We start from the raw sequence: 112,488 nt of genomic DNA, 5'->3' as shown, positions 1-112,488 counted from the left end.
CGTCGCCGCGAACGACAGCCAGATCGGCGGTGCCGGCGTTGAGGCTCGCCGCACTGGCGCTGGTGCCGTCGGTGACGATCGGACGAAGCCGCACATACTTGCGCTCGCGCGACAGGGTCTGCGCGATCGACTGGATGACCTTGACGTCATCGCTGTAGGGAGGTCCGACCGCAATCCGCAAATGGACCGGACGGTTCAGGTAGTAGGTCGCGCCGACCACGGCGGCCACGGTCGCCAGCACGGCGGCGACCACCACCAGCATGGCCTTCATCTTGTGCGGCCGGGGGGCACCGGGCTGTCGCGGAAGCTCGGCTGCCGTCGATCTGGAAAACATGTCGCTCAAGCTCATGGTTCACCACGCGTCCGGCGTTCGGCCGCATCATACCAGAGGAATGGGATACTTGCAGGTTCCATATGGGTCATGGTTAGCGCCAGCCGGAAGGCTTTTCCGTGGTGAACGGACCCATTGCTGTCGGTATTTGTTTGGGATGACAAGGCCTAGTGTGGTGGCTCGCAAGTCCGCATCATTTCTACAGCACGGCCTTTTGCGGACTTGCGAGCCAAAACCACACTAGAATCCATGATTTCCAGTGTCCTTTTGAATCCGAAGTTCGCTATGGAGATGCCGCAAGATGAGGCGAACTTCGGATTCAGGACACTGGCTGTAAAGTTCAGGTGAACGAAGGAGACAGCAATGGTTGAACGGCTCTCTGCCGAGGCGCGCGCGGCGGCGCTGGCGAAACTGAACGGCTGGTCGGATGTGCCCGGCCGCGACGCCATCGCCCGGACGTTCACGTTCAAGGATTTCAACGAGGCGTTCGGGTTCATGACCCGCGCGGCGCTGGTCGCCGAGAAAAGCGACCATCATCCGGAGTGGCGCAACGTCTACAAGACCGTCGAGGTGGTGCTCTCCACCCACGACGCCGGCGGGGTCACCAGCCGCGACATCGCACTGGCCGAGGCCATGAACAGGATCGCGGGCTGAGACCATCGTCTTGCAGCGGGTTGCTTGCTTCTTATGTGATGTGGGCGCGTTGCAGCGAGCAACCGCCTGAGGGAACCCGACCATGACGTCCGACGACACGGTGCATTTCGGTCCGGCCGAGAAGCTTGCGAAAGATCCCGAGCGCGTGCGCAAGGGATTCTGGATCAAGCTCAAGCGCGTGGCGACCAGGCTGCCTTTCGCCGAAGACCTGCTCGCCGCGTATTACTGCGCGTTCGACCGCGAGACGCCGCGCCATGTGCAGGCGGCGCTGCTCGGCGCCATCGCCTATTTCGTGCTGCCGTTCGACTTCGTTCCCGACGTGCTGCCGATCCTCGGCTTCACCGATGACGCGGCGGTGCTCGCCACCGCGATCCGGATGGTATCGAGCCATATCACCCCGGAGCATCGCGCGGCCGCGCACACCGCAATGATGCGTGGGCTGGATGAGGCGGAAGGCTGAGTTTGGTAAGATGTCTCAACTCGTCATGCCCGGCCCTTGTGCCGGGCATCCACGCCTTCCTTGATTTAACTTTCGCAACACGTGGATGGCCGGGACAAGCCCGGCCATGACGTCGAGAATTCAATACTTTGCTTCATCTCACGGATGCAGGATCACCTTGCCCATGGCCTTGCGCTCGGCAAGCACCTTGAGGGCGTCGGTGGTTTTCTCCAGCGGGAAAGTGCTGTCGACGTGGGATGAAATCTTTCCCTCCGCCGCCCACTTCATCAGCTTTTCGAGCGCGGCGCGGCCCTGCTTCGGCTCACGCTTCATGTGCGCGCCCCAGAACACGCCGCGAATGTCGCAGCCCTTGAGCAATGCGAGATTGAGCGGGATCTTCGGAATTTCTCCGGCGGCGAACCCGATCACCAGGAAGCGTCCCTTCCATCCGAGCGAGCGCACGCCGGTCTCGGCGTAAGCGCCGCCGACCGGATCGAACACGATGTCGATGCCCTTTTCGCCGCCGGCCTTCTTGAGCGCTTCCCGCAAATCTTCCTTGGCGTAATTGATGGTGAGATCCGCGCCGTGCTTCTTGGCGAATTCAAGTTTCTCGTCGCTTGACGCGCAGGCGATCACCTTCAGCCCGAGCACCTTGCCGAGTTCGCAGGCGGCAAGGCCGACGCCGCCCGCCGCGCCGAACACCGCGAGCGTTTCGCCCGGTTTCGGATCGGCGCGATCCTCCAGCGCATGAAGTGCGGTGCCGTAGATCACGATGACGCCGGCGGCGCGGTCGAAGTCGAGATTGTCCGGAATCTTCACAGCCGCACTCGCCGGCAGCGCGATCTTCTGCCGCGCGCCGTTGTGCCCGCAGGACGCCGCGACGCGATCGCCCGGCTTGAGATCGGTCACGCCCTCGCCGACGCTTTCGACGACGCCTGCGATTTCAGCGGCCGGTGAAAACGGAAACGGCGGCTTCACCTGATATTTTCCCTGGATCATCAGCAGGTCGAAAAAATTCAGCGCCGCCGCCTTGATCGCGATGACGACTTCGCCCGGCCCCGGGATCGGATCGGGAATATCGCTCAACACCAGATCGTCGGGACCGCAATACTGCGAGCAGAGAATGGCTTTCATCGAGGCACCTGAACAGTTCAAGGAAACGGAAACAGGCGATCTTCTTGCCGGATTTGGCACGACCGGACAATCGCTAATGATCCGGTTCTGACATTCGTATCGCATCTTTGCGGGCACTTTACGAATGTCAGAACCGAAGGATCATTAGAATTATATTTTGCAAGTGTCCTTTCGTATCCGACGTTCGCCCGGAATGCGCTGCAACGTGAAGCGAACGTCGGATACGGGACACTTGCGGCACCGAACTATGTTTGAAAAGCTATTGTCCTGAGCGGCACTGCCCCCTCTGCACGGATGCAAAGTCGCGGTTGCGACAAAGCGTTGCGGCGAAGGTTAACTTTCCAACAAGCGGTTTGGGGTCTATTGCACATCCCCACGGAATGGCGAGCCATCTTCCAGTCACAATATTGAAGGAACCAGTTCCGGTGATGTCCTTGCAGCGAACGTTGATTGTTTTCGTGGCGGCCCTGCCGGTTTTCGGCTTTGCATTTGCCGCCTCCGCACAAACCCCGCAGAGCAAGTCCGCGAAACCCGCGCCGAAGGCAGCGCCTGCGCCCGCAAAATCCTCCGCGAAGAGCGCGCCCGCCAAGCCTGCACCCGCGGCCGCCGGCAATGCCGAGCCTTCGCTGATCGGCCAGTTCGGCACCTGGGGCGCCTACACCGCGACGCCGAACGGCAAGAAGGTGTGCTTCGCGCTCGCCAAGCCCGCGTCGTCGAAAACCAATCCGCCGAACCGGCCGCGCGATCCGTCCTATGCTTTCATTTCGACGCGCCCCGGCGAGAAGGTGTCGAACGAAGTCTCGATCATGATCGGCTACACGCTGAAGCCGGGCTCCGAAGGATCGGTTGAGGTCGGCGGCGCGCGCTATGCGATGTACACCCAGGGCGACGGGCTCTGGATCAAGAACGCCGCCGAGGAAGACCGTCTGGTGGAGGCGCTGCGCAAGGGCGCCGACGCGGTGGTCAAGGGCACCTCCGCCAAGGGCACCGAGACCACCGACACGTTCCCGCTGAAGGGCCTGTCGCAGGCGCTGGACAAGCTGGCGCAGGAGTGCAAGCGCTAAAGACGGTCGCAATTGCCGGATAGAGGCTCTATATAGCGGGTCACGGGGCTTTGGGTTCCGTCGCGCCCGGCCTTGCCGCTGCAATTTTCCCGAGACACGTATCGATATGACGATCACCGAAGCCTCAGGCGTCCCGGAGTTGGGCGTCCTCGAAAAGACCGCCCTTGAAACCTACGTGCCGCCGGCCAAGCCGTCGCTGGTCGGGCTGTCGCGCGAGGAACTGGCCGAGCGTCTCGGCGACATCGGCGTGGCACCGGGTCAGCGCAAGATGCGCGTGCAGCAACTCTGGCACTGGATGTATGTGCGCGGCGCGCAGACCTTCGCCGACATGACCAACGTGTCGAAAGACATGCGCGCGCAACTCGAGCAGCATTACACCGTGGACCGGCCCGAGGTCGTCGCCGAGCAGATCTCGAACGACGGCACGCGCAAGTGGCTGCTGCGGCTGCCGAGCGGTCACGCCTCCGAGCGCCCGCACGAGGTCGAGTGCGTCTACATTCCCGAAACCGATCGCGGAACTCTTTGTGTATCGTCGCAGGTCGGCTGCACGCTGAACTGCACGTTCTGCCACACCGGCACGCAGCGGCTGGTGCGCAATCTCACCGCGGGCGAAATCGCCGGACAGGTGATGGTGGCGCGGGATCGTCTCAACGACTGGATCGACCGCGAGACGCCGAACGGCAACCGCCTCGTCACCAACGTCGTGATGATGGGCATGGGCGAGCCGCTGTACAATTTCGAAGCGGTGCGCGACGCGCTGCTGATTGTTTCCGACAACGAAGGCATCGGCATTTCCCGCCGCCGCATCACGCTCTCCACATCGGGCGTGGTGCCGAACATCGCGCGCACGGGCGATGAGATCGGCGTGATGCTCGCGATCTCGCTGCATGCGGTGCGCGACGAATTGCGCGACGAGCTGGTGCCGCTGAACAAGAAGTACAACATCAAGGAATTGCTGGACGCCTGCCGCGCCTATCCCGGCTCGTCCAACTCGCGCCGCATCACCTTCGAGTATGTGATGCTGAAAGGCGTCAACGACTCGCTCGACGACGCGAAGCTGCTGGTGAAGCTGCTCAAGGGCATCCCGGCCAAGATCAATCTCATTCCGTTCAATCCGTGGCCCGGCACCAAATATGAGTGCTCGGACTGGGACCAGATCGAGAAGTTCTCCGAGTATGTTTTCAACGCCGGCTATTCGTCGCCGGTGCGCACGCCGCGCGGCCGCGACATTCTCGCTGCCTGCGGGCAGTTGAAGTCTGAGACAGAAAAACTCTCGGCGCGCGAACGTCAGGCGCTGCGCGCGATGGCGATGACGGATTAATTCCATGGCCGTGATCGGACGACTGTTCGCAATCTTCTTCGGCTTTCTCCTCGCCTGCTTCGTGGCCGGCGCGGTCGTGCTGTACGCGATCTTCTTTCCCGAAATGAACGATGTATCGTTCGACGTCGATCAGGGCGCGATCAATCTGGTGCTCGGGTTCGGCTTCATGCTGGTCAGCGGTTTCGCGCTGCTGCCGGCGCTCGTGATCGCGCTGGTCACCGAGGCGTTTTCGATCCGGCACATCCTCGCCTACGCGGTCGCGGGCGGCATCGCGGGCCTGCTGTGCTATCTCGGCTTCATTCCGTTCGACACCGTGAACATGACCTTCAACGGCATCGTGCGCCGGCATCTTGAAGTCATGGTCGGCGCGGGCATTCTCGGCGGCGTGATCTACTGGATGATCGCGGGCCGCAACGCGGGCGCGTGGCGTTCGCTGCCGTCAGCGCCACCGCCGTCCCTGCCGCCGATCCCGCGCTGACATTAAGGGTCTGCGCGATTGCGGCGAATGCACCGCTTTTCATCATTGATCGCCTCGGCTAAACACCGGCCATGAACCGCACCGGCCTTTTTATCGCGCTTGGACTGTCGCTCGTTTTCGGATTGCTGTTCGGGCTCTATCCCGAACTCGATCTGAAAGTCGCGGCGTATTTCTACGACGCGACGGCCAAGACCTTTCCATTGAAGACGGTGACGTGGGCGATGATCGCGCGCGACGGCGCGATGTGGATCGCATGGGCGTTCGTCATCCCGTCCATCGTCGCCCTCGTCGTCAAGCTGGTGCGGCCGGTGAAGCCGCTGATGATGTCCGGCCGCGCGATGACGTTCCTGCTGGTGACGATGCTGCTGTCGGCCATCGTGCTGTCGAACATCGTGTTCAAGGGATACTGGGGCCGTCCGCGTCCCATCACCGTGACGGAGTTCGGGGGCAAGCTCGACTTCGTGCCGTGGTGGGACCCGCGCGGCGCGTGTCCGAAAAACTGCTCGTTCTTTTCCGGCGAAGGCGTGACCGCGTTCTGGACCTATGCGCCCGCAGCGTTGACGCCACCGGCCTGGCGTCCCGCAGCTTACGTCGCGGCGACCGCATTCGGCCTTGCTACGGGCGGATTGCGGATGGCGTTCGGCGGACACTTCCTGACCGACGTGCTGTTCTCAGGCAGCGTTGCGTTTCTCGTGGTCTGGCTGGCCTACGCCCTGATCTATCGCTGGCCCTCGACGCGGCTGTCCGACTACGGCGTCGATGCGTGGCTCACCCGGTTTGCGTGGCCGGGCTACCGCTGGATGCAAAAGCGCCTCGGCCGCGATGTGGGCGACGCGCCGCGATTGCGGCCGGGCGCGGAAACGCCGGCTCAGGACGCACCTTCGGTGCTTCGGCCTTAACCGGCAGAGCGAAAGCAGCCAATATCGGCGGCCTTCCCATCGCCCCCCAATCTTTCTATAGAAAGCCGATCCCGGCTGCGGCCCATTGAATGGACGTTCCATGAGTACGATTCTGAAGAGCCTCCCCAAGGGAGAAAATGTCGGCATCGCTTTTTCGGGCGGGCTCGACACCAGCGCGGCGCTGCTTTGGATGAAGCAGAAAGGCGCCCGCGTCTTTGCCTATACCGCCAATCTGGGCCAACCCGACGAGGCCGACTACGACGAGATTCCACGCAAGGCCATGGAGTTCGGCGCGGAGAAAGCGCGCCTCGTGGATTGCCGGACGCAACTGGTTCACGAAGGCATTGCCGCGATTCAATCGGGCGCCTTCCACGTCTCGACCGGCGGCATCGCCTACTTCAACACCACGCCGCTCGGCCGCGCCGTGACCGGCACGATGCTGGTCTCGGCCATGAAGGAAGACGGCGTCAACATCTGGGGCGACGGCTCGACCTACAAGGGCAACGATATCGAGCGGTTCTACCGCTACGGACTGCTGACCAATCCGGACCTGAAGATCTACAAGCCGTGGCTCGACGATCAGTTCATTGACGAACTGGGCGGCCGCGCGGAAATGTCGGCGTTCATGACCAGGCATGGTTTCGCCTACAAGATGAGCGCCGAAAAAGCGTACTCGACCGACAGCAATCTTCTCGGCGCGACGCATGAGGCCAAGGATCTCGAGCACCTCGACAGCGGCATCAAGATCGTCAATCCGATCATGGGCGTTCCGTTCTGGCGTGACGACTGCGCCGTCAAGGCCGAGAAGGTCTCAATAAGTTTTGTGGAAGGTCAGCCTGTTGCGCTGAACGGTGAGGCTTTCGCAAATTCCGTCGATCTGTTTCTTGAAGCCAATGCCATCGGCGGCCGGCATGGCCTCGGCATGAGCGACCAGATCGAGAACCGGATCATCGAAGCGAAGAGCCGCGGTATCTACGAGGCGCCGGGCATGGCGCTGCTGCACATCGCCTACGAACGTCTCGTCACCGGCATCCACAACGAAGACACCATCGAGCAATACCGGATCAGCGGCATGCGGCTTGGCCGCTTGCTCTATCAGGGGCGGTGGTTCGATTCGCAGGCCCTGATGCTGCGCGAAACGGCGCAGCGCTGGGTGGCGCGCGCGATCACCGGCGAGGTGACACTCGAACTGCGCCGCGGCAACGACTACTCGATCCTGAACACCGAGAGCCCCAACCTGACCTATGCGCCGGAGCGGCTGAGCATGGAGAAGGTCGAGGACGCGCCGTTCACGCCGGGCGACCGCATCGGCCAGTTGACCATGCGCAACCTCGATATTTCCGATACGCGCGGCAAACTGAATCTCTACACAAAGACCGGCTTGCTGTCGGCCGGCGAAGGCTCTCACATCCCCAGGCTCGACAGCGACAAAAGCTGAAACGCACGGAAACGGGATTGCACATAGGCTGGTAGAACATGGGCTGGGAGCACATCGCGCCGGACGGGGAGATCTTCTCCCCTCACCGCTATCCCAACGGACTCTACCGCGTGGCGGACCCTGCGCTGGGCGACGTGAAGCATCATGCGAAGAACCAGCTGTCGGCCCGCGAGGATCAGATCGAGGGCTATCTGCAGCGCGGTTTCTGGCTGCGCATGAAGGGCGATGTGGCGGGAAAAGTGAATCTGATCGCGCCGTCGGAAATCAAGCGCGTCTGAACCTCTGCGCATCTGAATTTTTTGAGTGATGGCCGCCCTGTCTTCTGCGTCGTCCCCGCAAAAGCGGGGACGACATCGTGGGTGCAGACGCAGTCACAACAAGCAAGCATCGCAAAATAAAAACGGCCGGGAAATTTCCCGGCCGTTTGCATTGATGTGTACGCCTCGCCTTAGCGACGCGGCGGCGCGGTACCCGGAGGCGGTGCCGGCAGCGACGCCTGACCGCCATTGAGCAGCGGCGTGATGTTGCGCACCGTGACGCGGCGGTTGCGGCGTTCCGGTCCGTCGGTCGGGATCTTCAGGTACTGCTCGCCGTAGCCCTGCGACGTGAGGTTTTCCGCGGGCACGCCGAACTGCTGAGTCAGCAGCGTTGCGGCCGACTCGGCGCGGCGATCCGACAGCGACAGGTTGTCGACGTCGTTGCCGACCGCGTCGGTGTGACCCTCGATCAGGAACACCGTCTGCGGATTGCGCTGGATGGCGCGGTTGATGCCGTCAGCGATGACCTGCAGCTTCGCGGCCTGATCCGGCGGAATCTCCCACGACCCGGTTTCGAAGTTGATGCTGTCGAGATCGATACTCGGCATGCGCTGACGCACCGACGGGCTGTAGCGGATTTCGTCGAGCGAGTAAGGCCGTTCGATCCGCTCCACCGGAGGCGCGATCATCGTGTCGTAGATCAGATCCGGCGGCGCATCGTCGGCATCGACGATGTAGCGGTTCTGCGGAATGCGCAGCACCGGCGGCGGCAGCGAGACGAAGTAGCCGCCGATGGCGCCGGCAACCACACCGGCGGCGAGACCGGCACCGAAGCCGGGTCCGCGGGAACGGTTGTCTATGATGATGATCTCGCGTCCATCCGGACCGCGGCGGATACGCCGGAGCAGACCACCACGCTCGTCATTGATGGTGATGATCTGCGAACCGTCCGGACGCACCACGACGGTTCGCGTGTCGTTGCCGTCGCGAGTGACGCGCACGTCGCGCGCGCCGTAACGGAAACGATCGACGTCGTTGTGACGCACGAACGACTGCCCGTTCGGATCCTGGATGATCACACGTCCGGGTTCGCGGATGACCGTGCGTCCGCCTTCCGTGGTCTGCTGACGCTGGCCGCGGAGATCATCCACGCGTCCGGCTGGACGCGCACCCGGCTGCTGCACCGGGATTGGCGTCGCCTGAACCGCAGGCGCGGCGGGCAACGGTGCGGCGACAGGCGCGACGGCCGGTGCGGCCGGTGTGCCCGCCGGCATTCCCGGCGGCGGACCCTGACGCTGGCCGCGGCGTCCATCCGTTCCCGTTGCGGGCGGCTGGCCCGGCGCGGCGGGAGCAGCGCCCGGCGTTGCAGGAGGTGTGGCCGCGGCAGGAGGCGTTCCCGGCGCAGGCGTTGCGCCCGGCGTAGCAGGCGGTGTTGTCGTCGCAGCAGGAGGCGTTCCCGGTGCCGCTGGACGCGCGCCATCGGTGGGGCGCGGCGGCGTCACGTCACGCACGCCCGGCGCGACCGGAGGTGCATTCGGCGGACGCGGCGCTCCAGGTGCTGTCGAAGGCGCACCGGCCGGCGGTGTTGCGGCTGGCGGTGTTGCGGCTGGCGGAGTCGCAGTCGACGGCGCGGGCGCGCCGTTCGGCGCAGCCTTAGGCGCTTCCTTCGGAGCTTCCCTGGGTGCGGCAGCCGGTGGCGTCGGCGCAGGTGTGGGCGCTGGTGCTGCTTTCGGAGCGGCCGCAGGTGGTGGTGGCGGTGACGGTGGCGCTGCCTTGGGCGCAGCGGCTGGAGGCGGCGGAGGTGCTGCCTTCGGTGCAGCCGGCGGCGGAGGCGGAGCAGCCTTCGGTGGCGCAGGAGGTGGAGGAGGTGCGGCCTTTGGCGCAGCAGGCGGCGGCGGTGGCGCAGCCCTCGGCGGCGCGGGCGGCGGTGGAGGTGCTGCCTTCGGCGGTGCGGGCGGAGGTGGGGGCGCTGCGCGCGGTGCAGCCGGCGGCGGAGGTGGAGGTGCAGCCCTCGGCGGTGGCGGCGGCGGCGGAGCTGCTTTCGGAGCAGCAGGCGGTGGCGCTGGCGCAGCCTTCGGAGGCGCGGGCGGTGCGGCTTTCGGCGGTGCCTTCGGTGCGTTCGGATCCGCCGGAGCGGCGGCTTGCGCGACGACGAATGACGACGTCTCGGCGTGAGCCGGAAGCTGCGAAACCTGAATGGCGGCGATGGCAGTCGTCGTCAGCAGAATGAGTCGAATGTTCTTCATGGAGACCTTCGGGGTAAGAAGAAAATCGAGATAGGCGAGAGTCGAGATGAGTGAGAGTCGAGATGAGAAGAAACCGGGCAGCCGGTGCGGCTGTTCTCCGTCGCGTGAATGTGGTCGCAGTCAGCCGATAGTGATTAGGCGGCAGCAATGTGGCGAAGCGCGTCGACGCGCCAACTATTTTGATTTCGTACGCGAATCGGCACGCGAGAATGAATGCACGTTAATCGAAGACGCGAAAAATCTACATCGTCCCCGGCGGCAATTGCGGTGCACCAGGATTCACGTCGGGATCGGAGCCGGGTAAATCGACGATCCCGGGATCGTTGGCGGGATAAGGCGTGCGCGGGCCGTCGGGACCATGAACCGGTATTTCGTCAGGCGAGTTCGGCGGAAGCTCGCGCGGTGACTTGGGATCGGCCGGATCGTCGATGACCGGCGGAATTTCCGGCCGAGGGTTGCCGGGCGGATTTTCCACCGGCGGCTCGTCGGGAATACCCGGCGTCGGCGGCGGAATTTCCGGCGGATCGCCCACGCCTGGGTTTTCAGGCACCTGCATCACATCGCGACCTCTCATCGATTCAATGAGACAACGGATCAAGGAAAGCTATGTTCCGTCGCGGGCAGGACGATCGGTGCGGGTTTGCCGCATATTGACAGCGTGACGAAAAGCCACGGAAAGTGGCGAAATACGACTTTGGGGAAATATCCGATGCCGCTCGCTTACTGGTGCGTCCTGATCGCGGCGCTGCTGCCTTATGCGCTGGGCAAATACGCCAAGCTCGGCGCCCCCAGCGACAACCGGTATCCGCGCGAGGACTACGACAACCTTCCGCCGAAACACCGGCGCGCCTATGCCGCGCACCAGAATGGCCTCGAGAGCTTTCCGTTTTTCGCCGTCGCGGTGGTGATCGCGCTCACCATGGGCGCGCAGATTTACGCGGTGAATGTGCTTGCGGTGATTTACGTGCTGCTGCGGATCGCGCACGCGCTCTTGTACATCTTCAACCAGCCGACCGCGCGGTCGCTGGTGTTCGCTGCCGCGATGGCGGTCAATGTCGCGATCTTCGTTCTGCCGGCGTTCAAGTAACCTGGCAACGAAACCCGGCTGTCCGTTACGTCATTGCGAGCGAAGCAATCCACGTTTAGAAATAACGAAAGCTGGATTGCTTCGTCGCAAGTGCTCCTCGCAATGGCGAGGCAGGAGTCGTGCTATCTCCGCACCAGCAGCGTGTTGCTGCGGGTCTTGCCGGCAATGGCATAGCCGCGCGCTTCCATGTCTCTAATGCAATCGGTCTGCCAGTCTTTCCGTTCCAGATGTTCGATGGCGACAGCGCGCGGCCACAGCGATTGCGGCGCGTCGCGGAAGAACGGCGTCAGCACGCGGTCCTCATAGCCTTCGACATCGATCTTGAGCGCATCGACATGATCGATGCCGGCATCGGTCAAAACCGTCAGCAGCCGGTGCGCGGGCACCTCAACGTCGCCGGTGGATGAGACATGACTCGCGCCGAGATTGCCGCCGTCGGTCTCGATTTTCAAAACGCCCTCGGTATCGCCCGCCGCCGCTCTCACCAGCGTGAGGTTCGTCAATTGCGAGGCCTGCGCGTTGAAGGCAAGCCGCGCACTCGCGCTCGGCAGCGGCTCGATGGCAATGACGCGGCCGTTCGCGCCCACATGCTTCGCCAGCGCCACCGCATAGGTGCCGACATTGGCGCCGACATCAACGAACACGCCGCCCGGCGGCGCATACTCGCGCAGGAAATCCAGCTCTGGCAGATTGTAATCGGGATTGAACAGCGCGCCGCGTTCGGTGCCGCTGGCCAGATGATGCAGCCGGAACGACGCGCCCTGATAGGTGGCGTCGATCGGTCCGTCGCCAAGCAGACTGACCAGCCGCGACAGCCAGGGCCGGAACGCGCCGCGCTTCAGGCCCGACCCGTGCGCGGCGGCGATCACCGCGCGCTGCATCGCGTTGGGGGCGTAGGCGCCGAACGGCTTCTGGTCTGTGTCCTGGGTGTTGCTCATGCGGCAGTCATCGCGCGAGTAACCGCCGGTTTCAAGAACTCATTCAAGAGTTCTCGGGCGGGTTTTTGGTGTTTTTGGAACGGGTTTTTGCAGATACCGCTCGGAGGCGGAGGCGACCTGTCCCTCGGCCCTGATGGAATCCGCGCACGAGATCCGCCTCCGCCAGACCGGAGAGGCCGGCGGCCGCGAGCCAGTTCATGATGTCGATGCGTGTGTTGACGTCCATCCTGCGGCAGTCCATCGAGAATCCGCGCAAGGATCAAACGCGCGGCAGCCATGTTCGCCTTTTTACGGCGCTTCCGATTGGATCGGATACGACTAAATAGCGATTCCGGTCATGTCAGGGCGACATCGTTTTCACTTCCATAAGGACCGCAGACCATGGCTTCCGACCCGCGCGTGAAAATCGTCGGCGACATCAAGACCGCGCCGCTGTTCGACATCGTCATCGATCTCAATCCACGCCTGAACATCGGCGAAGGCCCGTTCGGCCGCCGGATTCTTTACGGCGCAGCAGGCGGATCGTTCTCAGGCGACAGGCTGCACGGCGACGTGATCGCAGGCGGCGGCGACTGGGCGTTGTTTCGTCCCGATGGCGGCATGGCACTGGATGTGCGGCTGACGCTGCGCACCCATGACGATGCGCTGATCCACATGACCTATGGCGGACGCTGGATCACGCCACCGGAGTTGCGCGCGGACATGGCCGATCCGGTCAAGCGGTTGCAGATCGATCCCGCGCGCTATTACTTCAGAACCAACCCGCTGTTCGAGACCGGCGCAAAACAATATGCGTGGCTGAACGACATCGTCTGCATCGGCACCGGCTATCTGGTCGAGGGTGCCGTGGCCTACAAGGTTTCGCAGGTTGTGTGAGCGGTGCGTGACGCTTTGTTCGGCTGCAAAAACCCACAGTAGTCATGCCCGGCCTTGTGCCGGGCATCCACGTCTTTCTTCAACAAAGCCATCCTAAAACGTGGATGGCCGGGACAAGCCCGGCCATGACGAAGAGCGCACGTTACACAAGTCGAAAAATCAAACCTGCCGTTCGACCATCTTCAGCTTGAGATCGGCGATGGCTTCCGACGGGTTCAGTCCCTTCGGGCAGGCCTTGGCGCAATTCATGATGGTGTGGCAGCGATAAAGCCGGAACGGATCTTCCAGATTGTCGAGGCGTTCGCCGGTGGCTTCGTCGCGCGAATCCTTGACCCAGCGGTCGGCAGCCAGCAGTGCTGCGGGGCCCAAAAAGCGATCGCTGTTCCACCAGTAGCTCGGGCACGAGGTCGAGCAGCAGGCGCACAGGATGCATTCGTAAAGTCCGTCCAGCTTGGCGCGGTCTTCCGGCGACTGCTTCCATTCCTTCTGCGGGGTCGGCGATGTGGTGTGCAGCCACGGTTCGATGGAGGCGTATTGCGCATAGAAATTGGTGAGATCCGGAACCAGATCCTTCACCACCGGCTGATGCGGCAGCGGCTTGATATTGACGGAGCCGTTATCGACGTCGTGCATCGACTTGGTGCAGGCTAGCGTGTTCGCGCCGTCGATGTTCATGGCGCAGGAGCCGCAGACGCCTTCGCGGCAGGAGCGGCGGAAGGTCAGCGTCGGATCGATGTTGTTCTTGATCCAGATCAGGCCATCGAGAACCATCGGCCCGCAATCGGCGGTGTCGACGTAATAGGTGTCGGTGCTCGGGTTCTTGCCGTCGTCCGGATTCCAGCGATAGATCTTGTACTCGCGCAACTGCGCGGGCGCGGCACCGGCCGGCTTCGGCCATTCCTTGCCGCCGCTGATCGTGGAATTCTTCGGCAGTGTGAACTGAACCATGCTTTCAAGCCTTCGCTAATTCGTTCTCGGCAGCGATCAGTAAACGCGCGCTTTCGGCGGAATGTACTGAACGTCGTTGGTCATCGTGTAGTCATGCACCGGGCGATAATCGATCTTGGAATTGCCCTTGTCGTCGATCCACGACAGCGTGTGCTTCATCCAGTTGACGTCGTCGCGGTCGGCGAAATCCTCGCGGGCATGCGCGCCGCGGCTTTCGGTGCGATTGGCGGCGGAGTCCATCGTCACCACGGCCTGCACGATCAGGTTGTCGAATTCCAGCGTTTCCATCAGGTCCGAATTCCACACCAGCGAACGGTCCGCGACCGAGATGTCGCCGATGCCGCCGTGCACCTTGTGGATCAGGTCGGAGCCTTCGCGCAGCACATCGCCGGTGCGGAACACCGCGCAGTTGTTCTGCATCACATGCTGCATGTTATCGCGCAACTTCGCGGTCGGCGTGCCGCCGGAGGCGTGGCGGTAATGATCGAGCCGACCGAGTGCGAGGTCCGCGGAGTTCGCGGGCAGATCCGGCTGCGAGGCGTTCGGCGTCAGCTTGTCGGCGCAGCGCAAGGCTGCGGCGCGGCCGAACACCACGAGATCGATCAGCGAGTTGGAGCCGAGACGATTCGCGCCGTGCACCGAGACGCAAGCGGCTTCGCCGATCGCCATCAGGCCCGGCACCACCGCGTTGTCGTCGCCGTCCTTCTTGGTCAGGACTTCGGCGTGATAGTTCGTGGGGATGCCGCCCATGTTGTAGTGCACGGTCGGGATCATCGGGATCGGCTCGCGCGTCACATCGACGCCTGCGAAGATCTTCGCCGATTCCGAAATGCCGGGCAGGCGTTCATGAAGAATCTTCGGATCGAGATGGTCGAGATGAAGGTAGATGTGATCCTTCTTCTTGCCGACGCCGCGGCCTTCGCGGATTTCAATGGTCATCGCGCGCGAGACGACGTCGCGCGACGCCAGATCCTTGGCGGAGGGCGCATAGCGCTCCATGAAGCGCTCGCCCTCGGAGTTGACGAGATAGCCGCCCTCGCCGCGCGCGCCTTCGGTGACCAGACAGCCCGAACCGTAGATGCCGGTCGGATGGAATTGCACGAACTCCATGTCCTGCAACGGCAGGCCCGAACGCAGCACCATCGCGCCGCCGTCGCCGGTGCAGGTGTGCGCCGAGGTGCACGACGCATAGGCGCGGCCATAGCCGCCGGTGGCCAAAATAGTCGTCTGGGCGCGGAAACGGTGGATCGTGCCGTCGTCGAGCTTGAGCGCGATCACGCCGCGGCAGACGCCCTGGTCGTCCATGATGAGATCGATGGCGAAGAACTCGATGAAGAATTCCGCCGCGTGGCGCAGCGCCTGGCCGTACATGGTGTGCAGCATGGCGTGGCCGGTGCGGTCGGCGGCGGCGCAGGTGCGCTGCGCCTGCCCCTTGCCGTAGTCCAGCGTCATGCCGCCGAACGGGCGCTGATAGATCTTGCCGTCTTCGGTGCGCGAGAACGGCACGCCCCAGTGTTCGAGTTCGTAGACGGCTTCCGGCGCGTTGCGCACCATGTATTCGATGGAGTCCTGATCGCCGAGCCAGTCCGACCCCTTCACGGTGTCGTACATGTGCCAGCGCCAGTCGTCCTTGTGCATGTTGCCGAGCGAGGCGGAGATGCCGCCCTGTGCAGCGACCGTATGCGAGCGCGTCGGGAAAACTTTCGTGATGCACGCCGTGCGCAGGCCCGCTTCCGAGCAACCAACCACCGCGCGCAGACCGGCGCCGCCGGCGCCGACGACGATCACGTCATAGGTATGGTCTTCGATGGGATAGGCCGACCCATTGACCTTGCCGTTGGTGGCGGGCGCGCTCTGGCCGTTCGACGCCATGGGCTAAACTCCAGATGACAGTTTGATAATCGCGTAGATCGACGCGAGGCCGACCGCAGCGGAGAAGAAATTGTTCGCGATGATCGCGGCCAGCTTGATCTTCTCGTCGGTGACGTAATCTTCCAGCACCACCTGCATGCCGATCTTCATGTGCCAGACGCTGGCGATGATGAAGAGGATCATGATGATGGCGACCAGCGGCGACCCGAGAATCTGCGCAGCACCCGCCTGGTTGCGGCCGAGCAGCGACAGGATCACGACGATCACCGGCACGAACAGCAGCACCATCGCCACCGCCGTGACGCGCTGGCGGAAGAAATCCGAGGTGCCGTGATGGGCCGCGCCGAGACCGCGGACGCGCTTGAGCGCCGTGCGGACGGAAGGTGAGGACTTCGACATATCGGCGCTCATCGTCCGCCTCCCACCATGTAGGCCACGATCCAGACGAGGATGGTCAGGGTGACGGACCCGATCAGGGCGGCGCGGGTGAGCCACTCACGCTCGTTCGGGCCGAAGCCGTAGCCGAGATCCCAGACGAAATGACGGATGCCGCTCAGCATGTGATGCAGCAGCGCCCAAGTGTATCCGAACACGATGACGCGCCCGATCCAGCTCGACGTGAAACCTTGAATATTGGCGTAGGCGCCGGGCCCTGATGCCGTTGCGATCAGCCACCACGCCATCAGCAGCGTGCCGGCGTAAAGCGCGATGCCGGTGATGCGATGCACGATGGACATCGCCATCGTCAGCGTCCAGCGGTAGGTCATGAAAGGCGAAAGCGGGCGGTCGATCCTGGGAGCCATGGGCGACTTTAACGGTTTGCGGCAAGCAGGCGTTGCCGACTTTTTATGCGGGATCGTTGGTTAGAGGTTTTCTATTTACGGAGTCGCAGGAATGAGCGCAACGCAGAACTGAACAACAAATGAACCATAAATCATTCATTTGGTTTTCGCTTCTGGCGCTTCTGGTATACGCAGTTTATGTATGCCACGGATGCGCCGCAGCTCATCGTTTCTGAAGCCGGATTCAGCTTGTCTTTCACCTTGTCTTGCAGGCCCTTTGGGCCCAACTGGCTGCGTCGATTTGGGGGCGCTCGATGATGATATCCGACCTGAATGTCTCGGAACTGCTCGAGCTTGCGGTCCTGTTGATCGCGACCGGCGCGCTGGCGGGATTTCTTGCCGGCATTTTCGGCATCGGCGGCGGCGCGGTGCTGGTTCCGGTGCTCTACGAATGTTTCCGCATTGCCGGCGTTCCGCTCGACGCCCGGATGCCGCTTTGCATCGGCACCTCGCTCGCCATCATCATCCCGACGTCGATCCGCTCATGGCAGGCCCACCGCAAACGCGGCAGCGTCGACATGGACATCCTGCTGAAATGGGCACTGCCGGTGCTGCTCGGCGTCATTCTCGGCAGCGTGATCGCGCGCTACGCGCCGGAGAAGCTGTTCAAGGTGGTGTTCGTCTGCGTCGCCTGGACGGCGGCCGCGCGGCTGCTGCTCGGCAAGGAGAGCTGGCGGCTGGGCGATGAAATGCCGAAAGGTATTTTCATGCGCGCCTATGGCTTCTTCATCGGCCTGCTCTCGACGCTGATGGGAATCGGCGGCGGGCTGTTTTCGAATTTGCTGATGACGTTTTACGGCCGCCCGATCCATCAGGCGATCGGCACCTCGGCGGGCCTTGCGGTGCTGATCTCGATTCCCGGCGCGCTCGGCTACATCTACGCGGGCTGGCCCGCGGCGTCGCGCTTTCCGGAAGTGACCGCGCTGCAACTGCCATTCGCGATCGGATACATCTCGATCATCGGCGCGTTGCTGGTAATGCCGACAAGCCTGCTGGTCGCGCCGCTCGGCGTGCGCGTCGCGCATCTGATGACCAAGCGCAAACTCGAAATGGCGTTCGGGATTTATCTGCTGATCGTGTCGTCGCGGTTCGTCGTCAGTCTCGCGACGGGGTATTGAGCGGCAACGCCGCTACTTCTTGTAAATCCCCGCATAGGCATCGCGCAGCACGTTCTTCTGCACCTTGCCCATGGTGTTGCGCGGCAGATCGTCGACGAAGATCACGCGCTTCGGCATCTTGAACTTCGCCAGCCGCCCATCGAGCGCGTGCAGCACTTTGGCCTCGTCAAGCGGGGTTTTCTTGTCGCCGACCACGACGGCGGTGACGCCTTCGCCAAAGTCCGCATGCGGCACGCCGATCACGGCGGACTCGGTGACCCCGGGAATGGCGTCGATCTCGTTCTCGACTTCCTTCGGATAGACATTGAAGCCGCCGGAGATCACGAGGTCCTTGCCGCGTCCGATGATGTGGACATAGCCACGCGGATCGATCTTGCCGAGGTCGCCGGTGATGAAGAAACCATCGGCGCGCAGTTCCTCCTTGGTTTTCTCCGGCATCCGCCAGTAGCCCTTGAATACGTTCGGGCCCTTGACCTCGATCATGCCGATGGAATCGCGCGCAAGCTCCTTGCCGGTTTCCGGATCGGTGACACGCACCGTCACGCCCGGCAGCGGAAAGCCCACCGCGCCCGGCACGCGGTCGCCGTCATAAGGGTTCGACGTGTTCATGTTGGTTTCGGTCATGCCGTAGCGCTCGAGCACCGCGTGGCCGGTGCGCGCCGACCATTCGCGATGGGTCTCCGCCAGCAGCGGCGCGGAGCCCGAAATAAACAGCCGCATGTGCGACGTGGAATCTTTGGAGAGGTTCGGGCTTTGCAGGAGGCGCGTGTAGAAGGTCGGCACGCCCATCAGCACCGTGGCGCGCGCCATCAGCTTGATGATCAGTTCGGGGTCGAGCTTCGGCAGGAAGATCATCGCGGCGCGCGCGAACAGCGTGACGTTACTCGCCACGAACAATCCATGCGTGTGATAGATCGGCAGCGCGTGGATCAGCACGTCGTCTTTTGTGAAGCGCCAGTACTCCACCAGCGAGAGCGAATTCGACGCCAGGTTGTCGTGGGTCAGCATCGCGCCCTTGGAGCGCCCTGTGGTGCCCGACGTGTAGAGGATGGCGGCGAGATCGTCGCCGGCGCGCGCAACGGTTTTGAACTCCGCGCTTGCGCCTGACGCTGCAATCGTCAGCGATCCCTTGCCGTCGGCATCGAGCGTCTCGACCTGCGCGCCGACTTTTGCGGCCAGCGTGCGGATGCCGTCGGCCTTCGACGGATCGCACACGATCAATGACGGCTCGGCGTCGCCGATGAAGTAATCAAGCTCGTTGAGCGTATAGGCGGTGTTGAGCGGCAGGAACACCGCGCCCGCACGCACGGTGGCCAGATACAGCACCAGCGCTTCGACCGACTTCTCGGTTTGCGCTGCAACACGGTCACCCGGCTTCACGCCGCGCGCCGCGATCACATTCGCGACACGGCCCGCCTGCGCGATCAGGTCGGCATAGCTGATGCGCGCCCCGTCAGCGGTCTCGATGGCGAGCCTGCTTGTGTCGGCGAGCCCGTCGAACAGGCGGGAAAACAGATTGGCGTTGGCGGCGGCGTTCATGCAACATTCCAGTGGCAAGTCGGATTTTTCCGATTTTGAGTACACCAAAACCAACACTCGCAGCAACGGAGACAACCGGCATGAGCAATAACAAGAAACGTGTGGCCTGGATCACGGGCGGCGGAAGCGGCATCGGTCTGGCGGGGGCGCAGTCGCTCGCAGAGGAGGGATGGACGGTCGTGATCTCGGGCCGCCGCAAGGATGTGCTCGACGAAGCCGTCGCCAGCATCGCAAAGGCGGGCGGCACGTGCGAAGCCATGGTGCTCGACGTCAGCAGCGCGGCGGATGCCGAGAAAGTCGCGAACGCCATCGTCGCCAAACACGGCCGCATCGATCTCCTGGTCAACAGCGCGGGCGTCAATGTGCCGAAGCGCAGCTGGGACGACATCACCACCGAAGGCTGGGACAAGCTGGTCGACATTAATCTCAGCGGCGTGATGTATTGCATGCGTGCGGTGCTGCCGGCGATGCGTGCGCAGAAGGACGGCGTCATCATCAACGTCGCGTCATGGGCGGGGCGTCATGTCTCGAAGATGACGGGACCGGCCTACACCACGACCAAGCACGCGGTGCTGGCGCTGACGCATTCGTTCAACATGGATGAATTCAAGAACGGGTTGCGCGCCTGCTGTCTTTCGCCCGGCGAGGTCGCAACACCGATCCTCAAGCTGCGCCCGGTGGTGCCGAGCGCCGAGGAACAGGCGAAGATGCTGCAGCCGGAAGATCTCGGCCGCACCATCGCGTTCGTCGCCAACATGCCGCCGCGCGCCTGCGTCAACGAGATCCTGATTTCACCGACGCACAACCGCAGCTTCGTGACGCCGACGATGTTGTAAGGTTGCGGCAAAAGTCGGGGCGACGGGTCATCCTGCGTCGTCCCGGCGAACGCGCTATTGCGGACACGGCGACACCCCACGTCCCGCCTTTCCAAAAGTTTCAGGTTCCCGAAAATTTATATTCTGAAACGCCCCGAACCGGCTCCCGTAGCTCGGGTAACGGCGGCGCGGTCGATCCTCCATAAGGCAGCGCCGCCGCCAATGTCCGGCGGATGTCTGCCGGGATTCAAATTCATCGGGAGACGAACAATGTCCAAGCACTCTTCAACGCGTATTGCATTTCTGTCCGCCGCCGCTATCGGCGCACTGACGCTGACGGCTTCCATCACTGCGCCTGTGCAGGCCCAGGACAAGATGGGCAAAAGCGAAATGTCCGGCGAAAAGACCGTGATGGTCGGCGGCGCGCCGATGTATCCGTCGAAGAACATCGTCGAGAACGCCGTCAACTCCAAGGATCACACCACGCTGGTCGCTGCCGTGAAGGCCGCCGGTCTGGTCGATACCCTCTCCAGCAAGGGCCCGTTCACCGTGTTCGCGCCGACCAATGCTGCGTTCGGCAAGCTGCCGGCCGGCACCGTCGACACGCTGGTGAAGCCTGAGAACAAGGCGACGCTGACCAAGATCCTGACCTATCACGTCGTCGCGGGCAAAATGAATGCGGCCGACCTGACCGATGGCAAGAAGCTCACGACCGTCGAAGGCGAGCCTCTTACCGTGAAGCTCGACGGCAAGAAGGTTTGGCTGATCGATGCCAAGGGCGGCAAATCGGCTGTCACCATCGCCGACGTCAACCAGTCGAACGGCGTGATCCACGTTGTCGACACCGTGTTGATGCCGAAGTCATAAGCTGGCTAGCGAAATAATCGCAATCCAGTCGCATTCTGTGTCCCGCTGAATGCGGGTGGCAGGCGATGGGCGAGCCGGGGCAACCTGGCTCGCTTTTTCGTGAACTCTTGCGGCGTTTGATCGCTTGTTCCTGAAGCGAATTTTGCCGCGCGGGGCGTAACACGGACTAATATGCCGACGTAAGGTGTTGATGACATCGTGGAAACGGAACAGCTCATGTCCAGCATCGTCACAGATCGCTCCCCGGCCACGCCGGCCGCTACAGCCGGCAGGACCATTCAGCCTGGCTGGGTTCGCTTGGTGCACTGGATCAATGCCGTGGCAACGATCCTGATGATCATGTCGGGCTGGCAGATCTACAACGCCTCGCCGCTGTTCAATTTTAAATTCTCGAGTTCGATTACGCTGGGCGGCTGGCTCGGCGGCGCGCTGCAATGGCATTTCGCGGCGATGTGGCTGCTGATGGTCAACGGCCTTGTGTATCTCACGCTCGGCCTTGTGACCGGGCGCTTCCGCAAGAAGCTGCTGCCGATCACCGCAAGCGGCGTGATCGACGACACCAGGGCGGCGCTGACCGGCAAGCTCTCCCACGCCGATCTCACCGTTTACAACTATGTTCAGAAACTGCTGTACGCCGGCATCATCGTGGTCGGCATCCTGATCGTGCTGTCGGGACTGTCGATCTGGAAGCCGGTTCAGTTGCAATGGCTGACCGCGCTGTTCGGCGGCTACGACGTGGCGCGTTACGTTCACTTCTTCTGCATGGCGGCGATCGTCGGATTTCTGGTGATCCATGTCGCGCTGGCGCTGCTGGTTCCGAAGAGCCTGCGCGCCATGATCATTGGGAGATAGTTATGGGCCGTATCCGCAAACTGCTGATCCCCGGCGTCGACAAGCAACTGCTGGTCAAGGACGCGGCCAGGCTGATGCCGGACCTGTCGCGGCGGCGCTTTATCGCGAGCGGCGCCAGCCTCGGCGCGCTGACGCTGCTGACCGGCTGCGACGTCACCGACAGCTTCTCGGCTGAATCCATGCTGACGCAGATCTCGAAGTTCAACGATGCGGTACAGGCGGCGATCTTCAATCCCAACGCACTGGCGCCGACGTTTCCGGAAAGCGCGATCACCCGGCCGTTTCCGTTCAACGGCTATTACGCGGTCGAGGATGCGCCCGATGTCGACGGCAAGGCGTGGAAGCTCGAAGTCCGCGGCCTGGTCGAGAACAAGAAATCCTGGACGCTGGATGAGCTTTACAAGCTGCCGCAGGAAAAACAGATCACGCGCCACATCTGCGTGGAGGGCTGGAGCGCGATCGGAAGCTGGACCGGCGTGCGGCTCAGTCACTTCCTGCAACTGATCGGCGCGGACACCAAGGCGAAGTATTGCTGGTTCCAGTGCGCGGACATGGACGGCTACAACTCGCCATTGGATATGGCGACCGCGCTGCATCCGCAGACCCAGATGACCTTCAAGTTCGGCGACGAGATCCTGCCGCGCGCCTATGGCTACCCGATGAAGATCCGGGTCCCGACCAAGCTCGGGTTCAAGAACCCGAAATACGTGATCTCGATGGAGGTCACCAACGACTACAAGGGCGGCTACTGGGAAGACCAAGGCTACAACTCGTTCAGCGGCAGCTAAACAGGCGACAGGACTGGCGAATCCCCTCGCCGGGCCATTGAACCATGCGGCCGACGCAGGGCTTATGGGGCGACCTCGCACCATTTTCCTCCGACTCGCGCCAGACCGGGCCGCTGCCGCGAAAGCAGGCAATTGCTGCATTTGCACAGTTTTTCTGCTCTGCAGTCCGGTACCATCATTCCGGTTGACGCAATTGTGAGCAATCTTAACGCTCATTAATTTCTTTAATAACAAAGCCTTATGAAGCACGCGACATCCGGTCGCCCTGTGGCATTGTTGCAATGCACACCGGCACGATTCATGCTGTGACCTATCAGCAAGGATCGTGAATCGGGTCGCGCGCAAGCGGGCTGGTCCCGGTCGTTCTGATTTTCGGCTATGCGAAAATAAGAAGGATACGAAATGCACGCGCGTCCCCACGCGATCACCTCACTGGCCCTGCTTTTTGGGGCTGCCGTTCTCCTCTCGGGCTGCAACGACCAGAGCGTCGCCTCGTCGGCCCCGCCCGAGCCCCCTGAAGTGAGCGTCGTGACCTTGAAGGCGTCGCCCCGCGCGATCGTCAAGGAACTCCCCGGCCGCATCGCGCCGCTGCGGGTCGCCGATGTCCGTCCGCGCGTGTCGGGCATCATCGTCGAGCGCATGTTCGAGCAAGGCAGCGAAGTGAAGGCGGGCGATCCGCTGTACCAGATCGATCCGAAACCGTTTGAAGTCGAATTGCAGGCGTCTGAAGCCGCGCTCGCCAAGGCCGAGGCGGCGCTGCATCAGGCGTCCCAGCACGCCGTGCGTATCGAAACCCTGACCAAGAGCAACGCCGCGTCGCAGGCCTCCAACGAGGTCGCCATTGCAACCCTCGCGCAGGCCAAGGCGGAAGTCGCCGCGCGCACCGCGGATGTCGCCCGCGCGCGTCTCAACCTCGGCTACGCCACGATCCGCGCCCCGATCAGCGGCATCATCGGCGCCGCGCTGCTCAGCGAGGGCGTCCTCGTGGTGCAGAACGAAACCCATGCGCTGGCGACGATCCAGCAGCTGAATTCGGTCTATGCCGACTTCACCCAGTCGGTGAACGAACTCAACCGCCTGCGCCGCGACTTCGACCGCGGCGATCTCGATCAGATCTCCGCTGACGCCGCCAAGGTTCGTCTGGTTGTCGACGATGGCTCAACCTATCCGCAAGACGGCAAGCTGCTGTTCTCCGACGCCCGGGTCGACGCCGGCACCGGACAGGTCACGCTGCGCGGCGAGTTCAAGAATCCGAAGCGCGAATTGCTGCCCGGCATGTTCGTGCGCGTCCTGATCGAACAGGGCCGCGATCCCGACGCCATCACCGTGCCGCCGCAGGCAATCCAGCGCAATTCCTCCGGCGCCAGCGAAGTCTATCTGGTGAAGGACGACAACCGCATCGTGGCCCAGCCGGTCCGCACCGGCGGCCTTGTCGATGGCCAGTGGCTCATCACCGACGGGCTCAAGCCCGGCCAGCGCGTCGTCGTCGAAGGCTTCCAGAAGTTCGTCGTTGGCGATTCCGTCAAGACCAGCGCCTGGACCGAAGCGCAGGCCGGCGACCGGAACAGCGGCTTGCAGCAATCTGCGGCCGCAACGTCTGCCGAACAGTCGCAGGTGCAGTGAGCGCGACTTGAGAAATAGACCCCTCTCCCTGCCGGGAGAGGGTTGGTGCGAGGGGCGTGGAAGACCCGGATCGAAGATCGGATCCCCCTCACCGCGAGCTGTGCTCGCTGCCTTCTCCCATTTGGAGAAGTGAAAACAACAAACTCTGACGCGTCTGCGCCGGTCCGACGCAGCGTATTAGAGCCAGATTCGAGAAAGCAACGTCCATGCCCGCCTTTTTTATCGACCGCCCGATTTTCGCTTGGGTGGTTGCGCTCTTTATTTGTTTGCTCGGAATCATCGCGATTCCATATCTGGCGATCGCGCAGTATCCGATCATCGCGCCGCCCTCGATCTCGATTTCCACGAGCTATCCCGGCTCGTCGCCGGAGGAGCTTTACAACTCCACGACGCGGCTGATCGAGGAGGAGCTGAACGGCGCCTCCGGCATTCTCAATTTCGAATCCACCAGTGACTCGCTGGGTCAGGTCGAGATCATCGCCAACTTCGTGCCCGGCACCGATTCGAATCTCGCCTCGGTCGAAGTGCAGAACCGCATCAAGCGCGTCGAGGCGCGGCTGCCGCGCCCCGTTATCCAGCAGGGCATCCTGGTCGAGGAAGCGTCCAGCGCGGTGCTGCAGATCGTCACGCTGAATTCCACCGACGGCAGCCTCGACGAAGTCGGCCTCGGCGACTTCATGATCCGCAACGTGCTCGGCGAAATCCGCCGCATTCCCGGCGTCGGCCGCGCCACGCTGTATTCGACCGAACGCTCGCTGCGAATCTGGATCGATCCGGTCAAGCTCGTCTCCTACAACCTCACCGCCGACGACGTGACGAAGGCGATCACCGCGCAGAACGCACAGGTCGCGTCCGGCAGCGTCGGCGCGGAGCCGAGCAAGAAGGACCAGACGATTTCCGCGCTGATTCTGGTGAAGGGCCAGCTCACCTCCGCCGACGAGTTCGGCGCCATCGTGCTGAAAGCCAATCCGGACGGATCGACGGTTCGCCTGCGCGACGTCGGACGCATCGAGATCGGCGGCATGGGCTATCAGTTCACGACGCGGCTGAACGGCAAGCCGAGCGCGGGCCTTTCCGTGCTGCTGTCGCCGACCGGCAACGCGCTCGCCACCGCCAGCGCCGTCGAAGCCAAGATGAAGGAGCTGGCGAAGTATTTCCCGGCCAACATCACCTACGACATTCCGTACAACATCACGCCGGTGGTCGAAGCCTCGATCACGAAAGTGGTGCAGACGCTGATCGAGGCCATCGTCCTCGTCTTCATCGTGATGTTCCTGTTCCTGCAGAATTTCCGTTACACGCTGATCCCCACCATCGTGGTGCCGATCGCGCTGCTCGGCACATGTACCGCGCTGTATCTGTTCGGCTACTCCATCAACATGCTGACCATGTTCGGCATGGTGCTGGCGATCGGCATTCTGGTCGACGACGCCATCGTGGTGGTGGAAAACGTCGAACGCATCATGTCGGAGGAAGGGCTTTCTCCAAAGGAAGCCACGCGCAAGGCCATGACGCAGATCACCAGCGCCATTGTCGGCATCACGCTGGTGCTGATTGCGGTGTTCGTGCCGATGGCGTTCTTCCCCGGCTCGGTCGGCATCATCTATCGCCAGTTCTCCGTGACCATGGTCGCCGCGATCTCGTTCTCCGCGCTGATGGCGCTGTCGCTGACGCCGGCTTTGTGCGCGACGCTGCTCAAGCCGGTGAAGGCGGGGCACGGCCACGCGAAGACGGGCCTGTTCGGCTGGTTCAACACCCGGCTCGACAACACGCGGGCCGGCTATGGCCGCGTGGTGGGCTGGTCGGTCAAGCGCACCGGCCGGTTGATGCTGGTTTACGTGGCGCTGCTGGTCGGTCTCGGCTTCGCGTTCGTCCGGCTTCCCGGCGGCTTCCTGCCGGTGGACGATCAGGGCTTCATCACCGTCGACGTGCAGACGCCGTCGGACTCGTCGTTCAACCGCACCCAGGCCGCCGTCGAAAAGGTGGAGCAGTTCCTCAAGACCCGCTCGGGAATCGACGAGGTCACGTTCCTCACCGGTTTCAGCTTCTTGGGCCAAGGCCAGAACACCGCGCAGGCCTTCGTCACCCTGAAGGACTGGTCGGAGCGCGGGCCGAACGATTCCGCCGCAGCCATCGTCGCGGACATCAACAACTCGCTGAAGTCGATCAAGGACGCCAAGGTCTCGGCCTTGCAGCCGCCGCCGATCGATAACCTCGGCAACTCGTCGGGCTTCTCCTTCCGTCTTCAGGATCGCGGCCAGAAGGGTTACGTCGCGCTGATGAAGGCCAAGGACGATCTGCTGGCGGCGGCCAAACAAAGCGCCGTGCTGCAGAACGTCTACGCCGAAGGCCTGCCCGAAGCGCCGCAGGTGCAGCTGATCATCGACCGCGAACAGGCGGCGGCGCAGGGTGTCACCTTCGCCGACATCAACAGCACGATCTCGACCAATCTCGGCTCGGCCTATGTCAACGACTTCCCGAACCGCGGCCGGATGCAGCGTGTGATCGTGCAGGCCGACAGCGTCGGCCGCATGAACGCGCAGGACATTCTCGCCTACAACGTCAAGAATGCCCAAGGCCATCTGGTGCCGCTATCGTCGTTCGCGACCATCAAGTGGGCGGTCGGCCCGACGCAGATCGTGGGCTTCAACTACTATCCGTCGGTGCGTATCTCCGGCGAAGCCAAGCCCGGCTACACCTCCGGCGATGCCATCGCCGAGATGGAGCGCCTCACCGCGCGGCTGCCGCGCGGCTTCGGCTTCGAGTGGACCGGCCAGTCGTTGCAGGAAAAGCTGTCGGGCTCGCAGGCGCCGTTCCTGCTCGGCCTGTCGGCGCTGATCGTGTTCCTGTGTCTGGCCGCGCTGTATGAAAGCTGGACCATTCCGCTCGCCGTGCTGATGACGGTGCCGCTCGGCATCTGCGGCGCAGTGCTGGCGGCGATGTCACGCGGCCTCGCCAATGACGTCTACTTCACGGTCGCGCTGATCACGATCATCGGTCTGGCGGCGAAGGACGCTATCCTGATCATCGAGTTCGCCAAGGATCTGCGCGCCAAGGGCACGCCATTGTTGCAGGCGACGATGGAGGCCTGCCATCTGCGCTTCCGGCCGATCCTCATGACGGGCCTGGCATTCGTCTGCGGCGTGCTGCCGATGGCGATTGCTTCCGGGGCCGGCGGCAGAAGCCAGAACGCGCTCGGCACCAGCGTGATGGGCGGCATGATCGCGGTCGTCATTCTGGCGCTGCTGATGGTGCCGGTGTTCTTTGTCGCGATCACGCAGTTCTTCACCAAGAACGAGCGCGACGGCGAGGTTACGCCTGAGCGAGGGTCGAAATGGGAGCGGCTGGCTGGAATGTTCCGCCGTCAACGGCCGAAGCCGTCCGCATCATAAATCGCGCATGCCCGGCCTTGTGCCGGGCATCGTCGTCTTATAGGTCCGTGAGGGCGAGGCCGTTCCGGCAAGCTCGCGACCTTTGAGACGAACCGAGCGCCGCCATGTCCCTTCCCTCCGACATCGATGTCGCGATCATTGGCGCGGGCGCCGCCGGCCTTGCCGCCGCGCGCACGCTCGAGAGTTCGGGGCTTTCAGTTTTGGTGCTTGAAGCGCGCGACCGCATCGGCGGCCGCGGCCATACCGTCATCCTGCCGGGCGACATTCCGTTCGACGTCGGCTGCGGCTGGCTGCATTCCGCCGACAAGAACCCGTTCGTCAAAATTGCCGAGCAACTGAACTTCGAAGTCGACCGGAATCGGCCGCCCTGGCGCGAGCAGAACGACGACAGGGGCTTCCCTGCGCGTGAACGCGCAGAATTCATCGCAGCACTCGATGCCTTCTATGAACGCGCCGAACAAGCTTCCGAGAACGACAGCGACAGCGCCGCGAGCAATTATCTGGAGCCCGGCAACCGCTGGAACCCGATGATCGATGCGATCTCGACCTATGTGAACGGCTGCGAACTCGATCAGGTGTCGATCTACGACATGGACGCCTATGAAGACACCGAGGTCAACTGGCGCGTGCGGCGCGGCTATGGCGCGCTGATCGCGGCTTACGGCGCGCCATGTCCTGTCTCATTGAGCACGCAGGTGACGCTGATCGATCATTCCGGCGCGCGCATCCGGATCGAGACATCGCGCGGCACGCTGACAGCGGGCAAGGTCATCGTCACCGCACCGACCAATCTTCTGGCCAATGAAACAATCCGTTTTCATCCCGCGCTGCCTGCGAAGGTGAGTGCGGCCGCCGGGCTGCCGCTCGGCCTCGCCGACAAGGTGATGCTGGCGCTCGACGGGCCCAACGATTTTCCGAAGGACGGCAGCCTGCGCGCCGCGACCATGCGCACGGCGATGGGCACCTATCATCTGCGGCCGTTCGGCCAATCCTGCATCGAGGGATTCTTCGGCGGACGTTTTGCGCGCGAACTGGAAGACGCCGGCGACGGCGCGCTGGCGGCGCAAGCTATCTCCGAAATCGTGGCGCTGCTCGGCTCGGATTTTCGCCGCAAGCTCAAACCGCTTGGCGAATCGCGCTGGGCGCACGATCCGTTCGCGCGCGGCTCCTATTCACACGCGCTGCCCGGCCACGCTAGCGCCCGCGCCGTGCTGGCAGCGCCCGTCGATGGGCGCTTGTTCTTCGCGGGCGAGGCGACATCGCCGAATTTCTTCTCAACGGCCCATGGCGCGCAGGAGAGTGGGGTGAGGGCTGCGGGGGAGGTGGTGGGGGAAGGAGCACTCCGTCAGTCGACGTGAAATGCTCCCTTCAGAATCTTTATAAGTTGAAGCCCGGATTCTCGACTTAGTTGAAGAGTCTGACTTTTCTTTCCTGGAATTTCCCTAGAGTCGCGACCAAAGCTGTCAATCTGAACAAAGCTTCGACCATCCTTTTCAAAGATCGCGTACTTTGCATCGATTGCATCGTGAACGGAGTTGCGCTCCATCTGACTCCGCTCAAATCTTCGAATTAGCGCCATCACCAACCTCCAATTTTTAATCTAACAATCATTTTTTCTTAGCGCTCGCTCCCTGCGCCACCGGTGCCTGAACAGTCAGCCCGGAAGCAGTCGCCAGCAACTGCTCCATCTCCGCGCCCTCCCCCGCCTCCGCGAGCCAGTGGCCTTCCTTGCCGAACGGAGGAAGCACGAGAAAATCCACCTTGTCATCGCCAGCCTCGATGAAGGCGTCGGCCATTTTTTTGGAGAACTCCGGCGGGAAGTACGAATCGTTCTCCGCCACCAACCATGTCACCGGAATGCGCGCGCCTTCGCCGAACTCGGTCGCCGCCGCGATCAGTTTATCCGGCGCGCAGATGTTGCCCGCGCGATCGCCGGCGCGCCCGCCGCGCCCCGGCGCAAACACGATGATCGCGGAAATGCTTTTCGGACTTTGATCCGCCAGCGCCAGCGCGCCCCAGCCGCCCGCTGAATGCCCAACGATCACGGAGGCCTCTTTCCGCACGAAAGCCTGCGCGCGCATGAAAGTCATCGCCGTCGTGATCGCCTCCGCGGTGCTGCGCGCCGACATCGCATACTCGGCGTTGTCGCAGCCTTCCTGATCTTCCAGGTATGGCCCGCCTGTCTTGCCGTGGCCGAGCCGCTGCGGCACCAGCACGGCGAAACCGCGCGCCACCAATGCTGCCGCGAGCGCGGGATATTCGGGCTGCGGCATCTGCGCGCGCTGCAACCGGTTCTGGGTCGATGCGTGGGCGATCACCGCCAGCCGGAACGGTCCCTTCCCGGCGGGCCGGAACAGAACCGCTCGCGAAGGTGTGATCTGGTCCTGGGTCGGCACCAGCCATTCCTGACGCCGGTTCGGCGACCCTTCGCCGCCCTGCGCGCCCAGCCGCTGTTCACCCGAAGCCGGCGCGATCGACGAAAGGCCAATCGTGACAAGCACGGCCGCCGCTTTGAGTGATTCCATTCCGGTCATATGCGGCGATCATGACCCGCGGCCGGCCGCCAAGCCAAGCGTTTACGGCCTTGCCGTGTCCTTTTTCGGCACAACGGGCCTCTTCAGCTGATGCAAAAAGCGCACATATTAACCGATAATTAAGGATGGACCTTGAAGGCGGGGCCGCGAGTTGCTTTGATTGCACCATGAGCACGATCCTTATCGAAGTTCGACCGGCCAAGGCTTCCGATGCGTCAGCAGTTGCTGCAACGCATGATGAAGCGTGGCGCGCCGCCTATCAGGGAATCATCCCCGGGGCCGAACTCGAGAAACTGATCAGCCGCCGCGGCCCCAACTGGTGGGACAGCGCGATTCGCAAAGGCAGCCGCGTCAGCGTGCTGTCGTTCGGCGACAAGGTCGCGGGTTACGCCAACTACGGCCGCAACCGCGCCCGCAGCCTGCATTTCGAAGGCGAGATCTACGAGCTTTATCTGCGTCCGGAATTCCAGGGCCTCGGTTTCGGCCGCCGCCTGTTCACCGCCGCCAAGCGCGACCTGATCCAGAGCGGGCTGAAGAGCATGGTGATCTGGGCGCTGTCGGACAACGAGCCTGCGGTCGAGTTTTACCGCAACCTCGGTGGACGCATGGTCGCGCGCTCCTCGGAACGATTCGGCGTCAAGTCGCTCGACAAGGTCGCGTTCGCCTGGACGGCGTGAGTCTCCGCGACCTTCGCAACTCCGGCCGCCGCTCCGATTCCGCGCCGTCATCTTCGGCGCTGTCACCGCACAGTCCACCAGACATCGTCATGCACATCGCATGTGATGCGCAGCGGCGCGATAACCTGACCGCGCTCCAAGGAATGCCCGCATGATCCGGCTGATCCGCAAACTCGCGCTGCTGTTGATCGCGGCCGTTGTCATTCTCGCCGGCGTGCTCGTCGCCAACGCGCTGTTGACGAAATCCCGCCAGATCCATGTCGCAGCGCTACCGCAAGTCGCGGTGGATATCGACGCGGTGGCGAAGCGGCTGGCGGAAGCGATCCGGTTCCGGACCATTTCCAGTTTTCTCGATCCCGAACAAAGCGCCGATGCGTTTCGCGGACTGCACACCTTCATGCAGGCAAACTATCCGGCGTTCCACGCGGCCACGAAGCGTGAGATCGTCGGCAATTACGGCCTGCTCTACACGTGGCAAGGCTCCGATCCGAAAGCCGCGCCCGCGGCGCTGCTGGCGCATCAGGACGTGGTGCCGATCGCGCCCGGCACCGAAGGCAACTGGCTGGCGCCGCCGTTCGACGGCGTGATCCGCGACGGCTTCATTTGGGGCCGCGGCTCGTGGGACGACAAGGGAAACCTGTTCTCGATCCTCGAGGCTGCCGAACAATTGGCGAAAGAAGGCTTCAAGCCGAAGCGCACGCTGTATTTCGTGTTCGGGCAGGACGAGGAGGTCGGCGGCCAGCGCGGCGCGAAACAGATTGCTGCGCTGTTCAAGAGCCGGGGCATCAGGCTCGACTTCATTCTCGACGAAGGCCTGCTGATCACCGACGGAATCCTCAAAGGCATCGACAAGCCGGTGGCGCTGATCGGCGTCGCCGAAAAAGGCTACGTCACGCTGACGCTGAACCTCAATGCTGCCCCCGGCCATTCATCGATGCCGCCGCGCCAGTCGGCCATCGGCATGATGAGCGCAGCGCTGGCGCGGCTCGAGGACAAGCAATTCCCGGCCGAGATTCGCGGCACCGCGCGCGAAATGTTCGACACGCTCGCGCCGGAAATGAACATGACCAACCGCATCGTGCTGTCGAACCTGTGGCTGCTGAAGCCGCTGCTGCAACGCGAGCTTGAGAAAGCCCAGTCCACCAATGCGATGATCCGCACCACGACCGCGCTGACGATCTTCAACGCCGGCAATCAGGACAACGTGCTTCCGGGACGGGTCGATGCCACGGTGAATTTCCGGCTGCTGCCCGGCGAGACCGAGGCCAGCGTGATCGATCACGTCAAGCGCGCCGCCGCCAACGACAGGATCGAGATCGAACCGCGCCCGGGCAACACGTCCCCGCCGCCGGTCACCTCGACCGCAAGCTCCTCCTACCGCGCGCTGAACACGACGATCCGCGAGATCTTTCCCGATGTCGTGGTTGCACCCGGCCTGATGGTCGCCGCCACCGACTCGCGGCATCTGGCGGATGTCACCGACAACATCTTCCGCTTCTCGCCGGTGCGCGCGACGGCCGAGGACCTCACACGCTTTCACGGCACCAACGAGCGCCTCAGCGTCGCGAACTATGCGGACATGATCCGGTTTTACCGGCGGCTGGTGCAGAACACGGCGAATTAAGCGCGAGCCGCTTCTTCGTCATTGCGAGCGAAGCGAAGCAATCCATAATGACGTTGGAAAAGCTGGATTGCTTCTTCGCAAGCGCTCCTCGCAATGACAATTCTTACACCGCTGGCGCCGCAAGCCCTTTGATGGCACATGCCGCGCGCAGCGTGTTGACCAGCAAGCACGCCACCGTCATCTGCCCGACGCCGCCGGGCACCGGGGTGATCGCGCCGGCGACGCCGAGCGCCTCCTGATAGGCGACATCGCCGACCAGCTTGTTTTTCCCGTCCGCGCCCGGAATGCGATTGATGCCGACATCGATCACAGTCGCGCCCGGCTTGATCCATGAGGCCTTGACCATTTCGGGCTTACCCACCGCGGCCAGCAGCAGATCGGCGCGCTTGCAGATGTCCGAAAGATCGCGCGTGCGCGAATGCGCGATGGTGACCGTGGCGTTCTCGTTGAGCAGCAGTTGCACCAGCGGACGGCCCACCAGATTGGAGCGGCCGATGATGACGGCGTTCAGGCCTTCCAGCGAGGCGTGAACGGTTTTCGCCAGGATAATGCAGCCGAGCGGCGTGCAAGGCGTCAGCGCCGGCAGACCGTTGGCGAGACGTCCGGCATTGACCGGATGCAGGCCATCGACATCCTTGGCCGGATCGATCGCATTGATGACGGTCTGCGTATCGAGCCCGGCGGGTAGCGGCAGCTGCACCAGAATGCCGTGGACATTCGCGTCGGCGTTGAGCTTCGCGACCAGCGCCAGCAAATCCTTTTGCGATGTGTCGGCGGGCAGCTTGTACTCGAACGACGCCATGCCGGCGACTTCGGTCTGCTTGCCCTTGTTGCGGACATAGACCTCGGAGGCAGGATCGTGACCGACCAGAACCACCGCCAGCCCCGGTGTGAGGCCGTGATCGCGCTTCACCCGCGCAACCTCCGCGGCGACACGCGCGCGCAGGTCCGCCGCAACGATTTTTCCGTCGATGATTTGGGCCGTCATTCGATCTCCCCGGACTGACGCTGCGATATAGCAAAGGCCCACAGCCATGCAACACCGCTGCCAGTTCTGGCAGCGGTGTTTCCGGTCAGGAAGCGATCTGTGCCGTAAAAAGGGCGCTCGCACCTGACGCGCGGCGGGACCCGCCTCGCGCCTTGCGGGTCAGGCTGCGGCGTGTGCGGCGGCCTGATGCTTCCCGACAACGATGGACACCGGCAGCGGATTGCGGAGAATGTCGAGAACCGGACAATGCTGATCGACCGTGTCCTTCAGCCGGCGCAGATCGTCTTCCGAGGCGGGGCTGTCGAACGTCACCGTGGCCTCGATATACTGGAATCCCGGCTTGACCGTTGCATCGACGGCGAAGAAACCGCGAAGATCAAGCAACGCCTTCAGCTTCACCGACACACCATTCAGCGGAATGCCGAGCGCGTCCGCATAAAGCCGGTAGGTGATTTCCTGACATGATCCCAGCGCCACGAGAATGTATTCGACCGGACTGGGCGCGGTGTCCAATCCGCCCAGCCCGTCGGGCTCATCCACGCGCACGGAGAACTGGCGAACCGATGCAGTGCTGTCGACGCCGGCGCCTAACCTGGTTTGCGTTTCATACCAGACTTCCGACTGAGCCGGCGTTTGCCTGAGCGCCGCTTGTGTCGCCTCGAAGATCTCTTTGAATTTTGTGGACATGATTCCATCCGTTTCAACTGAGTGCGGGACGGAAAACCTATTGGCCCGAAAAACCCTGTCAAATCAGGCAATAAAACACATGACGACACCGTGCTTCACACGCGCGACGTTCTTTGCAGCAGGCGGCACGCAGCAGGATATTCCTCGCATCGCGCGGCGGATTCCGGATGCGCGATGGTCGCGCGTCACGTCAGGACGTTGTTGCCGTGAGTGCGGCCAGCGCCTCGCCGAGTTTTTTCGGATCGCCGTCCACTGCCACCTGCTTCAGCCGCGAGGTCACGCCGGACAACACGCGCACATGGCTTTTCGGCACATGAAGCGCCTTGGCGAGCAGTTCGATCACCGCGCGGTTGGCTTCACCGCCTTCTGCGATGGCGCGGACGCGCACTTTGACGACGCTGCGGCCATTGGCCAGTGTTTCAATGCCGTCGATCGCGTCACTTCCGCCGCGCGGCGTGACGCGCAACGCGACGCTGATACCCTGCGTGGAGAAGCGCCACGGAAGAGTCACAGCAGCAGCGTACCCGGCGCGATCAGATCACGTTCGGATAGATGTAATAGGCAATCACGCGCTGGATGAACATGATGATCAGGATCACGATGATCGGCGAAATATCGAGGCCGCCGAAATTCGGCATGACGTTCCGGATCGGCCGCAACACCGGCTCGGTGATCTTGTAGAGGAACTCGGCCACCGCCGCGACGAACTGGTTGCGGGTGTTCACCACGTTGAAAGCGATCAGCCAGGACAGGATCGCCGAGGCGATCAGCAGCCAGACGTACAGATCGAGGATGACGTTGATGATGTCGAGAATGGCGCGCATGGCGTTGCTGGCTCGCTTCTATGGACGTCCGCCTCAATACCGGTTCGCGGCGCTGCAAACAAGGGAGGTTCCCGGCCTAAAACTGCTGGGAATCCCACTTTTTTGGCGTTCTTGACTTGGCCATGATCGGGATTGTAAATGGCCCCGCTTGTCCGCCGCAGCCTGCAAAGGCCCGGCCGATCAAGGGGCCATAGCTCAGCTGGGAGAGCGCGTCGTTCGCAATGACGAGGTCGGCGGTTCGATCCCGCCTGGCTCCACCAACTCCTCCGGAGTTGTTGCAAAAATCCCGCCCAAAGCATCGTTACCCCAAAATCTCCGCGTCCTGCGCTAGGATGCGCGTCATGTGCGATGCGATCATCAAGCAATGGGGCCGATCATGACGACCGAAAAATTCCAGTTTCCCGGCTCCGACGGCCTAATGCTGGCTGCCTCGCTGGACCTGCCGGACGGCAAGCCCACGGCCACCGCGCTGCTGGCGCATTGCTTCACCTGCGGCAAGGATGTGCTTGCAGCGAAGCGGATCGCGGAGGGTCTCGCAAAACACGGCATCGCCACGCTGCGGTTCGATTTCACCGGCATCGGCGCCAGCGAGGGCGAGTTCGCCAACACCACGTTCTCGTCCAACATCGGCGATCTGGTGCTGGCGGCGGATCACCTGCGCAAGACGAAACGCGCACCTTCCATTTTGATCGGCCACAGTCTCGGCGGCGCGGCGATCCTCGCCGCGGCCTCGCTGATTCCGGAAGCGAAATGCGTCGCTACCATCGCTGCTCCGTCCGATCCCGCGCATGTCACGCATCTGTTCAAGGATCATATCCCGGCGATCCGCGAACAGGGCGAGCTTGAGGTCTCCCTGGCCGGGCGGCCGTTCCGCATCAAGCGCGAATTCCTCGACGACATCGCCGAGCACAAGCTGACGGAAACCATCGCGAAACTTCACAAGCCGCTGCTGATCTTCCATTCGCCGACCGACGATTATGTCGGCATCGACAATGCGACACGCATCTTCATCGCGGCGAAACACCCCAAGAGCTTTATTTCACTGACCGGCGCTGACCATCTGCTGACACAGAAGCGCGATGCGCACTATGTCGCCGACATGATCTCGACCTGGGCGATGCGCTATCTCGATGCACCCGCTGCGGCAGAGGCAGGCGCTGCTGCGGACACGCCCGCGGGCGTCGTTGTCGTCAGCGAGACGCGCGCGAGCAAACTTCAGAATCTGATCTCGGCCGGCAAGCACCGGATCATCGCCGACGAGCCCGTGGATGTCGGCGGCCGCGATTCCGGCGCCGGGCCTTACGATCTTCTGCTGGCGGCGCTTGGCGCCTGCACGTCGATGACGATGCGGCTGTACGCCGACAGAAAAACGATCCCGCTCGACCGCGCCACGGTGATGCTGAAGCACAGCCGCGTTTATGCCAAGGACTGCGAAGAGTGCGAAACCAAGGAAGGCATGATCTCCAGGATCGAACGCACGATCGCGCTCGACGGCAATCTCGACGCCGAGCAACGCCAGAAGCTGATGGAAATCGCCGACAAGTGCCCTGTCCATCGCACGCTGACATCGGAGATCAGCATCGTGACGAAGGCCGCCGGCTAGCGGGCGTTATTCCGCCGCGAGCGATGCGACCGCACCGGTTGGCGGCGGCGGCCGATGCAGCCAGCCGTCGAGAAACGCGGTCAGCCACGCCCGCTCGGCGAGATCGTGAATCATGCGTCCGGTGAAATGATCGGCGCGCGCGCGGGCGCCCGGCAGCGCCATGCGCTCGTGCCCGCGCGTGGTCCAGCGATGCAGCATCGCGTGGGTCACGTCGGGATGAAATTGAATGCCGAAACAGCGCCCGCTGCGGAACGCCTGCACCGGGAAATCGTCACCCTCCGCCAAAAGCTCGGTGCCCACGGGAAGCTCGAAGCCTTCGCGGTGCCAGTGATAAACGTGATCGGGCCAGTCGGTGCAGATCCTGCGGCCAGCTTCGGTCGGGCGGATCGGATAGTAGCCGACCTCGGCGCGACCCTCGGGATGAGGTCCCACCCGGGCTCCGAGATGCTTCGCGAAAATCTGCGCACCAAGACAAATCCCGAGGAACGGCCGCTGCTCTTTCAGGGGCACCGCGAGCCAGTCGATCTCGCGCGAAATGAAATCCTCGCTGTCGTTGGCGCTCATCGGGCCACCGAACATGATCGCGCCGGCATGGTTTTCGAGCGTTTCCGGCAGCGGATCGCCGAACACCGGGCGGCGAATGTCGAGGGGATGGCCCATGGCGCGCAGCGCATTGCCGACCCGTCCCGGAGTAGACATCGGCCCATGCAGAATGATGAGCACCGGAAGCGCGGTGAACCGACCGCAGGTGGTCAGGCCATAAGTCGGCGGGCCGAAAGGTGTCGGGCAGGACTCTGAGGGTCGATCGGCATCAGGCCACAGCATCGATTTTCGTCTTCAATCCCCGGCGGAGGACAAGCATCTCTATTGGACGCCGAAATTGAAAATATTGTGTTGCCAAGGCGGCGTCGAGCCGGGATTTCGCGGATGTGATCTGCGCCTGTGGACCAGGTTTGGTTTAACGGCATGGCCCTGTCCGAAAACCGGTGCCCACTTTTCGGGGCCATGCCCCTAGCGCTTCTGCTGCACCCGGGCGACCGACGCCAGCACCAGACTGCGCGGGGCAAAGCGCAGCATGAACGGGATCATCCGCACGCCGACTCCGGGCAGCACCAGCCGCTTGTTCGACATCAGCCCGCGATAGCCCGCGCGCGCGACGGCGGCCGCCGACAGGTTCAGGACCGCCGAATCGAGGCCCGGCTTGAAGCCAGCGACGCCCTGAAACTCGGTCGGTACCGTCCCCGGACACAAGGCCGTGACGCGCACGCCCTTTGCTCCCAGTTCGCCGCGCATCGCCTCGGTGAAGGACAGCACGTAGGCCTTGGTGGCGTAATAGACCGCCATGCGCGGGCCCGGCAGGAACGACGCGATGGAGGCGACGTTCAGGATGCCTCCGCGATGACGGATGATGCTTTCGGAGAACCGCAGCGTGAGATCGGTGAGCACCCGGACGTTGAGATTGACCATGGCCAATTGCTGCGCACGGTTGAGGTCGACGGCATCGCCGAACAGGCCGTAGCCCGCGTTGTTGACGACGATCTCGACCTCGGCACCCATCGCCTCGAGCGCCGCCGCGATGCGGTCGCAGGCACCCTCCTCGTTCAGATCGCAGGCGATGACGGCGGGGCGCGTTTTTCCGGTGGCGGCGATCTCGTCCGCAAGCTGGTTGAGGCGATCTTCGCGGCGCGCGACCAAAACAGTCTTGTAGCCGTTCGCCGCGAAAATCCGCGCGAGCTCCGCGCCGATGCCCGAGGAAGCACCCGTGATCAACGTGACCCGTTCAGTCATGATTGCATTTCAGTTGTTTGCGCTTCGCCCAGGAAATTGAATGACGCTGAAAAATCCATCAAAAAACAAGCAAATTATGTCGCCGTATCGCGCGCAAGCCGGCCATCGGCCACGCGGTGTTTGAGATTAATGCGGTCGCGCGATGAAATGCCAAGCAGGTCCGCGGCGCGCCAGACGATGTTGTCCTCGAACTCCGTGACATGGCCATCGGCAAAAACGAGTTCCCACATCATCTCGATGATGCGCAGCCGGCCCTCCTCGTTGAGGGTGCGCATGATGATGCTTGTAAAGTGGTAGAGATCGACCGCCTCGCCTTCCACCAGCGTTGCGTCCGCAATCAGCTTGTCGGCCGTGCCCGGGTCGAGTTCAAAGCGGTATTCGAGCAGCGCGTGCAGCTTGCTTTTTTCGGTTTCCGACGGTTCGCCATCGAGCGAAATGACATGGATCAGAAGAGCCGTCGCCGCGAGCCGATAGTCACCATCAGCAAATGTGCGAGTCTCGGTCCCGGCGGGGGAAACAATGTCCGTAATGAAGTGGCGTAATTTATCGAGCATCAATCTCTGCAATCAGAACCGGAACCCAGCACCGGACTCTAGGGCACAAAGTCATTTGGTTCTATGGCCTGAAAATGAAAGTCTGGCAATCTGGGCCGGTTCCCGGGACGCTTGCCGTGGGCGAAAAAGCCGCCTGCCGGAGCCTTCATACGGCCGTCACGGAATCTCGTAGATCACGACCTTATCGGCGATGCCGCGCAATTCGACGCTCTTTTCCGCCGGCGTCAGTCCCGCCTTGCTCAAAAGCTCCACCACCGCCGGGGATTTGACCACCGCCCCGGTGGCGCTGATCGCCCGCTCCGTGGCCTGCCCCTGCACCCTCGCCGCGATGTTGACGGTCTGGCCGAAGTAGTCCTGCCGGTCGTTCAGCATCACCGCGAGGCACGCGCCCTCGTGGATGCCGATCTTGACCAGCAGATCCCTGGTTCCGCGCTGATTGTTCAGCACATCCATCGCCTCGCGCATCCGAAGACCCGCCGCGACCGCCTGTTCCGGCCGCACGAATGTCGCCATCACCGCGTCGCCGATGGTCTTCACCACGGCGCCGGCTTCCGACGCGATGATCTCCAGCAGCGCCCGAAAATGCGCACGGACCAGATCGAACGCCGCGAGATCGCCGACCCGCTCGTAAAGCGCGGTGGAGCCCTTGAGGTCGGTGAACAGAAACGTCAGCGACGTGATTTTGAGCCGCTGGTCGATGCTGAGATTGTCCGCCTTGTAGACATCGCGGAAGGTCTGGTTCGCCAGGATCCGTTTTGCGGTGACGATCGGCTTGCGCTTGCCGAGCAGATCATGGAGCGCGTCACCTGCGATCCAGACCGACGGGAGTACGCGCGTTCCCGCCTGATTGTCCAGCGCGAGGCGCAGCGGGCCGGGGCGCATTTCGATAGTGCCGGTCGGCGCGTGGACGCCGTCGAACACCATCGAGGCGTTCTGCTTCTCCTTGGTCGGCTCGCCCTTGACGTCGAGAAACAGCGCCGAGTGCGTCACCGGCTCGAACACGATCACGAATTGCGCGGGCAGTTGCAGGGACACGACGGCTTTCTCGCCGGAGGCCAGTTCGATCGCTTCGAGCGTGGCTTCGCTCACCAGCCGCTCGAACGAGCCTTCGGAAATATCGATGCCCGAGCTCCAGAAAATCTGCCGCCAGTAATCCCAGCTCGGCAATGTCTGCGGATCGTGCGCCGCGATGCGCCGCACCCGCGGGCTGACGGTGAAGGCGACCTCGACCTGATCGTCGACCGAGGCCTGATAGCCGGCCGCGCACAGGCCGCAATGATAATCCTCGGGACGAAGCTGCTTGAGCGTGTCATGCGCGCCGAGCACGCCGCTGCATCCGGGACACAGCACGTTCCAGGTGAGATCGAAGATGCCCAGCCGCGAGGCGTGGAGGAAGCCCGAGATCACGCGCTCCTCGTCGAGACCGCGTCTGGCGGAGAAATCGACGAGATTGATGCGGTTCAGTTCATGGTCCTCGCCGTGCGCGACCAGATCCGCGATGGCGTCCGACACACGCGGATCGGCGGTCTGCCTGAGAACCGAAAACAGGGATTGGGCGTCGCTCATGCACCCAATCTAGGAGCCGCCTTCACGCCTCACAAGAACGGCCCCGCATGATTCATGCGGGGCCGTGCCTCAAGTTCCGGCGGTTTTCCGGCGCTAGCCGCCGTAAAGATAGTTCGGCAGCCACAGCGTCAGGCCCGGCCAGATATACATGAAGATCATGCATACGATCACGATCAGCATGTAAGGCATCATGCCGCCGAAAATCTGGTTGAGCGTGACATGCGACGGCGCGACGCCCTTCAGATAGAACGCCGACATCGCCACCGGCGGCGACAGGAACGCCGCCTGCAAATTGACGAACACCAGCACGCCCCAGAGAATCGGATCGATGCCGAAGTGTTTCAGCATCGGCAGGAAGATCGGCACGAAGATCACGATGATCTCGGTCCATTCCAGCGGCCAGCCGAGAACGAAGATGATCGCCTGCGACAGGATCATGAACTGAACCGGCGTCAGGTTCAGCGACAACACCCAGCTCTCCAGCAGCGCCTGCCCGCCGAGAATCGCGAACACCGCCGAGAACAGGGCCGAGCCGACGAACAGCCAGCACACCATCGAGGTGGTCTTCGCCGTCAGAAACACCGCTTCCTTGGTGCGCTTCCAGTCGAGCGTGCGCGCCTGGAACGCCAGCAGGAACGCGCCCGCCGCACCAACCGCCGCGGATTCCGTCGCCGTCGTGATGCCGAGCAGGATGACCGCCAGCACCACCGCCGTCAGGATGCCGAGCGGCATCACCGAGGACGTCAGCAAGCGAAGCACCTCGAACTGCTCCGGCCCCATGGTCCAGTAGTAATAGAGCAGCAGCAATCCGAAGATTGCGCAGGTGAATGCGAAGTAGGTGTAGAACGCCTGCGGCGGACCGGCATCGACCGGGGCCGACGACGTCTGGTTCTGCAAATCGGCATTCCCCATTTGCTGGAGAACTTCCGGCTTGCTGGCGCTGGAGGATTCGGAGCTTGCGGCACCGCCGCCAAGCTCCTCGAGTTTTTCTTCAGCGGGCGTGTCGGCCGAACCGCTGCCCAGTGCCTGCGGCTGCTCGACGCGCTCGGTGATCGCTGCCGGAGACGGCGCGTCGGGCTGCGGGTGGATCACCACGTACCACCACGCTGTCCACAGGGTCGCGACGGTGAGAACGAGCGGCACCAGCGCATAGCCGAGGCTTTGCAGGACCATCCTGTAGCTGACGCGCGCGTCGTCCACCGTAATCGCCAGCGCCTTGGACGGCGCGACGGTGGCTGCAAGCAGCGTCGGCAGCATCTTCTGCGAATAGGCCTGCTGCAATTGCGCAATCCATGGCCGCACCGGAATGCGCGTGGCACTCTCGGGCAGCTTCGGCGCAATCTTCGGATTCAGGATCGCCCAGCCGATGATGTAGACGAGATAGAGGAACGCCAGAAAGAAACCCGGAAACATCGCCGCAGCGTAGAGCTTGACCACCGATTGCCCGGCGACCGCCGCATAGACGATGATCATGACCGATGGCGGAATCAGGATGCCGAGCGTGCCGCCGGCGGTGATGACGCCGGCTGCAAGCTTGACGTCGTAGCCCGCCTTCAGCATCGGGTTGAACGCGATCACGCCCATCAGCACGACGACGGCGCCGACCAGACCCGAAGCGATGCCCCAGAACGTGCAGACGATCAGCGTCGCCACGGCGAGCGACGCAGGCACGCGCCGGAACGCGAGCTGGATCGAATAGAACATCTTGTCCACCAGCGCGCCGCGTTCCATGACGTAACCCATGAGAACGAACAGCGGGATGGAGATCAGCACGTCGTTGGTCATCGCGCCGTAGGTGCGCTGGACCATCAGGTCGAAGATGTGATTGTCGGCCCACGATTCGCCCGCGCGGTGATAGGCGAACAGCCCGAAGAACATGCCAAGGCCCATCAGCGTGAAGGCCGTGGGAAAGCCCATGATGATGACGACCACAATCAGGCCGAGCATCAGGAGACCGAGTGCGGGATCGCTCATTTCAACAGGTCTCCACCCATGCCGCGCTGACGCGCGCTTTCCTCAATTTGCTGCGCCTTCTCGATCGCGATCTTGCGCGACTCCTCGTCGACGTATTCGCTGTTCGCAAGCTGTTCGCCGACGACATCGATTTCGGACACGTCCTGGAGACGGCTCGGCCACTCGCCGGTTCGCAAACAGATGACGCAACGCATGATTTCGGCGGCGCCTTGCAGCAGCAGCAGCGCGCCAGCCAGCGGAATCATGAACTTGAATTGCCACACCGGCGGCCCGTCGGCCGTGACGTTGGAATGTTCGTTGATACGCCAGGAGTCCACCGCATAGCCCCAGCCGGCGTAAACCAGCGCCAAGATGCCGGGCAGGAAAAATACAAGATAAAGGATCAGATCGAGCGTCGCCTGCCTGCGCGGGAGCATCGAGCTGTAGAGAAAGTCGCCGCGCACATGACCGTTCTGCGCCAGCGTATAGGCGCCGGCGATCATGAACAGCGTGCCGTAAAGCATGTTCGAGGCGTCGAAAATCCACGCCGTTGGCATGTTCAGGATGTAGCGCTTGAAGACTTCGGCGCAGACGAGAAGCATCAGTCCGACGATCAGCCACGCCGAGGCCTTGCCGGTCCAGGTACTGATACCATCGATAGTGTGCAGAGCACGCTCAGTTTTCATGGGGGCCGTCACTGGTTTTTGAAAAAAACGTCAGAGCAATTGTCGAAACGATACAAAGCATCATCCGGGATTTCCATCCCGGATGATGCCTGGTTCGTGCTGATTATTGCGTCAGGTCTTCTTCTTGGCGTTCGGCCCGAAGTAATGGTTGTAGGCCATGCGCCGATTGGTGATCGTGTCCTGCTCCCACTGGGTCGCGCGCTTGGCGAAGGCCATCTGGGACTCCACGATCTCCTTGAACAGCGGATCGGAGGACTTCTTGGTGACGACCTCGTCATAGATATCGAGCTGCTTCTGCAGCACCGCGTCCGGGGTCTTGTAGAACTTCACCTTGTCCTTGGACTGCATCTCCGCGTAGTCCTGCGAATAGCGGTCGATCGCCTTCCAGGCCATGTCCTGACCCGCGGCTTCCGCCGCGTTGTCGAGGATCGCCCGCATCTTCTCGGGCAATGCATCGTACTTGTTCTTGTTGAACATGATTTCGAACTGTTCGGCGTTCTGATGGTAGCTCTGCAACATGCAGACCTTGGACACATCCGGGAAGCCGAGCACGCGGTCCGAAGAGGCGTTGTTGAATTCCGCCGCGTCGAGCAGGCCGCGATCCATCGCCGAGACGATTTCGCCGCCAGGCAGCGCGTTGACGGCGGCGCCCATGCCGGTGAACACGTCGATCGAGATGCCGACGGTGCGGAATTTGACGCCCTTGAGGTCATCGACCTTCTGCACCGGCTTCTTGAACCAGCCGAGTGGCTGCGACGGCATCGGTCCGTAAGGGAACGAGACGACGTTGGCGCCGATCGACTTGTAGAGCTTTTCGAGCAGCTGCTTGCCGCCGCCGTACTTGTGCCAGGCGAGCAGCATGTTGGCGTCCATCGCGTACGCCGGACCCGAACCCCACAGCGCGAGCGCGTTGCTCTTGCCGTAGTGATAGGCCAGCACGCCGTGGCCGCCGTCGAGCGTGCCCTTCGACACGGCTTCGAGCAGCTGGAAGGCCGGCACCACGGCGCCCGCCGGCAGCACTTCGATCTTGAGGTCGCCGCCGGTCATGTCGTTGACCTTCTTGGCGTAGTCCTGCGCGTATTCGTGGAAAATGTCCTTGGCCGGCCATGTGCTCTGGAAGCGCATGTTGACCGGGCCGCTCTGCGCAAGGGCCGGGGCCGCGACCGTCGCGGCGGCTCCAGCGGCGGCGACTTTCAGAAAGCTGCGGCGGCTGGAGGTCTTCTCGCTGGAAATTTTGTCTTTGTGTCGTTTCGTCATTGCGTTCTCCCCTGATGAACCGGCCCTTGCTGAGCCTGGCATTATTGATTGGGCGCAACACAACGGCCTGCGGCGAGATTTGGCAAGAATGATCCGATGAATGCGACTCTTCGACGCGGCACGAAGCCGCTTCGCATAAGACTTTGGAATAAGACTGACGATCCGGTGTTTATGCGACGCCGGTTTTCACCGCGTCGCAATACCGTTTGCGAGGCGTCGCCGCGCAGCAGTGACGCCCCCGGTCAAGGACCGCGCGCGGTGATTCTGAATGCCGGCGACCGATCCGGCTGGGTCGTCACCACGCCGACCGGCGTCACCGGCTCCCGGTCGAGCAACTCCACCTCGAACGCGGCGATCAGCTTCGCCAGCGCCAGCGTGGCCTCGGTGAGTGCAAACTGCGCGCCGATACAGACCCGCGGCCCGACCCCGAAGGGGAGATAGGCAAACCGATCCGGCGGCGGCTGGCCCGGCAGGAAGCGATCCGGCCTGAAGGCGTTCGGCTGATCCCAGAGCTTCTCATGCCGGTGCAGCAGCCACGGCGAGATCAGCACGATGTCTTTGGCGGCAATGTCCGCGCCGGGCACCGCATCGGGACCGGCGGCGGCCCGCACGATCAGGAAGGCGGGCGGATAGAGGCGCATGGTCTCATCGAGCACCGCGCGGGTAAACGTCAGCTTCGCCATGTCGAATGCGCCGGAGGCGCGCGCGGCCATCGCCTCCCCGGCCAGCCTGTCCTGGGTCACGGGATCGAGCGCCAGCAGATAGAGCGACCAGAACAACGCGGTCGCCGTGGTCTCGTGGCCCGCCAGGATCATGGTGGAGACCTGATCGCCGAGCTGCTCGTCGGAGAAAGCCTCATTGGTTTCAGGATCGCGCGCCGCCACCATCAGGCCGAACAGGTCGTGCGGGGCGGCATCGCCTTCGCCTTTCGCACGGCGCTCCGCAATCAGATTGCGCATGAACCTTGTCCAGCGCCGCCGGAACAGGGCGCGGGACAGATCGCTCGGGCTCGGCCAGCCCAGCGGCAACAGGAGATCGAAGAAGCGAGGCTGCGCCAGCCGCTCGCCGTAGTCATTGACGAAGCCGCGCAACGCCGCGCCGTGCTTTTCAAGCTCAAACGAGAACATGGTGCGCCCGGCAATATCGAGCGCGAGCCGCTGCATGGCTTCGCGCAGATCGACCGGCACACCGGTCAGTTTGCGCAACTCGCCGATCGCATCGTCGGTCGCCGCCAGCATATGCGGGACAAGAAGGGGAATCGCGCGCGGCGCGAAGGCGGGCGCGAGCGTGCGGCGCTGATTTTTCCAGGCCTTACCTTCCGCCAGCAAAAGCCCTTCGCCGAGAATCGGCCGCAGCACGCGGATGCCGGCCGGCGTGCGGGTGTAGTTCTCGTAGTTCTCCACGAGCACATGCCGGATCGCCTCCGGCGTGTTGAGAATGAAGCTGCTACGCCCGAAGAACTTGCCCCGGACGATATCCTCCTCATAGGCGCGCTGGCCCCAGGTCGCGATGGCGTTCTGGCGGATCAGGGCGAGGCGGCCGAGCGCGGACAAATGCTCCGGAGCCAACGGCGGCCGCGGCGGGATCAGCGCGGGGCGCACGACCGGCGCGTCGATGATTTCGGCGATGCTCATGCGCGACCTCTTCAGCGACCTTGCGGCCGAGGCATTCGCCTCATTCAACATCTAACTGCGGCAGCCCGATGGTCAACCGGCGTCCACCTGCGGACCGGTTGTTCAACTGCGCGCGATCAGTTCGCCGTCGCGCCCGACGCCTTCACAACCTCAGCCCACTTCGCACGTTCCGCTGCGATGAAGGTTGTGAACTGGTCCGGCGTCATCGGGGACGGCACGGCGCCAATGTCGGTGAGCTTGGTGACGGTGTCCGGCATTTCGAGAATGCGCTTCACCTCCGCCGCCATCTTGTCGACCGCTGGGCGCGGCGTGCCGGCCGGCGCGAACAGCCCGTGCCACGAGGTGGCGTCAAAGCCCTTCAGCGTGTCGGCGATCGGCGGCACTTCGGGCGCGGTCGGCGAACGCTGCGGACTGGTGACACCAAGCGCACGCACCGTGCCCGCCTTCGCCTGCGGCCACGCCAGCGTGATGTTGTCGAAGGCGAGATCGATGTGTCCGCCGGTGAGGTTCTGCATGATCTCGTTGGACGAACGATACGGCACATGGGTCATTTTGGTGCCGGTTGCGATCTTGAACAATTCCGCCGCGAGATGGATCGAGGTGCCGACGCCGGACGAGCCGTAGTTCAGCTTGTCGGGGTTGGCCTTCGCATAGGCGACGAACTCCGCGACGTTCTTCACCGGCATCGAATTCTTGACCACCAGCATGTTCGGCAGCCGCGCGATCAGCGAGACCGGCTGAAAATCCTTGGCCGCGTCGAAGGTCAGGTTCGAGTAGAGCGTCGGGTTGATGGCGTGGGTGCTGACGGTGCCGAGCAGCAGCGTGTAGCCGTCGTTCGGCGCTTTCGCCACCGCCGCCGCGCCGATGTTGCCACCCGCGCCGCCGCGATTTTCAACGACGAACGATTGACCGAAGGTCTGCTGCATGTGGCTGGCCAGCAGCCGCGCGAACAGGTCGGCGGTGCCGCCCGCGGTGAACGGCACGATGATGGTGACATTGCGCGATGGCCAGGCGTCCTGGGCGTGGCCGGGCGAGACAGTCTGAAACACGAGGCAGAGCGCGGCGAGCGCCGCGAAAACGGAACGCATGGTCGTCCTCCCTGAGTGCGCGCTCATGACGCCGAACGACACCGGCTGCCTGACCGCGCTTGTTTTTAGGTCAGCCATTTCGGCACAGGCCGGGGGAGAGCGCAATGGCGCCGGTGCCGCATGACCCGGTCCTTAGCCGGCAACCAGCCGCGGCAAGCCACAATTCAAACAGCCGGGCTTCTTCTTCCGCTGTTGTCCCCGGCGGGAACGAATGCCATCTGTACAGCCTTGCTGAGGAAGACAACGCGATGAACGAAACCAGCCGTCACACCCATTGGGAGCAGGTCTACACCACCAAGGGCGAGCGCGAGGTCAGCTGGTTTCAGGAGAGCGCGGAGCCGTCGATGGAACTGCTTCGCGCGGCGGGCGCGAGCGCCGAGTCCCGCATCGTCGACATCGGAGGCGGTGCGTCCCGCCTCGTCGATACTTTGGTGCACGGCGGTTTTCGGCACGTGACCGTTCTGGACTTGTCGGAGGCGGCCCTGTCGATCGCGCGCGCAAGACTGGGAGCCCGCGCCGAGACCGTGCAATGGATCGCCGCCGATGTGACGCGATGGGAGCCCGCGCAAACGTTCGACGTCTGGCACGACCGCGCCGCCTTTCATTTTCTTACAGAGGATACCGACCGCACCGCTTACGTGGACAAGCTACGCCGCGCGATGAGATCCGGCGGGCATGTCATCCTCGGGACATTCGCGCTTGACGGCCCGGAACGCTGCAGCGGGCTGGCTGTGGTTCGCTACAGCGGAGAGACTTTGGCTGACACGCTTGGCGCGGACTTCCAGCTCCTCGGGACGATCTCTCATCTCCACACAACTCCGTGGGGTAGCCAGCAGAGTTTTCAGTTCAGCACGTTCCGCGCTGCCTGGAGCTGATTTGAACCTACCCGCCGAGGGTTTTACACCTGTGGTCGATGGTCATTTCAAAACGCAGCCGGGTTGCTGACCCGATATCAAATGCTGCAGACCGAAATTCATGATGCAGTGAAAAGAGAACGAACGAGCTTCTCGTAAGCGGCTAGCCAGCCTTTAGCAGCCGCGGCAGATGCTCTTGAGCCGGCGTGACAGCGCCTCGTCTTCCGGGCTTCTGCGTTCCATCGGCCCAGCAGGCGCTGGTTTCGCGGCTGCCTTCCTGGCTGCAAGCGCCTTGGCCTGCCGGTCGTAGCAGGCTTCCCGATCCGGCTTTGAATTAATGAAGCGACATTGCTCGACCGCCGCAAAGCTCTGCGTTGCGCCGCTTAGCGCGACCACCAAGACCGATGCTTGAAGGAGCTTCATCAAAGGACCCGCTGGTATGGGGACAAGAATTTTGACCGGCCATCGATCAAATCGCAAATCCCCTTGCAGGCAAAGCGGGGAAATTCCATCCGCGATGGACGAAGGCAATCAGCCGATCCGCCAAACGCCCTTATGGATATCGAACTTCACAAGGCCGTCGTCGCGCATCTTCAGCAGGAGCGACTGGCAGTCTTCTTGATTCTTGATGTTCACGCGCTTCATGACATCGAAGATCTTCAGCGGTTTTTCGCGAAGGGCGGCCAGTATCTTTTCCCGATCGGTCTGCATTTGTGGTGTCCTTGAATCCTTGTCGCCGGCGCTGCGTGTGGTGAAATTCCGCGCAAGACAGCGTCCTGTCTCGCAGCGTCCATTGAACATGGATGGACGACCCGGAATTCCGTCGCGTACCGCCGTGGCTATTTCGAGGTGCTGAGCAAGTGGTGCCGCCTATAGGATTCGAACCTACGACCCCCTCATTACGAATGAGGTGCTCTACCAGCTGAGCTAAGGCGGCGAAACGCGAGATACCGGTGTCCGCACCTGATACTGGCCACGGCCCCGCTTTGCAACATCGGCAGCGACCGCGAGGCGCTTTTCTGGCCTGCAATCAGGCCTTGCATTGAAACTACCAGCCAACTCCTAATCAACTGACAAGACGGGACAAAAAGCCCTTCCAGCCGCCGGCCTGCGCCTGTTCCGGCTTCACCGGATCGTCAAATTCCGGGTCCAGAACCTCGTCGGCGACGCCCGGATCGTCCGGCGCCCGCACAATCGGAATCACAGCCGGAATCCGCAGCCCATCGGGCTTCTCGATGTCGCGCCGCGGACGGAACACCGGCGGCGGCACATCATTCGTGGCGGATGAAGCCGCCGGTGCCTCGGCCGGCCGCACATCCGCAGCCGGGACAACGGGCGATGAGACGGTGGATACCACCACAGGTTGGTTGTCCTGCGATGCAGATGGCGCGGGCGGCAGCGCCGCAGCGGGCGGTGTTTCGGCCGGTGGCGTTTCAACCAGATTTGCCTCGATGGGCGCGGGCAGCGCAGGCTCATCCGCAATATGCGCATCGAGCACCGGCGTCTTCTCGGGTGGCAAGGCTGCAACCGGCGTCAGCCACTGGAACGCATCGAGACGGCCGGTCACCGGCGACACCGGCCGCCAGCGCTCGGACACATAACCATCGGCGGTCCATGCCGGATCGAGCGCGGCGCGCACCGCGCGCAGCATCCAGCTTCGCGCGCTGCCGCCGTCGCCATGCTCGGCGCGTTCAAGCTCGGCCATCAAAATCGCAACCCGCTGGGTCGGCGCATCGATGAAGGGTGCGAGCGCCTCGCGCGCGCGCGCAAATTCACCTGCGTCGATGGCCGCGCGCGCCACCGCGAGCGCGCCTTCGATATGTCCCGGTGCTTTCGCCGCGAGTTTCTCGACGCGACCTAGCCGATTGAGCGCGGAATCGCCGAGGCGCACATGGGCGTAAGCATCCGCCAGATCCGGATGCGGCTGCGCGGTCCACGCAGCCTCGATCGCCTGCATCGCGCGGCGGGTCTGGTTGTTCTCGCTGAGAAACTTTGCGGCGAGCGTCGCGGCGGGCACCAGCGTCGGTGCGAACTTCAGCGCTTCCATCGCGCTGGCGCGAGACTTGTCGCGGTCGCTCGTCTCAAGATCGAGCGCGCGCGCGGTCAGCAGCACGCCGCGCTGGCGCTTGTACGGCGCGGGATCGATCAGCCCCGCAGCGAGGTTGTTTTCAAGAATTGCCAGCGCGCCGTCCCAGTCGCCCTGACTGCAACGGAAACCAAGCACTGCCTGCGACGCCCATGCGGCGGCGGGCGCGGTCTTCAATGCTTCTTCGGCCAGCGCTACCGCGGCATATGCATCGTCACGGCGCTGCGCCTCGACGAACAAACCACGCAGGCCAAGCAGCCGCGTGTCCTTGCGTTCCGCCATCGCGTGAAAGGCGCGCTGCGCGCCATCGCGGTCACCGTGAAGCTGGGCTGTCTGCGCATGCAGCAGCATCGCCAGCGGGTCCTGATGCGCGAGACGTTTGGCGACGTCTGCGTGGCGGCGCGCGGCGAGATGATCGCCGGTGCCGATCGCGATCAGACCTTGCGTAATCGCATTGCGGCCTTTGGCCTGACGGCGCTCGCGGCGCAACCGGCGCACGCGCTCGGGCGCGTTGAGAAAGCTGCGGATGATCGCCCAGACCAGCATCGCCGCCAGCACCAGCAGCAGCACCGCCAGCACCAGCACCGGCAGCGACGTGTCGACGCGCCATACGCTCCATGACAGCGTCACATCGCCGGTCTGATCGGCAATCACGGCAGCGCCGAGCGCGACAACGCCGACCAGAAACAGAAACAGAATGATACGGATCATGAAGCTGCCTATCGCGCCTATTTCGAGATCGCGGTCAGTGTGTCCATCGTAAACTGCTCGGATGCCGCCAGCGCCTTGTCGCGCCCCTCGACCTTCGCGATCCACGGCCGCACCACGACGCGATCGGGCGCCGGCAGCAGCAGGAGCTCCCGCTTCGCCTCGTTCGGATCGCTGCGTTGCGCCGCGGCTGTTGCTCGCGCGATAATACCCGCAGCGCCGCTGGCCGCCGCATCGGTGCGCTGAATGCGCACCAATTTTGCGAGGCTTTGCTGAAGGCGCTCGATAATGCCGGACGGCGCGGGCTGCACTTCGGGCTTCGGTGCGAGTTGCGGCAGCAGCGCAAGCAATTCCTTGCTCAGTGTATCCGCATCGGGAATGCCGGTATTTGCGAAGGGAGCGAGCGACCGAAGCGCATCGGAATCGCCGGCGATAGACCGCGCGGCTGCAAGCTCGGACGCATAAGGCCCTCCGTAACGCATGGCCTTGTCGAGTTGCAGCAATGCGTCCAGCCTGCGCACCTTCGGATCTTCAGCAGGCGGTTGCGGAACTGGCGCTGCGGCCGCCGCACTCAGCGCCGCGGTGGCGCGTTCGATCTTGCCGAGGCGCTCCTCGATGGCCGACGTGTCGATCGCAGGCGCGGCTTGCGGCGCGCCCGTCATGACGCCTTGCGGCGGCGCGGATTTGATCTCGCTGATCGCAGCGGCAACCTTTTCGCCCTGGCCGCGCACAGCCGCGACCTCGCCGCGCAGCGAGGCCAGAGATTTCTCGACTGAATCGAGACGCGCGGTGATTGCGGGATCTGCAACCGGCCGGGGCGCGGGCACAGGCTTCGCCACATCCGCTTCGATTTTCGCGATCCGTGTGCCGAGCGCATCGACATCGGACTTGGTTGCGGTCGCCATCGCCGGCGGTGGCGGATCGAGCAGGCCTGCGAATTTCGCGCCGCCGAGAACAAGCAACGCCACCACGCCGCCCAGGATTGCGGACATGATCGCCGAGAACACCACGGACGATGCGCGCGATGGGGAGCGCGATGACTCCGCAGAGGATTCAGAAGCCGGATCGAGCGCCGGTTCACCGGAGGTCCCGGCAGCGCTTTCGGAATCCGCCGCAGCCGACGCGGTTGCGCCGGGTGTCCCGGGCGCATCGGACGCGCGGGGGCTCTCGGTCACATCCGTCGCCGCGAGATCGATGGTCGGCGGTTTCCGCTTGCCGCTATCGCCCCCCGGCAATGCGCCAGCCTTGTCCTGCTTGTCTTCATCCATTGAAACTATCCATCGGAACTCATTTCCTGTCGCGGCACACTAGCAGATTCTGCAGACGCTGCTTAAGTCGACGACGCTCTGGACGGCGCTTTCACGATCCTGTCCAGCGCGTCGAAAACGGCTGATTCGTCCGGCGTGCGCGCCGCCGCCACCTGCATCGCACCGGCCTCGCGCAAAATGCCCGCCACCGCATCGGAGATGCAGCATTGCGGCAAAGCCAAGGCCGAAATCTCGACGCCGTCCGCGCGGGCCGCATCGAGAAAGGCGCGTGCACTGCGCCGGGAATAATGCAGCACCGCTTCCACGCCGTCTGCGCGGAAGGCCTCGCTGATTCCGGCGGGGAAACCTGCCACCGGAACCATCCGGTAGGTCGTATGCGTCACCACCGTAAACCCGCGCGCGCCGAGATCGGCGGCAAGATCGTGCGCCAGATCCGCGCCCGCGAGATAACACAGCGTGGCGCCCTTCTTCAGTTTTCCGGATGTCACGTTCTTTGCGATGAGCGCGCTCAGCGCATGGGCGCCGGCCTTCGCGCTGATCACCTCGCCAAAGCCCGCGCCCCGCGCAGCCTCCGCCGAATGTTCGCCGACCGTGAAGGCCCGCAATCCCAACAGCCGCATCCGGGACGGATGGCTTTCGATGGCGCGGATCGCGTTGGCGCTGGTGATCACGACAGCGTCATAGGCCGCGTCGTCCTCTCCGTGAAACGCGATCGCCTCATAGCGCAGCATCGGCGACAGCAGCGCGTCATATCCGCGTGCGCGCAGGGCCGCCGCCGTCTTCTCGTTGTCGGGGGCCGGACGCGTCACAAGAATGGCCATTTACAGCGCTCCACAAATGTCAGCTAACCATAGCCCATCTCGCGATTTCACGTTATGAACCCCTTGAATGACGCCCGGTTGGCAGATGACGTTCTGGTCGCGCAAACTTTGGAAATACGCCCCAAAGGGAAACGCCGGATCGGCGGCCAATGCAAGGCCTGAAGCGCGGCGAAAACTGAAACACGGCAAGGACTGACATTGGCAATCGGCAAGCCGACACTGGTGCTGGGAATCGAAACCACCTGCGACGAGACCGCGGCCGCCGTGATCGAACGGCAGCCCGACGGATCGGGACGGATTTTGTCCAATATTGTGCGTTCGCAGATCGACGAGCACGCGCCGTTCGGCGGCGTCGTGCCCGAGATTGCCGCGCGCGCCCATGTCGACATGCTGGACGGCATCATTCGCGCCGCGATGAAGGAAGCCGGCGTCGGCTTCAGTGACCTGAGCGGCGTCGCCGCAGCAGCGGGCCCTGGCCTGATCGGCGGCGTCATTGTCGGATTGACGACCGCGAAGGCGATCGCGCTGGTGCACAACACGCCGCTGATCGCGGTCAATCATCTGGAAGCGCACGCGCTGACGCCACGCCTCACCGTGGCGCTGGCATTTCCCTACTGCCTGTTTCTCGCTTCGGGCGGCCACACCCAGATCGTTGCCGTGCTGGGCGTCGGACAATACGTCCGGCTCGGCACCACGGTCGATGACGCGATGGGCGAGGCATTCGACAAGGTCGCGAAAATGCTGGACCTGCCTTATCCCGGCGGGCCGCAGGTCGAACGCGCCGCAGCGCACGGAGATCCCACGCGCTTTGCATTTCCGCGCCCGATGATGGGACGCCCCGACGCGAATTTCTCGCTGTCCGGATTGAAGACCGCGGTGCGCAACGAAGCCTCGCGGCTGGTGCCGCTGGAGCCGCAGGATGTCAGCGACCTGTGCGCGGGATTTCAGGCCGCCGTGCTGGATCTCACCGCCGACCGCATCAGCGTCGGCTTGCGGCTGTTTCACGAACAGTTCGGACCGCCCCGCGCGCTGGTCGCCGCGGGCGGAGTCGCATCCAACCTCGCGATCCGCAATGCGTTGCATGATATCGCGGCCCGCGCGCAGACCATGCTGATCATACCGCCGCCTGCGCTGTGCACGGACAATGGCGCGATGATCGCATGGGCCGGCGCGGAACGGCTTGCGCTGAAGATGACCGACACTATGGAGTACGCGCCGCGCGCCCGCTGGCGTCTCGACGAGACGGCGACGACGCCTGCAAAGTTCGCCAACACACGGGCGCGACACTAATATGATGACTCATCAAACCATTTCCATTGTCGGCGCGGGCGCATGGGGCACCGCTTTGGCCAACGCCGCCGCGCGCGCCGGACGCGACGTCGTTCTCTGCGCGCGTGACCCGGCCATCGCGGACACGATTTCGCGGACGCGCGAAAATCCGAAACTGCCGGGCATCCAGCTTGCGAAGGCGATCACCGTCACCAGCGATCTCGCGCAGGCCGGCAAGGCGAGCGCCGTGCTGCTGGTCACGCCCGCGCAGAGTCTCCGGCAGGCCGCAATTTCGCTCGCGCCGCATCTTGCGCCGGATACGCCTGTTATCGTCTGCGCCAAGGGCATCGAGCGCGGCACCCACAAATTCATGACCGAGATCGTCGCCGAGGTCGCACTGCGCTCGGTGCCCGCGATTCTGTCGGGACCGAGTTTCGACGTGGATGTCGCGCGCGGACTGCCGACCGCGGTCACGCTCGCAACCGGCAACGAGGCGTTGGCGAAAGCGCTGGTGCAGGCGCTTGGGTCCGCGACGTTCCGGCCCTATCACTCGACCGATGTGCGCGGCGTCGAGATCGGCGGCGCGGCCAAGAACGTGCTGGCGATCGCAGCGGGTATTGTTGCGGGCAAGAAGCTCGGTGCATCGGCGCTGGCGGCGCTGACCACACGCGGGTTTGCCGAATTGATGCGGCTCGGCCTCGCCTGCGGCGCACGCGCCGAAACCATCGCCGGATTGTCAGGCCTTGGTGACCTGCTGCTATCGTGCTCGAGCACGCAGTCGCGCAACTTTTCCCATGGCATCGCACTTGGAAGAGGCGAGACGCCGCCGCGCGGCAAGCTGGTCGAAGGCGAATTCACCGCACCCGTGCTCATTGAACTTGCAGCCGAGAAGCATATCGAAATGCCGGTGGCGAATGCGGTGGCGGCCGTGCTCGGCGGCGCGCTGACCGTCGATGAAGCGATCGAGATGCTGCTGACGCGGCCGTTCCGGTCCGAAGGATAAACAGGAAGCGACAATGAATTACTGGCTCGTGAAATCCGAACCGTCCACCTGGTCTTGGGATCAGCAGGTCGCCAAAGGCGCCAAGGGCGAAGCCTGGACCGGCGTGCGCAACCACACCGCCAAGCTCAACATGATGAAGATGAAGAAAGGCGACCGCGCCTTCTTCTACCATTCCAACGAAGGCAAGGAGATCGTCGGCATTGTCGAGATCGTGCGCGAGCACTATCCCGACCCGACCGACAAGACGGAAAAATTCGTCTGCGTCGACATCGCCGCCGACAAGCCGCTGAAAAAACCGGTCACGCTCGACACCATCAAGACCGACAAGAAGCTGGCCGGGATGGACCTTGTGAAATACTCGCGGCTGTCGGTGCAGAGCGTGAAGCCGGATGAATGGAAACTGATCTGCAAGATGGGCGGGGTTTGAAACCCGACACGCCCACGATCCCCGACAAGGACGCTTTCATCCGCGCCAACACGCGGCTGCTTGCCGTGCCGCTGACGCCGGACATTGTTTTGTATCTGGCCGACGAGGCCGTGCCGCTCTGGCACAAGACCGAAGAGGAGATCGGCGAGGCCGGGTTGCCGCCGCCATTCTGGGCCTTCGCATGGGCCGGCGGCCAGGCGCTGGCGCGTTATGTGCTCGACAATGCAAGTCTGGTGCGCGGCAAATCGGTGCTCGACCTCGCCTCGGGCTCTGGTCTTGTGGGAATCGCGGCCATGAGGGCGGGCGCTTCATCCGTGACGGTCGCCGACATCGACGGATTTGCTTGTGCGGCGGCGGCGCTCAATGCCGCGGCGAACGGCGTGACGCTGTCGGCCTGCCAGGACGACCTGCTCGCAGGCCAGAGCCACGAAACATGGGACGTGATTCTGGCGGGCGATATTTTCTACGAGCGCGACACCGCGCAGCGCGCGTTCGATTTCTTGTCCGCCCATGCGGCACGCGGCATGGCGGTCCTGATCGGCGACCCCGGCCGCAGCTATTTGCCCCGCGACAAATTGCGCCGGATCGCCGACTACAGCGTGCCGGTGACCCGCGACCTCGAAGATACTGAAATCAAGCAGACCGCGGTCTGGCAATTGCTGTGATCTGGAATACCAAGATCCAGACATGCCGGATTCGCACGTCAAAAATTCAGCCGGTTGGAATCTTGCAGTGCGAAGTCCGACAAAAGTCCTAATTACCTGAGCTTGTCCACGCTGTATGCAAAAGCGCATAATAGCAAAAACAAGAACAAACCCGCTCGCATGACGCGACGCGAACGCCGGCGCTGGAGGAAGTGAGAAGTCATGTCCGACAAGATTTACAACGTATCCGCTGAGTGGGCGAAACGCGCCTTTATCGATGAGGCCAAGTATCGCGACATGTATGCGCGATCAGTGAAGGACCCCAACGGGTTCTGGGGCGACGAGGCCCGGAAGCGGCTCGGCTGGATCAAGCCTTTCACCAAGGTCGAAAACGTCTCCTTCGCGCCGGGCAACATTTCGATCAAATGGTTCGAGGATGGCGAACTGAACGCCGCCTGGAATTGCATCGATCGCCATCTCGACAAGCGCGGCGATCAGGTCGCGATCATCTGGGAAGGCGACGATCCATCGGAATCGAAAAAGATCACATATCGCGAATTGCACGACGAAGTCTGCAAGATGGCGAACATCCTGCGGCTTCGCAACGTCGCCAAGGGCGACCGCGTCACCATCTACATGCCGATGATTCCGGAAGCCGCCTACGCGATGCTGGCCTGCGCGCGCATCGGCGCGATTCACTCCGTGGTGTTCGGCGGTTTCTCGCCCGACTCTCTCGCGCAACGCATCACCGATTGTAAATCGCGGGTGATCATCACCGCCGACGAAGGCCTGCGCGGCGGCAAGAAGGTCCCGCTGAAGGCCAACGTGGATGCGGCCATTGCCAAGACCGGCAACGTCGATCACGTCATCGTCGTGAAGCGGACCGGCGGCAAGATCGACATGAACCCGGTGCGCGACGTCTGGTATCACGAAGCCGCCGACATGGTGACGAGCGAATGTCCGGTGGAGCACATGAACGCGGAAGATCCGCTATTCATTCTCTACACTTCGGGCTCGACCGGCCAGCCGAAGGGCGTGCTGCACACCACCGGCGGCTATCTGCTGTTCGCGTCGATGACACACCAATACGTGTTCGATTATCACGAGGGCGACATCTACTGGTGCACGGCGGACGTCGGCTGGGTCACCGGCCACAGCTACATTCTCTACGGACCGCTCGCCAACGGCGCGACCACGCTGATGTTCGAAGGTGTTCCGAATTACCCGGACAACTCGCGGTTCTGGAACGTCATCGACAAGCACAAGGTCAACATCTTCTACACCGCGCCGACCGCGATCCGCGCGCTGATGCAGGGTGGCGATGAGCCGGTGAAGAAGACCTCGCGCGCGTCGTTGCGCCTGCTGGGTTCGGTCGGCGAGCCGATCAATCCCGAAGCGTGGGAATGGTACCATCGCGTGGTCGGCGACGACCGCTGCCCGATTGTCGATACCTGGTGGCAAACCGAGACCGGCGGCATTCTGATTACGCCGCTGCCCGGCGCGATCGCACAGAAGCCGGGATCGGCGACCAAGCCGTTCTTCGGCGTGGCGCCCGAGATCGTCGACGCCGACGGCAAGGTGCTCGACGGCGAATGCAGCGGCAATCTCTGCATCGCCAAATCGTGGCCGGGCCAGATGCGCACGGTCTATGGCGACCACGCGCGGTTCGAGCAGACCTACTTCTCGACCTACAAGAACAAATACTTTACCGGCGACGGCTGCCGCCGCGATGCGGACGGCTATTACTGGATCACCGGCCGAGTCGACGACGTCATCAACGTATCGGGTCATCGCATGGGCACGGCGGAAGTCGAAAGCTCGCTGGTGGCGCATGACGCGGTGTCGGAAGCCGCTGTGGTCGGCTATCCGCACGACATCAAGGGCCAGGGCATTTACGCCTATGTGACCTTGATGAAAGGCGTCGAACCGACGGAGACGCTGCGCAAGGAACTGGTGGCATGGGTGCGCAAGGACATCGGTCCGATCGCCTCGCCGGATCTCATTCAGTTTGCGCCCGGTCTGCCGAAAACGCGCTCGGGCAAGATCATGCGCCGTATCCTGCGCAAGATCGCGGAAGACGAATCCGGCTCGCTCGGCGACACCTCGACGCTGGCCGATCCCGCCGTGGTCGATGATCTGGTCCATAACCGGCAGAACAAGAAGGCCACTGCCTGAGGCTGTGCCGGCCCCTGATACTCTGCGTCATGGCCGGGCTTGTCCCGGCCATGTCCGTTCCGGCCAACTCCGTCTTTCCTTCCGACGACTTTGCGACGTGGGAGCCGCGACACTGGCAAGTGCAAGCGACGCCGTTCTTCGAACCGCTATGCCCGGTATGACGAGTGTGCCGACGATGCCCGTGATCTCATTCCGGACTTTTGCCGGCACCGGGCGCTCACGCAAATGTCACCTGCCACGGCCTGTTTGGGCCGGGGTGTTGTTTCCCGGGCATTTACTTTGCCGCCGGAATTTTCTTTTTATCAGCACGTGATCCGCGCTTTGGACGAGACGGAAAGGTGCTGTTGAGGCCTTTCCTTCAAGGTCTTGCCTTCGCGGTGCTGCGCCTAAAGCGCTGCCCTCAAGGCGGCGTGACGAATTCGGCCAAAGGTTCCACGCTCCGGAGACCTGCGGCGCTCAGACATTTTGGTTTGGAGGTTGTGATGTTGCGTCAATTGGCGACGGCTCTCGCAGTCACGATGGCGGTTGGTTTTTCCGGCACAGCGGCGCAGGCGCGCCCCGATCTGGTAGCGTCGCCCGCCGGCTATTCGCCCGGAACCATCGTGGTGAAAACCAACGAGCGCAAACTGTATCTCGTGCTCGGCGAAGGTCGCGCCGTGCGCTATCCGGTCGGCGTCGGCAAGGCCGGGAAGCAATGGGCCGGCACAACCCGCATCGACGGCAAGTATCGGCAGCCTGCATGGTCGCCGCCCGCGGACGTGAAGCGCGACAACCCGAGCATTCCCGATGTGATCCCCGGCGGCTCGCCGTCGAACCCGATGGGCGTCGCTGCGATGACACTCGAAGGCGGCGAATACGCCATTCACGGCACCAATCGCCCGAACTCGGTCGGCGGCTATGTCTCCTACGGTTGCGTGCGGATGTACAATCAGGACATCACTGACTTGTTTGAGCGCGTCAATGTCGGCACGCCGGTGGTCGTCACCTCGCGGTAATCGTCCAACTCTCTGAATGCGAAAAGCCGCGCCTGTGCGCGGCTTTTTTGTTTCGTCATCGCGCCGCCGTCGCACACCAGCCGCCGCGTTTTCCGCCTTGATAGTGTCGCGCATGACCCGACGCGAGCAGCGCCGCTGAGATGCTCGGCGTGCGGCGCGTCGCAGCATCGGCCACCACGCGGCCGTTGTATTTATCGGGACCGATATTGAAGATCGCGACATCGCCGTCGGCGAGCAACGCGCGCAACGCTTCACTTGCAGTTTCCGCCATCCGCAGTTCTTCCGCGCACGCGCCTTTCATTTCCGGCGCGTCGATGCCGCGCAGGCGCACCCGCGTCACCATTTCAAGTCCGGGCCACAGATGCACCCGCGCCTCGAAGGTGTCGCCATCGACCACGCGCACCACCTCGACGGCATGGCGCACGCCCGGATTGCCGTCGCGGCTCCATGTCGTCGGCAAAGCGGGCGGCGGTGAATTCGGGACGGCGACGTCTGCGGGCGCAGTGGCCGGCCGGACCGGGGATGAATTCCAGGGAAAATGACCCCGCGCCGGGATCAGGGTTCCGGCGGCAAGACCCAGAACGAAGACCACGCCGAACAGCCACGGCGGAGAAGCGGACGCCATATGCCGCGCCGGGCGATGAAGGGGCCGATCTAGGAACATATGCCTAGATTAAGGCAAATGTTCCTGATCCCGCAAGCGGAGATGTGGCTGATCCGTATTCCTGCGTAGATCCCGAAACCGGAATTCTAGAAATCCGACGCGATTCCCTTGTTTTCCCAATCGCCGTAGCGGGTCGGTTCCAGTCCCTTCGGACCCTGCACTTCGGCCGGGCTTTGGCTGGCTTGCGTTTTGGCTCGCCGTTCCTCGGCCTCGGCAAGCGCACGTTGCGCTTGTGGCGACAGCGGCTTGCGCACGGCGACCAGGTCGGCATCGACAGAATTGGAATGAGACGGGTTATCATTCATGGCTGACACTCCCGGATGGTCAGAGCCGAAATTCCAATCTAGATAGACCGGGCTTTCGATCAAGACCCGTGGACACGCCGTATCACGCCGCGAGCGGGTTGTATGTGAAGTGGCTTACATTTTCCGGGATGTTTTAGACAGGGCGATTCAGAGACGACACAATTCTTACATTTGGCATATTCGCGTGCCATCTCTCGCCCTGACGGTGACGCCGCCGTATTTGTCGCCCGTGTTGTCCTGCCAGCGATTGTTTTTCACGCATGAAGCCATCGAGATTTGTCCCGCCCACCGAGGTGCCCGGCCTCGCAGCGCGCAGGATAGCGGCCGATATTCTCGACGGCGTGTTGCAGAAACACCGGATGCTCGACGACCAGCTCGACGGCGCGGGCGCGCATCCCGGTCTGAAAACACTCTCCGATCGCGACCGCGCGCTGATGCGCCGGCTGGTTGCAACCATTTTGCGCCGGCTCGGCACGCTCGGCCATGTCCTGTCGCGGCTGCTCGATCGCGGCATTCCCAGCGACGCGCCGCGCGCGCAGAGCGCATTGCTGATCGGCGCCGCGCAAATCCTGTGGATGGATGTTCCGGACCATGCGGCCGTCGATCTGTCGGTGCGCCTTGTGCAGGCAGACCGGCGCGCCGCGAAATATGCCGGCCTCGTCAACGCGGTGCTGCGGCGCTGTGCGCGCGAAGGCCAGCCGCTGATCGACGAAGTGAAATCCCAGATGCTCGACCTGCCGCCGTGGCTGGTGGCGCGATGGATCGCGGCTTACGGCGAAGACGCCACCCGCGCCATGGCCGCCGCCATCAGCGTCGAGCCGGCGCTCGATCTCACGGTGAAATCGGATTCCGGCGGCTGGGCCACGCGCCTGCACGGCGAGACACTGGTGACGGGCTCGGTGCGGACGCTGCTGCACGGATCGGTCACCATGCTTCCCGGATTCAGTGACGGCGAATGGTGGGTGCAGGACGCCGCCGCCGCCATACCGGCCCGGCTGTTCGGTGACATCAAAGACAAGTCCATTGCCGATCTCTGCGCCGCGCCCGGCGGCAAGACCGCGCAACTTGTTCACGCCGGCGCGCGGGTGACGGCGGTCGACCGTTCGCCCAATCGCGTCGCGCGGCTGAAGGACAATCTGTCGCGCCTTGGCCTGACGGCCGAGACTGCCGTCGCCGACGCGACCGAGTGGCAACCTGAGGGCGAATTGTTCGACGGCATTCTGATCGACGCGCCCTGCGCTGCGACCGGAACCATCCGGCGGCACCCCGATGTGGCCTGGCTGAAGCAGGAAGCGGACATCGGCACGCTTTCGGCGCTGCAAAAGCGCCTGCTGCAAAAAGCCGTCGCGCTGCTGAAACCCGGCGGGACTCTGGTGTACTGCACCTGTTCGCTGGAGCCGGAGGAAGGCGAACAGGCGGTCGCAAGCCTGCTCGCTGCCGAATCGGGAATGCGCCGCGTTCCGGTCGGCCGGGACGAAGTCGCGGGACTCGATGAAATTCTGACGGCAGAGGGCGATATCCGCACATTGCCCTCCCATCTCGCCCACGACGATCCGCGCCTTGGCGGGCTCGACGGCTTCTACGCGGCGCGCCTGGTCAAATCCTGATCCCATCACCCATGCGGGTGATTCGCGGCAAGCCATGAAAAGGTTTGCAGCGCCTTCCCCTGCGTCAATGGGGTGTTTTATCGGCGTTTCCGGATTACAAGAGAGCGCGGAGATTCCTTTGCGGCGCGGCGCGTTGCGCGCATGCACGGCTTTCGGGAAGGAATCCTCCGGTTCATGGGGAACGATCACGTTCGGCGGCGGGCAATTTCCGATTCGGCCAGCGGGATCAGGACAGGGCGCACGTGGCGGTCGCTTATCGAAGACGTATTTCGTCCCTTCTGCTTGGCCGCGCGGCCCGGTCCGTGCTCGCGCGCGCCAGCGGCAAATCGGTTGCGCTGTCACGGTTCTGGCCCGGCCGCACCGACCGGCTGCTGATCGCACCGAACGACCTGCGCACCGTCGACGCCACCCGCGCCTCCGAAATCTACGCCGGACGTTTCGTGTTCGCAGGCAAGATCGTCACGTCGCACGGACGATCCATTTTTGAACTCGATCCGCCGTCGGAAGACTGGGAAGCGAACCTGCTCGGCTTCGGCTGGCTGCGCCATCTGCGCGCCGCGGATTCCGCCATCACCCGCGCCAACGCCCGCTCGCTGATCGACGACTGGATTTCTCGCCCGATCCGCAAGCGCGGCGTCGGCTGGCGCGCCGACGTGCTGGCGCGGCGCGTGATCTCGCTGCTGTCGCAGGCGCCTCTGGTGCTGAACGACGCCGACGGAAAATTCTACCGGCGCTTCCTGCGCAGTCTCACGCGCGAGATTCGCTATCTGCGCTACACGATGGTGGACATTCCGGACGGCGTGCCGCGCCTCCAGGTTCTGATCGCGCTGTGTTACGCCTCGCTGTGCCTCGCCAATCAGGCCAAACACATCCGCACCTCGTCGCGCAAACTCTCCGAGGAATTGCAGCGGCAATTGCTGCCGGACGGCGGACACATCTCGCGCAATCCGGGCGCACTGATCGAACTGCTGCCCGATCTGTTGCCGCTGCGTCAGACCTATGCCGCGCGAAATATCGCGCCGCCGCCGGCGCTTCTGAACGCCATCGACCGCATGATGCCGATGCTGCGCTTCTTCCGTCACGGCGACGGCTCCTTCGCGCTGTTCAACGGGATGAGCAGCGCGCCGTCGGGACTGCTGGCGACACTGCTTGCCTATGACGACACCCACGGCACGCCGATGTCGAACATGCCGCACAGCGGCTTCCAGCGTCTCGATGGCGGCGCCACCGCCGTGATTGTCGACACCGGGGCGCCGCCACCGGCAGCGGTGAGCCGGGACGCCCATGCGGGCTGTCTGTCCTTCGAATTGTCGTCCGGCACCAGCCGCATCGTCGTCAACTGCGGCATCCCCGCCACCGGGCGCGATAACTGGCGCACGTTTGCGCGCAGCACCGCGGCGCATTCGACGCTGATCTGTCACGACACCTCGTCGTGCCAGTTCATCGAACTTCCCGCGATGAAACGAATGCTGCAAGGCTCACCCATCGTCGGCGGCCCCTCGAACGTCGGCGCGTTTCGCGAGGCGGCCAATGACGGCATTACGCTGACGACATCCCACGACGCCTACGCAAAACAATTCGGCGTCGTGCATCAGCGCACCTTGATGCTGTCCGCCGACGGCGGGCGGCTCGAAGGCGAAGACACGCTGCTGAATGCGTCCGGCTTCTCGACGCGCAGCAAGCCTGACGATTACGTGCTGCGGTTTCATCTGCATCCGTCCGTCAAGGCCAGCCGCCTCAGCGACGCCCGCGGCGTGATGCTGGTCCTGCCCAATCGCGATGCATGGACGTTCGAGGCGCTGAACGACAAGGTCGACCTCGAGGACAGCGTATTTCTGGCCGGATCCGACGGACCCCGCCGCACCGCCCAGATCGTGATCCGCCAGAACCGGAAGGATTCGCCGAGCATCCGCTGGAGCTTCACCCGCTCCTCGGCGTCGGCCACCGTGACCAATGCCCGCCGCGACGCCCGCCGCGAGCCGGAACTGCCGCTGTAGGCATTGCCTCGTCCGTTGCAAAATGTCCGTGGATTGGAGGTTTTGCCGGGCTCCAAACCATGCTACCCGGCGGTCAACACCGACCCAAACCAGGACTTGATTATGGCTGACCATCCGCGTCGCGTCGCGCGCGCCCTGCTTTCCGTGTCCGACAAATCCGGGCTGATCGAATTCGCCCGCGCGCTGGCCGGCAGCGGCGTCGAACTCGTCTCCACCGGCGGCACCGCGCGGGCCATCGCCGACGCCGGTTTGAAGGTGCGGGACGTCTCGGACCTGACGGGCTTCCCCGAGATGATGGACGGCCGGGTCAAGACACTGCATCCGAACGTGCATGGTGGGCTGCTGGCGATCCGGGACAACGCCGATCACGCCCGCAGCATGAAGGATCACGGCATCGCGCCGATCGATCTCCTGGTGGTCAATCTCTATCCGTTCGAGGCGACCGTCGACAAAGGCGCGTCCGAGGACGATTGCATCGAGAACATCGACATCGGCGGGCCGGCGATGATCCGCGCTGCGGCGAAGAACCATCATGACGTCGCCGTCGTCGTAGAGCCGTCGGATTACCAGACCGTGCTGGACGAACTGGCCGCCCATAACGGCGCGACCACGCTCGCCTTGCGCAAGCGGCTGGCGGCCAAGGCCTATGCGCGCACTGCGGCCTATGACGCAGCGATCTCGAACTGGTTCGCGGTTCAACTCAAGACCGATGCGCCGGATTATCGCGCCATCGGCGGGCGATTGATTCAGGCGCTGCGCTACGGCGAGAATCCGCATCAGCATGCGTCGTTCTACAAGACGCCCGACCGCCGGCCCGGCGTTGCGACCGCACGGCAGCTGCAAGGCAAGGAGCTGTCCTACAACAACATCAACGACACCGATGCCGCCTACGAGTGCATCGCGGAGTTCGATGCGAAACGAACCGCAGCCTGCGTCATCGTCAAGCACGCCAATCCCTGCGGCGTCGCGGAGGGTGCCGATCTCGCCAGCGCCTATCGCAAGGCGCTCGCTTGTGATTCAACGTCAGCTTACGGCGGAATCATCGCGTTCAATCGCACGCTCGATGCGGAAGCCGCCAATGCGGTGGCAGGCATCTTCACCGAGGTCATTATCGCACCGGATGCGACGGACGAAGCCATCGCCATCATCGGCAAGCGGAAGAATTTGCGCCTGCTGCTGGCCGGCGGCCTGCCGGATCCGCGCGCCGCTGGATTGACGGCGAAGACCGTCGCCGGCGGTCTCCTGATCCAGAGCCGCGACAACGCGGTGGTCGACGACATGACGTTCAGGACCGTGACCAAGCGCGCACCCACCGACGCCGAGCTGAACGATCTGCGCTTCGCGTTCCGCGTCGCCAAGCATGTGAAGTCCAACACCATCATCTACGCGAAAGACCTCGCCACCGTCGGCATCGGCGCAGGCCAGATGAGCCGCGTGGATTCCGCGCGCATCGCCGCGCGCAAGGCCGAGGACGCCGCGAAGGAACTTGGACTGGCCGCACCGATGACCAAGGGCTCGGTGGTGGCGTCCGATGCATTCTTCCCGTTCGCCGATGGATTGCTGGTGGCGATCGAAGCCGGCGCGACTGCGGTGGTTCAGCCCGGCGGTTCGATGCGCGACAATGAAGTGATCGAGGCCGCCGACGCACATGGCATCGCCATGGTTCTCACCGGCGTGCGCCACTTCAAGCACTGATTGACTGCTGGCTAAGCCCGCACGCGCGACAGCAGCACAAGTCCGGCTGCGAAGAACACCACCAGCACGGCCATGCCGGCCTTCTGGCTCATGGTCACCGCGGTCACGATGCTGACCACGAGCGGCGCCATGAACGACGTGACCTTGCCGGACAGTGCGAACAGCCCGAAGTGCTGCGTGATGCGATCCGGCGGCGCGAGACGGATCAGCAGCGTGCGCGACGCGGCCTGTAGCGGGCCCGCGGCCATGCCGATCAGGAAGCCCAGCGCCATATAGGCCTGCTCGGCGGGCGCAGCGAACAGTTTGCCGCCCGGCACCGGCGGCGCCACCTTGAACACGAAGAACAGCGTGTCGCGGTCGATCGATAGGATCGCGATGATCGCGCTCACCAGAATCAGCATGCTGCCCATGATGACGCGCTTCGGGCCGAACCAGTCGTCGAGCTTGCCGCCGAGCCACGCGCCGATGGTGCCGGAAAACGCCAGCAGGATTCCGAACGTGCCGATCTGCAATGTCTGCCAGCCGAAGGTGCCCGCGGCGTAGATGCCACCGAATGCGAACAGCGCCACCAGCGCGTCTGTGTAGACCATGTTGGCGATCAGGAATGTCAGCATCACCGGCCGCTGCGGCAGCGTCGAGAGCGTTTCGCGCAATTCGCGAAGACCTTCACGCACCGCGCCGAGTGCGGGCTTTTTCGGCGCGCGATCCGGTGTGAACAGAAACATCGGCAGCACGAACACGATAAACCATAGTCCGCTCAGAGGTCCGGTGATGCGGTCGCCCTCATGCGTCGCCGGATCGAGTCCGAATAGCGGTGTGAAGCCGAACAGCGTGCGGCCGGTCGCGCCGCTCGCGGCGAGAAATCCGAGCACCAGCACAAGGCTTAGAATGCCGCCGACATATCCGGTGGCCCAGCCTGTGCCCGACAAGCGCCCGATGCGATCCGGCGGCACCAGCGTCGGCATCATCGCATTGTTGAACACGGTGGCGAATTCAATTCCGATGGTGGCGATGCCGAATGCGATCAGCAGCGGCAGGATTACCGTCTGATCACCGGGCTTGCCGATCCACATGACCGATGCGCCGATGACGAACACCGCGCCGAACGCGGCGATCCACGGTTTGCGGCGGCCTCCGGCGTCGGCAATCGCGCCGAGCACGGGTGACATCAGCGCAATCACCAGTCCGGCGGCGGCGGTTGCGAATCCCCACATCGACTGTCCGCTGGCGGGCGACGACGCGACATGGGTCGCGAAATAAGGCGCGAACACAAATGTGGTGATCAGACTGAAATAAGGCTGGGCCGCCCAGTCGAACATGACCCAGCCGACAATCGCCGAGCGCGGCGGATAGGTCTGCGGTGGCGCGTCCGCCTGCACCTCGTTCGCGTGCATCGCGTTCGCGTGACTGTCATGCGCTGGAATTGCTTGAGCCATGATCGAAATTCCTGCCGAATCAGCCCTGAAGATACCCGTGATCGCTGCAAAACCTTATAGTGCGGCGATCCAATTGCCATGGCGTTTTAGCTTAGGGTGCGGTTTGCCGGAGAAGTTTATGACCTCGTTTACCAAGCACTGCGCTCGCGTCTCTGTTTTTGTCGCGATCGGCCTTCTGGTCGCGCCCGCCATCGCGCAGGATTCAAGGCACGGCTATTACACACCGCCCGCGCTCGATGCCGTGCGCCCGGTTGCCGCAAAAAACGGCATGGTGGTCGCGCAGGAGCGGATCGCGGCGGAAATCGGCCGCGACGTTCTGGCTCGCGGCGGCGATGCGGTGGATGCCGCGGTCGCGACCGGATTCGCGATGGCCGTCACTTATCCACGCGCCGGAAATCTCGGCGGCGGCGGCTTCATGATGATTCATCTGGCGAACAGCAATCAAACCGTCGCTATCGATTATCGGGAGAGCGCGCCCGCGGCCGCCACCCGCGACATGTTTCTCGGCGAGGACGGCAAGCCCGATACGAAAAAATCCCGCGATCAGGCGCTCGGCATCGGCATTCCCGGCACGGTGGCGGGATTGTCGCTGGCGCTGGAGAAGTACGGCTCCGGAAAATTCAAGCTCGCCGATCTGCTCCCGCCCGCGATCAAGCTTGCGCGCGACGGCTTCGTGATCGCCGACGACACCGCCGACACGCTGCCGGACTGGCACCGCCGGCTGGCGAAATGGCCGGCCAGCGCGAAAATTTTCTCGCGCGCCGACGGCACGTCGCTGCAGCCGGGCGACCGGCTGGTGCAGAGCGATCTTGCCTTGACACTCGAAGCCATCGCCGCGCATGGCACAGGCGGATTCTACGATGGCCCGGTGGCCGAGAAACTGGTGGCGGGCATTCGCGGCACCGGCGGCATCATCACGCATGAAGACCTGAAATCCTACCAGCCGGTGATCCGCGCGCCGATGCGCGGCACCTATCGCGGCTACGATATTGTGTCGATGCCGTTGCCGTCCTCGGGCGGCACGGTGCTGATCGAGACGCTGAACATTCTCGAAGGCTACAAACTGCGCGAGATGGGCGCAGGTTCGGTGGACGCGCTGCACGCCTCGATTGAAGCGATGAAGCGCGCCTATGCCGACCGCGCGCGCTATCTCGGCGACCCCGCCTTTGTCAGCGCGCCCATGCTGCAACTGATCTCGAAGGATTACGCCGCGAAGCAGCGCGCCTCCATCGACATGGCGAAGGCCACGCCCTGGACCGACGCGCTGTCGGCGGTGCCGCCACGTGAAGGCAGCAACACCACGCATTTCTCGGTGGTGGACAAAGACGGCAACGCGGTCAGCAACACCTACACGCTGAACTTCAGTTACGGCGTCGGCCTTGTCGCGGACGGCACGGGTGTGTTGCTCAACAACGAGCTCGACGATTTCACCGCGGCACCTGGCGCTTCGAACGCCTATGGTCTTGTGGGCTTTGAAGCGAACCTGCCCGGCCCCGGCAAGCGCCCGCTGTCGTCGATGTCGCCCACGATCGTCCTCAAGGACGGCAAGCCGGTTCTGGTAACGGGCTCGCCCGGCGGCAGCCGCATCATCTCGGCGGTGCTTCAGGTCATCGTCAACGCCATCGACTTCGACATGAACGTTGCGGCTGCGGTGTCCGCGCCCCGGCTGCATCATCAATGGCTGCCCGATGAAGTGCGCGTCGAACAAGGCTTTCCGGACGCCACGCTCGCCGCGTTGCGCGCCAAGGGCCACCGCGTCATCGCGCCGCTCGGACAGACCTCGGCCAATTCCATCGCGGTGACATCCGATGGCCTGCTCGGCGCGCCCGATCCCCGCACGCGCGGCGCGGAGGCGGCCGGATATTAGAGTCATTCGACCGTGCATTCCCTCATTTGCCTGATGACAGGTAAAATGATCCGCGTACAATTTGTCGCGCCATAAAGAGCCTGAAGCTCTGTGCGATGCGGCGAGCGCGGAGCGTCAAACAAGGCCGCGGATTTGGGAGCATCCATGACGAACGTTCAGCGATCCGGGGCGATTGAAGCCGCGCCCATCGAAGACACCAGCCTTCTTGCCTTCTATCGCGACATGAATGTGCCCGAGCGGCGCACGTTCTGGGCCTGCACCGCGGGCTGGACGCTCGACGGCATGGATTTCATGATCTATCCGCTGGTGATCGGCACCATCATCACGATGTGGAAGGTCGATCCCGGGACCGCGGGCCTTGCCGGCACGGTGACGTTGCTTGCCTCCGCCATCGGTGGCTGGCTCGCCGGTTATCTCTGCGACCGCATCGGCCGCGTGAAGACGCTGCAAATCACCATCATCTGGTTTTCGTTTTTCTCGCTGGTCTGCGCCTTTGTGCAGAATTTCGATCAGCTTCTGGTGGCGCGCGCCCTGCTGGGTCTCGGGTTCGGCGGCGAGTGGGCTGCCGGCGCGGTGCTGATGGGCGAAGTCATCCGGCCGCAATATCGCGGGCGCGCGGTGGGTTCGGTGCAATCCGGATGGGCGATCGGCTGGGGCCTCGCCGTGCTGTCGCAGGCCATCATGTTCACGCTGCTGCCGCCGGAAGAAGCATGGCGCTGGATGTTCGCCATCGGCGCGCTGCCGGCTATTCTTGTGTTCTTCCTCCGCCGCTATGTGGAAGAACCGAAGATCGCGGCTGAAACGCTCGCGAAACAGAAAGTCTCCGGCGACAGGCCTGCGCTCTGGGAAATCTTCTCCGGCCCCATCGCCAAGACCACGATCCTCGCCTCGCTGGCGGCGACCGGATGTCAGGGCGGCTACTACGCGATCACCTTCTGGGTGCCGCGTTTTCTCACCACCGAACGCAAGTTGTCGATCGTGGGTTCGACCGGCTATCTCGCCACGCTCATCATCGGCTCGTTCATCGGTTATCTGGTCGGCGCATGGCTTGCCGACCGCATCGGGCGGCGCAACCTGTTCCTGACCTTCTCGCTCGGAGCCATCGCGCTCATCCTGGTCTACACGCAAGTGCCGCTGACCAACGAAGTGCTGTGGCTGCTCGGCTTCCCGCTCGGTTTCTTCGCATCGGGATATTTCTCCGGCATGGGCGCGTTCCTGACCGAGCTTTATCCAACGCGGTTGCGCGGATCGGGACAGGGCTTCTGCTACAACTTCGGGCGCGGCATCGGTGCGCTGTTCCCGTTCCTGGTCGGCTGGCTCTCGACCTCGACGTCGCTCGGAAATGCAATCTGCATTTTCGCCGTGCTGGCTTATGGGCTGTTCTTCCTGGCGGCATTCGCGCTGCCCGAAACCCGCGGCAGGATTCTTCACGCTGATGCCTGAGTCACATCCAAACCAGACAGAGGCTCCGGCATGTCCGGGGCCTCTGCCGTCTCAACGCCTGCCCGCGCGGTTCAAAGTGCCGCGCGGCGCGGTCGACACTCACTGCCATGTCATCGGGCTGCCGCCGGATTACCCGTTCATGCCGGGGCGCAGCTACACACCGCCCGCAGCGAGCGCGCGCGATTACATCGCCATGCTGGACGCGACCGGCATGACCTACGGCGTACTCACGCAAGTCAGCGTTCACGGCACCGATAATCGCCTGATGGTGGAGACCCTGCGCGCGCATCGTCAGCGCCTGCGCGGCATCGCGGTGATCCCGCTGGATTGCTCCGAGCGCGAGAAGATCGCGCTGAAAGACGCGGGCGTCGCCGGTCTGCGCATGAATGTTCTTTACGGCGGCGGCGGAGTCGATTTCTCGCAGATCGAAAATTATGGCGCGCTGTGCCGCGACATGGGCTGGCATCTGCAATTTCTGCTGGATGCGCGCGAACTGCCCGCACTCGCGCCCCGCCTGGCAAAACTGCCGGTGCCGTTTCTGGTCGATCACATCGGACACTTTCCGACCTCTGCCGGTGTGGACAATGAAGGCTTCAAGACGCTCGTCTCATTGGTGCGCGACGGCGCGTGGGTGAGATTGTCCGGCGCGTATCGCAACACCGTCGAAGGCCCGCCCTATCGCGACACTATTCCCTTCGCGCACAAGGTGGTCGAAGCCGCGCCGGATCGTTGCGTGTGGGGATCGGACTGGCCGCATGTGGCCAACTGGGGCGTGATGATGGGCGTCGCGGATCTGCTCGATCTGCTGGCCGACTGGGTGCCGGACGATAAGCTCCGCAACCGGATTCTGGTCGACAACCCGCAGCGGCTGTTCGGATTTCCGGCGGTCGCGTGACTTACCGCCCGACCTTGTACGGCCCGCCCTTTTCCAGCGCGAGCTTGTAGGCGGGACGCGCGTGAATCTTCTGCAACCAGGTCCACGCCTTCGGTGAACTCTCATCGAGGCCGGCGCGCGCCGACGCAGCTTCCAGCGGAAAACTCATCTGGATGTCGGCAGCAGTGAATTCGCTGCCCGCGAACCATTCGCTTTTGGACAACTCGCCTTCCCAGAACGCGATGTGCTGCTTCAGCTGCGGATCGATCAGCTTGGTCAGCATCTGGCCGAATGCCGTTTTCATCAGCGGCCGCATCAGGAACGGCGCGCGCTTCGGGATCACGGTGAACAGCAGCTTCTGCACCAGGAGCGGCATCGCCGAGCCTTCGGCGTAATGCAGCCAGTATGTGTAACGCAGCCGCTCCGGTGTTTTCGGCGGCGGGATCAGGCGGCCGTTACCGTAGGTATCCACGATGTAGTCGACGATGGCGCCGGACTCCGCGATGGTGTTGCCGTTGTCGGTGATGACCGGCGATTTTCCGAGCGGATGAATCGCGCGCAGTTCTTTCGGCGCGAGCATCGACGGTTGGCGCTGATAGCGCACGATTTCATATGGCACGCCGAGTTCTTCCAGCAGCCAGAGCACCCGCTGCGAGCGGGAGTTGTTGAGATGATGAACCGTGAGCATGGCGAGCCCGATCATGTGCAGCGTTGCGGGACGTCAGTCGTGCCTGCGCGATGGGCCAAAGTCGAGATGCCGGTTTCCGGGGTTGGGTGCAGCGTAGCGACGACCGTCCTCGAAGATATTACCCGGATGATATTGACAGGCCTATTTTACCCGGATAAATATCCGCAAGCGAACTGGAATTCTCAAGAATATTCAATGACCGGCCTTCCCACCCAAATCATCGCCTTCGAGGGAGCTCGCTGCGTCGCGCTGGGCGATCTCCATGAGGTCGCGACCAAGGCGCGGGCGGCGCTTGATGAAAATAGCGAAGCCACGCTCCTGATTTTCGACGCCGTCACCAGCCGGCCCGTCGAGATCGATCTGCGCGGAACGCTGGCCGACGTTAAAAAACGATTGGCGTCTCACACACCACCGAATCAGCAGCCGGCGGTTTCAACACCGCGCGGACCCGGCCGGCCGAAACTCGGCGTGATCGCGCGCGAGATCACATTGCTGCCGCGGCATTGGGAATGGCTGTCGCAACAGCCGGGCGGCGCATCGGTCGCAATTCGCAAACTTGTCGAGGACGCGCGGCGGGCAGGCTCAGGCAAGGATCGCGTGCGGCAGGCGCAGGAATCGCTGCATCGCTTCATGACGGCGATGGCGGGCGATTCTCCGAATTACGAGGACGCGCTGCGCGCGCTTTACGCCGGCGACCGATCGCGCTTCGCTGCATCGATTGCAAAATGGCCTGCCGATGTGCGCGATCACGTCACACGTCTGGCGACGTCCGCGTTCGAGGCCGCATAAACTCTCAGTCGAGAGCCTGCTGTTCGAGCGACGGCAACACGGCTTTCGAGCGGTCCGCGCCCGGCCCCGGATGGACATGAACTTCCTTCGCGGCCAGCGGTTCGTTGCACACCGAGCAGGTCATTACCGGATCGAAGTGGTGACCGCAGGTCTTGTGCTGGTGAAGCACCGGCCGCCCGCGCGCATCCGCCATGTGAACATCGCCCCAGTGCACGATCGACATCATGATCGGATGCAGGTCGAGGCCCTTCTGGGTCAGGATGTATTCGTAGCGCTTCGGACGCTCCTGATAGGCGACGCGGCGAAGCACGCCCTGACGCACAAGTTTCTTCAGCCGCTCGGCCAGCAGGTGCCGCGTGATGCCGAGGCGTGACTGAAATTCATCGAAACGGCGAATGCGGCGAAAACAGTCGCGCAGAATGAGCAACGTCCAGCGGTCGCCGATGACGGAGACCGTTCGCGCCACCGAACACGCCTCTTCTTCAAGGGTATCCCATTTCATATCGCATCTCCGTGCCGTCGCCGCCCGGCCCGCCGGAGCAGCCACGATCTACATTCCGATTTGGTATCCACCATATCTTGAACGCGCCGCATCGTGAAGTCCGGCATGCTGCATAGCGGCATAAGCTCATCGTCCTCCCGGCTGGATTGACAGTTCTATATTAGAACCCTATTGGTCGTCGGCAAGAGCCGCCGGGGACGCCCGTTCCCCGTGGCCGCAACGCCAATAATTCCAAGGGAGACAAACGATGTTGAGGAGAACCGCAGTCCGCGCAGCGGCGGCAGCTCTGGTGCTGGCCGGATTGTCCGCGCCCGCGATGGCCGAGGACATGCCCGGCATCACCGCAACCGAAATCAAGGTCGGCGCGATCTTCCCGTTCAGCGGCCCTGCTTCGGCGCTGGGCGCGGTCGGAAAATCGCTGATCGCCTACGTCACTTACATCAACGAACAGGGCGGCGTGAACGGGCGCAAGATCAACCTGATCGCGATGGACGATTCCTACAGCCCGCCGAAGGCGGTCGAACACGCGCGCAAGCTGGTCGAGTCCGACGAAGTGTCCTTCATGTTCTCGACGCTCGGCACGCCGAGCAATCTCGCGATCTCGAAGTATCTCGCGGCAAAGAAAGTCCCGCAGGCGTTCATCGTGACCGGCGCGACACGCTTCACGGATTTCAAGGAATACCCGATGATCACCACCGGGTTGCCGAGCTACGACACCGAGTCGCGCGCCTATGCACGCTATCTCGCCAGGGAAATGCCCACCGCCAAGATCGCGATCCTCTATCAGAACGACGATCTGGGTAAGGATTTCATCGCCGGCTTCAAGTCCGAGCTGAAGGAGGCCTACGACTCGAAAGTCGTGACCAGCAGCTACGAGGTCAGCCAGCCCACCATCGATTCGCAGATCGTGTCCCTGAAGAGCACCGGCGCGACCGTGATGGTGTTTGCCGGCACGCCGAAATTCGCGGCGCAGGCGATCCGCAAGACCCATGAATCCGGCTGGAAGCCGCTGTTCATCACCAATCTGATCTCAAGCTCGATCGCGGCGGTTCTCGCGCCCGCAGGGCTCGATATTTCCACCGGCGTGATGACGGCGACCTACCGCAAAGATCCCGACGATCCGAAGTGGGCCGACGACAAGGGCGTGAAGCTGTATCGATCCTTCATGGAGAAATACATGCCGGGCGCCGATCTCGCCGACAGCAACTACTTCACCGGTATCCACCAGGGCGTCATCCTCGAGGCGGTGCTCAGGCAGGCAGGCAACGACCTGTCGCGGGCGAACATTCTCAAGCAGACGCGCAACATCAAGGGCCTCGCGCTCCCGATGTCGCTCCCCGGCATCATCGTCAACACCGGCCCGGCCAACAACAAGATGTACACGCAGCTCAACCTGCAACGCTGGAACGGCAAGGCGTGGGATCTGGTTGGCGGACTGATCGACGACGACGCCAAATAAGGCGACGCGAAGTAAGACGCGTCAGGAAGTGAATTGACTCAACCCTCGCGCGGCGGAAACAATCCGCCGCGCACCGGACCCCCGATTTTATCAGGAGGCGACCTTGGCCAAAAGAAATGCGACCGTGGCGGTGATCGGCGCCGGCGACTACATCGGCGGCGAGATCGCCAAGAAATTCGCCTCCGAAGGCTTCACGGTGTTTGCCGGACGCCGCAACGGCGACAAGCTCGCGCCGCTGGTCAAGGAAATCGAGGCCGCGGGCGGCGAGATTCACGCGCGCTCGCTGGATGCGCGCAAGGAAGACGAAATCATTTCCTTTCTCGGCGACGCCGACAAGCATGCGCCGCTCGAGGTCTGCATTTTCAACATCGGCGCCAACGTCAACTTCCCGATCCTCGACACCACCGAGCGCGTGTTTCGCAAGGTCTGGGAAATGGCTTGCTATTCGGGCTTCCTGGCCGGACGCGAAGCCGCTCGCCTGATGCTGCCGCGCGGCAAGGGCAATATCTTCTTCACCGGCGCCACAGCCAGTCTGCGCGGCGGCTCGGGTTACGCGGCCTTCGCCAGCGCGAAATTCGGCTTGCGCGCCGTGGCGCAGGCGACCGCGCGTGAACTCGGCCCGCAGAACATTCATGTCGCGCATCTGATTATCGACTCAGGCGTCGATACCGAGTGGGTGCGTCAGCGCCGCGTCGAGGCGCTCGGTGCGAACGCGCTGGATAATCCCGATCTGCTGATGCCGCCGTCGTCCGTCGCGGAGTCCTATTGGCTGCTTTACCAGCAGCCGCGTAGCGCATGGACATTCGAGCTGGAGATTCGCCCCTTCGGCGAGAAATGGTAAGCGTGCCGCGCATGACAGCCGGGCGTACCGCGTCTCCAGCCTCGTCTTGCATCGGCATCGCCGTTTAGGCAAGGATCGCGCGCTCTCACGATTGCCCCGGGCGCAATCGCGCCCTCACCCTCGCCAAGAAGTGGATTCGACCATGCGCATTCTCGTCATCGGGGCCGGCGCCACCGGCGGCTATTTCGGCGGCCGGCTTCTGCAAGCCGGACGCGACGTGACATTTCTGGTGCGCCCGAAGCGCGCCGAACTGCTCGCGAAGAACGGCCTCGTCATCAAGAGCCCTCTCGGCGATGTCACGCTGAAGAATCCGCCGACTCTTCTGGCCGACAAGATCACGACGCCGTTCGATGTCATCATTCTGAGCTGCAAGGCTTACGACCTCGACGACGCGATCGCATCCTTCGCGCCCGCCGTCGGGCCCGACACCGCGATCATTCCCTTTCTCAATGGCATGAAGCATCTCGACGTGCTCGATTCGAAGTTCGGCATCGATCGTGTGATGGGCGGACAATGTCAGGTCGCGGCGATGCTCGATCCGCAGGGCGTCATTCATCAACTCACGCCGATGCACGCGATGTCGTTCGGCGAACGCGGCACGCCTAAGGGAGACCGCGCCAAACGCATCGAAGCCACCTTGCAGGGCGCGATGTTCGACGCCAAGGCGAGCGACGTCATTACGCAGGAAATGTACGAGAAGTGGGTGTTCCTCGCCACGCTCGCAGGCAGCACATCACTGATGCGCGCGCCGGCCGGACACATCACCGCAGCGCCGGGCGGCGAGGCGTTCATTCGCGGATTGCGCGCGGAGATCGCGTCCGTCGCTGCGGCGGCAGGCTATCCGCCTCGCGCAGAGTTTCTGGAGCGGACGGGCGGTCTGCTGTTCGCGCCGGGCTCGCCGATGACGGCGTCGATGCTGCGCGATATCCGCGGCAATGCGCGGATCGAAGCAGACCAGATCATCGGCGATCTGATCCGTCGCGCCGAGACCAACAAGAATGGCGCCCTCGACGTACCGCTGCTGCGCCTCGTCTATACGCACCTGAAAGCTTACGAGTCGCAGCTTACCTAGCTCCGCTGCCCTCGCAGGCATCGAAAACATAAAAGGCCGGGTCAAGCCCGGCCTTTTCGTCGTGCGTCAAAGACTACTTCAACGCCAGCGGCTTTTCCTCGTCGAGGAAGCCCATCAGTTCGCGGAAGAACTGCATGCGGTTCTTCTCCATCATCACCGTGTGCGTTCCTTCGCTGATCTCGATGAACCGCCAGTACGGCGCATTTTTCAATTGCTTGACGTAGTTGTGCGCGAGATAGCTCGGCAGGTCGGCATCCCATTCGGCATGCAGGATAACCGTCGGCACCGTGATCTTGCCGGGATCGAACAGCGCCTTGCCAGCACCCCAGTATAACTGGGTGTCCTCCACAACGCCGTTCGGCGCGCGCAGCATGCCAGGATTCTTCGTCGCCGAATCCGGATCGGTGGCCCAGGTCGCATTGGCCCATGCATCGAACACGCCGGGCGGAATGAGATCGGCTTTCTTGTTTTCCGGCACATCCTTCAGCCAGCGCTCCTTCGCAGAATCCTTCGAGACAAGGCGATACGCGCCAAGTTTCGGCCACGTCGCCGGTGGCGGCTCGGTGCGAATCCATTGCGGCGCATAAAGCACAAGGCGATTGACCTTGGCGTTGTTCTCGCTGGTGTAGAGGCCCACCGTCGACGTGCCCCACGACCAGCCCATTACATTGATCTTGGACACGCCGCGCTTCTTGAGGATGTAATCCACCGCGGTGCCGAAATCTTTCGCGGCCACCTTGGTCTGGACGATCGGCTTGTTGTCGCCGGGCGGCTGGCTCATTTCCGGCGGACGGCTCGAGCGGCCATAACCGCGCACATCCACCAGATAAACGTCGTAACCACGCGCCGCGATCAGATCCATCATCGACTTGCCTTCGATCGGCAGATCGAACGCCGTCTCGGACGGATAGGTCGCGCCGTGGACATAAAGCAGGATCTTGTCGGCGGCGAACTTGCTCTGGCCGGCCGGATGCTTGTTGCGCACGAACAACTGGATGCCGGCATCGCCGGACGGAATCATCGTGTCGGTCGTCGTCAGTTTGACGTCTTTTGCCTGCGCGCTCACACCGCTGAAAATCGCACCGGCCGCGAGACAGGTCAAAGCGATCCAAGAAAATCCGCTGGCCATCGAGGTCCTCCCAATAATCTGTTTGTACGTTTGTTTTTGCTTCTCGGGCCGGGTCGTCCGCCCGGCCTGAATCGATGCTAGGCAGATTCCGTCGCGGAGGGGAGGGCTCGCTGCGCGAGGCAGACATTCGGATAGCCCGCGTTGGGTGGCCGCGAGACGGAATGACCGGCTAAAACGACAAAGCCGCCTTGCGGCGGCCTGTCATTCGATATGAACGACCCGGAAGGTCGTACATGGCCAAGATTCTCAATCGAGAATTTCTGGAGCGGGCGAAGGGATTCGAACCCTCGACCCCGACCTTGGCAAGGTCGTGCTCTACCCCTGAGCTACACCCGCATCACAGAGAATTGGCGGGGCGCAAGCGCGCCGCCGGGCAAACCTATGCCAAAAGCGGCCATGCAATGCAACAGGGCTAAACCTGCAATCTTGGGCCTGTCCGGGGCCCAGTTCCCGCAAATCGCGCCCAAAGCGATGTTTTCAAAGGTCTTTGCGGCATCCTGGCAATTGAAAATCGATGGGCGGACCGCCATTTATAGTTCCGGCCATGCTAGAAGGGCCTCTCTCATAACAAGATTAGCACGGCAGGCGAGGATCACGTGACAATAGTCGAGCAAGGCGGCGGAGGCGCGGCGATGGCGCCGCCCGATCTCATCAAGGACACCACGACCCAGACGTTCGTGAAGGACGTCATCGAGGAGTCGAAGCGCCAACCGGTGCTGATCGACTTCTGGGCGCCGTGGTGCGGTCCCTGCAAGCAGCTCACGCCGATCATCGAAAAGGCGGTCCGCGCCGCGAACGGCAAGGTCAAGCTCGTCAAGATGAACATCGACGAGCATCCGGCCATTCCGGGGCAAATGGGCATTCAGTCGATTCCAGCGGTCATCGCCTTCGTCAACGGCCAGCCCGCCGACGGCTTCATGGGCGCGGTGCCGGAGAGCCAGGTCACGGCCTTCATCGACAAGCTCACGCAGGGAATGCCGTCGCCGGAAGGCGACGTCACCGAAATCCTCAACGAGGCCGAGGCCGCCATGGCGGCGGGCGATCCCGCCACGGCCGCATCGATCTATGCCGAAGTGCTGTCCATCGACGCCACCAATCTCGCGGCGCTGGCCGGGCTCGCACGCTGCTACGTCACGTCGGGTGCGCTGGAGCAGGCCAAGCAGACGCTGGCCATGGTGCCTGAGTCCAAGCGCAGCGATGCTGGCATCGCCGCGGTGCAGACCATGCTCGATCTCGCCGAACAGGCCAAAACCCTTGGTCCGGTCGCCGAGCTTGAACAGAAGGTCGCGGCCGATCCGCTCGACCATCAGGCGCGTTTCGATCTCGCCGTCGCACTCAACGCCGGCGGCAAGCGCGCCGAGGCTGCCACGCACCTGATGGACATCGTCAAGCGCGACCGTAAATGGGACGAGGACGGCGCGCGCAAGAAGCTGGTGCAGTTCTTCGAGGCATGGGGGCCGAATGACGACGCCACCGTCGAGGGCCGCAAGCGCCTGTCGACGATTCTTTTCTCTTAAGGCCTGTCTCCTGAGGCTCGCGGAGCTTAGTTGCGCTTGAAGTGAGGGACGCGGATGCCGATCAACGCTGAATACAATGGGCCCGCCGATCTGCCGAAAATCATTCCGGTGTTTCCGCTGCCCGGTGCGTTGTTATTGCCGCGCGGCCAGATGCCGCTCAATATCTTCGAGCCGCGTTATCTTCAGATGGTGGATGACGCGCTCCGCGACGGCCACCGGCTGATCGGAATGATCCAGCCGGACGCGACCCACTCCCACAGCAACGAGCGGCCGGCCCTGTTCAAGATCGGTTGCGTCGGCCGCATCACCCAGCTCGCGGAATCCGGCGACAGCCGCTACATTCTGGAATTGACCGGCGTGGCGCGGTTCAAGGTGGTGGAGGAGCAGACGGTTCTGACGCCCTACCGCCAGTGCCGCGTCGATTACTCAGCTTTCATCGACGACTTCACCGCGCGCAAGGGCGAGGATGATGTCGACCGCCCCGCACTGCTCAAGGCGCTCACGCAGTTCCTGAAAGCCAACCAACTCAAGGTCGACTGGGACGGCATCGAGAGCGCGCCCAACGAGGCGCTCGTCAATGCGCTGGCGATGATGTCGCCTTATGGTCCTGCGGAAAAGCAGGCGCTGCTGGAAGCGCCGAACCTCAAGACCCGCGCCGAAATCCTGATCGCTGTCACCGAAATGGATCTCGCCAAGAAGAAAACCAGCGGCGATCCGCCGCTGCAATAGCCGGATGCTCGGTTTTTGGCCTGCAACATGCTATGTAACCCGCGATGAATTGACGACCGGAGTTGATCTGACATGACCATCGCGAATGACCGGCCCGAAAGCGGCGTCGATCCGAAACTTCTGGAAATTCTGGTCTGCCCGCAGACCAAGGGTCCGCTGGAGTTCGATAGCGCGCGGCAGGAACTGATCTCGCGCTCGGCCAAGCTCGCCTATCCGATCCGCGACGGCATTCCGATCATGCTGCCGGAAGAAGCCCGGCGGATCGACTGAGGATCAGACACCCAGGCCATGACCGCTCTCGACCGCTGGTACGGCTATATCAAGACCCACGACAATCAGGCGCTGTGGGATATGCTGCATCCCGACGCCGTCTTTGAAAGTCCTGTTGTTCATACGCCGCAGCGCGGCCGCGAGATCACGTTCAAATATCTCTCCAGCGCGGGGAGCGTCCTCGGCGGCCCCGGTTTCAAATATCTGGGCGAGTGGCGCAGCGACAACGGCGCGGTGCTGGAGTTCGAGAACGTGATCGAAGGCATCACCATCAACGGCGTGGATATCATTACGTTCAGCAATGATGGAAACCTCATCACGCATTTCAAGGTGATGGTCCGCCCGCTCAAGGCCATGAACCTGCTGCACCGCCTGATGGGCGAGCAGTTGATGAAGCAGGCCGCCGGATAATTTTCGCGGACTACAGCGCCTCGCCCTTGAGCAGACGCGGCACCTCACCGGACAATCCCGCCGCCTGACGGATGAACGCGCTTTTCAGCGGCGGCACGCGATCGACCAGACCGAGCCCGATGTCGCGCACCGTGCGCAGCAGCGTCGACTTGTTCGAGAACAGCATGTTGAGCGAGTTGGTCGCAACGCCCATCGCCACCGTGTCGAAGCGCCGCCAGCGCTGATAGCGCTCCAGCACATCGGCCTGCCCCGGATCGATCCCGAGACGTGCGGCATCGACGATGACTTCCGCGAGCGCTGCCGCATCCTTCAGACCCATGTTGAGTCCCTGTCCGGCGATGGGATGAATCACATGGGCAGCGTCGCCGACCAGCACGAGACGCTCCGCTATGAACGAGCGCGCGACGAAATAGCCAAGCGGAAACGCGCGCGGCTTGTCGAGCGCCTTGATGTCCCCAAGGTGAAGTCCAAAACGTTTTTCCAGTTCGGTTTGAAATTCGGCGTCAGGCAGCGCGACGATGCGCGCGGCTTCGGACCGGCTTTCGGTCCAGACCAGAGACGAGCGATTGCCTCTCAGCGGCAGGATCGCGAAGGGTCCTGCCGGCAGGAAATGTTCTTCGGCGCGCCCTTGATGATCGCGCTCATGGCCGACGGTGACGACAATGCCCGATTGATCGTAGTCCCAACCGTGGGTCGCGATGCCGGCGCGTTCGCGCAGCTTCGATTTCGCGCCGTCGGCGGCAATCAGCAGGCTGGCATCGATCTCGCGGCCGTCGCTCAGCGTGACGCGCGTGCCGTCCGGGTTCGAGTCATAGCTCGACACCGCGAGCGCATTCAGTTCAACGCCCTCGGATTCAGCGCGCGTTACCAGCGCATCGATCAGCAGGCGGTTTTCAACCATGTGCGCGAACGGCTCGCCGGGTTCGACCTCACCCGCGAATGTCAGAAACACGGGGCGCGTCACATCCTCGAGCCGCGAGTCGGTCACCACCATGTCGAGAATGGGTTGCGCGGTGCCGGCGACGGCGTCCCACACGCCGACCGCCTCGAACAGCCTGCGGCACGCGGCGACAATGGCGGACGCGCGCGGATCACGGCTCGGACGCATGGCGAACGCCGGATCGGCGACGACAATCGGAATGTCAGGACCGAGGCCCTGCCGCAGCGCCAGCGCCAGCCCAAGACCGGCGAACGCGCCTCCCCCGATCACGATGCTTCGTTGTTTTGACATGCGAAACCTGGCTGATGACGACACTTGCGTTCCGACTATATAGCCGGGCAAAACAGGTTATCAAAAGGCGGAATCGGCGATTTCGTCATTGCGGGGAGCAAGCGCGACGGGACAATCCAGCTATTTGAGGCACGATTGTTTCTGGATTGCTTCGCTTCGCTCGCAATGACGGCTAAGCTGCCCGCGCCTGCCAACTTCACGAGATATGAATGTCGAAAAGCCTGATTGATCTGCTCTCGATCCTCGATATCGAACAGCTCGAAGTAAACATGTTTCGCGGCACCAGCCCGAAAACCCGCTGGCAGCGCGTATTCGGCGGGCAAGTGATCGGCCAGGCGATGGTGGCCGCGTGCCGGACGGTCGAAGGCCGCCTGCCGCATTCACTGCATTGTTATTTCATCCTGCCCGGCGATCCGCAGATTCCGATTGTCTATGAAGTGGAGCGGCTGCGCGACGGCAAGAGCTACTCCACGCGCCGCGTCACCGCGATCCAGCACGGGCACGCAATCTTCTCGATCATGGTGTCGTTCCATGCCCAGGAAGAAGGCGCGTTCAATCATCAGGATAAGATGCCGGACGTGCCGCCGCCGGAGAAGCTGACGGCAGAAGAAGTGTCGAAGCAGCCGATCTTCAAGGAGATGCCGGAATTCATCCGGCGTTACTATGAGTCCGACCGGCCGATTGAATTGCGTCCGGTCGAGCTTGGCCGCTACTTCGGCCAGAAGATCGACGATGGCCGCATCCATGTCTGGATTCGCACCGTCGCCAAACTGCCGGAAGATCCGGCGCTGCATCTGTGCGCGCTCGCCTACGCATCCGACTTCTCGCTGCTGGATGCGGCGATGGCGCGTTACGGCCGTACATTGTTCGACAATCGCATGATGCCGGCCAGTCTCGACCACGCGATGTGGTTTCATCGCCCGTTCCGCGCCGACGAATGGCTGCTCTACGCGCAGGATTCACCAAGCGCGCAGGATGGCCGCGGGCTGACGCGCGGTCTGATCTTCAAGCAGGACGGCACGCTGGTCGCCTCGGTCGCGCAGGAAGGCTCGCTGCGCGAGCGCAAACCGAAGCCGGAGGGCTGACGTTGCTCGGTAGCGCGCGTTATCAGACGCGTGCTGCTTCGATCACGTGATCGGATAACGCGCCGCGCGGCACCACCGCGAGTTGCGAGGCGAACCACTGCCAATACCAGCGTACGACCCACGGAATTGGAATGACGAAGGCACAACCGATGACGGTTACGATTCCGCGCCAGAGAATTTCCAGTCCGGTGCCGTTAAAAATCACGGCGCGGCGCGTGCCCTGGATGTTCTGGCAGAACCATCGCGTCCCCGCCGAATAGACCCATGCCCATCCGATGATGGTGAAGACCGAAAGAATAGCCAGCAAATTCCAGCCGAGAAAAGCCCAGACCGTGCCGGAGAAACTCAAACCAAGCGGCCGTCCGTTGGAAGCGAGACTCGCAACCAGCCACTTCGTGAAAAGCCAGTAAAGCGCCAGCTGAACGACGATCATTAGATTGCTGAGCAACTGGCTGCCGAAAAGTGAGACGACAATAGCAAGCACGAGGGACCCGAAATACCACGGAACGACCGTCATCACCGTTCCCTCGAAGCTGAGGTTCGGCCGTCCGGGCACCCGCACGCACGGCACGAGCCACTTGAGATACCAGACCAGAAGCCACGGCACGGGAATGATGAAGATCGAGCCGATGACAAATACGAGGCTCCGCCACACGAATTCCAAGAGCGGAAAATCGACCGAGAACGATCCGCTGGATTGATCTGCGCCAGACGAACCACCATTGGCGCGCGCGGGCGCGCCGGGCTGCGGCACGGCAGGCGGCGCGCGGCCGGATGACAGCAGTCCTGGAATGTCGTCAGCATATTGCCAGCCCGGCATTCCGTCGGCCCACACATAAGTGTCCGGCCGGACGGCTCCGCGCGTGATCAGGTCGCGAAACTCACCTTCGGAATAGGGGCCTTCCTGCTTATCCCCGACGGCAACAAACCAAGATCGGCCCGACATGGCATTTCCTTTATATTTTCCGGAAAAAGCATTTCCGGAAAGAAGAAAGCGCCGGACCCGCCGCGGGACATCCTGCGGCATCGACAAAAATGCGATTGGTCTCAGCCCCCAAGACGGCGAATGCTACAAACGGACCGCGCTTTGCCGCAACGGTTTTCGACGAAACCTGCATATTTTTCTGCACCTTTGCCCAAAAGAGTGGCGAATAAGCGTACGTCCGCGTAAAGACGAATGAGACTGTCGCATTTGATTTAAGGGGCGAAGCGCGATCATGAAGCTCATCACCGCAATCATCAAACCCTTCAAGCTTGAAGAGGTTCGCCAGGCCCTCACCTCGATCGGGGTGCATGGCATGACGGTCACCGAGGTGAAGGGCTTTGGCCGCCAGAAGGGTCACACCGAGATCTATCGGGGCGCGGAATACATCGTGAATTTCCTGCCCAAGCTGCGCATCGAAATCGCGGTCGGATCGGATCTCGCCGACAAGGCCGTGCAGGTCATCACCGCCGGCGCGCGGACCGGCCAGATCGGCGACGGCAAGGTGTTCGTCACGCCGATCGAAAATGCCGTCCGCATCCGCACCGGCGAAACCGACAACGACGCGCTTTAAAATTTAGAATTTTCGACAGCATCACCAAGCGACCGCACGGCGCATCCAAGACGCTGCAAGGTCATCCGAGCCGGGGGGTTACCATGCTGAGATTGCCGCGGGCCGCCGCATCCACTGCGACGGCATTTTTCGTGACATGCGTTTCGTTCACAGCATTCGCATTCATCACGCCCGCTTTCGCGGAGACTGCAAAGATCGACGCCGCCGACACGGCATGGATGATCACAGCGACCGCGCTCGTGCTGATGATGACCATCCCCGGCCTCGCGCTCTTCTACGCCGGCATGGTGCGCAAGAAAAATGTACTGGCGACAATGGCGCAGAGCCTGATCGCGGTGGCGCTGATTTCGATTCTCTGGGTGGTCTACGGCTATAGCCTGGTCTTTGTCGGCGACGGCGCATGGATCGGCACGCTGGAGCGCTTCATGATTTCCGGCATGACCATGGATGGCATCAATCCCGCAGCGAAGACGATTCCGGAAGCGCTGTTCGTCATTTATCAAATGACCTTCGCGGTCATTACCGTGGCGCTGGTGGCGGGATCGGTCGCGGACCGGATGCGGTTTTCGTCCTACGTGCTGTTCTGCATCGGATGGTTCACGCTGGTCTACGTGCCGCTCGCGCACTGGGTGTGGGGCGGCGGTTTCCTCGCGCAGGCGGGTGTGCTCGATTTCGCCGGCGGCCTTGTGGTGCATCTCAGCGCCGGCACCGCCGGCCTCGTCGCCGCGATCGTGATGGGGCGGCGGCGCGGTTACGGCACCGAGAACCTGTCGCCTTACGATCTCTCGCTCGCGGTGATCGGCACCGGCCTGTTGTGGGTCGGTTGGTTCGGTTTCAACGGCGGCTCGGCGCTGCAAGCCAATTCACGCGCCGTGATGGCGATCCTCGCGACGCATCTGGCGGCGTGCGCGGGGGCGCTGACATGGTGCGTGATCGAATGGATCACGCGGCGGAAGCCCTCGGTGCTCGGCATGATTTCAGGCGCCGTCGCCGGTCTCGGCACCATTACCCCCGCGTCGGGCTTCGTGGAGCCGTGGCATGGCATTGTGATCGGTGTCGTCGCGGGCGCTGTCTGCTTCTGGGCCTGCACCAGCCTCAAGCATCGTTTCAATTACGACGACACGCTCGACGTGTTCGGCATTCACGGCATCGGCGGACTGCTGGGCACCTTGATGACCGGCGTGTTCGCCACCGCCGCCATCGGCGGAACCGCCGGGCTGATCGAAGGCAATTCCCGGCTGCTGCTGACCCAGGCCTACGGCGTTGCCGTCGTCTTCGTCTGGACCGGCGGCATGACCTTCATTCTCCTGAAGATCGTCGACATGCTGGCCGGCCTGCGGGTGTCGCACGAGCACGAGGTCGAGGGCCTCGACATCACCCAGCATGGTGAGGCGTTGCAATAAAGCGCCACAATTGGAGGCTGTCCGGGCCCGGTTTAACCGGGCGCGGATACCTTTTGCTTGTCCGGTGGGCACGAATGTGTCGGCAGCCTGACGTGCCTATGTTTTTAGCATTGCTGTCGATCTTTTAGGCTCGGCAAAACCGCCCAATCTTGCATCACGCCCCTTCACACCGAAAACCCTCGGATTCATAAACCGTTAGGGAATTCGGCGGTTCTGGCACGGCATTTGATTCTAAGGGATCCGGCTGTGCCCGTGGAGTGATCTTTCTTCGCGCGGTGACCCTCAGTCGAGATTGCCCGGTCTGTTCGACCGGGCCCAAGCGGGGAAAAATCCATGAAAATTGTTATGGCCATCATCAAGCCATTCAAGCTGGAAGAGGTCCGCGATGCCCTGACCGCCATCGGCGTTCACGGCCTCACGGTGACGGAAGTCAAGGGATATGGCCGCCAGAAGGGCCATACGGAAATCTATCGCGGCGCTGAATACGCCGTGAGTTTCCTGCCCAAGATCAAGATCGAGGTCGCTGTCGCCTCGGCCCAAGTCGACAAGACCATCGAAGCGATCACCGGTGCTGCAAAGACCGGCCAGATCGGCGACGGCAAGATCTTCGTCATCAACCTCGACCATGCGGTGCGCATCCGCACGGGTGAGGCCGATGCCGCGGCGCTTTGATTTCGCGCAATCTCATCTTCATTCAGGAGTATAACAAATGACGTTCAAGCGTCCCACCAGCGCGGGATTGGCAGCCCTCGCAGTCGGCATGTTCGCCACGACGGCCGCCTACGCAGCGCCTACGATCAACAAGGGCGACAACGCCTGGGTCATGACATCGGCAATTCTCGTGCTGCTGATGACCATTCCCGGCCTTGCATTGTTTTACGGCGGACTGGTCCGCTCCAAGAACATGCTCTCGGTGCTGGCTCAGGTTTTCTACACCGTCTGCATCGTCACCATCATCTGGGCGGTCTACGGCTACAGCCTCGCCTTCACCGGCGGTTCGGATTTCATCGGAGGCTTCTCCAAAGCCTTCATGTCCGGCATCACCACCGACTCCGCGGCAGCAACCTTCAGCGCTGACGTCAACATCGCCGAGCTGGCTTACTTCTGCTTCCAGCTCACCTTCGCGGCGATCACTCCGGCGCTCATCGTTGGCGCATTCGCCGAACGCACGAAGTTCGCTGCGATCGCACTGTTCGTTCCTCTCTGGGTGACGCTCATCTACTTCCCGATGGCGCACATGGTTTGGTACTGGGCCGGACCGGATGCGATCACCGATGCGGCAAAGGCTCTGGCGGCTGCGGCTGACGGAGCTGCAAAGGCTGCGGCACAGACGAAACTCGACGAAGTGATGGCCGACGGCGGCTTCATCTTCAAGAAAGGCGCGCTGGACTTCGCAGGCGGCACCGTGGTGCACATCAACGCCGGCGTGGCGGGCCTTGTCGGCGCGCTCATCATCGGCAAGCGCACCGGCTACGGCAAGGAGCTGATGGCTCCGCATTCGCTGACCATGACCATGATCGGCGCAGCCCTTCTCTGGGTGGGCTGGTTCGGCTTCAACGCCGGATCGAACCTCGAAGCCAACGGCGGCGCTGCGCTGGCCATGGTGAACACCTTCGTTGCAACCGCGGCGGCGGCGCTGTCGTGGATGTTCGCGGAATGGATCATCAAGGGCCATCCCTCGCTGCTCGGCGCGTTGTCGGGCGCGGTTGCCGGTCTCGTCGCGGTGACACCTGCGGCCGGTTTCTCCGGTCCGATGGGCGCCATCGTGCTCGGCCTCGTTGTCGGCGTCGTCTGCCTGTTCTTCTGCACCGTGGTGAAGAATGCGCTCGGCTATGACGACTCGCTCGACGTGTTCGGCATCCACGGCATCGGCGGAATCGTCGGCGCTCTCGGCACCGGCATCCTTGTCAACCCGGCCCTCGGCGGCGCGGGCGTCATGGACTACACCACCGGCAAGATCGGCGAATACGACTTCGCCGCACAGATGATCTCGCAGTGCTGGGGCGTCGGCACCACGCTGCTGCTCTCCGGCATCGGATCGGCGATCCTGTTCAAGGTCGTCGATGTGATCGTCGGGCTGCGTGCCAGCGTCGATCAGGAGCGTGAGGGTCTGGACGTCACCGACCACACCGAGCGCGCCTACAACATGTAAGGAGCATGATCCGGAAAAGTGGATACCGGTTTTCCGAAAAGATCATGCTCAAATCTAAATAAGGACAACGGTCAGGGCACAAACCCGGCAATGCCCTTTCCGTCGGAGGGCCCCAGCGCAAGCTGGGGCCCTTACTTTTTGGGTCTTCCCGATCCGGCCATCTCCTTCTAAAGACGCGGCGAAATCCAAGATCAAACCCACGGCCGCCGGGCGATGGTTAATCGCGTCTTAACCTCGCCGTACCTATGGTGATGTGATCCAATCCTGCGCGATCCTCCGGGCGTGTTCCGGACGAGATCGAAGGACCAAAAGTGCTGGCGCTCTGACATGGCCATGACCGCTTCTTCCCGCACGGCTTCCCCTGCCGGCGCCCAAGAGGGTGCTCAGGCCGGCGAGCGGTCTCCCTTTGCCCGGCTGACCGAACTGCTGAGTCCGCACAAGCCGGGTAAACCATTGATAAATATGTCACTCGGGGAGCCTCAGCACCCCGTGCCGGGCTTCGTCGGGCCGGTGCTGGCCAGGCATATCAACGACTTCGGCCGCTACCCCATCGCCAAGGGCATCGAACCGTTCCGGCAGGCGGCCGCGGCCTGGGTGACCAGGCGATTCGGCCTCGCCCGCGCCGTCGATCCCGAGAGCGAAATCCTGGTGCTCAACGGCAGCCGCGAGGGTCTGTTTTTCGCGGCCATCGCGGCGGCGCGTTACGTCAGTCCGCGCAAGGGCACGCCCGCGATCCTGATGCCCAATCCGTTTTATCCGGCCTACGCCGCCGGTGCGCGCGCCGCCGGATGCGAGGCGGTGTTTCTTCCGACCACGCGCGAGAATGGATTTCTGCCCGATCTCGACAAGCTCACCACCGAAACGCTGGAGCGCACCATCGCGTTCTATCTCGCCTCGCCTGCGAATCCGCAAGGCTCGGTCCCGACGCGCGGCTACTTCGATCGCGTCAAGCAACTCGCCGACCGACACGGCTTCATCGCGCTCAGCGACGAATGCTATTCCGAAATCTACACGCAGGACGCCCCAGGCAGCATGCTGGCCGCGGCAGGCGCGGATTTCAAAAACGTTGTCGCGTTCCAGTCGCTTTCCAAGCGCTCGAACCTGCCGGGGATGCGCGTCGGCTTCGTCGCAGGCGACAAAAATTTTCTCGCGCGCTTTCACGAACTGCGCAATGTCGCCGCACCTCAGGTCCCGGTGCCGCTGCAGCATGTCGCCATCGCTGCCTACAGCGACGAAAGTCATGTCGATGAGAACCGCAGGCTTTACCGGATCAAGTTCGATCTGGCGGATCAGATCCTCGGCAACCGTTTCGGTTACCGGCGTCCCGCAGGCGGTTTTTGCATCTGGCTCGACGTCTCCGCCCATGGCGGCGACGAGGAAGCGACTGTGAAACTTTTCCGGGACGGCGGCGTGCGTGTGGTGCCGGGAAGTTATCTGGCGAGGCCGCAGGCCGATGGCAGCAATCCTGGCGCCGGATATATCCGTGTCGCCATGGTGCAGGACAGTGAAACGACGGCTGAGGCGCTGCATCGAATGGTCGAAGTCTTGAACGAAACGCGAGGCTCATAGAAAATCATGCCAGCGATCGAACGTGTCATTCCCATTGTCGGCCAGATGTCCGATCCCATCCGCGAGATGCTCGGACGACGTCTGCGCGAACTGACGGGCCTCGGCGTCATCGCGCTGTCGTGCGTCGTGGCCGCGGCCCTCATGACATGGTCGGTGCAGGACCCGAGTCTCAGCCACGCGACATCCGGCCCGATCCGCAATCTCATGGGCCGTCCGGGCGCGATCGGCGCCGATATGCTGATGCAGATTCTCGGGCTCGGCTCGATCATGCTGATCCTGCCCGTCTCGGTCTGGGGCTGGCGGCTTCTGACCCATCGTCATTTCGATCGCGAAGCCTTGCGGGTCGCGTGCTGGATCCTGTGCGCCGTGATCGCCGCGGGTTTTGCGAGCTGCCTGCCGCGCAGCGGCGCATGGCCGTTGCCGACCGGACTCGGCGGCGTGGTGGGCGATGCGCTGGTGCGCTTTCCGGCGGTGGTGTTCGGGCCTCCCGGCATCATCTATCGCGGCATTCTGGGCCTGGTTCTGTTCGCCGCGATGGTCGCCAGTTTGATTTTCGCATGTGGCGCAGGCGCGAAGGAAAAGATCGCGGAGCGGACCCGCCCGCCGATGATGGACGACGACGGCGATATCGAGGACGAGGATGATCGCGGATTAATCTCGCTCGGATGGATCGTTCACACCGCCATGAGTGCGAAGGTGCGGGTGATGCGCACGCTGTCCGCGGTTTTCGCGATGCTGGTCGGACGCGCGGAATCGAAGCACACCGTGTCCTTCGAGCGGATGGAGCCCAATCTCGGAAACGGCCGCCGCGCACCGTCGCTGGTGCCGCAGGCCGAGGATGACTACGAAGACGAAGAAGAAGAGGACGATGAGGAGGAAGAGGAAGAGCCCGCCGCCCGCGCGCCACGCAAGCGCGCCGAGCCGAAGCCTTCCGGCCGCAAGGGCGTATTCGTGCTGCCGCCAGTGTCGGTGCTGGCCGCGCCCAAGGCCTCCGACCGCCTGACGCTGAGCAAGGACGAACTGGAAAACAATTCGCGCGCGCTGGAAGGCGTGTTGCAGGACTTCGGCGTGCGCGGCGAAATCACCAACGCGCATCCCGGCCCCGTGGTCACACTGTACGAACTGGAGCCGGCGCCCGGCATCAAGTCATCGCGTGTGATCGGCCTCGCCGACGACATCGCCCGCTCGATGAGCGCGGTGTCGGCCCGCGTCGCCGTCGTGCCCGGGCGCAACGCCATCGGCATCGAACTGCCCAACCCGCATCGCGAGAAGGTCTATTTGCGCGAGCTGCTGGTTGCGAAGGAAGGCAACGAATCCTCTGCCAAGCTGCCGCTGTGCCTCGGCAAGACCATCGGCGGCGTCTCGGTGATCGTCGATCTTGCGCGGATGCCGCATCTTCTCATCGCGGGCACCACCGGCTCCGGCAAATCGGTCGCCATCAACACCATGATCCTGTCGCTGGTCTATCGGCTGCGTCCCGATCAGTGCCGCCTCATCATGGTCGATCCGAAGATGCTCGAACTCTCCGTCTATGACGGCATCCCGCATCTGCTGACGCCAGTCGTCACCGATCCGAAGAAAGCCGTGGTCGCGCTGAAGTGGGCCGTGCGCGAAATGGAGCAGCGCTACAAGAGCATGTCCAAGCTCGGCGTGCGCAACATCGACGGCTACAACGCGCGCGTCGCCGAGGCAAAGGCCAAGGGCGAGGAACTGACGCGCACGGTGCATACCGGCTTCGACAAGGAAACCGGCAAGGCGATCTACGAGGAAGAGAAGCTCGAACTCGAGCCGCTGCCCTACATCGTCATCATCGTGGACGAAATGGCCGACCTGATGATGGTGGCCGGCAAGGACATCGAAGGCGCGGTGCAACGCCTCGCGCAGATGGCGCGCGCCGCAGGCCTGCATGTGATCCTCGCGACGCAGCGTCCATCGGTCGACGTCATCACCGGCACCATCAAGGCGAACTTCCCGACCCGCATCTCCTTCCAGGTGACGTCGAAGATCGACAGCCGCACCATTCTCGGTGAAATGGGCGCCGAGCAGCTGCTCGGTCAGGGCGACATGCTTTACATGGCCGGCGGCGGGCGCATCAGCCGCGTCCACGGCCCCTTCGTCTCGGACGAGGAGGTCGAGAAGATCGTTCGCCATCTCAAGGCGCAGGGCCAGCCGGAATATCTCGAGGCGGTCACGGCCGAAGAAGAAACCGACGAAGAAGGCAACGCGGTGTTCGACGGCACCAGCATGGGCGCCAATGGCGGCGAAGGCGACCTGTTCTCGCAGGCGGTGGCCATCGTCAAACGCGACCGCAAGGCCTCGACCAGCTATATCCAGCGCCGGCTCCAGATCGGTTACAACCGCGCCGCCACCCTGATGGAGCGAATGGAACTGGAAGGCATCGTCGGGCAGCCGAACCATGCCGGCAAACGCGAAATCCTCGTGCCGGAAGACGAGGAACGATTTGGCTGACCAGTCTCTGTTCGCAGCCGCGAAATCGCCATAGCTTGGGGCTAGCCCCGACGGAAAGATCGAACGACATTCCCGACAGGACGGACAGTTGAAAAAACGCCTCGCCAACCCGCCGTTCTGCCTGCCCCGGCAACGCATGGGCACATTTCTCACCGTCATGACGGTGTCGGCGGCGATCACGATGTCGTCAGCCTTTGCCCAAACCTTGGTCCAAAATCAGGCTCTGGCCCAAACCCAGGCCGTGCCGGTGCCGAAGCCGGCCCCGAAAGCCCGTGTCGAGGGTCAGCGTCCGACGCCGCCGCAAGCCGGTCCGAGCGCTGCGGCTCCACCGACGCCAATCATTCCGGATCTGCGCAGCCTGTTCGGCGCCATCGGCGGCTCAACGCCGACCTTTGACGCCAACCAGAAAGCCTGGGCGAGCAAGGTCAGCACCTATCTGTCGTCGTTGCAGAACGTCTCGGGCAACTTCGTGCAGGTCGGACCAGACGGCAAACGCACCACCGGCGATTTCTACATTCAGAAGCCCGGCAAGATCCGCTTCGAGTATGACGATCCGAGCCCAATCGCCCTCGTCGCCGATGGATCATCGGTGATCGTCCGCGACCGCAGGCTGGCGACGCAGGACGTTTATCCGCTGTCGCAGACCCCGCTGCGCTATCTCTTGTCCGACCGCATCGATCTGATGCGCGACACCAACGTTGTCGGCGTCGCGGCCGACGACATGTTCATCAGCGTGACCATCGAAGAGAAGCAGGCGCTGATCGGCACCAGCCGCTTGATGCTGATGATCGGCGCCAAGGACAACCAGCTCAAACAATGGACCGTGACCGATCCGCAAGGATACGACACCACCGTCGCGGTCTATAACCTCGACACCACCAAGAAGCTCGATCCCGGCATGTTCAAGATCGACTACACCAATTATTCCACCCCGAATAATTAGGGCATCCCCGTCAGGCTGGAGCGAACCGGAAAAACCGGCTAACGGTTTACCAACATTCCTCGCAGCCTGTGTTCATGCGCCTCACCCTGACAACCTGGAATATCAATTCGGTGCGCCTGCGCATCGATCTCGTCGCCAAATTCATCAAGGCCGTGCGGCCCGATGTGCTGTGCCTTCAGGAAACGAAATGCGTCGATGACGCCTTTCCGCTGAAGCGCTTCAAGCGGCTCGGGTACGAGCACGTCGCGCTCAACGGCCAGAAGGGCTACCACGGCGTCGCCATCGTCTCGAAAATTCCGTTCGAATCGAGCGATGTGCGGACATTCTGCGGCAAGATCGATTCGCGGCATATCTCGGTGGCGTTCGGCGCGAAAGCGCAGATGACCGAGCCGCTGGTGGTGCATAATTTCTATGTGCCGGCGGGCGGTGATATTCCCGATCCCGTGCTCAATCCGAAGTTCGCGCACAAACTGTCGTTCCTCGACGAGATGCGCGACTGCGCGCCGCTGCATCCGAAAGCCAGCGACCGGCATATTCTGGTCGGCGATCTCAACGTCGCGCCGCACGAGCATGACGTGTGGTCGCACAAGCAGCTTTTGAAGATCGTGTCGCACACGCCGGTCGAATGCGAAAAGCTGCTCGGCGTGCAGGCCTGCGGCGAATGGATCGACGTGGCGCGCCAGCGCATCCCGTTGTCTGAAAAAGTCTATACGTGGTGGAGTTATCGCGCCGCGGACTGGGCTGCCGCCAACAAGGGCCGCCGCCTCGATCACATCTGGGTCTCAAAGGCGCTGGGCGACTGCGTTCGCGATTTCAAAATCACCAGCGTCGCGCGCGGCTGGGAGCGGCCATCGGACCATGTGCCGGTGACGGCGGTGCTCGAAATCTGACGTCTGATGATCGATTGCTGATTTATCTCAGCGTCGCGGATACCCGCGACATCGCCTTGGCGGCATCGTTGGAACGCGCAGCAAGATCGTCGCGCAAACGCCGCGCAGCTTCCGGATGACTCTCGAGCACGCGCTGAAACAGGCTGCGCGAAATCCGCAGCACCGACGATTGCTCCAGTGCAATCGCCGTGGCCGGCCGCGCCATTGCGACAACGAGCGCGAGCTCGCCGATCAAGGTGTTCTGGCCCGCAACCGCCTCGCTGCCATCATCGGACGAGATGCGAAACGCGCCATGCCTGACGACGAAGCCGGCGTCCGCCGGCTCGCCCTGCTGGAAAAGTTTTTCACCGAACCTGAAATCGCGCTGCTCGGAGCCGATCGCAAGCACCTGCATAGCAGCAGCGCCCAACAGGTTCAGTGTCGGGACGCGCGAAAACAGGGCGATGTCGTCTTCAATAGCCATGGGGTGCCGAGAGAGAGCGTCGATTGATTCGCCTCATGGCACCAGCTTATAGCCCCCGGACTCAGTCACAAGAATTTCGGGGTTCGCGGCATCTTTCTCCACCTTCTGACGCAGCCGATAGATATGCGTTTCCAGCGTATGGGTGGTCACGCCTGAATTGTAGCCCCAGACCTCTTGCAGCAAGGTCTCGCGCGACACCGGCAATTGTCCGGCGCGATAGAGAAAGCGCAGGATCGCGGTTTCCTTCTCCGTGAGCCGGACCTTCTTGGCGTTGGCGCCGGTCAGCATCTTGGAGCCGGGCCGGAAGCTGTAGGGGCCGACCGAGAACACGGCATCCTCGGAGGCTTCGTGCTGACGCAGCTGCGCCCGGATGCGGGCCAGCAATACGGCAAAGCGGAACGGCTTTGCGACGTAATCGTTCGCGCCGGATTCGAGCCCGAGGATGGTGTCCGAATCGGTGTCGTGCCCGGTGAGCATGATGATCGGCGATTTGAAGCCGCCCTTGCGCAGGCTGCGCACCACTTCGCGGCCGTCGGTATCGGGCAACCCGACGTCCATCAGCACGAGATCGGGGGAATTACTCTTGGCCGCCAGAGCGCCCTTCGCGCCGGTATCGACGGCAGATGCCTCGAACTCCTCATGGAGCGACAATTGCTCCACCAGGGCATCGCGCAGATCGGTATCGTCATCCACGATCAGGATCTTGCGGGCGTTGGGCATTGCATCCAGTCCTTTAAAATTCGACTTGTATAAGAGAGGCTTGGAGAGGGCATCTCGAAGGTCCTCGGCGGAATAGAGCACTTGCAGGCGAAAGCGCAAGCTGGAGTTGTGCGCAGCCATCGGAAGCAATTATGGGAAATAGAGGTTTTCCAAGGGCTTACCAAACACCGTTGCGTGATCGGCCTTTGTCGTCGGTCCAGGTCCATGCCGCTGCCGGCCGGCCGAACCAAGGCTGGCTGGTGGCCGGAGCGCATGTCCTACCGGTCGCCCTCGGACGCGGCGGAATCAAGGCCAACAAGTTCGAAGGCGACGGCGGCACGCCGCGCGGCATCTTTCATCCTGTCAGGGTCTGGTGGCGGGCCGACCGGCACCCCCGGCCGCACACGTTTCTACCGACCCGGATGATACGGCCCACCGACGCCTGGTCGGAGGATCCCGCCGACCGGCATTACAACCGCGCCGTCATCCGCACGCCAGGCGACGCCGGCGACCGGCTGACGCGCGACGATCATCTTTACGATTTCATCGTCGAGATCGACCACAACACCCGGCCCCGTATCGCCGGACGCGGCAGCGCCGTCTTCCTGCATCTTGCGCGTGAAAACTTTTCGCCGACCGCAGGCTGCGTCGGACTCACACAAAGCGCGATGCTGCGCTTGTTGTCGCGATTGGGGCCGCGGACGAAAATCACGATCGGGTAGCAGGCAGAGTTGAGTTGCCTCGTCATCCTGAGGTGCGAGCCGTCTTCGGCGAATTCTCGCGCTATCGCCGTCCGAAAATCGCAGACCCAATCCTGACATGCGTCGCGCCCAGTTGAATTGCAGTCTCGAAATCTGCGCTCATGCCCATGGACAGCAATTTCAAACCGTTGCGCGCGGCGATTTTGGCCGTGAGCGCGAAGTGCGGCGCGGGCGGATCCTCGACCGGCGGAATGCACATCAATCCGGAAATATGCAAACCGTGAACGTCGCGGCAGCTTGCGATGAAGGCATCGGCCTCGGCGGGAGCGATCCCCGCCTTCTGCGGCTCCTCGCCTGTGTTCAGCTGAACGAACAATTCCGGGCGCCTGTCTTGCTTAACGATTTCTTTCGCCAGCGCTTCGCAGAGACTCGCGCGGTCAAGCGAGTGGATGGCATCGAACAGCGCTACCGCCTCCTTCGCCTTGTTGGATTGCAGCGGCCCGATCAGATGAAGCGCGAGTCCGGGATGACCGGACATCAGCGCAGGCCATTTGGCCTTGGCCTCCTGCACGCGGTTCTCGCCGAAGACGCGCTGGCCGGCCGCGATCACGGGCGTGATGGCGTCGCCGTCGAATGTCTTGGACACCGCGACCAGCGTCACCGAGGCGCGATCGCGGCGAGCGTCCCTGCATGCGCGCGCGATTTCGCGTTCAACGGCGGCAAGGCCGTTTGGTGAATCGGATGTTACCGGCGACATGTTATCCACAGCCATCGATGCAATCTTACCTTCAAATTAGCGATCATTCGAATTTTAGCGAATTGAAGAAAGGGTCCTTGAAGCCTTTCTCCGTAGTGTCGGCATGGGCAAGGGAATACCGATGTCAATCGCCAGCTTCGGCCGCAACACGTCAAAACTCAAGGCGCTTTTCGGGATTCGCGCGCGGCTCGTGCTGCTTGCGCTGATTCTGGTCGTTCCCTTGATGCTCGATCGCGTGCGCCTGCTGGAAGACACGCGGTCCAAGCAGGTCGCACAAGCCGCGAGCGAATTGTCCGAGCTTGCAAGACATACCGCCGACGCCCAGCGCGAGATCATCTCCACGGTGCAGGCCGTTCTGAAGTCCTCCGCCTATATCTATGCCGCAGCGTCCCACCAGGGCCGCGGCTGCGCCATCATGCGCGCGAGCCTGCGCGTCGACCTGCCGTGGATCAGAAGCCTTTCGGTGATCGGCGGAGACGGAGTCGTGCAGTGTTCGACCGAGCAGAACGTCAGCGGCCTCGATCTCGGCGACCGCAGCTACTTCCTGCGCGCGCGCGACTCCCATGAATTTGTAGTGAGTGATTACATCTTCAGCCGCGCCGCCAACCTTCCGACCCTCATGGCCGCTTATCCGGTGTCCGCCATAGCAGGCGGCCAGGAGGCCGTGATCATTGCGGCCGTGGAACTGAGGTGGATGTCGCAGCTTTTGAGCAACCGCGGCGAGCGCTCCGGCGTATCCGTGGTTCTGGTCGACAGCAAGGGAACGATCCTCGCGTCTCCGCCCGAAAGCGCGAATCTGATCGGGCAGCAGCTGAAAGACACATCTCTCCTCGAAGCGGTCACGCTGCGGGAAATCAATCTCGATCGCGAATTCGGCTCGATCGCCTTTGAGAGCGCCGACGGCGAGAAGAAAGCCGTCTCGTTCGCCCGCGTCTCCGGGACGGGCGCGCGCATGATCGTGAGCGTCAACCAGTCGATCATGCTCGGCGACATCAATCGCGATATCCGGACCGCTTATCTGCAGCTCGGATTCGTCGGGCTTCTGACGCTGCTCGGCGCATGGTTTGCCGGCGAGCGTCTCATCATCCGCCCCCTCCGCATGATGACGGACATGGCCAACCGCTTCGGCCGCGGCGAACTCTCGGCGCGTGCGTCGGGCACCACCGTGCCGCGCGAGTTCATTCCGCTGGCGCAGGCTTTCGATGCGATGGCGTCCCAACTGTCCGAGCGCGAACGCGAGATGGCCGCGGCCAACGACCGGCTGACCGTCATCGCGTCCCTTGATCTTGTTTCGGGCCTGGCCAATCGCCGCGGTTTCCAGAGCCGCCTCGACTTCGAATGGATGAAGGCGCTGCAATCGGACAGCCAGCTGTCCGTGCTGATGATCGATGTCGATCATTTCAAGCTGTTCAACGACACCTACGGCCATCCGGAAGGCGATGCCTGCCTCAGCCGGATCGGCGAGGTGCTCGCGACCACCGCCGATACCTGCGCGGGATTTGCCGCCCGGTATGGCGGCGAGGAATTCTGCTTGCTGCTGCCAAACAGCAATGCCGCGCGCGCCACGCAGGTGGCCGAAAAAGTCCGCGCGACCGTCGAAGGTCTTGCGATTCCGCACCTCACCAGCGCCTGCAAAACGGTCACCGTCAGTGTCGGCGTCGCGACGATTACGCCGGGCGCGGCCCAGCCGCAGGACGACCTGATCGAGGCAGCGGACGCAGCGCTCTATGCAGCCAAGCGCCGGGGTCGGAATGCCGTGGTCGAACACGGTCTGAGCCGGACCGCCGACCAGCCGATCTCGCTGGCGGGCTAAGGCGGCCTTATCTGCGCCTAAGGCGTTGACCCGTCGCGGTCTTTTATGGCTAGTCTGCCGCTTCTATTCCCCCTTTGGCAGACGACCGATCCAATGACCACCGAACGCTACAACGCCCGCGAATCCGAGCCGCGCTGGCAAAAAATCTGGGATGAGCGGGCGATTTTCGCCACGCGCAACGACGATCCCCGGCCAAAATACTATGTGCTCGAGATGTTCCCCTATCCGTCGGGGCGCATCCACATGGGTCACGTCCGCAACTACACCATGGGCGACGTGGTCGCGCGCACCATGCGCGCCAAAGGCTTCAACGTGCTGCATCCGATGGGATGGGACGCGTTCGGCCTGCCCGCCGAGAATGCCGCAATCGAGCGCAAGGTCGCGCCGAAGGCCTGGACCTACGAGAACATCGCCGCGATGAAGAAGCAGCTCCAGACCATGGGGCTGTCGCTGGACTGGTCGCGCGAATTCGCGACCTGCGATCCGGGCTACTACAAGCATCAGCAGAAGATGTTTCTGGATTTCATGAAGGCGGGGCTCGCCGAGCGCGAAAAGCGCAAGATCAACTGGGATCCGGTCGACATGACCGTGCTTGCCAACGAGCAGGTGATCGACGGCCGCGGCTGGCGCTCAGGCGCGCTGGTCGAACAGCGCGAGATGAACCAGTGGGTCTTCAAGATCACGAAGTATTCGCAGGATCTGCTCGACGCGCTGGATGGACTCGACCGCTGGCCCGACAAGGTGCGGCTGATGCAGCGCAACTGGATCGGCCGGTCCGAGGGATTGCTGGTTCGTTTCGCGCTTGATCAGGCGACCGCGCCGAACGGCGAAAGCGAACTCAAGATTTTCACGACGCGGCCCGACACGTTGTTCGGCGCGAAGTTCATGGCCATCGCGCCGGATCATCCGCTGGCGCAGGCAGCGGCTGCGAAAAATCCGCAGCTCGCCGCGTTCATCGCCGAGGCGAAGCGTCACGGCACCGCGCAGGAAATCATCGACACCGCCGAGAAGCAGGGCTTCGACACCGGCATCAAGGCGGTTCATCCGTTCGACCCCGACTGGAAGCTGCCGGTCTATGTCGCCAACTTCGTGCTGATGGAATACGGCACCGGCGCGATCTTCGGCTGTCCCGCGCACGACCAGCGCGACCTCGACTTCGTCAACAAGTACAATCTCGGCAATACGCCGGTAGTCTGCCCCGAGGGGCAGGATCCTGCGAGCTTCGTCATCACCGACACCGCCTATGACGGTGACGGGCGGATGATCAACTCGCGCTTCCTCGATGGCATGACCATCGAGCAGGCCAAGGAAGAGGTCGCCAAGCGGCTGGAAGGCGCGATGCGCGGCAACATGCCTGTCGCCGAGCGGCAGGTGAACTTCCGCCTGCGGGACTGGGGTATCTCGCGTCAGCGCTACTGGGGGTGCCCGATCCCGGTCATTCACTGTCCGAAATGCGACGTGGTGCCGGTGCCGGATGCAGACTTGCCAGTGGTGCTGCCGGAGGATGTGACCTTCGACAAGCCAGGCAACGCGCTCGATCATCATCCGACCTGGAAGCACGTCGCCTGCCCGCAATGCGGCGGCAAGGCGCAGCGCGAAACCGACACCATGGACACATTCGTGGATTCGTCGTGGTACTTCGCGCGCTTCACCGATCCGTGGAACGAGAACGCGCCGACGACACCGAAGGTCGCCAACCACATGATGCCGGTCGATCAGTACATCGGCGGCGTCGAACACGCGATCCTGCATCTGTTGTATTCGCGCTTCTTCACCCGCGCGATGAAGGCGACCGGACACGTCGGCATGGACGAGCCGTTCGCCGGCATGTTCACGCAGGGCATGGTGGTTCACGAAATCTACAAGAAGAAGGACGGCACGTTCGCCTCGCCGGCCGAAATCACCATCACGACCGTCGGCGACAAGCGTCAGGCGACGTTGCTGGGCTCGAACGAAACCGTCGAGATCGGCGCGATCGAAAAGATGTCGAAGTCGAAGCGCAACACCGTCGATCCCGACGACATCATCGGCACCTACGGCGCCGACACCGCGCGCTGGTTCATGCTGTCCGACTCGCCGCCCGACCGCGACGTGATCTGGAGCGAGGAAGGCGTGCAGGGCGCGAGCCGGTTCGTGCAGCGCATCTGGCGTCTGGTGAATGCCGCGGCTCCGCATCTGCCGAAATCCGGCACGCCGCTCAGCCTTGATGGCCCTGAAAGCGCGCTGGCATTGCGGCGCATCTCGCACCGGACGCTGGCGGATGTTTCGGCGGCCATTGAACGGCTGCGCTTCAACACCGCGATCGCCAAGCTCTATACGTTCGTCGGCGCACTGGCCGAGGTCGTCGATGGCCCGTCAAAGCCGCTTGAGACCGATGCCGCCGTCGCAGCCGCTGCCCGGGAGGCCTTCGACATTCTGGTGCGGCTGATTTCCCCCATGATGCCGCACCTGGCCGAGCAGTGCTGGCATGTGCTCGGGCATCAGGAACTGGTTTCCGAGGCGAAATGGCCCGAAACCGAAGCGAAATTGCTGGTCGATGACACAATTACGCTCCCCGTGCAGGTTAATGGCAAGAAGCGCGCGGATGTCACGGTCGCCCGAAATGCCCAAAATACGGAAATTGAGGCTGCCGTTTTGGCAATCGATGCAGTAAAATCGGCCTTGGACGGGAAATCTCCCCGGAAAGTCATCATCGTTCCGCAGAGGATCGTGAATGTCGTGGTTTGATACGCGCATCGCTGCCCGGCTTCTTGCCGTGGCGGCCATTGCGGCCCTCACGGCCGGTTGCTTCCAGCCGATGTACGCCGAGCGCGGGCCGGACGGCGGCTCGGCGCTGCGCGACAAGCTTCAGGGTGTTGAAGTTCCTCCGCTCAACCTGCCGAACGGTTCGCGCGAAGCGCGCCTCGGCGTCGAGATCCGCAATGCGCTGATGTTCAGCATGTACGGCAGCGCGGTCGGCGGCCCGCCGACTCACCGCCTGCTGCTGCGCATCACGACATCCCGGCTGTCGGTCATCGTCGATCCCACCACGGCACGGCCTGACATCGAAAACTACGGCATCGATGCGACCTACGAGCTGAAGGAAAACACCACCGACAAGACGGTGCTGACCGGAACGACGTTCTCGCGCGTATCCTATGACATTCCAGGACAGGCACAGCGCTTCGCCCGCTCGCGCGGCTTGCGTGACGCGGAAGACCGCGCGTCCAAGGTGATCGCCGACAATATCAGCCAGCGCCTCGCATCGTTCTTCATCGCCGGTAGCTGATCGGGCCTCTTTCGTCAGGATCGTCGTGGTCGCGCTTCGCGGGAAGGAAATCGACGCGTTTCTCGCACGGCCCGATCCCTCGCGGCCGATTATCCTGCTTTACGGCCCTGACGCAGGCCTCGTGCGTGAGCGCGCCGACGCCTTGATGGCATCCGCCGTCGACGACCCGAACGATCCCTTTTCACTGGTCAGGATGGACGGCGACGAGCTTGCCGCCGAACCGTCGCGCCTCGTCGATGAAGCCATGACGGTGCCGCTGTTTGGCGGCCGCCGCGCGATCCGGATTCGCGCAGGCTCCCGCAGCTTTGCCGCCGGCATCGATACGCTGGCCGGGATGCAACTGCGCGACTGCCGCATTGTGATCGAGGCCGGCGAACTGCGCCCGGACGCGCCGTTGCGAAAAGCCTGCGAGAAAGCCAAGTCCGCCGTCGCCATCGCCTGCTATGCGGACGGCGAGCGCGATCTCGCCAGGCTGATCGACGACGAACTGCGCGCTTCGAACTTGAAGATTGCGCCCGACGCGCGCGCAGCGCTCACATCCCTGCTCGGCGGCGACCGGCAAGCCTCGCGCAATGAAATCCGGAAAGTCGCGCTTTACGCCCACGGCCAGCGCGAAGTCACGCTTGATGACGTGGTGGCGATCGTCACTGACGCCTCGGGTCTTGCACTCGATCCCATCGTGGACAATGCGTTTGCCGGACGCGCTGCCGATTTCGAAGCCGCATTCGCCAAGGCGATGGCAGCCGGGACAAACTCCGGCTTTATCGTCATGACTGCACAGCGCCACGCGGCGCTGCTGCACAAGGCGCGGCTTTCCATCGATGAAGGACGCAGCGAGCTCGACGCGCTCGAGAGCGGATTTCCGCGGCTGCATTTCTCGCGCAAGACTTTGGTGGAGACCGCTTTGCGCAACACCAGCACGGAGCGCATGAGCCGCGTGATGGCACAACTGGCGGACGCGGCGTTCGACATGCGCAAGCAGTCATCGCTGTCGGACATCATCGCGCAGCGCGCGCTGCTTTCAATCGCGGTGAACGCGCGTCGGCGGAGCTAACTCCGGCTTACTTGCCCGCTTCCAGCCGCCGCAAAATTTCGTCAAGCTGATCGAGATCGGTGTACTTGATCAGCACCGTGCCGCCCGGATTGCGGTGATCGACACTGACCTTCAACCCGAGCACATCGCTGACGCGCTTTTCCAGCGCGAGCGTGTCGGAATCTTTCGCCGGTGCCGAGCCGCGCGCTTTCTGCGGCTTGCGTTCCGGCACGCCTTCTTCATGCGCGAGCGCTTCGGTCTGACGCACGTTCAGACCTTCCTCGACAATGCGCTTCGCGGCAGCCGCCGCATCCGGCACGCCGATCAGAGCGCGCGCGTGACCCGCCGACAGTTTGCCTTCGGCGATATACGCCTGAACCTGATCCGGCAGTTTTGTCAGACGCATCATGTTGGCGACATGGCTGCGGCTCTTGCCGACGATTTTCGCGATGTCTTCCTGGCTGCGTTTGAACTCGGCAGCGAGCGCGTGATAGCCCTGCGCCTCTTCCATCGCATTCAGATCGGAGCGCTGCACGTTTTCGATGATCGCGATCTCGAGCGCGTCGCTGTCGCTGACATCGACGGTGACGATCGGCACGTCATGCAAACCCGCGCGCTGTGACGCGCGCCAGCGCCGCTCGCCGGCGATGATCTCGAAACGATCCGTAGCGCCCTTGACCGGCCGCACCACGATCGGCTGGATCACGCCGTGCTGCTTGATCGACGCCGACAGCTCGCCCAACTCGTCGTCGGAAAATGTCCGGCGCGGATTGCGCGGATTAGCTTTCAGGAATTCGATCGGAACGCGGCGCGGCGTGCGCGACGGACGATCGACATGCGCCGCCTCGCCGCCGACATCGCCAATCAGACTTGCAAGACCGCGACCCAATCGCGAACGCTCGTCGGCCATCGCCGTCTCCCTTGCACTCAACTCACGCACTCCCGCTTCGCAAACTTCTAAGACGCAGCGATTTTTTTCGCCGCAGCATCATCGCAATGAGATCAGTGCGCGCGCAACTCACGCTCGCGCTGAATGACTTCAGTCGCAAGCTTCAAATACGCTTCGCTGCCGACACACTTGAGATCGTAGACCAGCACGGGCTTGCCGTGGGACGGCGCTTCCGAAATGCGGACGTTGCGCGGGATCATGGTGTCGTAAACTTTCTTGCCCATGAACTGGCGCACGTCGGCGACGACCTGGTTCGACAGGTTGTTGCGCGAGTCGAACATCGTCAGCACGATGCCGTGAATCGACAGCGTCGGATTGAGCGTCGTGCGCACCTGCTCGACCGTCTGCAGCAACTGCGACAGGCCTTCGAGCGCGAAGAACTCACACTGCAGCGGCACGAGAATCGCGTGAGACGCCGCCATGGCGTTGACGGTGATGAGATTGAGCGACGGCGGACAATCGATCAGCACGTAGGTGTAGTCGGTGCCCGGATCGACATTGACGTTCAGATCGGCGATGGCGTCGCGCAGACGGAACGCGCGGTCGCGCGTGGTGCCGAGTTCGAGTTCAAGGCCCGACAGATCCATGGTCGACGCCGCGATGTGCAGGCGCGGCACCGCGGTCGGGATGATCGCCTCGCGCAGGTTGGCTTCGCCGATCAGCACGTCATAGGTCGAACAATTGCGGTTGCGGCGGTCGATGCCGAGCCCGGTCGAGGCGTTGCCCTGCGGATCGAGATCGACGATCAGTACCCGCTCGCCGATGGCTGCCAGCGCGGTGCCGAGATTGATCGCGGTCGTGGTCTTGCCGACGCCGCCCTTTTGGTTGGCCAGCGCCAGGATGCGGGGGTGACCCCTCTCGCCCGTCGCCGTGCCTTCGCCTTGAAAAATTCCGTCGATGCCAACCATGTGCCTGGCCGCCTTGTGACTGTTTACTGCTGGACGAGTGATCGCCGCTCAATGGTGTTGAGCTCGACGATCCAGCCGTGTCCGCCGGTGCGGCTGGAATGTAAAAGTGGCTTGATATTCCAATATTTAGTAGCTTCCGTCAATTCGGACTCTACATCTTGTCCTTTGAGAAACAAGGCTTTCGCGCCTTGCCGGATCAGGGGTTCCGCGTAGCCCAGCAACATATGTAGTGGAGCAACCGCGCGCGCGGTGACGCAATCTATCGGCGCCTGCAAACTATCCACATAATCCCCGATGTCGGCGAGGATAACTGTGCCAGCGGCACCGGTGACACGCAGCGCCTCGCGCAAAAATGCAGCCTTCTTGGCATTGCGCTCAACGAGCTGGACCGACGCGCCGGGATGTTCGGCCATTGCACAAGCCAGCACCACGCCGGGGAAACCGCCACCGCTGCCGAAATCGAGCCAGTGTTTCGCCGATGGTGCGAGATCCAGAAGCTGCAGCGAATCGGAAATGTGCCGGGTCCAGAGCTGCGGCAGCGTGGAGGGCGCGATCAGGTTGGTCTTGGCCTGCCATTCGACCAACAGACCAACATAGCGATCGAGCCGCGCCTCTGTTTCACGTGAAACAGGAGTGAGCTTCAGGGCGGCGACCTTGTCGGAAGCCGATATGGAGGCTTGGGCCGGTTTGGCCATGAGATAACCTCAGGCCGTTGCGCTGGAGGGCCTGCGGGACTCACGCCGCAGATACGCCGCGAGAATTGCCAGCGCTGCCGGAGTCATGGCCTCGATCCGGCCGGCGTGGCCGATGGTCCGGGGCCGCACAGTTTCGAGCTTCTGCCTAGCTTCATTGGAGAGACCCGGAACGGCACTGTAATCGATATCGGTCAGGACAAGGCTTTCGTCACGCCGGAAGGCCTGCACATCGGCGGCTTGGCGCGCCAGATAGACATCGTACTTGGCGTCGATCTCCAGATGGACCGCGATCTTGGGGTCGATCGCGTTGAGTTGCGGCCAGATCGAGGTGACATTCGCCCATTCGACGCCGGGATAGGCCAGCATCTCAAACGCCGTGCGGCGCTGGCCATCCTGATTGAGGGTGAGGCCGTGCTTGGCGGCTTCATTGGGCGTCACCGAGAGGGATTTCGCCAATGATTTTGCGGTCTTGAGGGCTTCCATCTTGGCGGCATGACGCCCTGCCCGTTCCGCGCCAACGCAACCCAGCGCGATGCCCCGATCGGTCAGGCGTTGATCGGCATTGTCCGCCCGCAATGTCAGGCGATACTCGGCCCGCGAAGTGAACATCCGGTAGGGCTCGGTGATTCCCCGCGACGTCAGATCATCGATCATCACCCCGAGATAGCCTTCTGCGCGGTCGAACACGACGGGCGCGCCGCCGCCGGTCAGCAAGGCCGCGTTCAGTCCCGCAACCAGCCCCTGCGCGCCGGCTTCTTCATAACCGGTGGTGCCGTTGATCTGCCCGGCCAGGAAAAGCCCCGGTACCCGCTCGGTTTGAAGCGTCGGATCGAGTTCACGTGGATCGACGTGGTCGTATTCGATGGCGTAGCCCGGACGGACCATTTTCACGTGCTCAAGGCCCGGAATGGTCGCCAGAATAGCCTGCTGAACCTCTTCCGGTAGCGATGTCGAGATGCCGTTGGGATATACCGTGGTGTCGTCGAGCCCTTCCGGCTCCAGAAAGATCTGGTGCCCGTCGCGGTCGCCGAAGCGGACGATCTTGTCCTCGATGGAGGGGCAATAGCGCGGGCCGGTGCTTTTGATCTGCCCGGAATACATCGGCGAGCGGTGCACATTGGCGCGGATGATGTCGTGGGTGGCGTTGGTGGTCCGCGTGATGCCGCATTCGATCTGCCGGATAGAAATCCGGTCGGTCAGCACCGAAAAAGGCTCGATCGGGTCGTCGCCGGGCTGCATCTCGACCACAGACCAGTCGATAGTCGATCCATCGAGACGCGGCGGTGTTCCAGTCTTGAGGCGGCCCAGCGTAAAGCCTGCGCGCTCGAAAGACTTGGAAAGACCCATTGCGGGAGCCTCTCCGACCCGTCCTGCGGGCCAGTTTTTCTCGCCGAGATGGATGAGGCCCCGCAAAAAGGTCCCGGTAGTCACGACCACGGCGCCCACGGCGAATTCCCGGCCATCTCCGAGGCGGATTCCGCAGATTCGTCCCTCAGACAGCAAAAGCTCGTCCGCTTCACCCTCTATCACGGTCAGATTGGCAGTTTCCCGGATCGCGGCCTGCATCGCGGCCGCATAGAGTTTGCGATCTATCTGGGCGCGGGGACCACGGACCGCCGGTCCCTTGCGGCGGTTCAGAACGCGAAATTGAATCCCGCCCTGATCGGCCATTCGGCCCATGAGGCCGTCGAGCGCGTCGATTTCCCGGACCAAATGGCCTTTTCCAAGCCCGCCGATGGCCGGATTGCAGGACATAGCGCCAATGGTCGCAAACTGGTGCGTCACCAGCGCCGTTTTAGCGCCCGCGCGCGCGGAGGCCGCCGCAGCTTCACAGCCGGCGTGGCCTCCCCCGATCACGATGACATCGAACATTGTCTGCATGGGCGGACTTCTACCGCTTTGATGCAAAAGCTCAAAGACGGAATTCGCGCGAAAGTGTTTCACGTGAAACAAAATGGCGAATGGAACCTGTTTCACGTGAAACAGGGCCAATGGCCCAGCAGGTGGTCCATTGGACTACCGGGCTATTTGCCGATGCAGAACTCGCGGAAGATGACATCCAGAATATCCTCGACGTCCACCCGGCCGGTCAATCGGCCCAATGAATGAATCCCAATTCGTAGCTCTTCCGCCAAAAGTTCGTCGCCCTTCGACGCCGCCTGCCCGGCTCGGTCCAAGGCATCTGCAGTTTCGCGCAGCAAGGTCCGGTGCCGGGCGCGGCTGACCAGCGCCATCTCGCCCGATCCGAAATAATCCTGGGCGTAGGACACCAGCGCCGCGATCAGGTCCGGAACGCCGTCGCCGCGTGACGCCGAAATATCGAACCGCGCGGACGACGCCCTCGCCTCTCTTTTTGCGGCCAGCAGATCGACCTTGTTACGCACGATCCAGACCGGCGCGTGATCGTCCGCGCCATCGAGCGCAGGCGCGACCTCATCATTCGCATCGACCAGCCACAGCACCAGGTCGGACGTGCGTGCGCGATCACGTGCACGACGCACACCCTCCTGCTCCACCGGATCGATGGTGTCGCGAACGCCCGCGGTGTCGATCACCGTCACCGGATAACCATCGAGATCGAGATGCACTTCGATGATGTCGCGCGTGGTGCCGGCGTGAGGCGAAACAATCGCGGCATCACGCCGCGCCAGACGATTGAGCAATGTCGATTTTCCGGCGTTCGGCGGGCCGGCGATCGCAACAGTCAGCCCCTCGCGCAGACGTTCACTTTGTGCCGATGCCGCAAGGGTTTCTTCAATTTCGGATTTTAGCGCCGCGATCCTGCGCAACGCTGGCGCGATCAATTCCGCCGACACGTCGCCCTCATCGGAAAAATCGATGCCTGCTTCGACAAGCGCGGATGCTTCGATGATCTGCTGCCGCCAGCTCTCGGCTTTTGCGCCGAGCAATCCTTTCAGATGCCGCAGCGCTTGCCTGCGCTGACGGTCGGTGTCGGCGTGAATGAGATCGTCGAGGCCTTCGGCTTCGGTGAGATCGAGCTTGCCGTTCTCGAACGCGCGCCGCGTAAACTCGCCGGGCTCCGCCGGACGCAGGCCATCGATGGCGCCGAGCGCATCGAACATCGCAGCGATGACCGCGCGGCCGCCGTGAACATGGAATTCCGCGACGTCTTCACCCGTGGCGCTGTGCGGCCCCGGAAACCAAAGCGTCACCGATTCGTCGAGCGCGCTGCCGTCGAGATCGCGCAAGGTCGCCACGTGGGCGAGGCGGGGCGAAGGCAACTTTCCGCAAAGCCGCTCGACGGCCGAGCTGGCCTGTCGGCCGGACACCCGGATGATGGCGATGGCGGATGGCGCGCGGCCGGACGACAGGGCGAAGATGGTCTGGTCGGGAGAATGCATGACCTATTTGTCGGACACGTCTCCGGCAGGCAATCAAAAATCCCTGAGATCGGCAGATCCGGATATATTGCATCGCAATATACTGCAGATCCAGGTGCAGCAATGCGATGTTGCGATGCACTATAACTTGGGGTGCGGCGTGGGGGCTTTCTCCCGTCAATCAATCCCGAAATGAAAATGCCCGGCGCAAGGCCGGGCATCGCAGTATTTGAGGACCGAGGCGAAGACCCCGCCCTAAAGCCGTTACGGCTAGGTGTTCATCGACTCGAAGAATTCCGCGTTGTTCTTGGTGTTGCGAAGCTTGTCGAGCAGGAAGTCGATGGCGTCCATGGTGCCCATCGGATTGAGGATGCGGCGAAGGACGTACATCTTCTTGAGCAGCTGCGGATCGGTGATAAGTTCTTCCTTGCGCGTACCGGAGCGCGAAATGTCGATCGCCGGGAAGGTGCGCTTGTCGGACACCTTGCGGTCGAGAATCAATTCCGAGTTGCCGGTGCCCTTGAACTCTTCGAAAATCACTTCGTCCATGCGGCTGCCGGTATCGACCAAGGCCGTCGCGATGATCGTGAGCGATCCGCCTTCTTCGATGTTACGCGCGGCGCCGAAGAAACGCTTCGGGCGCTGCAACGCGTTGGCGTCGACGCCGCCGGTCAGCACCTTGCCGGATGACGGCACTACGGTGTTGTAGGCGCGGCCAAGGCGAGTGATCGAATCGAGCAGGATCACAACGTCGCGGCCGTGTTCAACCAGACGCTTGGCTTTCTCGATCACCATTTCGGCGACCTGGACGTGACGCACCGCCGGTTCGTCGAATGTCGAAGAGACAACCTCACCCTTCACCGAACGCTGCATGTCGGTGACTTCTTCAGGACGCTCGTCGATCAGAAGAACAATCAGATAGCATTCCGGATGATTGGCTGTGATCGAGTGCGCGATGTTCTGCATCAGCACGGTCTTGCCGGTGCGGGGAGGAGCCACGATAAGTGCGCGCTGGCCTTTACCTATAGGGGCTACGATATCGATGACCCGCGCCGACAGGTCTTTCCGCGTTGGGTCTTCCAGTTCTAGACGGAAGCGCTCGTCGGGAAACAGCGGCGTCAGGTTGTCGAAGTTGACCTTGTGCTTGGACTTCTCGGGGTCCTCGAAGTTCAGCGTGTTGACCTTCAGCAACGCGAAGTAACGCTCGCCTTCCTTCGGGCTGCGAATATGGCCTTCGATAGTGTCGCCAGTGCGCAACCCGAAACGCCGGATCTGCGACGGCGAGACGTAGATGTCGTCCGGGCCGGGCAGGTAATTGGCGTCCCACGATCGGAGGAATCCGAAGCCGTCGGAGAGAACCTCGACGACACCTTCACCGATGATGTCGGTTTCCTGGATCGCAAGCTGCTTGAGAATGGCGAACATCAGCTCCTGCTTCCGCATGGTGCTGGCATTTTCGACCCCAAGTTCTTCAGCGAACGAGACAAGCTCCGCCGGTGTTTTGGTTTTGAGGTCTTGTAGTTTTATTTCCCGCATTGGGGTTGTCCTGTGGAGAATGTGAAGAAAAAGATGATGGGGGAGGGGAGCGAGAGGTTCAGCCTGCTGACGACAAACGGACTACAAAAAACAATTGGAAGTCCGCAGGTCTCAAGTCTGGAAGTCTTGAGCGAGGAAGGTGCCAGGAGGCTTCGAACCTGATGTGGCGGCCGGTCCAACAGTGAGACCGGGACTCAACCACATCCGCCTGCGTTCGGTGGGATGAGGCGAATATAGAAAATCGTCCGGCTTCACGCAAGGACGCTATTGCTGGTCTGGAAAACCCATTAAGCCCTGCTAGAAGGGTTTAACGATCACCAGAACGACAATCGCGATCATCAGGACCGTCGGTATTTCGTTGATAATACGGTAGAATTTCTGACTTCGGGTGTTTTTATCTTCGGCAAAATCCCGCACCCGGGCGCTGAAAAAGCCATGAACCCCGGACAGGACCAGCACCAGTGCGAACTTCGCGTGAAACCAGCCGGACAAATACCAGTTGCCCTGCCAAGCCAGCCACAATCCAGCCAGCCAGGTCACACCCATCGCCGGATTGATGATCGCCTTGAGCAGCCGCCGTTCCATCACCTTGAAGGTTTCGGACTGTTTCGAGCCGATCTCGGCTTCACAATGATAGACGAATAGCCGCGGCAGATAGAGCATTCCCGCCATCCAGGAGATGACGGCAATCACATGCAGCGCTTTGATCCATTCGTACATCGCTTCGCTCTATCGCCTTTTCTTTTCTGCCAAGCCTGTCGTCGCTCGAAAAACAGTTTCCTCAAATTCAATTGGAGGAACTCTTTTTCGCTGAGACCGTTGAGCAGCATCGACAGATGACGTGAGACGAGACCTTTCCGCAAGCATGACTTCCTTAAAGAATCATTTTTAGATTCTTAGGTTTGAGTCAGTGTGGCGGTGATTAGCGTCCGCGCAATTTTCTCCCGTCTTTATCCAGCGACCGTCCACATGCCGCCGCTTTATACCCACTCATGAAGGACATCCGGTCGAGGGCAAATAGGCCGATAGATTCAACCGCTTGCGCATTGCCGGCCCGGCATTATCCCAAGACAAATCCACACAAGCCCGCTACCATCCAATCCGAGGCTGGATTTCATCCCGAAATCAGTCCTGTGAATTCATTGGCGGGTTATCCCGGGTGGTGCCGCCCCTTGCGTAAATAAACAGTGAAATGCCCACAGCAACACACATCTATCCACAGCAGTCGGGCGGATAAAATACGGGAATCGACACCACAGAATGCCTACGTCCCGCAGCTATTTTCATCTTCACATGATTTCCGATTCGACGGGTGAGACGCTGATCACTGTCGCGCGGGCAGTGGCTGCGCAGTATTCCAACGTGTCGCCGGTCGAGCATGTCTATCCGCTGGTGCGCAGCCAGAAGCAGCTCGATCGTGTGCTGGCGGAGATCGAGGAAGCGCCAGGCATCGTTCTCTTCACGCTGCTCGAGAAGGATCTGGTCGAGCGGCTCGAAGCCAAATGTCAGGAAATCAACATCCCGAGTCTGTCGATCATCGGCCCGGTGATGCAATTGTTTCAGGCCTATCTCGGTACCGAAACGTCGAGACGGGTCGGCGCACAGCACACGCTTAACGCCGAGTATTTCAAGCGCATCGACGCGCTGAATTATTCCATGATGCACGACGACGGTCAGCACGTGGATGGGCTTGAGGAAGCCGACGTCGTTCTCGTGGGGGTGTCGCGCACATCGAAGACACCGACATCGATCTACCTCGCCAATCGCGGCGTGCGCACCGCCAATGTGCCGCTGGTGCCGGGAATCCCGATTCCGCATCAGCTTGAAACATTGACGAAGCCGCTGGTGGTGAGCCTTCATGCGACGCCGGAGCGGTTGATCCAGGTTAGGCAAAATCGCCTGCTCGGCATCGGCAGGGTTGGCGACGATTCCTATATCGATCGCCAGACCGTTGCGGAGGAAGTGGCCTTCGCGCGCAAGCTGAGCGCGAAGTTCGATTGGGCGCAGCTCGATGTCACCCGCCGTTCGATCGAGGAAACCGCGGCCGCGATCATGAAGCTTTTCGCCGATCGTCAGCGTCAGAAGGCCTGATCGCGATGACGCTGTGGCGTGAACAGCAGCCGTTGATCCTTGCATCACAAAGCGCCGTGCGCCGCAGCCTGCTCGCGAACGCGGGCATCGCGGTCGAGACCGTGCCGGCC

Annotated in this window: 108 protein-coding genes and 3 tRNA genes (2 of these 111 running past the window's edge); 60 read left to right on the top strand and 51 right to left on the bottom strand. The window is 62.8% G+C overall.

Features of this window, described 5'->3' with window-relative positions:
* A protein-coding gene (locus tag AC07UB_RS11715) for a TAXI family TRAP transporter solute-binding subunit (protein WP_492791336.1) crosses the window boundary here: on the bottom strand, positions 1 to 349 show its beginning. 1,061 nt of this gene lie to the left of the window's left edge; the window shows 349 of its 1,410 coding nt (coding positions 1–349); the start codon lies at positions 347 to 349; the stop codon falls past the left edge of the window.
* A gap of 345 nt (positions 350 to 694) precedes the next feature.
* Between AC07UB_RS11715 and AC07UB_RS11710 the strand changes: the two genes are divergently transcribed.
* Both AC07UB_RS11710 and AC07UB_RS11705 read left to right on the top strand, forming a co-directional pair.
* Positions 695 to 985, top strand: a complete 291-nt coding sequence (locus AC07UB_RS11710; RefSeq protein WP_494653113.1) for a 4a-hydroxytetrahydrobiopterin dehydratase — start codon at positions 695 to 697, stop codon at positions 983 to 985.
* Between the two features lie 82 nt (positions 986 to 1,067).
* On the top strand, positions 1,068 to 1,445 hold the full coding sequence (locus AC07UB_RS11705) for a YkvA family protein (protein ID WP_494653111.1): 378 nt from the start codon (positions 1,068 to 1,070) through the stop codon (positions 1,443 to 1,445).
* 138 nt (positions 1,446 to 1,583) lie between these two features.
* On the opposite strand, the gene AC07UB_RS11700 is transcribed toward AC07UB_RS11705, so the two are convergent.
* On the bottom strand, positions 1,584 to 2,558 hold the full coding sequence (locus AC07UB_RS11700) for an NADPH:quinone oxidoreductase family protein (RefSeq protein ID WP_494653110.1): 975 nt from the start codon (positions 2,556 to 2,558) through the stop codon (positions 1,584 to 1,586).
* A gap of 428 nt (positions 2,559 to 2,986) precedes the next feature.
* Here AC07UB_RS11700 and AC07UB_RS11695 point away from each other — a divergent pair, with 428 nt between their 5' ends.
* The 6 genes from AC07UB_RS11695 to AC07UB_RS11670 all read left to right on the top strand — a co-directional run bounded on the left by AC07UB_RS11695 (position 2,987) and on the right by AC07UB_RS11670 (position 8,036).
* Positions 2,987 to 3,622, top strand: a complete 636-nt coding sequence (locus tag AC07UB_RS11695) for an invasion associated locus B family protein (protein WP_492791340.1) — start codon at positions 2,987 to 2,989, stop codon at positions 3,620 to 3,622.
* Positions 3,623 to 3,728: 106 nt separating this feature from the next.
* Positions 3,729 to 4,943: a dual-specificity RNA methyltransferase RlmN gene (gene rlmN, locus AC07UB_RS11690; protein ID WP_492791341.1), complete on the top strand. Its 1,215-nt coding sequence runs from the start codon at positions 3,729 to 3,731 to the stop codon at positions 4,941 to 4,943.
* Positions 4,944 to 4,947: 4 nt separating this feature from the next.
* Positions 4,948 to 5,421 (top strand): hypothetical protein, encoded by a 474-nt coding sequence (locus AC07UB_RS11685; RefSeq protein ID WP_494653107.1) that lies wholly within the window; start codon positions 4,948 to 4,950, stop codon positions 5,419 to 5,421.
* Positions 5,422 to 5,492: 71 nt separating this feature from the next.
* Entirely contained in the window at positions 5,493 to 6,320 is an 828-nt protein-coding gene (locus AC07UB_RS11680) for a phosphatase PAP2 family protein (protein ID WP_494653106.1), read from the top strand.
* 100 nt (positions 6,321 to 6,420) lie between these two features.
* Positions 6,421 to 7,758: an argininosuccinate synthase gene (gene argG / locus AC07UB_RS11675; protein WP_494653105.1), complete on the top strand. Its 1,338-nt coding sequence runs from the start codon at positions 6,421 to 6,423 to the stop codon at positions 7,756 to 7,758.
* Positions 7,759 to 7,796: 38 nt separating this feature from the next.
* Positions 7,797 to 8,036, top strand: a complete 240-nt coding sequence (locus AC07UB_RS11670) for a hypothetical protein (RefSeq protein ID WP_492791345.1) — start codon at positions 7,797 to 7,799, stop codon at positions 8,034 to 8,036.
* A 170-nt stretch (positions 8,037 to 8,206) separates the two neighbouring features.
* Here AC07UB_RS11670 and AC07UB_RS11665 read toward each other — a convergent pair whose 3' ends face one another.
* Positions 8,207 to 9,517, bottom strand: coding sequence for an OmpA family protein (locus tag AC07UB_RS11665; RefSeq protein ID WP_494653104.1), 1,311 nt, complete (start codon positions 9,515 to 9,517; stop codon positions 8,207 to 8,209).
* Between the two features lie 179 nt (positions 9,518 to 9,696).
* On the opposite strand from AC07UB_RS11665, the gene AC07UB_RS11660 reads away from it, so the two are divergent.
* A complete protein-coding gene (locus AC07UB_RS11660; RefSeq protein ID WP_494653103.1) occupies positions 9,697 to 10,245 on the top strand; it encodes a hypothetical protein in 549 nt (182 codons plus the stop codon).
* Between the two features lie 257 nt (positions 10,246 to 10,502).
* Here the strand turns inward: AC07UB_RS11660 and AC07UB_RS11655 are convergent, their stop codons facing one another.
* A complete protein-coding gene (locus AC07UB_RS11655; protein ID WP_494655267.1) occupies positions 10,503 to 10,835 on the bottom strand; it encodes a hypothetical protein in 333 nt (110 codons plus the stop codon).
* 135 nt (positions 10,836 to 10,970) lie between these two features.
* On the opposite strand from AC07UB_RS11655, the gene AC07UB_RS11650 reads away from it, so the two are divergent.
* Entirely contained in the window at positions 10,971 to 11,348 is a 378-nt protein-coding gene (locus AC07UB_RS11650) for an MAPEG family protein (protein ID WP_492791349.1), read from the top strand.
* Between the two features lie 122 nt (positions 11,349 to 11,470).
* On the opposite strand, the gene AC07UB_RS11645 is transcribed toward AC07UB_RS11650, so the two are convergent.
* Together AC07UB_RS11645 and AC07UB_RS11640 are read right to left on the bottom strand one after the other, a co-directional pair.
* Complete coding sequence (locus AC07UB_RS11645) at positions 11,471 to 12,286, bottom strand: FkbM family methyltransferase (RefSeq protein WP_494653100.1); 816 nt, start codon at positions 12,284 to 12,286, stop codon at positions 11,471 to 11,473.
* A 43-nt stretch (positions 12,287 to 12,329) separates the two neighbouring features.
* The gene (locus AC07UB_RS11640) at positions 12,330 to 12,512 is read right to left on the bottom strand and encodes a hypothetical protein (RefSeq protein WP_494653099.1); all 183 of its coding nucleotides are present in this window, start codon (positions 12,510 to 12,512) and stop codon (positions 12,330 to 12,332) included.
* A 155-nt stretch (positions 12,513 to 12,667) separates the two neighbouring features.
* On the opposite strand from AC07UB_RS11640, the gene AC07UB_RS11635 reads away from it, so the two are divergent.
* The gene (locus AC07UB_RS11635; RefSeq protein ID WP_494653097.1) at positions 12,668 to 13,162 is read left to right on the top strand and encodes a DUF3237 domain-containing protein; all 495 of its coding nucleotides are present in this window, start codon (positions 12,668 to 12,670) and stop codon (positions 13,160 to 13,162) included.
* A gap of 159 nt (positions 13,163 to 13,321) precedes the next feature.
* Here AC07UB_RS11635 and AC07UB_RS11630 read toward each other — a convergent pair whose 3' ends face one another.
* The 4 genes from AC07UB_RS11630 to sdhC are packed head-to-tail and all read right to left on the bottom strand — an operon-like array spanning position 13,322 to position 16,785.
* A complete protein-coding gene (locus AC07UB_RS11630; protein WP_492791353.1) occupies positions 13,322 to 14,110 on the bottom strand; it encodes a succinate dehydrogenase iron-sulfur subunit in 789 nt (262 codons plus the stop codon).
* A gap of 36 nt (positions 14,111 to 14,146) precedes the next feature.
* The gene (sdhA, locus tag AC07UB_RS11625; protein ID WP_492791354.1) at positions 14,147 to 15,982 is read right to left on the bottom strand and encodes a succinate dehydrogenase flavoprotein subunit; all 1,836 of its coding nucleotides are present in this window, start codon (positions 15,980 to 15,982) and stop codon (positions 14,147 to 14,149) included.
* A gap of 3 nt (positions 15,983 to 15,985) precedes the next feature.
* Positions 15,986 to 16,393 (bottom strand): succinate dehydrogenase, hydrophobic membrane anchor protein, encoded by a 408-nt coding sequence (sdhD, locus tag AC07UB_RS11620; RefSeq protein WP_492791355.1) that lies wholly within the window; start codon positions 16,391 to 16,393, stop codon positions 15,986 to 15,988.
* Positions 16,390 to 16,785: a succinate dehydrogenase, cytochrome b556 subunit gene (gene sdhC / locus AC07UB_RS11615; RefSeq protein ID WP_494653095.1), complete on the bottom strand. Its 396-nt coding sequence runs from the start codon at positions 16,783 to 16,785 to the stop codon at positions 16,390 to 16,392. Before sdhC ends, sdhD begins: the two co-directional genes overlap by 4 nt.
* Before the next feature lie 296 nt (positions 16,786 to 17,081).
* Here sdhC and AC07UB_RS11610 point away from each other — a divergent pair, with 296 nt between their 5' ends.
* Positions 17,082 to 17,942, top strand: a complete 861-nt coding sequence (locus tag AC07UB_RS11610) for a sulfite exporter TauE/SafE family protein (RefSeq protein WP_494653618.1) — start codon at positions 17,082 to 17,084, stop codon at positions 17,940 to 17,942.
* A gap of 12 nt (positions 17,943 to 17,954) precedes the next feature.
* On the opposite strand, the gene AC07UB_RS11605 is transcribed toward AC07UB_RS11610, so the two are convergent.
* The gene (locus AC07UB_RS11605; RefSeq protein ID WP_494653093.1) at positions 17,955 to 19,481 is read right to left on the bottom strand and encodes a malonate--CoA ligase; all 1,527 of its coding nucleotides are present in this window, start codon (positions 19,479 to 19,481) and stop codon (positions 17,955 to 17,957) included.
* A gap of 80 nt (positions 19,482 to 19,561) precedes the next feature.
* Between AC07UB_RS11605 and AC07UB_RS11600 the strand changes: the two genes are divergently transcribed.
* The 7 genes from AC07UB_RS11600 (at position 19,562) to AC07UB_RS11570 (ending at position 29,176) form a co-directional block, all read left to right on the top strand.
* A complete protein-coding gene (locus AC07UB_RS11600) occupies positions 19,562 to 20,317 on the top strand; it encodes an SDR family oxidoreductase (protein WP_492791358.1) in 756 nt (251 codons plus the stop codon).
* A gap of 249 nt (positions 20,318 to 20,566) precedes the next feature.
* The gene (locus AC07UB_RS11595; RefSeq protein ID WP_494653091.1) at positions 20,567 to 21,163 is read left to right on the top strand and encodes a fasciclin domain-containing protein; all 597 of its coding nucleotides are present in this window, start codon (positions 20,567 to 20,569) and stop codon (positions 21,161 to 21,163) included.
* 216 nt (positions 21,164 to 21,379) lie between these two features.
* Positions 21,380 to 22,015 (top strand): cytochrome b/b6 domain-containing protein, encoded by a 636-nt coding sequence (locus AC07UB_RS11590; RefSeq protein ID WP_494653089.1) that lies wholly within the window; start codon positions 21,380 to 21,382, stop codon positions 22,013 to 22,015.
* Between the two features lie 2 nt (positions 22,016 to 22,017).
* Positions 22,018 to 22,803, top strand: coding sequence for a molybdopterin-dependent oxidoreductase (locus AC07UB_RS11585; protein WP_492791361.1), 786 nt, complete (start codon positions 22,018 to 22,020; stop codon positions 22,801 to 22,803).
* A gap of 402 nt (positions 22,804 to 23,205) precedes the next feature.
* A complete protein-coding gene (locus tag AC07UB_RS11580) occupies positions 23,206 to 24,426 on the top strand; it encodes an efflux RND transporter periplasmic adaptor subunit (RefSeq protein WP_494653088.1) in 1,221 nt (406 codons plus the stop codon).
* A gap of 206 nt (positions 24,427 to 24,632) precedes the next feature.
* Positions 24,633 to 27,818 (top strand): multidrug efflux RND transporter permease subunit, encoded by a 3,186-nt coding sequence (locus AC07UB_RS11575; RefSeq protein WP_494653087.1) that lies wholly within the window; start codon positions 24,633 to 24,635, stop codon positions 27,816 to 27,818.
* 104 nt (positions 27,819 to 27,922) lie between these two features.
* Positions 27,923 to 29,176 (top strand): flavin monoamine oxidase family protein, encoded by a 1,254-nt coding sequence (locus AC07UB_RS11570; protein WP_494653085.1) that lies wholly within the window; start codon positions 27,923 to 27,925, stop codon positions 29,174 to 29,176.
* Between the two features lie 249 nt (positions 29,177 to 29,425).
* Here AC07UB_RS11570 and AC07UB_RS11565 read toward each other — a convergent pair whose 3' ends face one another.
* Entirely contained in the window at positions 29,426 to 30,352 is a 927-nt protein-coding gene (locus tag AC07UB_RS11565) for an alpha/beta hydrolase family protein (protein WP_492791365.1), read from the bottom strand.
* 167 nt (positions 30,353 to 30,519) lie between these two features.
* Here AC07UB_RS11565 and AC07UB_RS11560 point away from each other — a divergent pair, with 167 nt between their 5' ends.
* Positions 30,520 to 31,029, top strand: a complete 510-nt coding sequence (locus AC07UB_RS11560) for a GNAT family N-acetyltransferase (protein WP_492791366.1) — start codon at positions 30,520 to 30,522, stop codon at positions 31,027 to 31,029.
* 151 nt (positions 31,030 to 31,180) lie between these two features.
* A complete protein-coding gene (locus AC07UB_RS11555; protein WP_494653083.1) occupies positions 31,181 to 32,653 on the top strand; it encodes a M20 family peptidase in 1,473 nt (490 codons plus the stop codon).
* A 103-nt stretch (positions 32,654 to 32,756) separates the two neighbouring features.
* Here the strand turns inward: AC07UB_RS11555 and folD are convergent, their stop codons facing one another.
* The 4 genes from folD to AC07UB_RS11535 all read right to left on the bottom strand — a co-directional run bounded on the left by folD (position 32,757) and on the right by AC07UB_RS11535 (position 35,152).
* Positions 32,757 to 33,641, bottom strand: a complete 885-nt coding sequence (folD, locus tag AC07UB_RS11550) for a bifunctional methylenetetrahydrofolate dehydrogenase/methenyltetrahydrofolate cyclohydrolase FolD (RefSeq protein WP_494653082.1) — start codon at positions 33,639 to 33,641, stop codon at positions 32,757 to 32,759.
* Between the two features lie 159 nt (positions 33,642 to 33,800).
* Positions 33,801 to 34,328 (bottom strand): OsmC family protein, encoded by a 528-nt coding sequence (locus tag AC07UB_RS11545; protein WP_494653080.1) that lies wholly within the window; start codon positions 34,326 to 34,328, stop codon positions 33,801 to 33,803.
* 190 nt (positions 34,329 to 34,518) lie between these two features.
* Positions 34,519 to 34,839: a DUF167 domain-containing protein gene (locus AC07UB_RS11540; RefSeq protein ID WP_494653079.1), complete on the bottom strand. Its 321-nt coding sequence runs from the start codon at positions 34,837 to 34,839 to the stop codon at positions 34,519 to 34,521.
* 22 nt (positions 34,840 to 34,861) lie between these two features.
* Positions 34,862 to 35,152 (bottom strand): YggT family protein, encoded by a 291-nt coding sequence (locus AC07UB_RS11535; RefSeq protein ID WP_492791371.1) that lies wholly within the window; start codon positions 35,150 to 35,152, stop codon positions 34,862 to 34,864.
* A 184-nt stretch (positions 35,153 to 35,336) separates the two neighbouring features.
* Here AC07UB_RS11535 and AC07UB_RS11530 point away from each other — a divergent pair.
* Together AC07UB_RS11530 and AC07UB_RS11525 are read left to right on the top strand one after the other, a co-directional pair.
* Positions 35,337 to 35,412, top strand: a tRNA-Ala gene (locus AC07UB_RS11530).
* A gap of 116 nt (positions 35,413 to 35,528) precedes the next feature.
* Positions 35,529 to 36,755, top strand: coding sequence for a bifunctional alpha/beta hydrolase/OsmC family protein (locus AC07UB_RS11525; RefSeq protein WP_494653077.1), 1,227 nt, complete (start codon positions 35,529 to 35,531; stop codon positions 36,753 to 36,755).
* A 6-nt stretch (positions 36,756 to 36,761) separates the two neighbouring features.
* Here AC07UB_RS11525 and AC07UB_RS11520 read toward each other — a convergent pair whose 3' ends face one another.
* The 9 genes from AC07UB_RS11520 to AC07UB_RS11480 form a co-directional block, all read right to left on the bottom strand.
* A complete protein-coding gene (locus tag AC07UB_RS11520; RefSeq protein ID WP_492791373.1) occupies positions 36,762 to 37,580 on the bottom strand; it encodes a glutamine amidotransferase in 819 nt (272 codons plus the stop codon).
* Between the two features lie 186 nt (positions 37,581 to 37,766).
* A complete protein-coding gene (locus AC07UB_RS11515; protein WP_494653075.1) occupies positions 37,767 to 38,543 on the bottom strand; it encodes an SDR family NAD(P)-dependent oxidoreductase in 777 nt (258 codons plus the stop codon).
* 74 nt (positions 38,544 to 38,617) lie between these two features.
* Positions 38,618 to 39,097 (bottom strand): tellurite resistance TerB family protein, encoded by a 480-nt coding sequence (locus AC07UB_RS11510; protein ID WP_492791375.1) that lies wholly within the window; start codon positions 39,095 to 39,097, stop codon positions 38,618 to 38,620.
* Between the two features lie 156 nt (positions 39,098 to 39,253).
* Complete coding sequence (locus AC07UB_RS11505; RefSeq protein WP_492791376.1) at positions 39,254 to 40,663, bottom strand: adenylate/guanylate cyclase domain-containing protein; 1,410 nt, start codon at positions 40,661 to 40,663, stop codon at positions 39,254 to 39,256.
* A gap of 93 nt (positions 40,664 to 40,756) precedes the next feature.
* Positions 40,757 to 42,637, bottom strand: a complete 1,881-nt coding sequence (locus AC07UB_RS11500) for a TRAP transporter large permease (RefSeq protein WP_492791377.1) — start codon at positions 42,635 to 42,637, stop codon at positions 40,757 to 40,759.
* Complete coding sequence (locus AC07UB_RS11495; protein WP_492791378.1) at positions 42,634 to 43,302, bottom strand: TRAP transporter small permease subunit; 669 nt, start codon at positions 43,300 to 43,302, stop codon at positions 42,634 to 42,636. Before AC07UB_RS11495 ends, AC07UB_RS11500 begins: the two co-directional genes overlap by 4 nt.
* A 111-nt stretch (positions 43,303 to 43,413) precedes the next feature.
* The gene (locus AC07UB_RS11490; RefSeq protein ID WP_492791379.1) at positions 43,414 to 44,559 is read right to left on the bottom strand and encodes a TRAP transporter substrate-binding protein; all 1,146 of its coding nucleotides are present in this window, start codon (positions 44,557 to 44,559) and stop codon (positions 43,414 to 43,416) included.
* Positions 44,560 to 44,801: 242 nt separating this feature from the next.
* On the bottom strand, positions 44,802 to 46,193 hold the full coding sequence (locus AC07UB_RS11485; RefSeq protein WP_492791380.1) for a cytochrome P450: 1,392 nt from the start codon (positions 46,191 to 46,193) through the stop codon (positions 44,802 to 44,804).
* Between the two features lie 116 nt (positions 46,194 to 46,309).
* Entirely contained in the window at positions 46,310 to 47,281 is a 972-nt protein-coding gene (locus tag AC07UB_RS11480; protein ID WP_494653070.1) for a Bug family tripartite tricarboxylate transporter substrate binding protein, read from the bottom strand.
* Between the two features lie 248 nt (positions 47,282 to 47,529).
* On the opposite strand from AC07UB_RS11480, the gene AC07UB_RS11475 reads away from it, so the two are divergent.
* On the top strand, positions 47,530 to 48,156 hold the full coding sequence (locus tag AC07UB_RS11475; RefSeq protein ID WP_492792729.1) for a class I SAM-dependent methyltransferase: 627 nt from the start codon (positions 47,530 to 47,532) through the stop codon (positions 48,154 to 48,156).
* 153 nt (positions 48,157 to 48,309) lie between these two features.
* On the opposite strand, the gene AC07UB_RS11470 is transcribed toward AC07UB_RS11475, so the two are convergent.
* From AC07UB_RS11470 to AC07UB_RS11445, 6 genes are all read right to left on the bottom strand, one after another.
* Positions 48,310 to 48,558 carry a hypothetical protein gene (locus AC07UB_RS11470; RefSeq protein WP_492791382.1) on the bottom strand — a complete coding sequence of 83 codons (249 nt, stop codon included), beginning with the start codon at positions 48,556 to 48,558 and terminating at the stop codon, positions 48,310 to 48,312.
* Positions 48,559 to 48,666: 108 nt separating this feature from the next.
* Positions 48,667 to 48,846, bottom strand: a complete 180-nt coding sequence (locus AC07UB_RS11465; RefSeq protein WP_492791383.1) for a hypothetical protein — start codon at positions 48,844 to 48,846, stop codon at positions 48,667 to 48,669.
* Positions 48,847 to 48,996: 150 nt separating this feature from the next.
* Positions 48,997 to 49,072: transfer RNA gene (locus AC07UB_RS11460), tRNA-Thr, on the bottom strand.
* 129 nt (positions 49,073 to 49,201) lie between these two features.
* A complete protein-coding gene (locus tag AC07UB_RS11455; RefSeq protein ID WP_492791384.1) occupies positions 49,202 to 50,932 on the bottom strand; it encodes a heme biosynthesis protein HemY in 1,731 nt (576 codons plus the stop codon).
* A 17-nt stretch (positions 50,933 to 50,949) separates the two neighbouring features.
* The gene (locus AC07UB_RS11450; protein ID WP_492791385.1) at positions 50,950 to 52,197 is read right to left on the bottom strand and encodes a COG4223 family protein; all 1,248 of its coding nucleotides are present in this window, start codon (positions 52,195 to 52,197) and stop codon (positions 50,950 to 50,952) included.
* A 62-nt stretch (positions 52,198 to 52,259) separates the two neighbouring features.
* Positions 52,260 to 53,018, bottom strand: coding sequence for a uroporphyrinogen-III synthase (locus AC07UB_RS11445; RefSeq protein ID WP_492791386.1), 759 nt, complete (start codon positions 53,016 to 53,018; stop codon positions 52,260 to 52,262).
* A gap of 204 nt (positions 53,019 to 53,222) precedes the next feature.
* On the opposite strand from AC07UB_RS11445, the gene tsaD reads away from it, so the two are divergent.
* From tsaD to AC07UB_RS11415, 6 genes are all read left to right on the top strand, one after another.
* Positions 53,223 to 54,308, top strand: coding sequence for a tRNA (adenosine(37)-N6)-threonylcarbamoyltransferase complex transferase subunit TsaD (gene tsaD / locus AC07UB_RS11440; protein WP_492792730.1), 1,086 nt, complete (start codon positions 53,223 to 53,225; stop codon positions 54,306 to 54,308).
* Between the two features lies 1 nt (position 54,309).
* Positions 54,310 to 55,290, top strand: coding sequence for an NAD(P)H-dependent glycerol-3-phosphate dehydrogenase (locus AC07UB_RS11435; protein ID WP_492791387.1), 981 nt, complete (start codon positions 54,310 to 54,312; stop codon positions 55,288 to 55,290).
* A gap of 13 nt (positions 55,291 to 55,303) precedes the next feature.
* Positions 55,304 to 55,717 carry an EVE domain-containing protein gene (locus AC07UB_RS11430; protein WP_492791388.1) on the top strand — a complete coding sequence of 138 codons (414 nt, stop codon included), beginning with the start codon at positions 55,304 to 55,306 and terminating at the stop codon, positions 55,715 to 55,717.
* A complete protein-coding gene (locus AC07UB_RS11425) occupies positions 55,684 to 56,382 on the top strand; it encodes a class I SAM-dependent methyltransferase (RefSeq protein ID WP_494653066.1) in 699 nt (232 codons plus the stop codon). Before AC07UB_RS11430 ends, AC07UB_RS11425 begins: the two co-directional genes overlap by 34 nt.
* Before the next feature lie 201 nt (positions 56,383 to 56,583).
* The gene (acs, locus tag AC07UB_RS11420) at positions 56,584 to 58,536 is read left to right on the top strand and encodes an acetate--CoA ligase (RefSeq protein WP_492791390.1); all 1,953 of its coding nucleotides are present in this window, start codon (positions 56,584 to 56,586) and stop codon (positions 58,534 to 58,536) included.
* 482 nt (positions 58,537 to 59,018) lie between these two features.
* Complete coding sequence (locus tag AC07UB_RS11415) at positions 59,019 to 59,531, top strand: L,D-transpeptidase (protein ID WP_492791391.1); 513 nt, start codon at positions 59,019 to 59,021, stop codon at positions 59,529 to 59,531.
* A gap of 55 nt (positions 59,532 to 59,586) precedes the next feature.
* Here AC07UB_RS11415 and AC07UB_RS11410 read toward each other — a convergent pair whose 3' ends face one another.
* Together AC07UB_RS11410 and AC07UB_RS11405 are read right to left on the bottom strand one after the other, a co-directional pair.
* Complete coding sequence (locus AC07UB_RS11410; protein WP_494653064.1) at positions 59,587 to 60,156, bottom strand: thermonuclease family protein; 570 nt, start codon at positions 60,154 to 60,156, stop codon at positions 59,587 to 59,589.
* Between the two features lie 125 nt (positions 60,157 to 60,281).
* The gene (locus AC07UB_RS11405) at positions 60,282 to 60,500 is read right to left on the bottom strand and encodes a DUF1674 domain-containing protein (protein WP_492792731.1); all 219 of its coding nucleotides are present in this window, start codon (positions 60,498 to 60,500) and stop codon (positions 60,282 to 60,284) included.
* Between the two features lie 260 nt (positions 60,501 to 60,760).
* Here AC07UB_RS11405 and AC07UB_RS11400 point away from each other — a divergent pair, with 260 nt between their 5' ends.
* From AC07UB_RS11400 to purH, 3 genes are all read left to right on the top strand, one after another.
* Complete coding sequence (locus AC07UB_RS11400) at positions 60,761 to 62,107, top strand: RsmB/NOP family class I SAM-dependent RNA methyltransferase (protein WP_494653062.1); 1,347 nt, start codon at positions 60,761 to 60,763, stop codon at positions 62,105 to 62,107.
* Positions 62,108 to 62,349: 242 nt separating this feature from the next.
* Positions 62,350 to 64,104, top strand: coding sequence for a heparinase II/III family protein (locus AC07UB_RS11395; protein WP_494653060.1), 1,755 nt, complete (start codon positions 62,350 to 62,352; stop codon positions 64,102 to 64,104).
* A gap of 102 nt (positions 64,105 to 64,206) precedes the next feature.
* Positions 64,207 to 65,799 (top strand): bifunctional phosphoribosylaminoimidazolecarboxamide formyltransferase/IMP cyclohydrolase, encoded by a 1,593-nt coding sequence (purH, locus tag AC07UB_RS11390; RefSeq protein ID WP_492791395.1) that lies wholly within the window; start codon positions 64,207 to 64,209, stop codon positions 65,797 to 65,799.
* Positions 65,800 to 65,810: 11 nt separating this feature from the next.
* Here the strand turns inward: purH and AC07UB_RS11385 are convergent, their stop codons facing one another.
* On the bottom strand, positions 65,811 to 67,193 hold the full coding sequence (locus AC07UB_RS11385) for an MFS transporter (RefSeq protein ID WP_492792732.1): 1,383 nt from the start codon (positions 67,191 to 67,193) through the stop codon (positions 65,811 to 65,813).
* Between the two features lie 160 nt (positions 67,194 to 67,353).
* Here AC07UB_RS11385 and ggt point away from each other — a divergent pair, with 160 nt between their 5' ends.
* From ggt to AC07UB_RS11370, 3 genes are all read left to right on the top strand, one after another.
* Entirely contained in the window at positions 67,354 to 69,102 is a 1,749-nt protein-coding gene (ggt, locus tag AC07UB_RS11380) for a gamma-glutamyltransferase (protein ID WP_494653058.1), read from the top strand.
* 144 nt (positions 69,103 to 69,246) lie between these two features.
* Positions 69,247 to 70,545, top strand: coding sequence for an MFS transporter (locus AC07UB_RS11375; RefSeq protein WP_494653056.1), 1,299 nt, complete (start codon positions 69,247 to 69,249; stop codon positions 70,543 to 70,545).
* Positions 70,538 to 71,440: an amidohydrolase family protein gene (locus AC07UB_RS11370; protein WP_494653054.1), complete on the top strand. Its 903-nt coding sequence runs from the start codon at positions 70,538 to 70,540 to the stop codon at positions 71,438 to 71,440. The genes AC07UB_RS11375 and AC07UB_RS11370 overlap by 8 nt, the downstream gene beginning before the upstream one ends.
* Before the next feature lies 1 nt (position 71,441).
* Here the strand turns inward: AC07UB_RS11370 and AC07UB_RS11365 are convergent, their stop codons facing one another.
* A complete protein-coding gene (locus AC07UB_RS11365) occupies positions 71,442 to 72,107 on the bottom strand; it encodes a glutathione S-transferase family protein (RefSeq protein WP_494653614.1) in 666 nt (221 codons plus the stop codon).
* 195 nt (positions 72,108 to 72,302) lie between these two features.
* Between AC07UB_RS11365 and AC07UB_RS11360 the strand changes: the two genes are divergently transcribed.
* On the top strand, positions 72,303 to 72,896 hold the full coding sequence (locus AC07UB_RS11360; protein WP_494653052.1) for a DUF2239 family protein: 594 nt from the start codon (positions 72,303 to 72,305) through the stop codon (positions 72,894 to 72,896).
* 4 nt (positions 72,897 to 72,900) lie between these two features.
* On the opposite strand, the gene AC07UB_RS11355 is transcribed toward AC07UB_RS11360, so the two are convergent.
* Positions 72,901 to 73,398: a winged helix-turn-helix transcriptional regulator gene (locus tag AC07UB_RS11355; RefSeq protein WP_492791400.1), complete on the bottom strand. Its 498-nt coding sequence runs from the start codon at positions 73,396 to 73,398 to the stop codon at positions 72,901 to 72,903.
* 247 nt (positions 73,399 to 73,645) lie between these two features.
* Here AC07UB_RS11355 and AC07UB_RS11350 point away from each other — a divergent pair, with 247 nt between their 5' ends.
* The 3 genes from AC07UB_RS11350 (at position 73,646) to panE (ending at position 76,770) form a co-directional block, all read left to right on the top strand.
* On the top strand, positions 73,646 to 74,857 hold the full coding sequence (locus tag AC07UB_RS11350) for an ABC transporter substrate-binding protein (protein WP_494653050.1): 1,212 nt from the start codon (positions 73,646 to 73,648) through the stop codon (positions 74,855 to 74,857).
* A 103-nt stretch (positions 74,858 to 74,960) separates the two neighbouring features.
* The gene (locus AC07UB_RS11345; RefSeq protein WP_492791402.1) at positions 74,961 to 75,698 is read left to right on the top strand and encodes an SDR family oxidoreductase; all 738 of its coding nucleotides are present in this window, start codon (positions 74,961 to 74,963) and stop codon (positions 75,696 to 75,698) included.
* Between the two features lie 142 nt (positions 75,699 to 75,840).
* On the top strand, positions 75,841 to 76,770 hold the full coding sequence (gene panE / locus AC07UB_RS11340; protein WP_492791403.1) for a 2-dehydropantoate 2-reductase: 930 nt from the start codon (positions 75,841 to 75,843) through the stop codon (positions 76,768 to 76,770).
* Positions 76,771 to 76,843: 73 nt separating this feature from the next.
* On the opposite strand, the gene AC07UB_RS11335 is transcribed toward panE, so the two are convergent.
* From AC07UB_RS11335 to AC07UB_RS11325, 3 genes are all read right to left on the bottom strand, one after another.
* Positions 76,844 to 77,899: an alpha/beta hydrolase gene (locus AC07UB_RS11335; protein WP_492791404.1), complete on the bottom strand. Its 1,056-nt coding sequence runs from the start codon at positions 77,897 to 77,899 to the stop codon at positions 76,844 to 76,846.
* 261 nt (positions 77,900 to 78,160) lie between these two features.
* Positions 78,161 to 78,235 (bottom strand) — tRNA-Gly (locus tag AC07UB_RS11330).
* Positions 78,226 to 78,429 (bottom strand): hypothetical protein, encoded by a 204-nt coding sequence (locus tag AC07UB_RS11325; RefSeq protein WP_492791405.1) that lies wholly within the window; start codon positions 78,427 to 78,429, stop codon positions 78,226 to 78,228. The genes AC07UB_RS11330 and AC07UB_RS11325 overlap by 10 nt, the downstream gene beginning before the upstream one ends.
* 66 nt (positions 78,430 to 78,495) lie before the next feature.
* Here AC07UB_RS11325 and trxA point away from each other — a divergent pair, with 66 nt between their 5' ends.
* The 4 genes from trxA (at position 78,496) to AC07UB_RS11305 (ending at position 80,826) form a co-directional block, all read left to right on the top strand.
* Complete coding sequence (gene trxA, locus AC07UB_RS11320) at positions 78,496 to 79,416, top strand: thioredoxin (protein ID WP_492791406.1); 921 nt, start codon at positions 78,496 to 78,498, stop codon at positions 79,414 to 79,416.
* A 54-nt stretch (positions 79,417 to 79,470) separates the two neighbouring features.
* On the top strand, positions 79,471 to 80,145 hold the full coding sequence (locus AC07UB_RS11315; RefSeq protein WP_494653047.1) for an LON peptidase substrate-binding domain-containing protein: 675 nt from the start codon (positions 79,471 to 79,473) through the stop codon (positions 80,143 to 80,145).
* Positions 80,146 to 80,217: 72 nt separating this feature from the next.
* Positions 80,218 to 80,415: a Trm112 family protein gene (locus tag AC07UB_RS11310; protein ID WP_492791408.1), complete on the top strand. Its 198-nt coding sequence runs from the start codon at positions 80,218 to 80,220 to the stop codon at positions 80,413 to 80,415.
* 18 nt (positions 80,416 to 80,433) lie between these two features.
* A complete protein-coding gene (locus tag AC07UB_RS11305) occupies positions 80,434 to 80,826 on the top strand; it encodes a nuclear transport factor 2 family protein (protein WP_492791409.1) in 393 nt (130 codons plus the stop codon).
* Positions 80,827 to 80,836: 10 nt separating this feature from the next.
* On the opposite strand, the gene AC07UB_RS11300 is transcribed toward AC07UB_RS11305, so the two are convergent.
* Positions 80,837 to 82,057, bottom strand: a complete 1,221-nt coding sequence (locus tag AC07UB_RS11300; RefSeq protein WP_492791410.1) for a ubiquinone biosynthesis hydroxylase — start codon at positions 82,055 to 82,057, stop codon at positions 80,837 to 80,839.
* 209 nt (positions 82,058 to 82,266) lie between these two features.
* On the opposite strand from AC07UB_RS11300, the gene tesB reads away from it, so the two are divergent.
* The gene (gene tesB / locus AC07UB_RS11295) at positions 82,267 to 83,142 is read left to right on the top strand and encodes an acyl-CoA thioesterase II (protein WP_492791411.1); all 876 of its coding nucleotides are present in this window, start codon (positions 82,267 to 82,269) and stop codon (positions 83,140 to 83,142) included.
* Positions 83,143 to 83,164: 22 nt separating this feature from the next.
* Here tesB and AC07UB_RS11290 read toward each other — a convergent pair whose 3' ends face one another.
* A complete protein-coding gene (locus tag AC07UB_RS11290) occupies positions 83,165 to 84,088 on the bottom strand; it encodes a DUF4339 domain-containing protein (protein WP_494653044.1) in 924 nt (307 codons plus the stop codon).
* Between the two features lie 271 nt (positions 84,089 to 84,359).
* Between AC07UB_RS11290 and AC07UB_RS11285 the strand changes: the two genes are divergently transcribed.
* From AC07UB_RS11285 to AC07UB_RS11250, 8 genes are all read left to right on the top strand, one after another.
* Positions 84,360 to 84,698 (top strand): P-II family nitrogen regulator, encoded by a 339-nt coding sequence (locus AC07UB_RS11285; protein ID WP_492791413.1) that lies wholly within the window; start codon positions 84,360 to 84,362, stop codon positions 84,696 to 84,698.
* 83 nt (positions 84,699 to 84,781) lie between these two features.
* Positions 84,782 to 86,101 carry an ammonium transporter gene (locus AC07UB_RS11280; RefSeq protein ID WP_494653041.1) on the top strand — a complete coding sequence of 440 codons (1,320 nt, stop codon included), beginning with the start codon at positions 84,782 to 84,784 and terminating at the stop codon, positions 86,099 to 86,101.
* 333 nt (positions 86,102 to 86,434) lie between these two features.
* On the top strand, positions 86,435 to 86,773 hold the full coding sequence (locus tag AC07UB_RS11275) for a P-II family nitrogen regulator (RefSeq protein WP_492791415.1): 339 nt from the start codon (positions 86,435 to 86,437) through the stop codon (positions 86,771 to 86,773).
* Between the two features lie 37 nt (positions 86,774 to 86,810).
* The gene (locus AC07UB_RS11270) at positions 86,811 to 88,253 is read left to right on the top strand and encodes an ammonium transporter (RefSeq protein WP_492791416.1); all 1,443 of its coding nucleotides are present in this window, start codon (positions 86,811 to 86,813) and stop codon (positions 88,251 to 88,253) included.
* A 327-nt stretch (positions 88,254 to 88,580) separates the two neighbouring features.
* Positions 88,581 to 89,822, top strand: a complete 1,242-nt coding sequence (locus tag AC07UB_RS11265; protein WP_494653039.1) for an aminotransferase class I/II-fold pyridoxal phosphate-dependent enzyme — start codon at positions 88,581 to 88,583, stop codon at positions 89,820 to 89,822.
* A 6-nt stretch (positions 89,823 to 89,828) separates the two neighbouring features.
* Entirely contained in the window at positions 89,829 to 92,291 is a 2,463-nt protein-coding gene (locus AC07UB_RS11260; RefSeq protein ID WP_494653037.1) for a DNA translocase FtsK, read from the top strand.
* 181 nt (positions 92,292 to 92,472) lie between these two features.
* The gene (locus tag AC07UB_RS11255) at positions 92,473 to 93,234 is read left to right on the top strand and encodes an outer membrane lipoprotein carrier protein LolA (protein ID WP_492792734.1); all 762 of its coding nucleotides are present in this window, start codon (positions 92,473 to 92,475) and stop codon (positions 93,232 to 93,234) included.
* A gap of 74 nt (positions 93,235 to 93,308) precedes the next feature.
* The gene (locus AC07UB_RS11250) at positions 93,309 to 94,124 is read left to right on the top strand and encodes an exodeoxyribonuclease III (protein ID WP_494653035.1); all 816 of its coding nucleotides are present in this window, start codon (positions 93,309 to 93,311) and stop codon (positions 94,122 to 94,124) included.
* 22 nt (positions 94,125 to 94,146) lie between these two features.
* On the opposite strand, the gene AC07UB_RS11245 is transcribed toward AC07UB_RS11250, so the two are convergent.
* Both AC07UB_RS11245 and AC07UB_RS11240 read right to left on the bottom strand, forming a co-directional pair.
* On the bottom strand, positions 94,147 to 94,587 hold the full coding sequence (locus AC07UB_RS11245) for a Crp/Fnr family transcriptional regulator (protein ID WP_494653033.1): 441 nt from the start codon (positions 94,585 to 94,587) through the stop codon (positions 94,147 to 94,149).
* A 33-nt stretch (positions 94,588 to 94,620) separates the two neighbouring features.
* Positions 94,621 to 95,307 carry a response regulator transcription factor gene (locus AC07UB_RS11240; protein WP_492791421.1) on the bottom strand — a complete coding sequence of 229 codons (687 nt, stop codon included), beginning with the start codon at positions 95,305 to 95,307 and terminating at the stop codon, positions 94,621 to 94,623.
* A gap of 131 nt (positions 95,308 to 95,438) precedes the next feature.
* Between AC07UB_RS11240 and AC07UB_RS11235 the strand changes: the two genes are divergently transcribed.
* The gene (locus AC07UB_RS11235) at positions 95,439 to 96,008 is read left to right on the top strand and encodes a L,D-transpeptidase family protein (RefSeq protein WP_494653031.1); all 570 of its coding nucleotides are present in this window, start codon (positions 95,439 to 95,441) and stop codon (positions 96,006 to 96,008) included.
* 61 nt (positions 96,009 to 96,069) lie between these two features.
* Here the strand turns inward: AC07UB_RS11235 and AC07UB_RS11230 are convergent, their stop codons facing one another.
* Positions 96,070 to 96,759: a YggS family pyridoxal phosphate-dependent enzyme gene (locus AC07UB_RS11230; RefSeq protein ID WP_492791423.1), complete on the bottom strand. Its 690-nt coding sequence runs from the start codon at positions 96,757 to 96,759 to the stop codon at positions 96,070 to 96,072.
* A 106-nt stretch (positions 96,760 to 96,865) separates the two neighbouring features.
* Between AC07UB_RS11230 and AC07UB_RS11225 the strand changes: the two genes are divergently transcribed.
* The 4 genes from AC07UB_RS11225 to holA all read left to right on the top strand — a co-directional run bounded on the left by AC07UB_RS11225 (position 96,866) and on the right by holA (position 102,879).
* On the top strand, positions 96,866 to 98,557 hold the full coding sequence (locus AC07UB_RS11225; protein WP_492791424.1) for a diguanylate cyclase domain-containing protein: 1,692 nt from the start codon (positions 96,866 to 96,868) through the stop codon (positions 98,555 to 98,557).
* A gap of 93 nt (positions 98,558 to 98,650) precedes the next feature.
* The gene (leuS, locus tag AC07UB_RS11220) at positions 98,651 to 101,284 is read left to right on the top strand and encodes a leucine--tRNA ligase (RefSeq protein ID WP_492791425.1); all 2,634 of its coding nucleotides are present in this window, start codon (positions 98,651 to 98,653) and stop codon (positions 101,282 to 101,284) included.
* Positions 101,271 to 101,825, top strand: coding sequence for an LPS assembly lipoprotein LptE (locus tag AC07UB_RS11215; protein ID WP_492791426.1), 555 nt, complete (start codon positions 101,271 to 101,273; stop codon positions 101,823 to 101,825). The genes leuS and AC07UB_RS11215 overlap by 14 nt, the downstream gene beginning before the upstream one ends.
* Positions 101,826 to 101,850: 25 nt before the next feature.
* Positions 101,851 to 102,879, top strand: coding sequence for a DNA polymerase III subunit delta (holA, locus tag AC07UB_RS11210; protein ID WP_492791427.1), 1,029 nt, complete (start codon positions 101,851 to 101,853; stop codon positions 102,877 to 102,879).
* Between the two features lie 7 nt (positions 102,880 to 102,886).
* Here holA and AC07UB_RS11205 read toward each other — a convergent pair whose 3' ends face one another.
* From AC07UB_RS11205 to hemJ, 7 genes are all read right to left on the bottom strand, one after another.
* Positions 102,887 to 103,768 (bottom strand): ParB/RepB/Spo0J family partition protein, encoded by an 882-nt coding sequence (locus tag AC07UB_RS11205; RefSeq protein ID WP_492791428.1) that lies wholly within the window; start codon positions 103,766 to 103,768, stop codon positions 102,887 to 102,889.
* 92 nt (positions 103,769 to 103,860) lie between these two features.
* Positions 103,861 to 104,715, bottom strand: a complete 855-nt coding sequence (locus AC07UB_RS11200) for a ParA family protein (protein ID WP_492791429.1) — start codon at positions 104,713 to 104,715, stop codon at positions 103,861 to 103,863.
* A gap of 23 nt (positions 104,716 to 104,738) precedes the next feature.
* Positions 104,739 to 105,410 (bottom strand): 16S rRNA (guanine(527)-N(7))-methyltransferase RsmG, encoded by a 672-nt coding sequence (rsmG, locus tag AC07UB_RS11195; protein WP_492791430.1) that lies wholly within the window; start codon positions 105,408 to 105,410, stop codon positions 104,739 to 104,741.
* A gap of 9 nt (positions 105,411 to 105,419) precedes the next feature.
* Entirely contained in the window at positions 105,420 to 107,291 is a 1,872-nt protein-coding gene (gene mnmG / locus AC07UB_RS11190) for a tRNA uridine-5-carboxymethylaminomethyl(34) synthesis enzyme MnmG (protein WP_492791431.1), read from the bottom strand.
* A 143-nt stretch (positions 107,292 to 107,434) separates the two neighbouring features.
* Positions 107,435 to 108,772, bottom strand: a complete 1,338-nt coding sequence (gene mnmE / locus AC07UB_RS11185; protein ID WP_494653027.1) for a tRNA uridine-5-carboxymethylaminomethyl(34) synthesis GTPase MnmE — start codon at positions 108,770 to 108,772, stop codon at positions 107,435 to 107,437.
* 249 nt (positions 108,773 to 109,021) lie between these two features.
* Positions 109,022 to 110,287 carry a transcription termination factor Rho gene (rho, locus tag AC07UB_RS11180; protein ID WP_046828143.1) on the bottom strand — a complete coding sequence of 422 codons (1,266 nt, stop codon included), beginning with the start codon at positions 110,285 to 110,287 and terminating at the stop codon, positions 109,022 to 109,024.
* Between the two features lie 297 nt (positions 110,288 to 110,584).
* The gene (gene hemJ / locus AC07UB_RS11175; RefSeq protein WP_492791433.1) at positions 110,585 to 111,007 is read right to left on the bottom strand and encodes a protoporphyrinogen oxidase HemJ; all 423 of its coding nucleotides are present in this window, start codon (positions 111,005 to 111,007) and stop codon (positions 110,585 to 110,587) included.
* 540 nt (positions 111,008 to 111,547) lie between these two features.
* Here hemJ and AC07UB_RS11170 point away from each other — a divergent pair.
* Positions 111,548 to 112,378: a pyruvate, water dikinase regulatory protein gene (locus AC07UB_RS11170; protein ID WP_492791434.1), complete on the top strand. Its 831-nt coding sequence runs from the start codon at positions 111,548 to 111,550 to the stop codon at positions 112,376 to 112,378.
* A 5-nt stretch (positions 112,379 to 112,383) separates the two neighbouring features.
* On the top strand, positions 112,384 to 112,488 hold the 5' end (the start) of the coding sequence (locus AC07UB_RS11165; protein WP_492791435.1) for a Maf family protein. 504 nt of this gene lie beyond the right edge of the window; only the first 105 of its 609 coding nucleotides appear in the window; the start codon lies at positions 112,384 to 112,386; its stop codon lies off the right edge, out of view.

This window comes from Afipia sp. GW821-FHT04G03 (assembly GCF_059419985.1).
The sequence above is the reverse complement of the archived record's forward strand: the minus strand, read 5'-3'. Positions and strand labels throughout refer to the sequence as shown.

Coding starts and splice junctions, on each gene's coding strand:
- sdhA (WP_492791354.1), bottom strand. CDS start 15,982: ATGGCGTCGAACGGCCAGAGCGCGCCCGCCACCAACGGCAAGGTCAAT.
- AC07UB_RS11565 (WP_492791365.1), bottom strand. CDS start 30,352: ATGACCGGAATGGAATCACTCAAAGCGGCGGCCGTGCTTGTCACGATT.
- AC07UB_RS11255 (WP_492792734.1), top strand. CDS start 92,473: ATGTCGTCAGCCTTTGCCCAAACCTTGGTCCAAAATCAGGCTCTGGCC.
- AC07UB_RS11450 (WP_492791385.1), bottom strand. CDS start 52,197: ATGGATGAAGACAAGCAGGACAAGGCTGGCGCATTGCCGGGGGGCGAT.
- AC07UB_RS11405 (WP_492792731.1), bottom strand. CDS start 60,500: ATGAATGATAACCCGTCTCATTCCAATTCTGTCGATGCCGACCTGGTC.
- AC07UB_RS11385 (WP_492792732.1), bottom strand. CDS start 67,193: ATGCACGCGAACGAGGTGCAGGCGGACGCGCCACCGCAGACCTATCCG.
- mnmG (WP_492791431.1), bottom strand. CDS start 107,291: ATGCAGACAATGTTCGATGTCATCGTGATCGGGGGAGGCCACGCCGGC.
- AC07UB_RS11575 (WP_494653087.1), top strand. CDS start 24,633: ATGCCCGCCTTTTTTATCGACCGCCCGATTTTCGCTTGGGTGGTTGCG.
- AC07UB_RS11435 (WP_492791387.1), top strand. CDS start 54,310: ATGATGACTCATCAAACCATTTCCATTGTCGGCGCGGGCGCATGGGGC.
- AC07UB_RS11630 (WP_492791353.1), bottom strand. CDS start 14,110: ATGGTTCAGTTCACACTGCCGAAGAATTCCACGATCAGCGGCGGCAAG.
- AC07UB_RS11375 (WP_494653056.1), top strand. CDS start 69,247: ATGACGAACGTTCAGCGATCCGGGGCGATTGAAGCCGCGCCCATCGAA.
- AC07UB_RS11595 (WP_494653091.1), top strand. CDS start 20,567: ATGTCCAAGCACTCTTCAACGCGTATTGCATTTCTGTCCGCCGCCGCT.
- AC07UB_RS11350 (WP_494653050.1), top strand. CDS start 73,646: ATGTTGAGGAGAACCGCAGTCCGCGCAGCGGCGGCAGCTCTGGTGCTG.
- AC07UB_RS11545 (WP_494653080.1), bottom strand. CDS start 34,328: ATGTCCACAAAATTCAAAGAGATCTTCGAGGCGACACAAGCGGCGCTC.
- ggt (WP_494653058.1), top strand. CDS start 67,354: ATGACCTCGTTTACCAAGCACTGCGCTCGCGTCTCTGTTTTTGTCGCG.
- AC07UB_RS11430 (WP_492791388.1), top strand. CDS start 55,304: ATGAATTACTGGCTCGTGAAATCCGAACCGTCCACCTGGTCTTGGGAT.
- AC07UB_RS11705 (WP_494653111.1), top strand. CDS start 1,068: ATGACGTCCGACGACACGGTGCATTTCGGTCCGGCCGAGAAGCTTGCG.
- AC07UB_RS11285 (WP_492791413.1), top strand. CDS start 84,360: ATGAAGCTCATCACCGCAATCATCAAACCCTTCAAGCTTGAAGAGGTT.
- AC07UB_RS11400 (WP_494653062.1), top strand. CDS start 60,761: ATGAAGCCATCGAGATTTGTCCCGCCCACCGAGGTGCCCGGCCTCGCA.
- AC07UB_RS11245 (WP_494653033.1), bottom strand. CDS start 94,587: ATGGCTATTGAAGACGACATCGCCCTGTTTTCGCGCGTCCCGACACTG.
- sdhC (WP_494653095.1), bottom strand. CDS start 16,785: ATGGCTCCCAGGATCGACCGCCCGCTTTCGCCTTTCATGACCTACCGC.
- AC07UB_RS11445 (WP_492791386.1), bottom strand. CDS start 53,018: ATGGCCATTCTTGTGACGCGTCCGGCCCCCGACAACGAGAAGACGGCG.
- AC07UB_RS11560 (WP_492791366.1), top strand. CDS start 30,520: ATGAGCACGATCCTTATCGAAGTTCGACCGGCCAAGGCTTCCGATGCG.
- AC07UB_RS11240 (WP_492791421.1), bottom strand. CDS start 95,307: ATGCCCAACGCCCGCAAGATCCTGATCGTGGATGACGATACCGATCTG.
- rsmG (WP_492791430.1), bottom strand. CDS start 105,410: ATGGCCAAACCGGCCCAAGCCTCCATATCGGCTTCCGACAAGGTCGCC.
- AC07UB_RS11680 (WP_494653106.1), top strand. CDS start 5,493: ATGAACCGCACCGGCCTTTTTATCGCGCTTGGACTGTCGCTCGTTTTC.
- AC07UB_RS11505 (WP_492791376.1), bottom strand. CDS start 40,663: ATGAGCGACGCCCAATCCCTGTTTTCGGTTCTCAGGCAGACCGCCGAT.
- AC07UB_RS11335 (WP_492791404.1), bottom strand. CDS start 77,899: ATGGCCAGCGGATTTTCTTGGATCGCTTTGACCTGTCTCGCGGCCGGT.
- AC07UB_RS11275 (WP_492791415.1), top strand. CDS start 86,435: ATGAAAATTGTTATGGCCATCATCAAGCCATTCAAGCTGGAAGAGGTC.
- AC07UB_RS11260 (WP_494653037.1), top strand. CDS start 89,829: ATGCCAGCGATCGAACGTGTCATTCCCATTGTCGGCCAGATGTCCGAT.
- AC07UB_RS11590 (WP_494653089.1), top strand. CDS start 21,380: ATGTCCAGCATCGTCACAGATCGCTCCCCGGCCACGCCGGCCGCTACA.
- AC07UB_RS11635 (WP_494653097.1), top strand. CDS start 12,668: ATGGCTTCCGACCCGCGCGTGAAAATCGTCGGCGACATCAAGACCGCG.
- AC07UB_RS11475 (WP_492792729.1), top strand. CDS start 47,530: ATGAACGAAACCAGCCGTCACACCCATTGGGAGCAGGTCTACACCACC.
- AC07UB_RS11425 (WP_494653066.1), top strand. CDS start 55,684: ATGGAAACTGATCTGCAAGATGGGCGGGGTTTGAAACCCGACACGCCC.
- AC07UB_RS11490 (WP_492791379.1), bottom strand. CDS start 44,559: ATGACGAAACGACACAAAGACAAAATTTCCAGCGAGAAGACCTCCAGC.
- AC07UB_RS11360 (WP_494653052.1), top strand. CDS start 72,303: ATGACCGGCCTTCCCACCCAAATCATCGCCTTCGAGGGAGCTCGCTGC.
- AC07UB_RS11500 (WP_492791377.1), bottom strand. CDS start 42,637: ATGAGCGATCCCGCACTCGGTCTCCTGATGCTCGGCCTGATTGTGGTC.
- AC07UB_RS11270 (WP_492791416.1), top strand. CDS start 86,811: ATGACGTTCAAGCGTCCCACCAGCGCGGGATTGGCAGCCCTCGCAGTC.
- mnmE (WP_494653027.1), bottom strand. CDS start 108,772: ATGCATTCTCCCGACCAGACCATCTTCGCCCTGTCGTCCGGCCGCGCG.
- AC07UB_RS11415 (WP_492791391.1), top strand. CDS start 59,019: ATGTTGCGTCAATTGGCGACGGCTCTCGCAGTCACGATGGCGGTTGGT.
- AC07UB_RS11555 (WP_494653083.1), top strand. CDS start 31,181: ATGATCCGGCTGATCCGCAAACTCGCGCTGCTGTTGATCGCGGCCGTT.
- AC07UB_RS11535 (WP_492791371.1), bottom strand. CDS start 35,152: ATGCGCGCCATTCTCGACATCATCAACGTCATCCTCGATCTGTACGTC.
- AC07UB_RS11605 (WP_494653093.1), bottom strand. CDS start 19,481: ATGAACGCCGCCGCCAACGCCAATCTGTTTTCCCGCCTGTTCGACGGG.
- AC07UB_RS11325 (WP_492791405.1), bottom strand. CDS start 78,429: ATGGCGGTCCGCCCATCGATTTTCAATTGCCAGGATGCCGCAAAGACC.
- AC07UB_RS11310 (WP_492791408.1), top strand. CDS start 80,218: ATGACCATCGCGAATGACCGGCCCGAAAGCGGCGTCGATCCGAAACTT.
- argG (WP_494653105.1), top strand. CDS start 6,421: ATGAGTACGATTCTGAAGAGCCTCCCCAAGGGAGAAAATGTCGGCATC.
- AC07UB_RS11695 (WP_492791340.1), top strand. CDS start 2,987: ATGTCCTTGCAGCGAACGTTGATTGTTTTCGTGGCGGCCCTGCCGGTT.
- AC07UB_RS11600 (WP_492791358.1), top strand. CDS start 19,562: ATGAGCAATAACAAGAAACGTGTGGCCTGGATCACGGGCGGCGGAAGC.
- AC07UB_RS11570 (WP_494653085.1), top strand. CDS start 27,923: ATGTCCCTTCCCTCCGACATCGATGTCGCGATCATTGGCGCGGGCGCC.
- AC07UB_RS11580 (WP_494653088.1), top strand. CDS start 23,206: ATGCACGCGCGTCCCCACGCGATCACCTCACTGGCCCTGCTTTTTGGG.
- AC07UB_RS11265 (WP_494653039.1), top strand. CDS start 88,581: ATGGCCATGACCGCTTCTTCCCGCACGGCTTCCCCTGCCGGCGCCCAA.
- AC07UB_RS11365 (WP_494653614.1), bottom strand. CDS start 72,107: ATGCTCACGGTTCATCATCTCAACAACTCCCGCTCGCAGCGGGTGCTC.
- AC07UB_RS11370 (WP_494653054.1), top strand. CDS start 70,538: ATGCCTGAGTCACATCCAAACCAGACAGAGGCTCCGGCATGTCCGGGG.
- hemJ (WP_492791433.1), bottom strand. CDS start 111,007: ATGTACGAATGGATCAAAGCGCTGCATGTGATTGCCGTCATCTCCTGG.
- AC07UB_RS11480 (WP_494653070.1), bottom strand. CDS start 47,281: ATGCGTTCCGTTTTCGCGGCGCTCGCCGCGCTCTGCCTCGTGTTTCAG.
- AC07UB_RS11355 (WP_492791400.1), bottom strand. CDS start 73,398: ATGAAATGGGATACCCTTGAAGAAGAGGCGTGTTCGGTGGCGCGAACG.
- AC07UB_RS11515 (WP_494653075.1), bottom strand. CDS start 38,543: ATGACTGAACGGGTCACGTTGATCACGGGTGCTTCCTCGGGCATCGGC.
- AC07UB_RS11290 (WP_494653044.1), bottom strand. CDS start 84,088: ATGTCGGGCCGATCTTGGTTTGTTGCCGTCGGGGATAAGCAGGAAGGC.
- AC07UB_RS11305 (WP_492791409.1), top strand. CDS start 80,434: ATGACCGCTCTCGACCGCTGGTACGGCTATATCAAGACCCACGACAAT.
- AC07UB_RS11170 (WP_492791434.1), top strand. CDS start 111,548: ATGCCTACGTCCCGCAGCTATTTTCATCTTCACATGATTTCCGATTCG.
- AC07UB_RS11280 (WP_494653041.1), top strand. CDS start 84,782: ATGCTGAGATTGCCGCGGGCCGCCGCATCCACTGCGACGGCATTTTTC.
- AC07UB_RS11225 (WP_492791424.1), top strand. CDS start 96,866: ATGTCAATCGCCAGCTTCGGCCGCAACACGTCAAAACTCAAGGCGCTT.
- AC07UB_RS11465 (WP_492791383.1), bottom strand. CDS start 48,846: ATGCAGACCGATCGGGAAAAGATACTGGCCGCCCTTCGCGAAAAACCG.
- rlmN (WP_492791341.1), top strand. CDS start 3,729: ATGACGATCACCGAAGCCTCAGGCGTCCCGGAGTTGGGCGTCCTCGAA.
- AC07UB_RS11495 (WP_492791378.1), bottom strand. CDS start 43,302: ATGAAAACTGAGCGTGCTCTGCACACTATCGATGGTATCAGTACCTGG.
- AC07UB_RS11655 (WP_494655267.1), bottom strand. CDS start 10,835: ATGAGAGGTCGCGATGTGATGCAGGTGCCTGAAAACCCAGGCGTGGGC.
- purH (WP_492791395.1), top strand. CDS start 64,207: ATGGCTGACCATCCGCGTCGCGTCGCGCGCGCCCTGCTTTCCGTGTCC.
- leuS (WP_492791425.1), top strand. CDS start 98,651: ATGACCACCGAACGCTACAACGCCCGCGAATCCGAGCCGCGCTGGCAA.
- AC07UB_RS11700 (WP_494653110.1), bottom strand. CDS start 2,558: ATGAAAGCCATTCTCTGCTCGCAGTATTGCGGTCCCGACGATCTGGTG.
- AC07UB_RS11230 (WP_492791423.1), bottom strand. CDS start 96,759: ATGGCTGTGGATAACATGTCGCCGGTAACATCCGATTCACCAAACGGC.
- AC07UB_RS11525 (WP_494653077.1), top strand. CDS start 35,529: ATGACGACCGAAAAATTCCAGTTTCCCGGCTCCGACGGCCTAATGCTG.
- AC07UB_RS11645 (WP_494653100.1), bottom strand. CDS start 12,286: ATGAGCAACACCCAGGACACAGACCAGAAGCCGTTCGGCGCCTACGCC.
- AC07UB_RS11205 (WP_492791428.1), bottom strand. CDS start 103,768: ATGGCCGACGAGCGTTCGCGATTGGGTCGCGGTCTTGCAAGTCTGATT.
- AC07UB_RS11510 (WP_492791375.1), bottom strand. CDS start 39,097: ATGCTCGATAAATTACGCCACTTCATTACGGACATTGTTTCCCCCGCC.
- AC07UB_RS11610 (WP_494653618.1), top strand. CDS start 17,082: ATGATATCCGACCTGAATGTCTCGGAACTGCTCGAGCTTGCGGTCCTG.
- AC07UB_RS11315 (WP_494653047.1), top strand. CDS start 79,471: ATGCCGATCAACGCTGAATACAATGGGCCCGCCGATCTGCCGAAAATC.
- AC07UB_RS11640 (WP_494653099.1), bottom strand. CDS start 12,512: ATGGACGTCAACACACGCATCGACATCATGAACTGGCTCGCGGCCGCC.
- AC07UB_RS11300 (WP_492791410.1), bottom strand. CDS start 82,057: ATGTCAAAACAACGAAGCATCGTGATCGGGGGAGGCGCGTTCGCCGGT.
- AC07UB_RS11520 (WP_492791373.1), bottom strand. CDS start 37,580: ATGCTGTGGCCTGATGCCGATCGACCCTCAGAGTCCTGCCCGACACCT.
- panE (WP_492791403.1), top strand. CDS start 75,841: ATGCGCATTCTCGTCATCGGGGCCGGCGCCACCGGCGGCTATTTCGGC.
- folD (WP_494653082.1), bottom strand. CDS start 33,641: ATGACGGCCCAAATCATCGACGGAAAAATCGTTGCGGCGGACCTGCGC.
- AC07UB_RS11215 (WP_492791426.1), top strand. CDS start 101,271: ATGTCGTGGTTTGATACGCGCATCGCTGCCCGGCTTCTTGCCGTGGCG.
- AC07UB_RS11650 (WP_492791349.1), top strand. CDS start 10,971: ATGCCGCTCGCTTACTGGTGCGTCCTGATCGCGGCGCTGCTGCCTTAT.
- AC07UB_RS11470 (WP_492791382.1), bottom strand. CDS start 48,558: ATGAAGCTCCTTCAAGCATCGGTCTTGGTGGTCGCGCTAAGCGGCGCA.
- AC07UB_RS11485 (WP_492791380.1), bottom strand. CDS start 46,193: ATGAGCATCGCCGAAATCATCGACGCGCCGGTCGTGCGCCCCGCGCTG.
- AC07UB_RS11200 (WP_492791429.1), bottom strand. CDS start 104,715: ATGGTTGGCATCGACGGAATTTTTCAAGGCGAAGGCACGGCGACGGGC.
- rho (WP_046828143.1), bottom strand. CDS start 110,287: ATGCGGGAAATAAAACTACAAGACCTCAAAACCAAAACACCGGCGGAG.
- AC07UB_RS11670 (WP_492791345.1), top strand. CDS start 7,797: ATGGGCTGGGAGCACATCGCGCCGGACGGGGAGATCTTCTCCCCTCAC.
- AC07UB_RS11685 (WP_494653107.1), top strand. CDS start 4,948: ATGGCCGTGATCGGACGACTGTTCGCAATCTTCTTCGGCTTTCTCCTC.
- acs (WP_492791390.1), top strand. CDS start 56,584: ATGTCCGACAAGATTTACAACGTATCCGCTGAGTGGGCGAAACGCGCC.
- AC07UB_RS11235 (WP_494653031.1), top strand. CDS start 95,439: ATGGGAAATAGAGGTTTTCCAAGGGCTTACCAAACACCGTTGCGTGAT.
- AC07UB_RS11585 (WP_492791361.1), top strand. CDS start 22,018: ATGGGCCGTATCCGCAAACTGCTGATCCCCGGCGTCGACAAGCAACTG.
- sdhD (WP_492791355.1), bottom strand. CDS start 16,393: ATGAGCGCCGATATGTCGAAGTCCTCACCTTCCGTCCGCACGGCGCTC.
- AC07UB_RS11710 (WP_494653113.1), top strand. CDS start 695: ATGGTTGAACGGCTCTCTGCCGAGGCGCGCGCGGCGGCGCTGGCGAAA.
- AC07UB_RS11410 (WP_494653064.1), bottom strand. CDS start 60,156: ATGGCGTCCGCTTCTCCGCCGTGGCTGTTCGGCGTGGTCTTCGTTCTG.
- AC07UB_RS11455 (WP_492791384.1), bottom strand. CDS start 50,932: ATGATCCGTATCATTCTGTTTCTGTTTCTGGTCGGCGTTGTCGCGCTC.
- tesB (WP_492791411.1), top strand. CDS start 82,267: ATGTCGAAAAGCCTGATTGATCTGCTCTCGATCCTCGATATCGAACAG.
- AC07UB_RS11250 (WP_494653035.1), top strand. CDS start 93,309: ATGCGCCTCACCCTGACAACCTGGAATATCAATTCGGTGCGCCTGCGC.